This is a genomic window from Myxococcus sp. CA051A (assembly GCF_013336705.1).
Classification (GTDB): domain Bacteria; phylum Myxococcota; class Myxococcia; order Myxococcales; family Myxococcaceae; genus Myxococcus; species Myxococcus llanfairpwllgwyngyllgogerychwyrndrobwllllantysiliogogogochensis.
In genome coordinates this window covers 69874-183785 of sequence record NZ_JABUMS010000008.1, presented here as the reverse complement: position 1 = coordinate 183785, position 113912 = coordinate 69874, and the positions used below count along the sequence as shown (strand labels likewise).

Here is a 113912-nt window from a genome sequence, read left to right as displayed (position 1 = left end):
ACCCCGACGCCGAGGACCGTGTGCCAGATGCGTTCCAGAACCTGGCCCGTGGCGTGGTCGAGTGGCTGGTGGATGGCCGCCGACCCGAGGTGGAGGATGTGGATGGCGACTGGCTCGTTCGGGAGTTCGAGGCGCTGAAGCGCTCGAAGGCCCTGCCGAAGGTCATCCTCCAGCGCGCGGAGGAGGCTCGGCGCCTGCCCGCGCCCTTCGGGCTCACGGGCGCGCGGTGCTGGGACGTTCAGCCGGCGCGACTCTCCGACGAGGACCTCAAGGCCCGGGCGGCCTGTCCCGAGTGCAATCGGCGCGTGAAGCCGACGCGGGTGTTCCACATCCCCTCGCTCGACACCGACACGGAGGCGCGCACCCTCCGGCTCTATGAATGCGAGCCGTGTGACAGGGCCACGCTGTTCGCCCGCGCCGTGAAGCCGGCCCGTTCGACGAGGGCCCGTGCGCGTGTCTTCCTCGAGTTCAAGAACGCGCATGAGGTCAAGCGGCCGCTGCCGGAGGGCTTCGTCAAATGGCGCCACGAGCGCTTCGTGTCCCGTCAGGTGGGGGGCAAGCCGCTCGCGCTCCAGCTTCGAGGGCTGCCGCTGGTGCTGGAGTCGCATGACGCCGACCTGGACCAGGACCTTGGCTGTGGCCATCCCTTCGTCCGGATTCGCATCCATGCGAGCCAACTGGACCTCCAGCCCGGCTTCGGTGGCGGCACCGTCATCGGCGGGCTGTGCATGACGCCGGGCTGCAAGAAGCCGGACGTCCGGAATGTCCGCGACGACTGACGCCTGACGCGCGCGGCCGTCAGGTCTCGCGGGGCCATGTGAGTCGCACCTGCGTCCCGTGCGGCTCCAGGGGACTGATGGCCATGTCCCAGGTGAACCGGCGCGCCAGCCGCTCCACGAGCGACAGTCCGATGCCGAAGCCCGTGTGTTGGGGTTCGACCCGGCCGAAGCCCACACCCGTGTCGCGGATGCTCCAGCTGTCGGGGGAGATGTGGATGACGATGCGTCCCTGACTCGTGTAGGCGAGCGCGTTCTTGATGAGGTTGCCCAGCATCACCCGCGCCACGGACCCTGGCAGCGACACGAAGACCTCGCCCTCCGCCTCGATGACGAGCTCCACGTCGCCGCGCTGGCGGGGGCCGCCGTACAGTGCGGCCATCTCGCGGGAGATGCGCACCAGCTCGCAGTCCTCGTCGGTGCGGCCCGCGCGGGCCAGCCAGAGGATGCCCTCGGTCAGCAGGCCCATGTGGTGGACCGCCTGACGCAGCCGCTCGAAGGTCTCCACGTCCGACGGTGGGTCCTGCTCCAGAATCTCCACCGCGCCCTGGGCCACGGCCAGCGGCGTGCGCAGCTCGTGGCTCGCATCGCGGTTGAAGGCCCGCTCGCGCTCCAGCAACTCCTGGATGCGGGTGTCTCGGGCGCGCAGGGCCGCCGCGAGCGCGCGCACCTCGGCGATGCCGCCGTCTTCTTCCGGGCGCGGGGTCGCATCCGCTTGCACCCGCGACACGAGCTGCTCCAGGGGACGACTGAGTCGTCTCGCGACGATGCGGGAGAGCAGCGCGGCGCCCAGCAGGGCCAGCAGGGCGCTGGTCACCAGCAGGTTGGCTGTCCGTTGGAGATGGCGCGTGGTGCTCGTCAGCTGCGTCGTGTTGAAGACCACGTAGCGCGTGGGTCCCTGGGCCTCGTCCGGGCGCACCGCGACATGGAAGTGGCCATGGTCCCGGGTGAACACCTCGCGCTCGCTGAGTGGAGCGTCCTTGGGCACCGACTCCTGGATCCACGGTGGAAGGCTGGCGTGGCCGACATAGGTCGTCATGCCGGACGGGACGACGCTGGCTTCACCCGGGCGCCGGTCTGCCTCGGTGGCCACCAGCCGGCCGAAGATGGCGTCCTCCAGGTCGTAGCTGAAGACGGTGAAGAACGCTCCCATCAGCACGAGTGCGAGCACCGCGGACAGCGTCATGGCGCCCAGCAGGAGGCCTCGGACCGACCTAGTCTTGGGGCGCATCCAGGCTGTAGCCCTCATTGCGTCGGGTGGTGATGGAGGGGCTCATCCCCAGCTCCGCGAGCGCGCCTCGCAGGGCATAGACATGGGTGCGCAGGGCACTGGATTCCGGGGCCTCGTCGCCCCAGAGCTGGTGGGCCAGCTTCTCCGTGGAGACAGGCTTGGGCGCGGCCTCCATGAGCAGCTTCAGGATGAGTGCCTCCGTCCTGTTGAGGCGCACGGTGCGCTCGCCCAGCCGCGTGTAGCCGGTGTCCGGCTCCAGGGTGAGCTGTCCCACCGTCAGCCGTCGTCCACTCGGAGGCACGGGGCGCCGCGCCAGGGCCTCCAGGCGCAGGCGCAGCTCGCGCAGGGAGAACGGCTTCACGAGGTAGTCATCCGCGCCCGCGCGAAAGCCCTCCTCCTTGTCTTCGAGCGTGTCCCGCGCGGTCAGCATCAGGATGGGGACCAGCCGGGGCGCGAGCTCCCGGTAGCGCTGACACAGCTCGATGCCGTTCAAACCCGGCAACATCAGGTCCAGGACGATGACGTCGTATTCATGGCCCAGCGCGAGCGTGAGTCCCTGAGGCCCCGTGGTGGCGAAGTCCAACTGGAAGTCCGCTCCCAGGAACCGGGCGATGTTCGCCTGGAGGTCGCGGTTGTCTTCGACGATGAGCACTCGCATGGGGATGCCCGGGAGGGCAGGGGACCTTGGAAGGAGAGGGCCCCAGGTTATCAGTCGCCGCGTCAACCGGAGGTCAACCCGGCGTTGACGCGTGGCTGACGTGGGCGTTGGCAAGGTGGCGGGGCCTCTCACTTCGAGGAATCCCGACATGACTCGCCTGCTCTCGCTGTGCCTGCTGCTGCTGTCCGCCTCCCTGGCCCACGCCGCCGAACCGGGGGCCCCGCTGGACGTGCGGGGCGCGGACGGAGAACGCATCCCCACCCAGGTGCTGGAGCCCGAGGGCGGCGCGGCGAACCCCCCGGTGGCCATCCTCCTGCACGGCCTCACCCGGAAGAAGGAGGACTGGCTGTCGGACGCGGCCCCCACGCATGGCGGTGTGTTGAAGGACGCGCTGCTGCGGGCCGGCTACCGCGTCTATCTCCTGGATGCGCGACGACACGGGGAGCGGGCCACCCCCGAGGCGAAGCCTGGGGCGCTCGCCAAGCAGGCTCACCGTGGCGAGCCCGGCCCGTATATCGCGATGATTGCCGACACCATCAAGGACGCCCACGCGCTGCTCACCGCCGTGCTGGCGAAGGGCAAGCCGCCCAGGGTGCTCGTCGCCGGGTACAGCATGGGCGCCCAGGTGGGGCTCGTGCTCGCGGCGCGTGAGCCTCGTGTCACCCACCTCGTCACGATGGTGCCGCCCCACATCGAGCCGACGATGGAGGAGATTGCTCCCTCGCGACACATGTCACGGATTCACCAGGACTGGCTGCTGCTGACGGCGAACCAGGATGACTTCGCCCCTGTCGCGGAAAGCCGTGCGCTGTTCGACGCGGCCCCGTCTCGTCGCAAGGTGCACAAGACCTTCGACAGTGGTCATGCGCTCCCGCGTGAGTACCTGGACGAAGTGAGCCGCTGGTTGCAAGCGGACCGCCGAGCGCCCGCTGGTGGCAAGCGCCCCTGAGCTCGGTTGTCGTCCGTGTGGCGAGTCATCGGCCGTTGAAGAACGCGGCCTGCTGGAATCGCAGGCCCGCGAGCACCTGCTCCACCCGCTGCGCGGAGAGCGTGCCGATGTACTCGCCCAGTCGCGTCTTCTCCACGGAGGAGACTTGCGACACGACCAGCACACTGTGCTTCGGCAGGTTGCCTTCACCCACGTCGAGCAGCACGTTGCCCGGTTCGTTCGCGCGCTTCAGGTTCGACGTCACCGCGCAGACGACCACGGTGTGGATGCGCGAGTGGTTGAAGACGTCCTCCTGAATCACCAGGTGGGGATGCAGGATGGGGGGAATCGACCCTCGCGCTTCATCGGACTCCATCCAGTAGAGGTCGCCTCGGTGGAGGGTCCGTGGGGGCCGGGGCTCTTGCATGGCGGTCCTTGTAGCGCTCCGGGTAGGCCCTGTCCTCGCTTCAGTTCAGGCGCGCGAGCAGGGCCGCCAGTTCGCCCGTGAGCTTCGGGGACTTGAGAGCGCTCTTGAGGAGGCGGGTGAGGGGTTCGCGGTCGGCGGGTGTCGCCGCGCTCAGCCGGGGTGCCCAGTCCGTGCCCAGCTCCTCCGCGAGCTTGCGCTGGGGCCCGGGGTGCGCGAGCAACCAGGCGCGCAGCTCGGTGACGAGCGCTGAATCAGGGACTGCTGGCGTGAGCCGTGCCTCGACGCCCGGCAGGGTCCGTCCGTTCAGCACCGCGTCGAGGTGGTCCCATGCATCGAGCAGGTTCCACGCCCCATGCGTCCCCACACCAACGCAGGCGCACAAGGTCAGTACGCGCTCCACGTTGCTCTCGGTCGGGTCCGACATCGCGAGCGCCGCGGCACGCGCGAGGAGCCGACCGCGTCCCTCGGCGGTCGTGAGGTCGATGGCGCGCTCCGTCCACCCTTCGAGCGAGAGTTGTCGCAGCAGGTCTCTGGAGCCAAGGCTTCCCGAGTGCAACGCGTCGAGCGCGGAGCGGAGCCCCTCGCCGCCGAGCGAGCGAGCACCGGCGCGTTCGAGGGCCCAGCCCATGAAATTTCTTCGCTCCGGTTCATCGAGTCGTGCCGCGAGCTGCCCCGGACCTGGGTAGTCCCAGGGCCAGGCCACGCCTCGCGCCATCAGGTCGAAGGGAATGCCAGGGCGTCCTTGACGGCGGTCCTGCCGCACGCCTTCGAGGACCCGCTGGAGCAGCGCGGTGTCGCGCGTGCCGCTCGCGACGCGGCGCCAGTCAACGTCGAGTTTCTCCCAGCGGAGCCCGCCTCTGGCGACGCGCGCCTCGGCCGCCGTGAGGGCCGCTGCCTGCTGTGCCTCGAAGGACTCCGCGCCTGAGGGAGGGGGCATGCGTTGTTCGAGCCCCTCGCGCGGCAGACTCCGCCACCGGGCCTCGATGTCCTGGAGCCTCGCTGCGAGCCAGGAGTGAACGTCGGGAGATGCGAGCGGCAGCGGTTCGGTGGGGCCCACGGGCTGGGTGCAGACGAGGTCTTGATGGTACTGGCCGACGCTCGGGCCACTCATCCCTCCGAAGCGGGCATCGAGCGCCCAGGCGGGCTCGAGGTCTCGCTCCGTCGTGAACAACATCCACTGCTCGGCACCGGGCACGCCGTTGAGCTCGGCCAGCTCCAGGTGGCGGTCGTGTTCGTCGAGCAGCCTCGGCTCGCTGAGCAGGCGCAGTCCTGGAGCTTCGCCACCGTCGTCGAGTTCGATGGGAGAGACCCACACAAGGCCCCGTGCTTCGAGCAGCTCGCGCAGGTCGCCCCGCAGCTCGAACCCGCGCCGCCAGAACGCGGCCTCGTAGCGCTCCAGTTGCTCTCGCGAGAGTGACTCCCCGCCGAAGAGCGCGCCAAGGCCCGCGTGTGTCTGGCGCGCGCTCCACGCATCCCACAGCTCGACGATACGCGACATGGTGCGCTCTCCAGATTCACCGTGGAGCGAAGTCCCGCTCGCCCCATCCCTGGACCATCGCCGACGATGACCCGTGAGGCCATGGGGGAGTGGGCGTGGAGAAGCAGATGTGGTCAACCCAGGGGCTGTCGAGACGGCCCACCGCGCTGACACGTCAACGGACACGTCAAGAAGCGCGAGGAGCGACTTTTGACACACCCGACCCCGTGCATCGGGTGGGCCTCGCCCCTCTGGAATGGATGGAGCCTGACTGGCCTGCTTGTTGCTCTCGGGCTGTTCGCAGTCACTTCGACCCCCCGAAAGCGACACGCCCCCATGAACCCCTCATTGAAGTTCGCGAACCTCGCGGCCCTGTGTCTGGGCTTGATGTCTGTCACGGCCAGCTCCCAGGCGGTCGCGCAGCCGCTCCCCGCCATCGCCCAGGTCCCGCCGAGCCCCCCTCCCGCGCTTCCCGCCGGCACCAAGGTGACCTGTACGCAGGGACCCGGCACGGGGGCCGCGGCCGCCACGTGTCCCGTCCTCAAGTACGACGGCTACACGTACTGGGCACTCAGCTACGGCGACAACCGCATCGGGATGACCATCGCGGCGTACGACGCCACGGGCGCGCTCGCGGCGAAGTGGGAGAAGCCGGGCGCGCGTTATGTGTATGGCATCACGGTGAACCCCACGAACAAGACGGTGACGTTCGCCGGGCAGACGGACGCGAAGATCACCATGACCTGGGACGAGCTGGTTCCGCCTCCCGTGGTCGTCCTGGTTCCTCCCGCGCCGACGCCCGCGATTCCCTCCGGGATGAAGGTCACGTGTACGCAGGGGCCAGGCACCGGAGCGGCCGCCGCCACCTGTCCGGTCATCAAGTGGAAGGGCTACACCATCTGGGCCTTCAGCTACACGGACAACCGCGTCGGCATGGGCATCGTCGCGTACGACGCCGCGGGCAAGGTCGTCGCGCAGTGGGAGAAGCCGGGTGCGCGTTACGTGTACGGCATCACCGTGAGCACCACGGACAAGACGGTGACGTTCGCGGGTCAGTCGGATGCGAAAATCACCATGAAGTGGAGTGATTTGCTGGCGTCTCCGACGCCGCAGTGGGTGCTGCAGCCGGGTCCCCAGGGCGCGACGCTCAAGCAGATCTCCGTGGGGAGCGCGAACGCCGTCTGGGGCCTTGATACCGCGGGCTTCAACTGGAAGTGGACGGGCGCGACCTGGCAGAAGATGGGCGGCACGGTGACGAACATCTCCACGGCCTCGGATGGGACGCTGTGGGCCACCAATCCCCCGGACTCGCTGCGCGTGTTGAAGTGGGATGCGACGGGCAACAAGTGGACCTGGAACATGCCCACGGGCATGAAGCAGGTCACCGCCATCAACGCGACCACGGCCTGGGGGCTGGACAACGGGGGCTCGTTGTTCCGGTGGACCGGCTCCGCGTGGGAGAAGAAGGGCTGCTGCGTCAGCCAGCTTTCCGTGGGCGCGGATGGCGAGCTGTGGGCGACGAATCCCGCGGACTCCAACCGCGTGCTCCGCTGGGACGGCACGAAGTGGACCTGGAACATCCCCGCCGGAATGACGTTCGTGTCCGTGGGCAACGTGAAGAACATCTGGGCGCTGGACGGCTCGGACCAGGTCTACCAGTGGAGTGGGACGGCCTGGCAGAAGGTGCCCGGCGCGCTGCGCAACATCTCCGCCGCGGGCGATGGCTCCGTGTGGGGCCTCAACGCGCAGGGCCTCGTCTACAAGTGGCAGTAACGGACGGGTAGGCGCGGGGGCGAACTTCACGCTCGATGGAACGGCTGGATGGGCCGGGGGTGTCTCTTCGAGTCACCCCTGGAGGTCCTTCTTGCTGACCCTCGTGTTGTTGAGCCTGCTCGCCGTGCCTCCCGTGGCGGCGGTGGAGGTCGAGGTCTTCGTCCCGCTGTGTGACAACGCCTTGATTCAGTGTGGCCGTGCACCGGCGGGTGCGCCTCGTGCCCTGGAGACGAACCTCTACTGGGGCGCGATGTATGGCGCGGAGCGGTTCCTCTCACGGGCCCCGGGATTCAAGGTGGTGAGCCGCGAGGCGGGGCCGGCGGAGTCCGCGGTGTTGCGCGTGCTCGTCCTGGAGCGGACCGCTGGCAAGGGAGAGCGGCCCGTGCGGCTGAGGCTCCAGGCCTATGCGGGCGACCGGATTGACACCGCGCTGGAGGACTTCCTTCGTGCGGCGGCGGGCGCGAGCCGGGCCGACCTGCTGGTGTGGGCCGGACATGACCGGCTGATGGACCGCGCGCCGCCTCAGGTGGAGACGCCGCCAGGTGCCACGCCAAGGCCCGTCGTCGTCCTGGCCTGCATGAGTGAGCAGTTCTTTGGCCCGGTGCTGAAGACGCTGGGCGCGAAGCCTGTCGCGCTCACGCGAACGCTGATGGCACCGGAGGCCTATCTCCTGGAGGCGCTGGCCACCACCGTGGCGCGGCATGGGTCCACGGAGCCCACGGCCATGCGCACCGCGCTCGTGGAGGCCTATGCCCGCTATCAACGCATCTCCCACCGCTCCGCCAGCTCGGTCTTCTCCAAGGTGGGTGAGGCTCACGAACGCCAGGCGGGCCGAACGCCCATGGCCCCGAGGAGCAACGCCGTCAGTGCCGAGGGAACCCCGACGAACAGCGGCGCGGTGAGGGCATTGGGACCTCCGTTGAGGAAGTAGGGGAGGTTCAGCAGGAAGAGGACGACGCTCGCCGCCGCGAGCAGCATCAATGCGCGGAGGTCCTCGGGTTGGCTCTCCGCGTTGATGACCAGCTTGACGGCACGCCAGAAGGTCACGCCTCCGAGCAGCCCCTCCATCAGATTGGAGACGGGCGGGAACTCGTAGCGATTGGCGAGGAAATCCACCACGACGGGAAGGATGAGCCCCAGCAGCAGGGCGGCGGTACCGCCGAGCGCGGTGAGCGTGGCCGCGATGGGGACCAGCCAGCGGGGGAGACGTGGAGGCCGGGCGTTCGCGAAGGCCAGGTCCTCTTCGGGTACCTCGCGTGCCTCTGGGACATCGAGTGAGCGCAGCGCCTCCACCGCGAGCTTCCGACACGACTGTCCACGGCGGTCGCGCACATGCGTCAGCGCCCTGGATTGAAGCAGGCCCAACAGGACCTCGCCCAGGGCGGGAGGCCCGCCCCGCTCAACGACTTCTCGCAGCCTCGCGCTCAGCGCCTCGACGTCGAGCGTGGCCTCACCTTGCTGAGCGAGCAACGCCTGCTCGGCGAGTCCGCGCAGGGTCGCCACCTGCATCGTCGCGAGGTCAGACGGTTCTGGCTCGTTCACAGCGCCATCCTACGCGAAGCCGTCAGTCCCCTGTCTTGCCCGGCCGTGCTCTCGTCCCGAGGTGCCTCTCTAGCGCCAATGCCGGTCAGTGAGGGCGGGGCGTTCCACCCACTTCTTGCGAGGGAACGACGTGGGGGACGATACGGTTCGCGGTGACTTCCGAAGGCACGGGGGCTTCCTGGCTCGGCTCCACCGCCCCATCCTTTACCCGGATGTCATTTACAACACAGAAACGAATCGGCGGTGGACCCGGTGCGCCGCCGCGCTCAGGGGCGCGCCTCGATTGGAGGGAGCGGGACGGCGCGCAGGTTCTTCTCCCCTCCACCAAGGGCCAGGGAGGCCCCATCGCGGGAGAACGCGAGGGCGCGGAACGCGCGGCTTCCGGCCTTGTACGCGCTCCAGCGCCCCTCCTTGCCGAGTTCGATGACGAGGCCGTTGTTGGTGACGATGACTCCCAGTCCATCCGCGCGGAAGCCGAGGGCGGCCCCTCGCGTGGACGGGCCCGTCGTCAGGCCGCGCGCGAGCATCGACAAGGAGTGGCGCGCGAGTTCCTCGCCGCTCGTTGCGTCGAGCACGAGCATGTCATGGCTCATCCCGCCACCAACGGTCACCAGGCGGTGCAACGCGGGGTCGAGCGCCAGGTCCGTGACGGTGCCGTCGATGACATTCCGAGACGGCGGGCGCTGCCACAGCAGCCGGGCGTCGGTGAGTCGGATCGCGCTGATGCGGGAGTAATGGGTGGTGGAGTAGAGGATGTCTCGGTCCGGGGACAGGACCGCCTTCACCTCCTCGTCGAACAACAAGGCGGGCAGCAGGGGTTCGCAGGTGAGCGTGGCCAGGGAGATCCTCACCAGGGACGGCTCCGGCGTCACGAGCGCGGGATGCGCGGCGGCGAGGGCCGGGTCCACCCTGCGCGTCTCGGACCTCACCGGGTTCCCGTCCGGGAACGCGAGCTTCCAGTTCGGGGACTGGGCGATGAAGTGCGCGTCGTCGACCCATACGAAGGGCCGCATGACGGGCAGCGTGTGGACGACCTGGAAGGAGTGCAGGTCGATCAACTGGCAGCAGGCATGCTGCCCGCCGATGCGCGCGCCTCCCGCGAGGAGCCAGCGTCCGTCCGGCGAGAGCGCCCCCGGGCCGATGAGGCCTGGGAGCTCGGCCTCGAGGTCGAAGCGGGGTCCGCTCCGTCGCCGCAGCCGCCCAAGCTCACGGGCGAGGTCGGGGGACTCGACGACCAGGAGCGAGCCTCGCGGCTCGAAGGCGAGGAACTCGACGAAGGGGAGCGTGTCCTTCGCGACGATGGTGGGCGCCGCGCGCGGTGACGCGGGCGCGGACCGGGGGAACACCTCCGTGCACTCAACCCTTTTCATGCGGGGACGCTATCACGAGCGCACCAGGCGCCCACCCCTGAGCGCCATGCCAGGAGGGCACGCTACGCCGCGAAGCGCGGCTCGCGAGGGTGAACGGGCAAGCTCTCGGCCACATCGCGCAGCGCGGCTCGCGAGGATGAACCGGTGCGCATCTCCGCCACATCGCGAAGCGCGGCTCGTGGAGACGTACCGGCAAGCCGCTCCGCCACGCCCGACACCGATGCGGCCTCCGCGCCAGGCGCAATGCCGATCAGTTAGGTGGCCCTTGCATGGGCCTACCAAGCTGGTGCGTGTTGAGATGGAGTGAGCCGCGGATGAGGCCGGCGTGGAGCCGACGCGCATCAGCTTCGTCAATGCGCTGTCGCTCATCCGCAACGCATGGCTGGTCTGGTCGACTCCGCCGCTGGCTCCCGGACGGATTCCGGAGCACCTGCTCGACCTGCGCAGGCACTGGGACTGCTGCTACTCCCGGAACGAAGAAGCGAGAGGCGCTACCCACGAGTCGTAAAGATGAGCAACTACGACAAGAAGTGGGTGAAACGCCCCCGCCCTCACTGACCGGCATTGGCGCTAGCGTCCGGACTGGGCGAGGAACTCGGCCGTCGGTACGAGCTTGCCGTAGCCCATGCCGAGCGCCGCGAGGAACGCGGCGTGGACCTGCGGCGCGGAGACGTGCTGGCCGTTGAACTCCAGGCTCCGGGCCGCGCAGGCATCGTGGAGGATGGTGACCGCGTAGCCCTGGTCCGCCGCCGCGCGCGACGTGGCGTCCACGCACATGAGCGTCATCATCCCGGTGACGACCAGGTGCTTCACGCCCAGGGCCCGGAGGCGCTCCTGGAGGTCCGTCTCCCGGAAGCTGTTGGGGAAGTGCTTGAGCACCACCGCTTCGCCGGGCCGGGGCTCGACGCGGGAATGGATCTCCGCCCCCGGAGTCCCCGGCAGGAAGAACGTGGCCCCGGGCTGCGGCGACTCGTGACGGATGTGGATGACCGGCAGGCCCCGCTCACGGAAGAAGTCGAGCGCCGCCCGTGCCTTGCCGGCCGCCACGTCGGCGCCGTCCAGCTCGAACCGACCTCCGGGGAAGTAGTCATTCTGGATGTCGATGAGCAGCAGGGCAGTGTTTTCCAGGGGCGTGTCCATGGGTGTTCTCCTCCAGCGGGTTCTCGTCTGTTGTCCGGCTGAATATCCAGGCGCCGCCCCCGGCAGGAGTGCTCGGATTGACAAAGTCCGGGCGGAAACCGACAAGCGCTCATGGCCGCCAGGTCCTCGTCACTCCACATCGCGGTGTTGGCCCTGGAGGGCTGCGTGGCCTCCAGCGTGACAGGACCGCTGGATGTGTTCGCCATGGCCAACCTCCTGAGCCGCGAGCAGGGCCGGAGCGAGCCCTTCACTGCCGAGCTGGTGTCCGCTCGCGCTGGCCCCGTTCGGAGCTTCCACGGCCTGGAGCTGGCCGCCGCGCGGGTGCCGGCCCCCACCGACTGCTTCGACGTCGTCTTCGTCCCCGCCGTCATCGGCAACCTGGAGGGCAGCGTGGCCGAGCGGTCCACGGCGGACTGGCTTCTGGGGCAGCACGCGAAGGGCGCGCAGCTGGCGGCGGTATGCGCCGGTGCCTTCCTGCTCGCGAAGACGGGCCTCCTGGATGGGCGGGAGGCCACCACCCACTGGGGCCTCGCCCAGGACTTCGAGGCGCGCTATCCGCGCGTGGCGCTCAAGCCGGAGCTGCTCCTGGTGGACCACGGCGACGTGCTCACCGCGGGCGGCGTGACGGCGTATCTGGACCTCTGCCTGCATCTGGTGGCGAAGCACGCCTCACCGGAGCTGGCGGCGCTGTGCGCGAAGATGCTCCTGGTGGAGCCCGGCCGTCGGTTCCAGGCGCCCTATGCGGTGCATGCCGCGCCTCGGGGCCACGGGGACGATGCCGTGCTGCGCGCCCAGGAGTGGCTGGAGGCCCACCTCTCCGGCCCGGTGAGCCTGTCGGGCGCCGCCGTGGCCGCGAGCCTGGGAGAGCGCACGCTGCTGCGCCGCTTCCGCAAGGCCACGGGTGACACGCCGCTGGATTACGTCCAGCGCCTGCGCGTCGAGGCCGCCCGGCGCCTCCTGGAGACGACCCCTCGCACCGTGGAGGACATCTCCCAGGCCGTGGGCTACGCGGACACCACGTCGTTCCGCCGCCGCTTCAAGGCTCGCACGGGGCTGACGCCCGACGCCTACAGGCGGCGCTTCGCCTTGCGTTGACCGGAAAGCAGTTCGCTCAATCCTGACACACCGGTGTCAGCGCCCTGGGAGAGGGTGGAGGCTCTTTCGGAGGTCGACATGGGAAGTCCAGCGGAAGTGGTGAAGGCGTACTTCGACGCGTGGAGCGAGAAGGACGAGGCGAAGTTGCGCGGCACGCTCGCGCCCGACGTGAGCTTCGTCGGTGCGCTGGGGACGGCGGACGGGGCCGACGCGTGCGTGAAGGGGTTGGTCAACGGCATGTGGAAGGTGTCGCCCCAGGTGACGGTGCTGCACCGCTTCGTGGACGGTGCCGAGGTGATGACCTGGTTCGAGATTCATCCCTCCGACGGAGCTCCGATTCCGGTCGCGAACTGGAGCCACGTCGAGAACGGGCGCATCACCCGCATTCGCGTCACCTTCGACCCGCGTTCGCTCCTGGCGAAGCGCTGACCGACGGCGACCTTCGGCTGTCCTGGAGCTGAGGCGGCCCCAGGACAGCCGCTGATGAGGCGCGCCGCTATTCGATGGAGGCGACCTTGTCGTCCTTGTCGAACGTGACCTTCACCTTGGAGATCTTGCTCTTCCAGTAGGTCCAGACGGTGGAGTCGAACGAGGGCGTCTCGTGCGGCGGAGGAGGGCCCCACGCCATGCGCACGGCGGTGCGGGACATTCCGGTCACCACCTCCGACGCGGAGACCTTCTTGCGGTCCTCCGCCGACAGCGTCGCGAGCTTGGGGGCCTGGTCCTCGGGGGCGAACGCGGCCTGGAACAGCGCCCAGGTGTCCGCGCCAGAGCGCGAGTCATTCTCGAACACGAACTCCTTGCCCGTCTCCACGACCTTGAAGCTCACCTTCGAGTCGCTCTTGTCCAGCACCTCCACCCGGGTGTTGAACGGGAGGATGGGGCCCTTGAGGTAGTTCACCCAGGACAGGGTGTCGCCCTCGAAGTGGAAGTTCGCCGTCGCGTGGTGGAAGACCTTCTCCGTGGGGACGGGGGCGGGGGCGGGCGCCGGCTCATCGCCGAACGAAACCACCTTGCCCGCGCTGTCGAAGACCACGTCGAACGTGGAGAACTTCGAGCTCCAGTAGGTCCACTTGGTGCTCTCGAGCGACAGCGTCCGGTGCGGCGGCGGCGGGCCCACGGTCAGCAGCACCGCGTCCCGGGACATGCCCTTGGCCAGCTCACCCGCCTTGACCTGCTTCTGCTCTTCCGGCGTGAGCGCGGCGATTCGCGCCGCGGGGTCCGTCGCCGCGAAGAAGCCGGGGAACAGCGCGACGGCGCTCTTGCCCAGGCTCTTGTGGGAGACGAACTTGAACTCGGCCCCCGAGTCGAGCACCTTGCAGCGCACCTCGTCGTCGCTCCGCTTGAGGACTTCGACCTTGGTCCCGACGGGAATCGACAGCCCCTTGCCGCGATAGTTCACCGCGGAGAGCTGGTTCTTGTTGAGCAGGAGGTTGGCCTGGGAGAACAACACCTCGGCCTGGGCACTCACGGTCGTCAGCAGTCCCAGTGCGAGCAGGGTGCTGAGCACGTTCTTTCGATTCATACGATGGATGAGCCTTGGGTGGATGAAGGGCGTGCTTCTAGGCGCCCACCCCGGGGTTTGCCAGTCTGGAGGGCGCCGCGCCTGATGACGGCGGTCATCAGCCCCTTGTTCACGGTCATCAGCCAAGGCGCTCCGAAGAGCCCCACGCCTGGTGGAACCTCTTGAAATCAGGGCGCTCCACGGCCGCTGTTCGCCACGGGGAGGCTGGCACACCGGATGCTCTAGGGAGCCTCGTCACCGACTCCCTCCAGAGGCGATCCCCCATGAAGCTCCGCTCCAAGCCGTCTTCCCTTCGGTCCCCGTCCTCCTCCCCCAGCTCGCGTTCCCGGAGCACCAGCGCTCCCCCGAAGCTGGAGACGAGCTCGCCGAAGTCGCCGGAGAAGAGCCCGCCGAAGAAGACCGAGTCGGCCCCGAAGCCCGACGCTCCCCGCCCGACCCCCGCCGAGCTCCAGAACGGCAAGAACAACCTCAAGCCGACGGACTACGGCGTGGCGCACCCGGACCTCCAGGGCATCCGGACCCGCCGCGACAGCGGCCAGTCGGGCGCGGACTTCGCCGACTTCACCTCGGATGTCCGCGACTCCACGCACCGGCTGACGAGCAAGCCCGAGGGCGGCCGGTTGATGACGGAGCTCAATGACCGGACCTCCCACGTGAATCCGGGGGCCATCGGCACGCAGCGCAACCCGCTGACGGTGGCGGACATCTACTCGGGCCGCGACGCCGCGATGCCCATGTCGCACGCGCCCCGGCACAACGGCGGCCTCGACTCGCTCCGCCCCGCGTACCGCTACGAGGGCCAGCCCGGAGCGGGCACCGCCAGCCGCATCAACTACAACGAGAACGCCCCGGGGCAGCGCTTCAACAGCCTGGGCCACGAGTCGGTCCACGCTTGGCGCGCGGCCAATGGCGTGCAGGTGAGCCCGCTGGCGGCCAGCAAGCACCACGACGCGGACGTCTTCAAGCGCTTCCCCGAACACTCCGCCAACATGAAGGACACCGTCGAGACGCGCCTGCGTCTGCGCGAGGAGTTCGAGACGGTGGGCCTGCGTCCCACGCCGCACACGCCCGCGGGCTGGGCCCCCACCGAGAACAAGATTCGCCAGGAGCACGGGCTGCCGTCCCGCCAGGACTACTCGGGCATGCTGCCGGACCGGAACCAGAACGACGTCAACCTCGGCAACTATGACGCGGGCTCGGACACCCGGAACCCGTTCCAGAAGATGCTGGGCACGCCGTCGCCCATCGGGAAGATTCTCGGCGACCTCGAGAAGTGAGCTCCCGGGCGCGGCCCTTCATTCAGAGGGGCCGCGGCTCGCCGTCGAGAGAGGACTTCAGCGAGGCGCCGAGCTGCGCGCGTGGCGGGGCAGGGTCACGATGAACGTGGTGCCTTTGTCTGTCGAGGACCGCACGTCGATGCGGCCCCCGTGCGCGTCGACAATCGACTTCACGATGAACAGGCCGAGTCCCACGCTGCGGCCCGCCTTGTCCACGCCGTCGGTGCCCCGCTGGAAGGGCTGGAAGAGGGCGGGGAGCTGGTCCTCCGGAATGGGCGCCCCCATGTTGTGCACGCTGAACGTCACCTGCTCGCCGTCGCCCTGACAGGCGACGTGGATGGGCGTCTCCGGCTCGCCGTACTTCAGGGCATTCGTCACCAGGTTCTGGAGCACCTGGGAGAGCCGGTCCCCATCCCACGAGCCCTGCCCGTTTCCGCGCAGCTCCACGCGGACCCGGGCGGAGGGGTTGGCCGCTTCCACCTCCTCCACCATGGCGCGTATCAAGGCGTGGAGGTCCGTGGGGCCACACTCAATCCGGATGCCGCCGCCCATCCGGGCCTGGGTGAAGTCCAGCAGCTCGTTCACCATCCGCACCGCGCGCGCGGCGGAGGACTGGATGCGGGCCGCCAGCTTGCGGACACCCGGGTCCAGCCCGTCCTGCTGGTTCAGCCGGGCGGCCCCCATCAGGATGGCGCCCAGGGGATTGCGCAGGTCATGGCTCACGATGCCGATGAGCTGCTGTTCGAACTCCGCTTGCCGCCGCTGCTGCTCGACCGAGTGCTCTCGCTCCTTCGCCAGCCTCCGCTCGGCGGTGATGTCCTGGAGCAGCGCCACATAACCGCCCGGGTCCTGCCCCGGCTCCCGGTGCGCGATGAAGGTCACCTTCACGTCGCGCGTGCCGCCCAGGCGATAGGGGACGTCGTGCTGCTCGAACGAGAAGCTCTCGCCCGCGAGGCCTCGCTTCACGTACGGGCCGAGCACGGCGTACGCCGCCTCCCCGATGACCTCCCGGATGGACCTTCCCCGGAGGCTGTCCTGCTCAATCCCGAACCACTCCTCATAGGCCTTGTTGACCCGGCCGTAGGTCTCGTCCGGTGCGACATACGAGACGAGGACGGGGATGGCGTCGAGCAGCACGCGCAGCTCGGCCTCGCTGGCGCGAATCTTCGCGTCCAGGGCTTCACTGTGTCGCCTCACGCGCGTCTGCTCGGTGACGTCGCGGAAGACGAGCACGGCGCCGGTCAGGTCGCTCGCGCCCACGCGGATGGGGGCGGCGCTGTCCTCGATGGGGACTTCGGAGCCGTCCTTGCGCGACAGCAGCGTGGCCCCGATGAGTCCCTGGGGCGTGCCGAGCGTGAGCACGCGGCCCACGGGGTCCTCCACCGGGGCCCGCGTGCCCGCGTCGATGAGGCGGAAGACCTCCGACACGGGACGCTGGCGCGCGTCCGAGTCATGCCAGCCGGTGACCCGCTCGGCCACGGGGTTGAGGAAGGTGATGCGCCCGGCCCGGTCCGTGGTGATGACGGCGTCGCCGATGCTGGAGAGCGTCGTCGCCAGGTACGCCTCGCGCTCGCGCAGCTGCTGCCCCTGGGCCCGGATGCGCAGGAGGCTGCCCACGCGCGCGAGCAGCTCCGCGTCGTCATAGGGCTTGGCGACGTAGTCGCTGGCCCCGGCCCGCAGGCCCTCCGTGAAGTCCGCGTGGGCTCCGCGCGCGGAGAGAATCAGGATGGGCAGCGAGACGTCATCGTAGTGCTCGCGCACGTAGCGGCATGCATCCAGGCCCGAGACGCCCGGCAACTGCCAGTCCAGCAGGAGCACGTCGGGAGGCGGACCCTGGGTGAGCCGCTCGAGCATCGTCTCCGCGTCGCGGAAGGTCTCGACCGCGTGGTGCTTCGACAGGAGCGCGCGAGCCCGCTCCATCTGCATGGCGCTGTCATCGACCATCCACACGCGGGCCGGGTCCACCGCGCGGGGAGGTGCAGGGTCGATTCCAGGGCCAGGGATGCGCGAGTTCACGAGTGGGGCGGGGGAGGGATTGGAGCGGCGAACGGTGAGGCGAGGATTGCGTTGCGTAGCACGGAAGCGAAGGTGCCGTGCGAACACGACGTTCCGCGTTGAACTCATTCGCGGCCCGTGTGAGGTCCCGCTCGGCTGGCGCTGCGATGTTCATGAATCTGGACATACGCTGGCGTCGCCCTGGAAGCCGACCCGAGCTGGAGCGCCACGTGACAGGACCTGCGAGACGGATGGAACCCCTGGCCTCGGTGGCCTGGGAGGGCGTGGGCGTGGCCCTCTACCAGCATCAACAAGTGTGCACGGCGGAGCACCATCATCCGGAGTCGCAGCTGCTCATGCCGCTGGTCCGCCAGTCCCTCCAGGGACGGTGGCGGCCCGCCGGGCGTCCGGTGGACCTTCGCGTGACCTGCGAGGAGGTGGGCGTCGTCAGCCCCGAGCAGCCCCATGCCTTCGCGTGGGCGGAAGGCGCCCAGGTGGTGTCCTTCTTCCTGCACCCGGAGCGGCTCGCCGTGCTCAGCGGGGAGTCCGGCGCGGGGCGCGGACTGCGGTCCATTCCGTCCGCGTGTCAGAGAGACCCGGTGCTGCGGGAGCTGCTGCGCGCCAGCGGCGAGGCGCTGCGTGACGGCCTGCCACCCGCGCGGTTGGAGATGGAGGCGCTGGCCACGGTGGTGGGGCTGCGGCTGTTGCGGCTGGATGGGCAGCGGCGGCGCGCGAGCCTCCAGGCGGTGGGCCTCGCGACCTGGCAGCTTCGTCGCGTCACCGACTTCGTGGAGGCGAACCTGGACGGCCCGCTGGGACTGGAGGCGCTTGCGGGAGTGGTGGGGCTGAGCCCGTCGCACTTCGCTCGGAGCTTCAAGCGGGCGACGGGGAGCACGCCGCACCGCTTCGTCCTGACGCGGAGACTGGAGCGGGCCCGGGAGCTGCTCGTCACCAGCGCGCTGCCACTGGGGGACGTGGCGCAGGCGACCGGCTTCTGCAGCCAGAGTCACTTCACGGCGCTGTTCCGTGCCCGTCATGGCGCCACGCCCGCGCGCTTCCGCCGTGCGCGGCGGGCGTGAAGCAGCGCACGATTGTGACAAGCGGCGCCGGAAGCCGGTAGACGCCGCCGTCCGTCGTGGATGAGGGTGCGCGCCATGCAGCCCTCTTCTTCGCCGTCACGTCTGGTCGTGGACCCCTTGCTCGCCCGACGCCTGGAGCTGGCCCAGGCCGCGCAGAATCGCGGGGCCACGCCGCCCTCCGGTGTCCTTCAAGTCGCGGGGGGCCTGGCCCTCTTCAACGGCCCCGACTCGCCCCTCACGCAGGCGCTCGCGCTGGGCTTGGAAGAGCCCGTCAGCGCCGAGGACCTGGACCGGGTGGAGTCCCATCTGGGCCAGGGCGGCGGCGTGCTCCAGATAGACCTGCTGCCCTTCGCCCATCACACGCTGGCCCAGGGGCTGGCACAGCGGGGCTACCAGGTGGGCGAGTTCCAGCAGGTGCTCGTGCGCGAGTTGCCGGGAAGTCCCACTCCGCCGACAGTCGCGGAGGTTCGTCCCCTTCGCCCTGGCGAGGCGGAGGTCTTCTCGCGCACGGTGGCCCAGGGCTTTCTCGGACGCGAGGAGGTGTCGGACGCGGAGGCCTCGCTCATGTTGGGCACGGCGTCGATGTCGGGCACCACCTGCTTCCTCGCGCTGGTGGACGGAGAGCCCGCGGGCGGCGGCACCGTGGCCCTGCATGACGGCGTGGCGACGCTGTCCGGGACGGGGGTGCGGGAGCGCTTCCGGGGCAGGGGGCTGCAGCAGGAGTTGATTGCCGCGCGACTGGCGTGGGCCCTTCGCCAGGGGTGTACGTTGGCGGCGAGCAGCACCCTGCCGGCCAGTGCGTCTCAGCGGAACATGGAGCGCATGGGGTTCTTCATCGCGTACCCCAAGGTGGTGATGATGCGGCAGCGCTCGTAGCGCCGTGCGCGGCTGTGTCGGGCATCAGTGTTCGGTCCTGGCATGGCGGGAGTTCCAGACTCTTGGGAACGGAGACGTGCGCCAGGGGGCTGGTGAGGGGACACCCGCCCATGCGTAAGATTCCCGGCACCGAAATCATGCGCCCTACGACAACCGCTCCCGGCTTCCTGCGCGGCTATGTGCTGCCCGCCCTCTGGCTCTTCGCCCTCCCTCTCTTTGGTCTGTGGTTCACCGGCCACGCCACCTCCAGCGTGGACGGGGACGTGCTCTCGTCCATCGAGCGGCAGGTGGCCCAGGACACCCAGCTCGACGAGCAGCAGCGGCAGGAGACCCTGGCCTTCTTCCGCGCCGTGCCTGCCTCCGCGGCCTGCCTCAGCACGGATGCGGAGCTGGCGAACTTCCGGAGCAACCTCGGTGGGGTGTGCAAGGACGTGCAGCAGTTCGACTGGATGCACAGCCTGGCGCTGGGCTTGCTAGCGCTGGGGCTCGCCACCACGGTGATTGCCCTGTTGTGTGGCCTGGCCGCGTTCGTCTCTCGCCCCTTCCAGTACGGCAGCTTCGTCATCGGCTGGAACGTGCTGCGCGTCACCGGGGCGCTCCAGGCGATAGGCCAGGGCGGCCTCGCCGTGTGGCTGTCCTATTGGGTGACGGCGCTCTGGTTCAACCGCTACTCCCCCAAGCTCATCCTGGTGGTGGGCGCGCTGGCCGCCATGGCCATCTTCCTGGTGGTGGTCGGAATCTTCCGTCGTCCGCCCATGGACTTCGAGGTGGAGGCGGAGGTGCTCGAGGAGTCGAAGGCGCCGGAACTCTGGGCGCACGTGCGCAAGCTGTGCGCGCGGCTCCAGACGCCTCCTCCCAACAACATCCTCGCGGGCATCGACGCCAACTTCTTCGTCACCGAGGGCGACGTGCGCGTCGGGGACCGGACGCTCTCGGGCAGGACGCTCTACGTGAGCCTGTCCCTGCTGCGCCTCCTGGAGCAGTCGGAGGCCGACGCGGTGCTCGCGCACGAGATGGGGCACCTGCTGGGCGGAGACACGGGGCACGGCAAGCGGCTCGCGCCGATGCTCGCGCACTTCGGCCAGTACCTCCAGACGCTGCACGAGGGCGGACTGACGCGGCCCATCTACCACTTCATGGTGGCCTATCGCGGGCTCTTCGAGCTGTCGCTGGGACGCAGCCGGCGTGCGAGCGAACTCGCCGCGGATCGCCTCGCCGCGGGCCTCACCTCGGGTCGGGACATCGCCCGCTCGCTCGTGAAGGTGGGCGCGTACGCGGGCTTTCGTGAGCGCGTGGAGTCGGACCTCTTCTCCCGCGACGAGCGGCAGCAGTCCGTGGCCATCGCCCGGCGGGTCGCCCTCGGCTTCGCGGAGTACGCGCAGTCCGACGCCGTGCATGGCGACCTGCACGGGACGGTGACGCCACATCCGTTCGACTCCCACCCGCCGCTCTCCGCGCGGCTGGAGAACGTGAACGCGCGGCTGGCGCCGGCGGACATGGCGCAGGTGCTGCTCGAGCCGGTGACGTTCTCCTGGGTGACCACCATCGAGGACGTGGACGCCATCGAGGCGCGGCTGTGGGGCGCGTACGAGGCGCGCTTCTCCCAGGCACACGACCTGGTGCTCGCCTACCGCTACGTGCCGTCCAACGCGGCGGAGCGCGAGCACGTGGAGCGGCACTTCCCGCCGCTGACCTTCGAGGGCAAGGACGTCGGACTGGACGCCCAACTGGACTTCGCACAGGTGAGCTACACGGAGTGGGAGGAACCCGTGTTGCTCGAGCACGTGACGAACGCGAGCACCGAGGACCGCATGTTCAAGAAGTACCTGGATCTGCAGCTCGCGGGCGAGGGCCGCTCCAAGGAGAAGCGCTCCATCTGCTTGAGCAAGCTGAAGGACCCGGACGCCCTGCTGCGCGCCTTCGAGCACTACCTGGGGCGCAGCAGGGCCATGAAGGAATACCAGGCGCGCTCACAGCAGGCAGCCTGAGGCGCGGGCCGCGGTGAGCCGCAATCAGTGGCGCCCTCCCGAGCCGCGAGCGGGAGGCTGAAGCAGACACCATGGACATGCTAGAAATCTGTCCATGAACCTCTCGCTCGGGCTGATGACTGGATTGGGTGTGGCGCTCCGATGGGGCCGTCCATCAACTCCAAGCGTTATGCGAATCTGGAGAAGATCGCCGCCGAGGACCTCAAGTGCTCCGAGGAGCTGACGCCCACCTATCTCGGCGAGAATCAGTACCAGCTGAGCGGCTGCGGTACCTCCGGCACCTATGAGCTGCGCTGTGTGATGGGGCAGTGCTCCTGGGTTCCCGACGTGAAGGCTCGCGCGGAGTTCGACCTGGGCTGTGCACGCGCGCAGCTCGAGTCGACGCGGCTCGACAAGCACACTGCGGGTGTCACGGGTTGCGGCAAACGCGCCACCTACCGGCTGCTCGGCTCGCGCTACTCGTTGAGCTGGGTGCTCAACTCCCAGGTGAGCCAGGACGAGGTGGCGCCCGCACCCGCGCCAGCGCCCGCATCCGCAAGCGACGTCTCGCCGCTCTGAGTGCACCGGGGGACGCGTCCCAACCTGGGGCCGCGCCACCCCGCCTGCCGACGCGGTCAGCCCTTCTTCTGCGCCTCGAAGAACGCCTTCGCCGCGTCGTCCGCGGCCTTGCGGTACTCGGGGATGCGGCTCCGGTCCGCCGACGCGAGCGCTTCCTTCAGGCTCCGCGCGTCGAGGTCCCGGGTGTAGCAGGGCGTCCCCGGCTGCTGGCGCCACGACTCCTCGAGGCCGCCCACATCGACCGCGTCGAACCCGAGTTCGTCGACGAGCCGGAGGACCTTCGCTCGCGCGTCGGGCGGGTCGCCCGCGACGGGGAGCGCGATACGCCCGGGAGTCCCCTTCGGCGTGCCCTTCTCCGCCAGGGATTGGGAGTAGATGTTGTTGAACACCTTGACGACCGGCCGCCCGAGCAGGCCGCTGACCCAGGAACTCTCAATCTGTCCTCCCGTCAGCGCGGAGATGCCGCCGTCGCGGCTCGGGTAGTAGTTGCCGGTGTCGATGACGACCACGTCCGAGGGGACGCCCGCGAAGAGATTCTTCGGCAGGTCCTCCACCGCGCGCTGGGGGATGGTGACGACCACGACCTCGCCCCCGCGAGCGGCCTGTTCGACGGTGACGGGGGTGGCTCCAATCTCGGCCGCGAGCGAGCGGAGCGAGTCCGGTCCGCGCGAGTTCGCGATGACGACCTCGTGACCCAGCTTCACCCACTTCCTCGCCAGTGCCGCGCCGATATGGCCCGCGCCGATGATTCCAATCTTCATCTGTCACTCCGGTTGGTAGGGGGACGGCAAGGCGTGCGCCTCGCCACCTGACCCCGGTGATAACCCCTTCGCCGCGCGGGCGCTCGTGAGAGAGGGGGCGCCGAGCGAGGAGGGCATCCTCCGACAGGAGGTCCAGGGCCCGCGGGAGTGTCCTGGCCTGCGAGCGGTGCCTCCGTGAGCACGCGATGTCGAGGATGCGGCTGTAAAAAGGACCGGCCGGCCGCATGGGCGTGCCCGGCGTCGCGGAGTTGTTTCATGCAAGGGAGCGATGCTCTAGAACTCCGCTCCCGCGGCACGACCCGGGAGCGCGACCACGTGAATGCGGAGGAGCTGTTCAGCGGGACCGGGGAGATGGCGGCCCGGATGCGCGCGATGGACTGGGCCTCGACTCCCGTGGGCCCCGTGGAGCGCTGGCCCGGCTCACTGCGGACCACCGTCCAGACCCTCCTCCACTCGCGCCACCCCATGTTCCTCTGGTGGGGCCCCCAGCTCATCCAGTTCTACAACGACGCCTATGTGCCCAGCTTCGGCAAGGGCAAGCACCCCGCGGCCCTCGGGCGGCCGGGCCGGGAGACGTGGCCTGAAATCTGGCCCATCATCGGACCGCAAATCGAAGACGTGATGCGCGAGGGGAAGGCCAGCTGGAACGAGGACCAGCTCGTCCCCATCTTCCGCAACGGCCGCATCGAGGACGTCTACTGGACCTATGGCTACTCCCCGGTCTTCGACGAGTCCGGGAAGATTCAAGGCACGCTGGTGGTCTGCACGGAGACCACCGGGCGCATCCTCAGCGAGCAGGCCCTGCGGCGCAGCCAGGACCGCCTGCGCCGGGTCGTGGAGGCCTCCGGGGCAGGCACCTGGGAGCTGGAGGTCGCCACCAGGGTGCTGACGGCGGATGCGCGGATGACCGAACTCTTCGGGCTGCCGGAGCAGGCGGAGTACGGCATCCCCCAGTTCCTCGAGCGCATCCATCCCGATGACGTGGATGCCGTGCGCGTGAGCATCGCCGCCGCGCTCGCGGGGGAGACGAAGGGTCATTACCTGCGGGAGTACCGGGTGAGAGGGGGCTCGGGTGAGCGGCCTCGCTGGGTCGAAGCGCGAGGTCAGGTCTCCTTCGACGCGGAGGGAAGGGCCACCCGGTTCATCGGGACGGCGCTCGACATCAGCGAGCGCAAGTGGGCGGAGGAGGAGGGCCAGCTCGCGCGTCAGGAACTCCAGAGCTTCCTGCTGCAAGCGCCGCTGGGCATCGCCATCCTCAGCGGGCCGCGCCACGTCTACACCTTCGTGAACGCCCCTTACATGTCCATGCTGTTCGGAGGGCGCCCGGCCACGGACCTCTTGCACCTGCCCGTCCGGGAGGCGCTGCCGGAGCTGGAGGGGCAGGGGTTCCACGAGATTCTCGACGGCGTCTATCAGACGGGCAAGAGCTTCCATGGCACGAAGCTGCGCGCGTCCATGGTCCAGTCCGACGGGGCCGAGCGGGAGCTGTTCATCAACTTCACCTACCAGGCGAAGCGCGACCCGGCCGGGCGCATCGACGGCATCCTGGTGGTCATCTACGAGGTGACCGACCAGGTCAACGAGCAGAAAGAGATTGAGCAGCTCGCGGAGAACCTCCGCGCGGCCATCGTCTCGCGGGACACGTTCCTCGGGGTCGCCTCGCATGAACTCAATACGCCGCTGACCACGCTCAAGCTGCAGGCACAGATGAGCAAGCGGCTCTTCGCGAACCAGGGCCTCGCGGCGTTTCCGCCCGCGCGCTTCGAGAAGCTGCTCGACACCACGCTCATCCAGGTGGACCGGCTGGGGCGCCTGGTCAATGACATGCTCGACGTGTCGCGCATCAGCACGGGCAAGCTGACGGTGATACCCGAGGAGACGAACCTCTCCGACCTGGTGCGGGAAGTGCTGGGTCGTTTCACGCCCCAGTTCGAGGCCGCTGGAATCCAGCTCGAGCAGCAGGTGGCGGACGGCCTCGTCGTCCGTCTGGATGCCGCGCGAATCGAACAGGTGCTGACGAACTTCATCACCAACGCCATCAAGTACGCGCCCGGCAAGCCGGTGCACGCGAAGCTCGAGTCGCGGGAGGGCTGGGTGAAGTTCAGCCTCCGGGATGAAGGCCGTGGCATCCCTCCCGAGCATCACGAGCGAATCTTCGTCCGCTTCGAGCGCGCGACTTCCGCGAGCGAGTCCAGCGGTCTGGGGCTGGGCCTCTACATCTCCAAGCAGCTCATCCTGGAGCATGGCGGGAGGATTTCGGTCGAGAGCGAGCCGGGCCAGGGCGCCACGTTCAGCTTCGAGCTGCGCCAGGGCGCGAAGGACTCACCCGGGCCGTCGGGTCGGGGCGGGCCCACCCCCCGCTCTTGAAAATGAGACACGCGCGCCGCAAGGTGGAGGACCCCCTGACAGGGCGAGGTCCGAGCATGGCCGCAGTGATTCTCGATGCCCGCTGTGTCGCTCCCTTCGTCGTCCGCGTGCGCTTCAGCGACGGGCACGAGGGCGAGGCGAGCCTCAAGCCGTGCCTCTTCGACTGGGAGCCCGCGCGCGTCCCCGACCTCACCGAGGAGACGCGCGACTGGCTGCGCTCGCCGGAGAACTTTCAGACCGTCCGCGTGGACCCCGAGACGGGCACGCTGGCCTGGGGGGACGTGAAGCCGTTCAGCACGTCCCTGGTGTACTGGCGCGTGGAGCAATACCGGATGAAGGTGACCGTTCGCTCGAAGCAGGGCGAGGTCCTCTCCAAGCTGCTGCTCGGTGGACGGCACGAGGTCTGGTCCAGTCCGCTCACCGTCGGACGGGCGGCGACCAACGTCATCGTCGTGGACCAGGAGGGGGTGGCCGAGCACCAGGTCAAGGTGACGGTCGGCGGGGGGCACCACCCCTGCTTCTACATCGAGGCGGTGGAGGGCGTGACGACGGTCGGCGCCAAGCAGCTGTCGACGCCCGGTGAGCGCTGTCGGGTCTCCGCGCGGGAGCCGCTCCTGCTGGAGGTGGGTGCGTGCGTCGTGGATATCGAGTGAAGTCGAGCCTCCCCTCCTGATGGCAGGCCCGGACGTCACGTGAGCGCGCCCCCGAGAGAAGCCACGCAGTTGTTGGCGACGCTGCTCGTCGCCGCTCCCTTGTTCCATGACGAGCAGGTGGGTCCGCCCGGGGCGCGAGCATATGGCTCCAAGGGCCGCGTCGCGGTGCCGGAAGGGCTCCTCGCCGTGCCCAACCGGGCGAGCGCGTTCGGCGAGGATGCGAGCGAGTCGTTCGTGATGGAGGGCGCCTCGCTCCTCGGGAAGGAGCGCGAGCTGGTGCAGCTCTGCCTCGACATGCCGAACTTCAATTGCTGTCGTCTGCGGTTCGGTTTGGAGGTCCGCATCGGAGGCCGGTCCTGGACGGAGGGGACCTTCGACCATTTCTGGCAGGTCGCGAGCTGGTTCACCGCGGTGGAGACCCTGCTCGTCGATGGCGAGCGCTCCTCCGCGGGCGCCATCGTCTGGGACCAGTCCGCCCTGGGCCTGGAGCGCGATGGCTCACGCGTCACGATGTCCGACGCGAACGTGGCGCAAGGTCTCTACGGTGCGAGGGCTCCCGACGAGGCGTGGATGCCTGTCAGCGTGAGCCTGGAGGAGCTGGTGTTCGAACTGGCGAACGAGGGGAGGGTCTTGGAGACGCTCCGCCAGGGCATGCTCGCGGACATCCAGCGCCGGGGCTTCTCGCTGGAGCAGCTCCAGGCTCGACTCCAGGGGCTTGGCGACAGGCCCGACGCCTCCCTGGGAGACGCCGAGCTCTGTCTGGCGATTCTCGCGCGTGAGCTGGACCAGCCTCGGCTCACGTCGGCGGTGCTGACGTTGGAGCGCGCGGACCCGGGGCGGAGCGCCTCGTAGTCAGGCGCCACCGCTCCCCCGCTGGATTACGGCGCCACCGCCGTGAGGCAGTAGAGCGTGGTCGTCTCGCGTGAGCGCGCCATGTGCAGCGGGTCCGAGGTGTCCTGGGCCTTGGAGTGCCGTGCCACCGTCGAGCGGCTCGACTTCACCGTCAGGCCGCACCGGGTGAACTGCTCCTGGAGCCATCCGGACGGACGCAGGCCGAGCAGCACCGCCAGGTCCGACAGAATCAGCAGCCCCTCGCCTCCCGGCGTGAGCGCGGCGGGGAGTCCTTCGAGGAAGCGCCGCAGGAACTGGCTGTCCTCGTCGAACACCGCGCGGTCCACCCGGTTCTTCGGCGGCTCGGGAATCCACGGCGGGTTGCAGACCACGAGGTCCGCCTTCCCCTCGGGGAAGAGGTCGGCCTCGGCCACCTGGAAGGACTTGCTCAGTCCCAACTGCTCCGCGTTCTCCCGGGCGCAGGCCACCGCGCGCGAGTCGCAGTCCGTCGCCTGCACGGACGCGGCGCCCCGCTGGAGGAGCAGGAACGAGAGCACGCCCGTCCCCGTGCCCACGTCGAATACGCGCTGGCCCTTCAGGAGGGGCAGCCAGAGCAGCAGCTCCACGTAGTCGGTGCGCGTGGGCAGGTACACGCCGTAGTGCGGATGGATGAGGCCCGTGAGGCCGGGCACCGCCAGGCCCTTTCGCCGCCACTCCGCCGCTCCGAGCATGCCGAGCAACTGCTTGAGGGGGACGACGGTGAACTCCGTCTCCGGCTCACCCCAGACCTGTCGGCACGCCTGGGCCACGTCGGGGGCCCGCGCGAGCGCGAGCCGGTAGTCGCGGTCGAGCGACACGACGATGCGCGACAGCGTCTCGTGCTCCAGCTGCCGTGCGCGACGCTCGGCCCGGAAGGCTTCCAGGGGTGAGCGCGCGTTCGACGCCCGTTCGAGCCTCCGACCCAGCGCGCCCAGGAGCTGCTTCGCGTTGTGGAAGTCGCCCGAGTACAGCAGGAACTCGCCATTCCGGACCCGCTTGAGCGCGGTGTCCGCGCTGAGTCGGTCATTCACCGCATGCAGCCGGGTGGGCGAGGGCTCGTTGCTCTCCGAGCGCCAGGTGAACGGGGCGCCAGGCGGGAGCGGGGTCGCCGGGGCGACGGGAGCCGGCCCCTTGGATGGGGACGCGGTGGCGCGGGGCGCCGACCCTTTGGACGGGGACGCAGTGGCGCGGGGAGCCGCCCTCTTGGACGGGGACGTGGTGGCGCGTGGCGCCGACCCCTTGGACGGGGACGCGGCTGCGCGGGGAGCCGCCCTCTTGGACGGGGGGGCGGTGCGAGGGGAGCGGGGGGGCATGGACCCGAGGGGGTAACACGTCCGCGAGCCACCGTCGCGCCTGGGGTGACGGTCCTACCGGGCGCTGGCGTCCTGCTCGGAGGCCTTACCCCTCACGTCCCCGTGGCGGGCCCGGCGGCCCACCGTCACTTCTTCCGACGTCTGGGAGCCGCGGGCTGAGCCAGCGCGGGCTGCCCCCGGCGGATGAACGCCGCGAGCTTCTCCGCGTCGATGGCGTCGATCCACGGTGCCTCGGGGTCGGCCTCCTCGCCTTCTTCGTCCTCGAACACCTCGTCGGCGAAGACCTTCAGCAGCTTCGGTGAGAGGACTTCGCGGACGCGCGGGTCGGTCTCCTCGATGAACGCGTGCTTCTGTGCGCTGCGGATGTGCTTCGCGTCCCCGGTGACGAGCCGGGCCTTCACGCCGCCGTGCACCTTCACCGCGTGGTAGCTCGTGTAGACGAAGGGCGCGCTGACGTCGCCGAACACCTCGCAGCAGGCGTCATTGTCGAGGAACAGGATGGACTGGCTGGCGACGAGGTCCCCGTGTACCTCCAGGAACCCCGTGGTGATGACGTCCCGGGCCCGCAGCGAGCCGGTGACGATGACGACCGACTCAGGGTCGAGCGAGTCCTCGTAACGCCCCTTCACGGTGAGGTCGCCTTCGACGATGAGGAGGCCGATTCGCGGCCGGCGCCCGGTGACGAGCTCCTCCAGGGTGAGGTTCCCCACGTGGTGGAGGATGTCGCTGTCGGCGCGGTCGCCCCCGGCGCGCTGCTCGATGAAGCGCTTGGCGGAGCGGAGGGTGCTCGACTTCGCGAACTTCCCACGGGCGTGCTTCTTCAGCAGCGCCAGCGCCGACTCCTCCGTGAGGGTCCCCGCGCTGAAGCGCTGTGCCTTCGGGAGCAGATGTTTCTTCGTGCCCATCATGTTCGCCACGATACCGCACGGGGGCCACATCCCGATGTGTTCCCTGTCACGGCGGCTTTGCTTCGACCGCGTGGGGGCTATGCGCCCGCGGCGCGCACGAGCCGCAGCACCACCACGAAGTGGAACAGCGCGCCGACGATGGTCAACGCGTGAAACAGCTCGTGATATCCGAAGACGCCGGGACGGAAGTCAGGGCGTTTCAAGGCGTAGGCGATGGCGCCCGAGGTATAGGCGACGCCCCCCAGGAGGATGAGCGTCAGCTCGACGCCGCCGAGCGCGGCGCGCACCTCGTCGAGGTAGGGCACCAGCGTCCAGCCGACCGCGAGGGCGAGGGCGGCGGTGAGCACCTTGGGAGCATGGGCCCAGAACAGTGACTTCACCACGCCAACGAGGGCGCCGCACCAGATGGCGAGCAGCAGGCTGTCACCCGCGGCTCCGGAGAGTCCAATCAATGCGATGGGCGTGTACGTGCCGGCGATGAGGATGAAGATGGAGGCGTGGTCCATCTTCCGCATCCAGGCCCGGGCGCGCACGGACCAGTCCACCCGGTGGTAGGTGGCGCTGACCGAGAACAGCACGACGAGGCTGATGGCATACAGCGCGGCGGCGGTGGCGGTCCGGAGCGTGGGCGCCATGGAGACCAGCACGCTGCCGGCGCCGAACGCGCCCACGGCGGCGAACTGGTGCAGCACTCCGCGCAGCTTCGGCTTCTCGACGGCCTGGGCGGTCAGGACAGGCCCCCGGCACCCACCAGGATGCGGGTGCCGGAACCGGGTGCGCGCAGGCCTGGCTTCTCTCGCAGCGCGAGGGCACCGCTTCCGTGGCGGGAGGAAGACGCTGCGAAGCCCTTGGCGCGGTGCGTGACGAACATGGGTACATCAGAAGCACAGGTGCCGTGTCAGAAGCGAGTGGCGCACCTCCCCGCACACATCCGCGAGTCGAATCCGCGTGGGGGAAGGTGAGCCTTCGGGCCTGGCCTGGCCGAGCAGCCCCGTTCATCGAACTCCGTTCTCCGGCAGCACGGCTTGCGACGGGTGACGGGGACGCAGCAGCGCGGTGGCCAGGACGACACCGTAGACCGCGGCGCTTCCATGAACCATGAGTGCGTAGGCGAGTGAGGCCCCGTTCTGCATCACGGTCAGCGCATCCACCGTGGGCATCACGATGGTGGCGAGGACGAAGACGCCCGCGGCCTGCCGTTGCCGGGTCGCCACCAGGGCGAAGATCGCGAGCCCCAGGCCGAGGTCTCGTCCCGCCTTGATGTGCATCCAGGGAATGGCTTCGGACCCCGTGAGCGGGAGGCCGAAGCCCGTCGCCGCCCCGACGGGGTCCAACACTCCCCCGACGCTGAGGTACAGCATGAAGGCCCCCAGCAGCAGCGTGAACAGCGCTGTGGGAGAGGTGAGCTTCCAGGACAAGTTCGAGGGGTTCGGATTCATGGGGCCTCCAGGGGGAGTTCGGTGTCGCTTGTGAAGGGGAATGTGCCGTTCAGGCCCCGGAAGCGCCATTCGCCGATGACTCAGTCTTTTGTCTGAAACGCTCAGCGCGCGAGCGCCATGGACAGTCCGCTGTTAGCCTGGAGGCATGGACCTGACGCATCCTTCCGACCTGCTCGGGCAGATTCTCGAGCGCACCCATCTTCGTGGGCGGATCTACTGCCGCACCGTGGCGCGGGCCCCGTGGGGGCTGCGTTTCGCACCGACGGCCACGGCGGCCCTGCACCTGGTCATCGCGGGCACCTGTCAGTTGACGCAGGGCGGAGAGGTCATCGCGCTCGGGCCCGGTGACGTCGTGCTGCTGCCTCGTGGGGATGGACATGCCGTGGCGGATTCGCCGCGCAGCCCCAAGCTGCGGCTGGAGGACTGGCTGGCGACGCGAGGGGAAGGGGAGTCGTCCTACGTGCTGGGCGGGTCTGGCGTGGAGTCGCGCCTGCTCTGTGGCTGCTTCGCGTTCGACGAGCCCGGAGCCCATCCCGTGCTTCGACTGCTTCCCGAGCGGGTCCATCTGCGTGGGGCGTCCGAGGAAGCACGTGCCTTGTTGCCCACGGTGGCATTGCTCGAACGGGAATATGAACGGGGGGAGCGAGGCGCCTCGGTGATTGTCTCGCGACTGCTCGACATCCTCCTGGTGCAGGTGCTTCGGGCCTGGGCCGATGCGCAGACCTCGGGAGGAGCCGGCTGGTTGGGCGCGCTCGGAGACCGGACGCTCGCGAGTGTCCTGGGTTGGATGCACGCCGAGCCGGGGAGGAACTGGACGGTGAGCGAGCTCGCACGGCGTTCGGGCACCTCGAGAGCGACACTCGCGCGGCGCTTCGCGAGCGAGGTGGGCGTGGCGCCTCACGAGTACCTCACCCGGCTGCGGATGCAGGAGGCCGCGCAAGCCCTGCGCGAGGGCCAGGACGGGCTCGCGGCTATCGCGGGACGTGTGGGCTATGAGTCCGAGTTCGCCTTCAATCGGGCCTTTCGCCGGGTCATGGGCCTGCCTCCCGGCGAGTACCGACGCAGGGCGCGTGGGGAGCTCTCACCGTCGCAAGGGCACCCGCAGTGAGAATGAGGTGGACACTCCGGGCGCGTCGACGCGGGTGAGCGCGACTTCGTCACGCTTCGTCGAGGCATTTCCTGCAGACTCGGAGGATGGCAAGTCAGCAAGAAATCGCGGCCTTCATCGCCGCGGAGTTCCCGCAGACGCGGGTGCGGATTCTGGAGGTCGGGGACAAGTCCGCCACCGTGGCGCATGAAATCGGGCGCGCGGAGCTGCGGCCCGGAGGCACGGTGTCCGGCCCGGTGCTGATGGCCACCGCGGACGTGGCGCTCTATGTCGCGATTCTGGGCGAGCTTGGCATCGTCCCGCTCACCGTGACGACGAGCCTGAGCTTCAATTTCATGCGAAAGCCGTCGGCGGACCGCCGCATCCTTGGGGTGTGCAAGCTGCTGAAGCTGGGCCGGACGCTGGCGGTGGGAGAGGTGTCCCTCTACTCGGAAGGCCTGCCGGAGCCCGTGGCCCATGCGGTGGGGACCTATGCGATTCCGCCCGTGGACCGGAGCGGCACGGGTTCCTGAGCCCGAAGGTCGAGGAGGCCTCCCGCGTGGCTGAGCCCTCGATGGCGTCGAAGCGTTTCGCGGCCCGTGCGCGCGTTGATGGGCTCCTGCTCTACCGCGCCGGGCGAAGCGCACGCGGTGACCCGCCTCCGAGCTTCTTCATCAACCGGCGAAGCGTGCTCGCGTCCTGGTAGCCGACCTCGGCGGCGACGTCGTCGATGCTCAGGTGCGTCGATTGAAGCAGTGCCTGGGCGCGCCGCACCTTGACGCTGTGGACGAGCGCGAGAGGGCTTCGGCCTGTCGCACGCTGGACGTGGCGCGACAGGGTCCGCTCCGTCATGCCGAGGCGCGTGGCGAGCTCGGCGACTCCCGGGGGATTCGGGAAGCCCGCCTCGAGCGCCGCGGTGATGCGCGCAATCAACGCATCTCCGTTCGCGAGCAGCTCCGGTGCGATGAACTTCGCCTGCGCCTGCCTGCCGTCGAGCAGCATGGTTCGCGCGAGGAGGTCGACCAGTCGCGCGCCGCAGCGCTCTCGAAGCAGGTGCAACATGAGGTCTGTCTGCGCGAAGGCGGCGCCGGCGGTGATGATGGGGCCATCCGCGCAGACCATCGCGTTCGAATCAACCCGGCACTGCCGCTCCAGCTCCGAGAGCAGTCCCGCGAGCCACCAGGTGGTGGTGACTCTGCGGCCGGTCAGGACTCCCGCTTGTCGCAGCAGGAAGACGGCGGTGCATGAGGCGGCGACGCGCCCTCCGCGCGAGACATGACGGGCGATGGCCTTCGAGAGCTTCGTGGCGTCCGGCCTCGCGAGCCGTGCGTGCACGGCGGCGGCGTGGGTCATGCCGAGTCCCGGGATGACCCAGGTCGACGTGTCACCGCGGGCCATCGCACGCAGGCGCGACGTGTCGATGCTCACGCGCTCCGTGAGTGGGACCTGTCCGCCGTCGACCGAGCACACCTCGAAGCGCAGCGACTCCGCCCCCAGGGCGCGCGCGGCCCGGAGCATGTCGAGTGTCGCAGCGACGCTCGTCGCGAAGGCGCCCTCCATGACGATGATGGTGAAGGACATGGTGTCTGAATCTGCCCGAAAATCGTCTTTTCGGACACTGGCGATGTCGAGCGGGCCGGTGGTCTTCTGCGGGCGAAAGGAGTTGAACGCACATGACGACCCAGGCCGCGCCTGCCGTGCGAAATCTCGAAGAGGACGATTCCCTGGAGGACTTTCAGCGCCGCGACGTCACGCTGTTGGGAGAGACGCGGAAGGTCTACACGGCGGGAGAGGGGCCCGCGGTCATCGTGATGGCGGAGATGCCGGGCATCAGTCCCCGCGTCGCGCGCTTCGCTCGCTGGGTGCGGGACGCCGGCTTCACCGTGTGGATGCCGAGCCTCTTCGGTCGTGATGGCGCGGTGCCGACCGCGAAGGAGGGGAAGGCCATCTTCGAGCGCGCGTGCATCAGCAAGGAGTTCCGGGCGCTCGGTGCGAATGCCTCCAGCCCCATCGCGGCGTGGCTGAGGGCGCTTGCCGCGCAGGCGCACGAGGAATGTGGCGGCCCGGGAGTGGGCGCGGTGGGCATGTGCTTCACGGGCAACTTCGCGCTGTCGATGATGCTGGAGAAGGCGGTGCTGGCGCCGGTGCTGTCCCAGCCGTCGCTGCCGCTCGACGAACCTGGGGGCGTCAACATCGCTCCCGAGGAACTGGAGCGTGTGAGGCAGCGACTGGTGGATGAAGACCTGACCGTCCTCGCCTATCGGTTCCAGGGCGATTCCTTCTGTCGTGCGGAGCGCTTCGCCGCCTACCAGCAGGCACTTGGGGAGCGCTTCCTCGGGCGCGTGTTGCCCGACAGCGCGGCGGGCCCGAAGTCCGAGCGCTCCGACGACTTCTTCAAGTTCATCCCCACGCCCCACAGCGTCCTGACCGTCCACTTCGTCGATGAGGAGCACGCACCCACCACCGCCGCGCGAGACGAAATCCTGGCGTTCCTCCGCCGGAGACTCCTGGCGTAGTGGGAGTGCAGCGGGCCCATGCCGCCGGGGCGGGGCGTGCTGACCCAACGGGAGCTGCCACGACGAACTGGAACGGCGCCGCCTGCCCACGAACTGGCGGGTCGTTCGGATCCAACGGGGCAGCCACAACGGACTGGAGCCGAGCCGCCTGCCCACGAACTGGCGGGAGGCGGTCTCCGCTGGCGCTACTCATTGCCTCCGCCCGGAAGCCTTCGGGCGGCTCGCGCTCACTTCATTTCGCCGCGGCGGGCGGCGGTGGTTTCGCGGAGACGACCGAGACCTCGCCCTTCTCCTGCTGGACGGTGTGCGTGCTGCCGATGGCGAAGCGCTGGAACTCTTCCAGGGTCTCCGGCGAGTACGTGACGGGAGGGTGTCCTTCACCCTGGAAGACGACGGTGTAACTCGCGCTGCGCGAGTTTCGCTCCTGCGTGCCCTTGGGCAGTGCCTTGGGCGGGCGCAACTCTGCGTCGGAGGGCCAGCGGGTCTCCAGTGTCTTCCCGCTCGCCTTCACGTCCCGCTCATGGCTCCAGGTCCACTCCTTCCAGGAGAACCACGGCGCGTCGCGGGGCACGCTCCGATAGCGCGGCTCCTTGCGCGAGCGCCGCTCGTCGACATAGCGCGGCTCCTTCCGCGTCTTGGTCACCGAGCAATAGCGGGTGGTGCAGCGCTTCTCCCCACCGGTGCACGTGGTCTTGCACGTGGCGAAGCCGTTCTTGTTGCTCGTGCAGTCTTCTTTGCACTTCTTCGGCGTGGTGGAGCAGTCCTCGCCGCAGGCCTCTTTGTCGCGGTAGGTCTCGGTGGTGTAACCGGACTGCTTCCGCTCCGTGAAGTAGACGGTCTCGTAGCCATTGAGGACCTGGTCGTCATGGTGGTGACGCTGTCCCTGGGCCTTCACCTGGAGGGCGTCCGATGGCTTGTCTTCGGCGAAGCCCTCGCGCTCGACCTGATGGCGACGCTCGACAGACACCGTGTGCTCCCAGGCGAGCTCCTTGACCTGGAGGCTCCTCGTCCACTCGGGGCCTGTCTGGACCTGCTCGGGTGGTGGCTGCACAGTCGCCGACCCCGACGTCCCTGCGTTCATCCACATGGGGCAGCAGCAGCCGAAGAACGCCACGATGAGGACGATGGAGATGCACCCGCGCCGGGACTTCTTCTTCTCGGGAGGAGCCGGGGCCTTGTCGGGCGTGCCAGGGCTCACCGGTGGCGAGGCGCCGCAGTTCTTGCAGCCGCCGTCCAGGGCTCGCTGGTCGCTGTCGCAGTAGGCGCAACGCCAGTGGGGGCCGGCGGTGGCCATTCGCAGGAGCGCCGCGTCGGTCACCGTCACCGCGGAGGCCGTGTCCTCTGGCATCTCGTACTGCTCACTGCCGTCCTTGGCGTTCTTGCAGCCCTGACACACCATGTGACGACCGAGGTTGCGGTGCTGACAGCTGGAGCACCGCCAGAACATCTCAATATGCCGCTCCGACATCCGTGATTTCACCTCTGGGGCTCATCCTGCGGGGCGGCCCCTATACCATGAGGGCTCGTGGGTCGCGGGGCGCGCCGGCTTGACTTCGCGGAGGTGCTGCGTTCGGTTCCCCGCCATGGACTCCACACCCCCAACGTCTGACTGGCCCACGTGGGCGAAGGCCTTCCCACCTCAGGAAGGTGAGCACGTGCTGGCGACCGGGGGCCCGTGGTTCATGGCGTATTTCCTCGCGTTCATGGTGTCCCTGACGCTGCTGCCGACCGTGGTGTTTCCCCTGCTGGGCATCTGGTTCTTCTGGGGTCGGTCGGGGAAGTTCCTGCTCACCAGCCACCGCCTCATCTGGAAGCCGAACCTGGGCAAGGCGGTCATCGTTCCCCGCGACGCGCTTCGGAGTCTGGACGTCGACGTCGGGCCTCGCTTGAGGAGCGTGCAACTGCGTGGCGAGCGGAAGGTCTCGATGCCGCTGCTGTGGAAGTACAAGCAGCTGTGGGGTGGACTGGCGCTGCTCCAGCAGTGGAAGCCGCCTGCGCCGACGTCCTCGACCCCGGCCCTGAAGGTAGCCTCCGCGTGGCTCGTGTCTGGAATGGAGCTGCAGCCCGGCGCGGTGGTGATTGAGTCGAACGGCGTGCGGTTCTTCCCGGCGGAGCCTCGCGCGAACGTCGCGTCGGAGGCGGGCGCCGCGCTGGTGGGACTGGCCCTGGGCGTCACTCGCCGGACCCACCGGGCCCAGGTTCCCGTGGAGGCCGCGCTGTCACTCGTCGCCAGGGCGGAAGCCGTCGAGCCCGAACTCGACGCGTTGGGCCGCATCTTGCGGAGCGAGCTCTGGCAGGGGCCTCCCGTCGCACAGGGGAACGCTGGCGCGGGACGCACGCGGATGACCTATCAGCAGGGAAAGCGGAAGCTGACGTTCGTGGTGCCGACGGCGCTGCTGCCCGGCTGAGCGACAGTGTGGCTACCGTTCGCCGCGCGCGAGGGCCTTGGGCGTCACTCCCAGGACGCGTCGCATGCAGCGCGCCAGGTGGCTCTGATGGGAGAAGCCCGCTTCGAGCGCCACCTGACTGATGGGCAGCGTGCCCTCCTGGAGGAGCACCCTGGCCCGCTCCACCCGGCGCAGGATGACGTACTGGTGCACGGGCATTCCGAGTGAGCGCTTGAACAGCGTCCTGAAGTGGGACGTGCTCACCTCGACCAGACGGGCGAGCCGCGCCAGGGAGAGGTTCTTGTCCAGGTGGCTCTCGATGTAGTCCGTCACCTGTCGTGACTGCCGGGCGGACAGCTGGCCGCGGGCCTCCCGGGGCGCGGGGTAGTGGTTCAGGAGATGGACCGCGAGGGCCAGTCCCAGGCCCTCCGTGTAGAGTCTGCCGTTGGGGCGTGCGGCGGTGCGGTCCGCTTCGAGCGCGTGGACGATGTGCTCGATGCGGGCGTCGCGGAATCGGTGCTGGGGCGTCAGGCCCGCGCGCTCGGGAGGCAGTCCCAGGTCCTCCGCCGCGAGTCGCAACAGCGCCGGTGCCAGCCGCACGGTGAGGGAGCGCCTGGGCTCCTCCTCGACCCAGCTTCCAGAGAAGCCCGCGGGCAGGAGCGTGGCATCTCCCGAGGAGTAGCGCTGCCGGACATGGCAGGTCATCCGGGCGGAAGGTCCCACGTGGATGGACAGCAGGTGCTCGGTCAGAGGCGCCAGCTCCACCCGGCCTCGCGGCTCCGTGCGCGGCTCGACGCGCAGTCCCACCCGGCCTGGGGCGCCCGAGTGTCGCGCCATGCCCAGGTCTCCGACTTCACTTGCTGCTCGTGGGGCGCTCGCCCCGTCCCGCAGGTCCATCTCGCGCTCCGGTCCGGAAGCGACAGATGTAGTGGGGTGTCCGCGCCCACGCCCGGCTTTCCGTGGGGGCTCGCGAGCAGCCGATTGTGCTCCGCGCGAAGCGGAGTGTGCGCGATGCGAGCACCGTGTCGGAGAGAGGGTGCGCCCACTCGGCAAGTCCGCCGAGCTGGAGGTGCGAATGAAAGCGATTGTGTTCGACCAGATGGGCCCGCCGCTGGAGGTGCTTCAGCTTCGAGAGGTCCCCGTGCCGGAGCCCCGCGAGGGCGAGGTGCAACTCAGGCTGCTCTCGGCGTCCATCAACCCGGGAGACTTCCTCTTCGTCCAGGGCCTGTATCCGGAGCCGAAGAAGCCCGCGTTGCCGGGGCAGGTCGCGGGCAACCACGGCGCTGGCATCATCACCCGCGTGGGAAAGGGCGTCGTCTCGTGGGAGCCGGGGACCCTCGTCGCATTCAGCCACTTCGACTCCTGGGCCGAGCACGTGGCCCTCCCCGCCGAGCGGCTCATCCGGCTGCCACCGGACTACCCGCTGGAGAAGGCCTCCCAGTTCTTCAACATCATCACCGCTTGGGACCTGCTCGAGCGGGCGAACGTGCGGTCGGGGCAGTGGCTCGCGCTCACCGCGGGCAACTCCACGGTGGCGACGCTGGTGGCGCAGTTCGCCCGGCTTCGCGGTGTGAAGGTCCTCTCCATCGTGCGACAGCGACAGGCGACGCTGGACCTGGAGTCGCTGGGCGTCTCCGCTGTCCTGGCGCTCTCGGACGGAAGGTCGGACCTCGGCGCGCGTGTACGAGCGCTCACGGACGGGCTGGGGGTCCACGGCGTCATCGACTGCGTGGGTGGGGCGCTGTTGGAGGCCCTCATCCAGGAGAGCGCCCCGGGCGGACAGGTGATTGTTTATGGAGGCTTCAGCCCGGAGCGCTTCAGCCTCCACAACTTCGACCTCCTGATGAAGGACCTGCACCTGGGGGCCTACGTGTATCGCTACTTCTTCGATGCGCCGAGGCAGGAGGACGAAGCGTTGCTCCAGCACCTCGTGAAGCTCTCCGCGCCCGCCAGCTTCCAGGTCCCCCTGGGCGCGTCCCATGCGCTGGAGGACTTCAAGCTCGCGGTGGAGGAGAGCCTCGGGCGCCCCGAGGCCGGCAAGCGCTTCTTCCGGATGCCGAAGGAGTCCACGGTGTCCGGACGCTGACGGAGCCATGCCCTGGCGGAGGAGCTCGAAACACCTCTCTGAGGACTGACGCCGCGCGCCGCCCCTGGAATGGCGGCGGGCGAAGTCGGCCCCATCGAGGAGCACGTCATGGGTGGGAAATCCAAGCCGCTGCTCAATCCGCATGCGTCCGAATCACGCCCCCGTGGAATGTCGATGCGGGGGAAGGCGGCTGCGCACAGAGGCCCACTGTTGGCGCGGTGTTGGATGCAAGGGTTCGACATGGACGCCAGGGGGGCGTTCTGTTTGGCGACGGCCCGGGGAGCTACGGGGCCCAAGAGGCCGGAACAGTTCGTGGGGTCGATGTGTTACATGGACCTTCGGCACCAGGCAGGCGATGGCCGCGGCGGGGTCCTCCCAGCGCGACTCCAGACTCCACCGATGGTGTCCCTGGGGCGTGAAGGTGGTGGACGTTGTCGCACGCGACGAAGGCGAAGTTTCTCGAGTCAGGGGCCTTTCTCCAGGACCTCCAGGCGAGAGTGGAGCTCTACCTGGGAGCAAGCGGGCGCTCACCCCGCGACCTCCCCTGGATGTACGCGAAGACGGTCATCATCCTGGGCTGGTTCACGGCGTCGTACGCCTGGCTCGTCTTCGGCGCCACGGGCCCCTGGGGCGCGGTCGCCGGGTGCCTGTCGCTGGGGCTGGCCATCGCGGGCGTGGGGTTCAGCGTCCAGCATGACGCCAACCACGGAAGCTACTCCGCGCATCGTGGCATCAACGAGCTGCTGGGCGGCACGCTCGACGCCATCGGCGGCTCGTCCTACGTGTGGAGCTGGAAACACAACATCTTCCATCACAGCCACACGAACGTGGTGGGGCTCGATGAGGACATCGACATCCAGCCGCTGTGTCGGCTCGCACCAGGCCAGCGACTGCTGAAGGCGCATCGCTTCCAGTACGCCTATATCTGGTTGCTCTACGGGCTGTTGACCGTGAAGTGGCACTTCGTGGATGACCTCAAGGATTTGGTCAACGGGCGCGTGGGGCGACAGAAGATGCCGCGCCCGAACAAGCGGAAGCTGGCCGGGGCCGTGGGCGGCAAGCTCCTGTTCTATGGCTGGTCGCTGCTGTTGCCGTGGTATTTCCACCCGCTCTGGCAGGTCCTGCTGTGCCACGCGCTCACCTCATTTGTGCTCGGGTTGATCCTGGCCACGGTGTTCCAGATGGCGCACTGTGTGGAGGAAGCGGACTTCTCCCTGCCACCCGAAGGGGGCGCCACCTTTCCTCGCGACTGGGCCTCACATCAGGTCGCCTCGACGGTGGACTTCGCGCGGGGCAACCCGTTGGTGAGCTGGTACCTGGGGGGGCTGAACTTCCAGGTGGAACACCACCTCTTCCCCAGGGTGTGTCACCTGCACTACCCGGCGCTGTCTCGTATCGTCGAGGACACCTGTCGGGAGCACGGCATCCGCTATCGGGCGAACGAGAGCGTGGGTGCGGCATTGAAGAGCCACGTGCGGTGGCTCAAGCGGATGGGGCAGCCTGCCATCGAGGTCGCGGTATGAGTGACGAGACAGAGAAGGTGCGGTACGGGCGGGCGCAGAAGTTCCGGCTTTCGCCCAAGGGCACGGAAGCCGTGGCGGCGTATTCCGTGATGATTGAAGCGGCCAAGTCCGGCACGGGTCGTGCCCAGTTCGACGCGGCTCGCGCCACCTGGGGTGCGTCGCTCGGGCTCGCCGCGGAGGATGGGCTCTACCTGGTGGAGTTCGAGGCAGGAGGGCGGACCGTCTCGGAGGCGACGCAGAGCCTCGAGGGCTGCGACATCTCCGCGAAGTCGGTCAAGGAAGCCGTCGACCGGCTGTTGAAGTGCGGCATGCTGGAGCCGCTGCCGGCGCCTCCGCCGCGCGTGGCGCCTCCCCGTCGCTACTGGTAGGCGGGGCGGTGGAGTGGCTCGCCGCTCCACCCCGCGCCCTGACGGGACGCGACTCCGTGGACGCGGTGGGTGACACCGCCGTCCGGCGCGGCTGACGGAGTCGGGGGTTTTGCTGCGAGGTGAAACGCCCCACGCTAGGCTCGGCGGCCATGAGCCCCACCCGAATCATCGTGCTCGCAATTGGCGTCCTCGTCCTCGTGGGGGTCGTGCTGTTCTTCTCCGGCGGCTTTCTCTTTTTCGCCTTCCGGAACAGCTACGAAATCAAGGGCGGGAAGGTCTTCTATCACGCGGCCGGAATCGGCTTGTCCGAGGTGCTGGGCGCCGACGCCGAAACCTTCCGGGAGCTGAGGAGGGGCGCTCGCGGGTACGCTGAAGACAAGCACAGCATCTACTTCCATGAGCAGCGGCTCCCGGGCGCTGACCGGGACAGCTTCGAGGTGCTGCGCGAGACTTCGTACTGGTCGAAAGACCAGGACACGGTGTTCTACGGCGCCAGCGCCCTGCCGGGCGTCGACGCCGAGCGCTTCCGGCTGCTGAGCGCCTACTACGGGACGGATGGTGTCGCCGTGTATGGCGTGGGGCGGCGCATGGAAGGTGTCGATGTCGCGACCTTCGAGCTGGTCGGCCAGGACGGGGCGATGGCGAAGGACAAGAACGCCTCCTACCGGCTGGAGGAGCGCGGCCGGATGGTGAATGGCGAATTCATCAGCGACGCGGAAGCGGCAGAGGACTCCCAGTAGACGACGAAGAGAGGAGCACGCCATGCACAGAGGATCCTGCCTTTGCGGGGCCATCACGTTCGAAGTCACGGGCCCCCTTCCTCCACCCAATGCCTGTCATTGCTCACAGTGTCGCAAGCAATCGGGACACTTCTGGGCCTCCACGGACGTCCCCCGCGCCGCGGTGACCATTCATGGCGCCGACAAGGTCACCTGGTTTCGCTCCTCCGAAAAGGTGCGGCGAGGGTTCTGCTCCACCTGCGGCTCGGTGCTCTTCTGGGAGCCGCTCAACAAGGGCGTGGTGGCCATCGCCATGGGCGCCTTCGATTCGCCCACGGACACCCGGCTCGCGATGCACATCTTCGTGGCCGACAAGGGCGACTACTACGAGTTGGGCGACGGCCTGCCCCAGCACGCACAATAGGACAGCGCATGCACACCCTCCCACGCCCCTTCGCCGCCCTCGTCGTCCTCGCCGCGCTCAGCGCCGCCGCCCAGGTGCCTTCGTCTCCACTGGGGCCCGTGTCGCCCACCACCGGCCTGGTGCTGCGGGATGACGTGGTGCGCGCGCTCATCCAGGAGAGCTCCGGCGACCGCATCCACGATGGGGTGCAGCGGCTGGCGCTGCTCGCCCGGGACAATCAGGGGGGCTACACCGAAGCGGCCGAGTGGACGAAGGCCGCCGCCGAGGCCGCCGGCTTGAAGGACGTGCGCCTGGAGCCGATGAAGGATGCGCCCCAGTGGCGCGCCGCGCGGGGCGAGCTGTGGGTGACGGGCCCCCACCGGTACAGAGTCACTTCCCACGCGGACCTGCCCATGTCGCTGGCGCTGAAGAGCGGCAGCTTCGAGGGCACGGGCCTGGAGCTGGTCGATGTGGGCACCGGCGCTCGGGATGAGGAGTACGCGGGCAAGGACCTGAAGGGCAAGGTGGCGCTCACGCGCGGCCATCCCAGTGCCACCCTGCGCACGGCCGTGACGAAGCTCGGAGCGGTGGGTGTCGTCTCCTCCTACTCGACGCCGCCCTGGAACACGCCCCACCGCATGGACGGCGACTTCCCGGACCAGGTGGGCTGGGCCATCGTCCCGCCGGGCCTGGTGCCCCAGGGCGCGCGGAACCCCTTTCTGTTCATGGTCTCCGACCGCCAGGGGCGCGAGCTGCGAGCCCAGATGCGCACGGGCCCGGTGAAGGTGGACGTGAGCGTCGCCACGGAGGATTACCCGGGGCACTACAGCATCGTCAGTGGCGTCATCCCCGGCACGCGCGCCGGTGAAGAGGTCGTCCTCACCGCGCACCTGGACCACTACAAGCCGGGGGCGGATGACAACGCCTCGGGCTCGGCCACCTTGCTGGAGCTGGTGCGCACGTACACCACGCTCATCCGCCGGGGCGTGCTGCCGACTCCCGTGCGCACCGTGCGCGTGCTGTGGCTGCCGGAGTTCGAGGGCACCCGCGAGTGGTTCTCCCACCACGGCGCGGACCCTGTGCGGAGGGTGGCCCACTTCAACTTCGACATGCTCGGCGCGAGCCTGTCCCGCGTCCACTCCCGCTTCCTGGTGTCCTACACGCCGGATTGGAATGGCAGCTTCGTGAACGCGGTGTCCGAGTCCACCGTGGCCTTCATGAACCGCTTCAACGGGGTGACGTATCCGCCTCGGAAGGACTTCCGCATCGGCTCGGTCACCGGCTCCCAGGACCCGCTGGATGCCCATATGGACCGCTACAGTCGCGGCTCGGACCACCAGCTCTTCAACGACCACGGCATCCCGGGCGTGGCCTTCTCCACCTGGCCCGACGACGGCTACCACACCAGCGGCGACCGGCCGGAGAACGTGGACCCCACGCAGCTTCACCGCGCCGCCTTCGCGGGCCTGGCCTCCATCACCGTCGCCGCCTGGGCGGAGGGCTCGGGCGCGCTGGACCTGGCGCGACTGGTGGCGGTGCACGGTGTGCGGCGCGTGGCGGAGGACGAGTTCCGGGCCCGCCGCGACCTGGCCTCGGCCCCCGTCGCTCAAGTCGCGGGCACCTCCCGGCTGGCTCGCGCCGTGGTGCGCGCCGGCTACCAGCGCGAGCGCGAGGCCCTGCGCTCCTGCCAGCTCCTGGGCGCGCCAGCGCCCGCCGTGCGCGCGCTGACCAGGACGCTGGAGACCTCCGAGGCCCAGGCGTTGGAGCGCGTGGAGGCGGACGTCAAGGCGCGCGGAGGGGCCTCGCGAGAACCCGCGCCCACCGAGGCCGAGCGCCGGGCCCGGGCCTTCGTCCCCCGCCGCGTGAAGGGGCAGGAGCTGGCGGCGTTCGACGAGTTGGTGACCAAGGCCAGCCCCGAGACGAAGCCCCGCGTGGCGGCCGTGCAGGCCGCGCTGAACGACGCGACCACCACCCTGCGAGAGCGCGGAGAAGGCGAGCTGCGCTTCTACCAACTGCCCGACGCCATCGCGAGCTACGCCGACGGCAGGCGCTCCGTGGCGGACATCCGCGACGCGGCCTATGCCGAGTACGGCTACGTCTTCCCCGTGGAGGCGCTGCTGGACCTCTTCGGGCTGCTGGAGCAGGGCGGCATCATGACGAGCGCCCGCTGAGGGCGGGACTCGCGAGGAGCGGCACTTCCTGGTGAAGGACAGCCCGGGTGTGCCCGGCTCTTCATTCGTGGGGACGCCACGGCCTGTCGCCGTGGCGGCGCACCCGGAGCTTCCTCGGGGGGGACGCGAGAGGTTCACGGGTGGGCATCGCGGGGGCTCGAGGGTGGGGCGCGTCAGAGGGGAGCGTTAGGGTCCCCTCGCGCTGGGCGGTTCGTCCCGGCATCACTCCTCGTCGAGGTCTTCTGATGCGTTTCCCTGTCCTGATGCGCGAGCTGCGCACCGCCTCCGTTTGCCTCGTGGGGGCCGGCTCGCTGCTGACAGCCTGTGAATCCACCGACGTGCCGCCCCGGCCCATTCCTCGGGACACCTCGCCGCGCACGCTGACGCTGCTGCAGACGAGCGACCTGCACACGAACATCTTCCCGTGGGACTACTTCACCGGGAAGCCCGACGCGAAGCGCGGTGTCGCCAAGGTGGCCACGCTCATCAAGCAGGAGCGCGAGAAGAACCCGGACTGCACGCTGCTCGTCGACACCGGTGACACCATCCAGGGCACGCCACTCGGCACCTACTATGCCCTGGTGGACAACGCGCCCCGGCACCCCATGGCCGCCGCGATGAGCGAGCTGGGGTACGTGGCCATGGCCGTGGGCAACCACGAGTTCAACTACGGCCTCGACGTGCTCAACAAGTTCAAGAGCGAGGTCAACTTCCCCCTGCTCGGCGCCAACGTGCGCAACAGCGCGGACGGCTCCGAGGTCTTCACGCCCTACGTGCTCACCAAGGTCTGCGACGTGACGGTCGGCATCCTCGGCCTCGTGACGCCCGGCGTGGCGACGTGGGAGCGCGCGGAGAACATCCCCGGCCTGCGCTTCGATGACCCGCTGGAGACGGCGAAGACCTACGTGCCGAGGATGAAGCAGGCCGGCGCGGACGTGGTGGTGGTGGCCATCCACAGCGGCCCGGACAGGCAGCCCGTTGGCAGCGCGAGCAACCCCGACTCGTGGCTGGCCGACTACGCGGATGACTCGAAGTGGGCGGACCGGGGCAACCTCCCCGGTGAGAACGAGGCCGTGCAGATTGCCCAGGGCGTACCCGACGTGGACGTGCTCCTCACCGGCCACACCCACCAGCCCATCCCGAAGATGCTGCTGAAGAACCCGCAAGGCCGCGAGGTCCTCCTCACCCAGCCCAACCGCTGGGGCAGCCACCTGGCGGACGTTCAGCTTCAGGTCACCTGGAACGGGGAGCGGTGGGGCGTGGACGCTCATGACGCCCGGCTTCACGTCGTGGACGACAAGGTCGCCGCGGATGCCGCCGTCACGCAGCTCACCCAGAACTACCACGACACTACCGTTGCTTACGTGAACCAGAAGATTGGCACCACCACCGCCCCGTTCCCCGGAGGCTTCGCGGGACGCTACGTCGACAGCCCCCTGGGGGACCTCATCAACATCGTCCAGGAGGAGGCCGCTCACGAGGCCGGCTTCGACGTGGACCTGTCCCTGGCCGCCCTCTTCACCAACGATGGGGCGCTGCCGGCCGGCGACGTCACCCTGCGCGACGCCTACAGCATCTACATCTACGACAACACGCTGTACGTGATGGAGATCAACGGCTCCATCCTCCGGCGCGCGCTGGAGATGAACACCCTCTATTTCGGCACGCTCGACGCGAGCAACCTGCCCGCGAGGCCCGAGGGCGCCAAGGCCACCTCGCCCGTGGTCGCCGACTACAACTGGGACCTCTACTCGCGCATCGACTACGGCTACGACCTGACGAAGCCCGCCGGCTCCCGGCTCACGCACCTTCGCTTCCAGGGCGCGGACGTCACCGACGACCAGGTCTTCATCGTCGCCATCAACAACTACCGCGCGGGCGGAGGAGGCGGGTACGCCATGTTCAAGGAGGGCCGCGTGCTCTGGACCTCCGCTGACGGCGTTCGCGACTACGTCGCCCGCTACATGCAGTCGCACCAGGGCCTGTCCCCGGAGGCGGTGAACACCTGCAACTTCTCCCTCGTGCCCGACCTCTACACCCCGTACTTCGCCTCCACGCTCGGCCCCGCGAAGTGCGGTCCCTCCGTTGGCCGCCAAGGGGGCGACCTCCGAGGCCCCGGACGGCTCCCCGGGCACCAGTAATCCCGGGCTGGCGGAGCTGGCAGACCGTCAGCAGGGGAAAACTTGGAACACAGCGGACGTTGGCTCGCTGCGTTGCCCCGTCCAGAAGTGAAAGAAGGGGCAGAAGCGTCATGGGTGACGTGCGTGGGGGTGGACATCTTCCAAGGCAGATGCTTAGGCTGCACCGTCTTGTAGGGTTGATACTCTGTGGGGCCGGACGGCGACTCTCCCTGTCCGCGATGAAAGAAGAACAAGGCAATGGCAACCGGTACCGTGAAGTGGTTCAACGATGCGAAGGGCTTCGGCTTCATCACCCAGGACGGCGGGGGCGAGGACCTGTTCTGCCACCACACGTCGATCCAGGCGGACGGCTTCCGCTCGCTGGCCGAAGGCCAGAAGGTGGAGTTCGATGTCGCCCGGGGCCCCAAGGGCCTGCAGGCTCAGAACGTTCGCCCGATCTAAGCCCATCGTCATCCTGACGACTTCGTGATTCACCCAGAGGGTCCGATCCATTCGTGGGTCGGGCCTTCTGTATTTTCCGGGCCCCGCGGTGTCCGCCCCGCGTGAGGGCCGCCGGCTTCGGCAAGATTCCAATCCATTGGCAGCGAGAGCGCGTGCGCGGACCCGCCGGTTTATGTCCCCGCTCCGGCCCAGGTGCCGCGCTCCTCGAAGGGACTGCCATGAAGCTCGCCTCGCTGTTTCCTCCACCCCCATCGACGCTGGCCAGCACGGGGCTCCTGCTGCTCCGGGTCGTCGCCGGGGCCGCGTTCATGTTCCACGGCTGGTCGAAGATTCAGGACCCGTTCCACTGGATGGGGGCCGAGGCCTCCACGCCGGGCGTGCTCCAGGCGCTGGCGGCGCTCTCCGAGTTCGGCGGCGGGCTCGCGTGGATTCTGGGCGCGCTGGTGCCCCTGGCCTCCTTGGGAATCTTCTTCACGATGGCGGTCGCGGTGCACTTCCACGCGGTGATTCGGGGAGACCCCTTCGTCGGCCACACGGGCAGCTACGAGATAGCGCTCCTGTACCTCGTCATCGCGGTGGTGCTGCTGACCGTGGGGCCCGGACGATTCTCGGTGGACGCCTGGCTGCGGAAGAGACTCGCCAGCGCTTGAGCCGTGGCCGCTCAGGTCGGTGAGCGCGAAGGTGGGGGACTCATCGGTGTTCCAGGTCCACGTCACGGAGACGTGCGACAGGGGCACACGACTGTCTCGATGAACTGGCTCAGCGCCGCCGCCATCTTCCGGTGCGTGGCGGCGGACGGGTGCCAATCCTCGCCGACACCGTCGAGCTCGGGGACCTGCTCGGCCATCTCGTGGCGGTAGACCCGGGCATCCCCCTGTTGGTGACGTTCCGCCACGAGGTCGGAAATCCATTGGCCGACATGCACCGACGGCGGCCCGCCAGCCCCTTCGGCGTCCTTGTGGCCGTCCGTCATGCTGCCCAGCGTGCAGACGATGTGCGCCCGTGGGTGCAGCGTCCGCAGTCGCTCGAGGAAGGCCCGGTAGGCGGACTTGAAGGTCGCTTCATCTGGAAGGTACGCGTCGGTGCCACTGCCGGCGAAGGTGTCGTTGGTGCCGGCGTTGACGACAATCACGTCGGGCGACTCGCGCGAGAAGTCCCACGGGACGGCCTGGTCCGGGACGGCGAACTCGTAGATGGCGGGCAGCAGTCCCAACGTCGACGCGTCCAGGTTGCGATACACCCCCCGGCCGGAATAGCAGAGGAGGACGGGCTCCGCGCCCAGCGCCAGCGCCGTGAGCCAGGCGTAGCTCCGCTGGGGATTCTGGTGCTTCGAGGTGAAGGTCGGCGCGCTCCAGGGCGGTGGCTGGGGGATGACGGTGACGTCGTTGCCGTAGCCACAGGTGATGGAGTCTCCGATGAACTCCATCCGGAGCCCCTTGTGGGCGGGAGGCTCCTGAAGCTCGCCATGGACCTCCAGTGCCACCAGCTCGCTTGCGCCCACCGAGGACTCGGTGCGCTTGACGAGCTCCACCGTGTGCCGTCCCTCGTCCAGGCCGGTGGCGAGCACATAGGTGAGCTGGCCGCGATGAACCGCGAGCTGCTGGGGCGGTGCTCCGTCAATCACGACATCGAAGAAGTTGGTCCCCGCATCGCCGCCCAGCCCCATGTCGTTGAGCTGCATCCGCACGGCGTCTCCCCAGAAGCTCGCGCGAATCGTGACTCCGGGGTGGGAGAAGACGACGCCGGTGGGTGCGCGGTACGACCGCCCGGTGTAGCGCAGCCGAGGGTCCGTGGCGGGAATGGTCACCCACGTCAGGGATTTGGAGGGAGGCGCTGGTGGTCTGCACGCGGCCATCGTCAAGCCGAGGCCGAGGATGACTGCGATACCGCGCGGCGCATGCAGGCTCATCCTCATGCCCTCGATGCGTACCACGGCGCGGGGGCCGGTGCCCTGCGGCCGCGCCGCGAGGCTCGACCCGCGCGACACGCGGGCCGAGGTTTCCTTGGGGCGACGCTGCTCAACAGTTCTCGGGGAGATACACGGCGAAGTCCGTCTTCTGGCCGACGACGCGCAGCGTGTGGCCACAGCTGCAGTCCCCATGACCGACCTGCACGCTGTAGGTCGCGTCGCTGTAGTACGTGACGAAGGAGAACCCTTCACAGAAGGGGAGCTCGTCCGCGCGCGTGCCCAACTGGGAGTCCTCACCCACGTTGTCGACACCGCCGCAGCCCGCCAGCATTCCGACCGCCAACAGCCCACCCATGATGCTCTTGCGCATGATGAGACCCTCGGAGAGAAATTCGGGGATGTGAAGCCTTCCTAGGATAGCGAGCTTCCGCCCGGAGGGCACGCGTGAGGAGCATTGGCTGCTGTGTCTTCCGCTCGCGGCATGCGGGGAGTGGTCATTGCCTGCGCACCCTCCGCTCCCCAGTCTCTTTTCTCCATGAAGAGGGGGGCCTCGCATGACTTCCAGGAAACACAATCACTCCACGCCGGAACGCACCGTCCTGCCGCCCGAGCCGTCTGCCTTTGGTGGGACGATTGGCGAGACCTACCAGGACTCCGTGCCCGACTGGACACCCGCGCTCCCCCTGGTCGCGCCGGAGGGTGCGCCGAACGTGCTCATCATCCTCCTGGACGATGTCGGCTTCGGGCAGTTGGGGTGTTACGGCGGCCCCATCGAGACGCCGAACCTCGACACGCTCGCGAGCACGGGGCTGCGGTACAACAACTTCCATACGACGGCGCTCTGCTCACCCTCGCGCGCGGCGTTGCTCACCGGTCGCAATCATCACTCCGTGGGGCTCGCCGCCATCACCGAGGCGGCCACGGGTTTTCCTGGCAGCTACGGGTCGATTCCGAAGAGCGCCGCCACGGTGGCTGAAGTACTGAAGCAGAATGGTTACAACACCATGGCCCTCGGGAAGTGGCATCTCACCCCGTATACCGCCTACACCGCAGCGGGGCCGTTCGACCGCTGGCCGGTCGCGATGGGCTTCGAGAAGTTCTACGGGTTCCTCGGCGGAGAGACCGACCAGTGGGCGCCGTTGCTGGTCCAGGACAATCAGTTCATCGAGACGCCCACGCGTCCGGGATATCACCTGACCGAAGACCTGGTGGACCGGACCATCACCTACATCCGGGACCAGCAACAGGCGAACACCGGGCGACCCTTCTTCACGTATCTCGCGCTCGGGGCCTGCCACTCACCGCTCCATGCGCCCCGGGAGTTCGTCGACAAGTACCGGGGTCGGTTCGCGCAGGGCTGGGACAAGGTCCGCGAGGAGGTGCTCGCGCGGCAGAAGGCGCTGGGCATCCTTCCCGAAAGCGCGCGACTGACTCCGCGAGACCTCGCGGTCTCCGCCTGGAGCGACTTGAACGAGGCGCAGAAGGCGGTGTACTGCCGGCTCCAGGAGGCCTTCGCCGGGATGCTCGACCATGCCGACCACCACATCGGTCGCCTGCTCGCCGCGCTCGACGAACTGGGGCTCCGTGACAACACGCTCATCCTGGTCGCCTCCGACAACGGGGCGTCTCAAGAAGGGTTGGAGCACGGCGTCACGAATACGGACCGGTATCGGAATTTCAACCCGGAGACCGTGGAGGAGATGACCCTGCTCCTGGACCAGGTGGGCGGTCCCGAGACGGACCCGCTGTATCCGATGGGCTGGTCCCTCGCGGGGAACGCGCCCTTCAAGAAGTGGAAGCAGGACACGCATATGGGGGGCAACACCGACGCGCTCATCATCTCCTGGCCCGCGAGGATTCGAGCGCGGGGAGCGATTCGCAATCAGTACCACCACATCATCGATATCGTTCCGACCCTGCTCGAAGTGGGTGGGCTTCCCGAGCCCATGTCAGTCAACGGCGTCAAGCAGATGCCCGTTCAGGGGGTGAGCCTCGCCTATACGTTCGACGATGCGACGGCGAAGACTCGCAAGAAGGTGCAGTACTACGAGATGCTCGGCAGCCGGGCCCTGTGGTCGGATGGCTGGACGGCCGTGGCGTGGCACAAGAAGGGCACGTCCTGGGACGAGGACCGCTGGGAGCTCTACAACACCGACGTCGACACGACGGAGTTCGACGATGTCGCCGCGAAGCACCCCGAGAAGCTCCAGCAACTGATTGCGCTGTGGGAGGTCGAGGCCAGGAAGTACCAGGTCCGGCCGCTCGACGACCGGCGCTATGAGCGTGCCGCGGACCCAGGGCGCCCCGTCGCCGCACTGCCCAAGGAGCGCTATACGTTCTACACGGGCACGTCGAACCTGCACCCGCTGGCGGGGCCCTCGCTGCTGGGCAAGCCGCACACCGTCACCGCGTTTGTCTCCCTCCCCGACGCTGGCGCGGAGGGGGTGCTGGCTTGTTTTGGCGGGGCGTTCGGTGGATGGACCCTGTTCGTCCAGGAGGGCCGGCTGCACTACGTCCACAACTACCTCAAGATCGAGGAGTACGCCGTGTCCTCGACCCGGGTGGTCCCAGCCGGGCAGCACAGGTTGGGGGTGCGCTTCACGCCGACGGGAAAGCACCTCAAGCCGGACTTCTCCACGGGCGACGTGGTCCTGTTGATGGACGACGAGCAGGTCGGGGCGCTGAAGGGCATCAAGATGGGGGCGATGTACAGCGCCATGACCGGGTATGGCCTACTCGTGGGGCGGAACACGGGCACGGCCGTCAGCTCCCGCTACGAGGTGCCGTTCGCCTTCACGGGGACGCTGGAGAAGCTCGTGGTGGACGTGAAGGGCGAGCGTGACGCGGAAGGGGAGCTGCGGCTCGCCTTCTCCCAGGAGTGAGGAGGAAGGCCCTCCCCACGGTGAAGTCAGTTCAGCGCCTGGGCTTGTAGCGCAGCCAGAGCAGGTCGCCGGTGCGCTTCTCGAAGGAGACCCGCTTGAGATGGCGAGTGGGTCCCTTCCCCTCGCGTGCATCGAAGAGCGAGGGGGGCCGATGGAACCATCGGCGATGGGCGCCACCAGCACGCTCAGTTCGTCGATTGAAATCAGGCCAATCATCCACGCATGGACGCTTCACGTCACGCATCTGCGGTGTCCTCGCGAAAAGGCCGGGGCGCTGCTCCCCGGAGGATTGCTGAGCGCCTGTGCTGGTGTGTGGGGCTCGGTGATTCAGCGGCCTGTCGTCTTCTCCAACGCCTCCGGGTAGCGCGCGCCCTGCACGGTGATTTTCGAGGCCGCGTCCCTGAGTTCGTGAAGGTCCTGCGCCGTCAGCTCGATGCGGGCCGCGCCGAGGTTCTCCTCGAGGCGGTGCAACTTCGTGGTGCCTGGGATGGGGACGATCCACGGCTTCTGGGCGAGCAGCCACGCGAGAGCAATCTGCGCGGGCGTTGCCTGCTTCCTGGCGGCGACCTGGGTCAGCAGGTCGACCAGGGCCTGGTTCGCCTTTCGGGCCTCTGCGGTGAATCGCGGGACGATGTTGCGGAAGTCGTCCTTGGCGAAGGAGGTCGTCTCGTCGATCTTCCCCGTCAGGAAGCCCTTGCCGAGCGGACTGAAGGCGACGAGGCCGATGTCCAGCTCCTCGAGGGTCGGCAGCAGGTCCTCCTCCGGCCGTCTCCACCAGAGCGAGTACTCGTTCTGCAGCGCCGTGACGGGCTGGACCGCGTGCGCCCGACGGACAGTCTGCGCACCAGCTTCGGAGAGCCCGAAGTGCCGCACCTTGCCTTCGCGGATCAGGTCCTTCACCGCGCCCGCGACGTCCTCGATGGGCACGTTCGGGTCCACACGGTGTTGGTAGAAGAGGTCGATGGTCTCGACCTTGAGCCGCTTGAGCGAGGCTTCGGCGACCTGCTTGATGTGCTCGGGCCGGCTGTCCATGCCGGCCTGCTTCCCGTTCTCATCGAGCTTGAACCCGAACTTGGTGGCGATGGCCACCTGCTTGCGGAAGGGCGCGAGCGCCTCGCCCACGAGCTCCTCGTTCGTGTAGGGACCATAGACTTCGGCGGTGTCGAAGAACGTGACGCCCTTCTCGACGGCCGCCCGGATGAGCGCAATCGCTTGCTGCCGGTCCATCGCAGGGCCGAAGCCGAAGCTCATGCCCATGCAGCCAAGTCCAATGGCCGAGACTTCCAGGTCGCTCTTCCCAAGTCCGCGCTTCTTCATGGCGCTACCTCCCGTGGGTCTTTCGGAGCCCCTGCCTGGCCGCCCGCTCGCGCGGTGCCCGCGACGACGGCCTCGAGCCGGTCTGTCCGACGCGCGCCGGGGGTCAGTTCGGGTCTGCCGCACCCTGTTCACGAAGAAAGGTAGGCCCCGGGTCCTGAGTGGACCAGGCGCGCCGAAGCCCATGGGCTTGTAAGGCCTGATTGATAATGCGGCGGGGCTGCCTCGCGGGCACCGGGCGTCCGATGACGGCAGCATAGGGGGCTCGCCGTCTCCTCGTCAGCATGGGGGCGCGCCTCCCGGGGTGACAACTCCACCATGCAGGGGAGGCACCACGGGCCGTGCATGCCGCGAAGCGGCACGTTTGAGCGCTGCACAGAACGCGAGGAAGGGCTGCCGGTCCGCACAGCGGTGGAGTACAAACGACGTGATGGGACGCTTGAGCGCAAGCCCCCTCCGTTGTGAGCCCCCCGCGCAGAAGGACCTCAAGACATGAATGCAACCCGGTGGTTCGGACTCGCTTCCCTGACCCTGATGCTTGCCTCGAGTGCCCTGGCCGAGGACAAGGCCCCCGCTCCCGCCGCGACGAATGGCGCCGTCGGCAAGTGGACGACCATCGATGACGAGACCAAGAAGCCCAAGTCGGTCATCGTCATCTCCGAGGAGGACGGCAAGCTCGTCGGCAAGATTGAAAAGCTCTTCCGCGACCCCAAGGAAGAGCAGAACCCGGTCTGTGACAAGTGCCAGGGCTCGCTCAAGGACCAGCCCATCATCGGGATGACCATCCTGCGCGACCTGAAGAAGGACGACGACGAGTGGACCGGTGGCACCATCCTCGACCCGGCGAACGGCAAGACCTACAAGTGCAAGATCGCCCTTGAGGACGGCGGCAAGAAGCTGAAGGTCCGTGGCTACATCGGCATGTCGCTGCTGGGCCGCACCCAGCACTGGGTCCGCGCCGAGGAGTAGCGCGTCGCCGCGTGAGCCCGGGTGGACTCCCTGTTCGAAGGGAGTCCACGCCAGCACGGGATGCAGCGGCTCACGGCATCACCCGCCGTTGACGCCCGCTCCACTTCGCAGCAACAACGCCGCGCGTTTGATGGCGGCCCGGATGCGGACATAGGTGCCGCATCGACAGACGTTCTCGCTCATGGCGGCGTCGATGTCCGCGTCGGATGGGTGGGAGTTCTTCCTCAGCAGCGCGACGGCGGCCATGATCTGCCCCGGCTGACAGAAGCCACACTGGGCCACGTCCTCGGTCACCCACGCCTGCTGCACGGGATGCAGCCCCTGGGCGCCCAGTCCCTCGATGGTCATCACCTCGCGGCCCGCCGTGCTTCCCACGGGGTGGATGCAGGGACGGAAGGCTTCTCCATCCAGGTGGCTGGTGCAGGCGCCGCACACGCCTACCCCGCAGCCATACTTGGGGCCGGTGACACCCAGCACATCGCGGAGCACCCACAGCAGGGGCAGGTCCGCGGGCGTCTCCACCGTCACCGACTGACCATTGAGGATGAATTGATGGGCCACCATGGTCAGACTCCCTCGTCGAGGATGGGGAAGCGGGTGGGCATCGTCCCGGTCGCCCGGGCAATCGCGTTGGCCAGGGCCGCCGCGGCGCTGGGATAACCCAGCTCTCCCACGCCGCCCACGCGGTCATCCGACCGGACCAGGTGCACCTGGATGTCGGACGGGACGTGCTTCATCCGCAGCCACCGGTAGTCCGCGAAGCTGCCCTCGCGCACCGCTCCCGCGTCGATGTGGAGGCCCGCGCTCAGGGTGGTGGACATCGCGTCCACCGCCGCGCCCTGGAGCTGCGCCTCGATGCCCTTCGGGTTGATGGGCAGGCCGACATCCGCGGCGATGACCACGCGCAGCACCCGAGGCGTGCCTCCCGTGACGTCCACTTCGATGAGGTGCGCGATGGCGCTCTCCCACTCCTCGAGGACGGCGACGCCCTGGGCCACTCCGGGCGGCAGCGCTCGGCCCCACTGGCCCTCGGACACGACCTTCTCCAGGACCGCCTTGAGCCGGCTGGACGTGAGCCGCGAGCGCCTCAGGGCCACGGGGTCGACCTGGAGCTCGCGAGCCAACTGGTCGACGAAGACCTCGTTGGCGACGCCCACCTGACTGGTGAACACCGAGCGGAAGGAGGCGGTGGGAATCGGAATCGCGACCTCGCGCAGCTCGTGGCCCACCAGGCCGAACCGGTAGTGGAGGCGCTGGGAGAGGGCGAAGAACACCGCGCTCGTCACGTTGGGGAGGACTTCGCCCGCGAGCGCCGTGAGCACATCTCCAAAGCCGTGAGGGAGCTCCACGGTGGGAATGGCGGCGCGGTGGTTCCAGCCGAGGAGGCTTCCTCCCAGTCCCAGGTGGGCGAGGATGCGGTGGTGGCTGGCGGGCCGGAAGTGTCCGTGGCGCATGTCGTCGTTGCGGCTCCACATCAACTTCACCGGCCGGCCAATGGCGCGCGAGACGAGCGCGGCTTCCACCGCGACCTGATTGAAGAACCTGCGACCGAAGCCGCCACCGGCCCGGACGACGTGCACGGTGACTCGCTGCGGGGCGAGGTCCCAGCCGAGCGCCCTGGCGACCTCGCGCTGCGCGTACTTGGGGTCCTGCGCTCCGAGCCAGATCTCCGCTTGATTCCCCTGCACCCGGGCCACGCAGCTCTGGGTCTCCATCGTCGCATGCGCGAGGTAGGGGAAGTCGAAGCGTCCTTCCACGGTCCGGGTCGTCAGCAGCGGGGGCAGGGGCCTGGGACCTATCGCGTCGCGCAGCCGGGCCCGGATGTCGACGTCGGACAGCGTGCTGGCCGGGCCCGCTGCCCAGGAGACCTGCAGGGCGTCGCGCGCCGCGAACGCCTGCGCGAAGGTCTGGGCCACCACCGCCACACCCGAGGCCAGGGGCACCACGCCGACCACGCCTGGCATCGCTCGGGCCACGGCATCGTTGAAGGATTGGACGGTGCCTCGCAGCGTCGGAGGCCGAGCCACCACCGCGGGCAGTGCCCCGGGGACGTCGAGGTCCAGCGCATAGCGCGCCGCACCGGTGACGATGTCCAGCGCGTCGATGCGTCCCGTGGGTCGACCGACCACGGTGTACTCGCTCGGAGGCTTGGGCTGGGAGGAGACCGCGGGCAGCAGCACGTGCGCGGCGTCCTCCGCCAGTTCGCCATAGCCGACACGGCGGCCGTCGGGTGCGTGCACCTCACCGTTGGCGGTGGTGAGGGTGAAGGCGAGGGCCCGAAGGCGGAGCGCGGCGGCGGTGACGATCCGTGCCCGGGCCTCCGCCGCGGCGGAGCGAAGCGGCCCCGCCAGGTAGCGCATCGTCGAGGACAGCCCGGTGAGCTGGATGAGCCAGCGAGGGTCCGCGTCGGCGCTGCGCACGTCGACCGAGTCGAGCGCCACGTCGAGCTCTTCGGCGACCAGCATGGCCACGGCCGTGGTGATGCCCTGGCCCATCTCGGTACGCGGCAGCGTGGTGACGACACGCCCGTCCAACTGGATGGCGATGTAGAGGCTGAGCGGCGTCTGCGCCTCCGTCACGGGCGCTTCGGCTGCCGCCGCCTCGGGCACGTCCAGCCCCAGCCGGGCTGCAATCATCAACGTGGGAGAAGCCACCACCCACGTCAGGAACCGGCGGCGGTCCATCCCTCCTGGAGCCGCCGCGTCTGATTCGAGCGCATCCGCCATGGGCAAAGCATCGCACACGGCCACGGTGTGCCCAAGACGACGTGGCCGCCTGGTTCATCGGGCTGACAGGCCCTCCGTCCAGGCGAGGACATCCGTCCCGGTTTGTGTCGAAGGAGCCGCACGCCTGGGCGAACATTCGAGTCGCGCGGTACGTTCGCTCCGAAGTTGAGCGCCACATGTGAGGGATTGTGGAGTGTCAGTCTCGCGCTCGGATATCAGGCGCACGACGTTCTTGTTCCCCGTCGACAGCAGGACCTCTTCGCGGCTGGCCACGAGTCACCCTCCGCGGCGCGAGGCTGGCGCTGGATGGACGCCCGATGATGGACCTTGCTAGGGTTACAATTGAAACATCGATACTTGTCACAAGGAGTTCATGATGACGCTGTCCCGTTGGGTCGTTGGGATGTCCGCGCTGCTGGCCAGCGCTTGCGGTGGGCCGCCCCCGGAGCAGTCCGAGGAGGCAACTCCCGCGGCCGAGGTGAGCACGGTGGAGCAGCACTCAGAGCCGCCGGGCGGAGAAGTGCGGTACGGCGAGCACCGGACCTATTACACCAGCGCGACCAAGACGACCTGGGCCGGGGCCTGGCACTACGACTGTGAGGGGTACATCACGGTGTCGGGCCAGGTGACGCCCTACTATACGGACATCCGTTTCATCTGCCCGTAGCCGTCCTGTTGAAGCTCGGAGTCGGCGGATGCGCGGTCGCCTCCGAGCAGGCACGAGGCGTTCCAGGGAGAGGCGCGAAGCTGGACACGCCCCTCCCCGGGCGCTGCTCACTCCTCTGGTTCGGGAGTGGTTCGCGGGCAGCTCGGTGACCCGGGGAACGGCGACCAGCCCCGTCCACAGGCCGTGGCGCTGAGCCTGGCGAGCCGAGACAGCACTTCAGGCGTTTGCATGGCGGGCAGGAGCTGCCCGTTGATCAACGCCGCCTTGAAGGCGGGCTCCGTCGCGGCGGGGATGAGCACCCCCCTCAGTCGAGCGAAGACCACCAGTTCGTCATAGACAGCGGAGAGCGTGGCGGCCGTGGTGCGGTCCTGCGGGCTGAGCTTGGAGAAGTCGACGCCAATCTCATACAGGTGCCGGAGGGAATGGAGCCCCTGGCCACATTCATGGCCCGTGAAGTCCTGGCGGAAGCCACCGTCGACGCCAAGGGGGCCGACGAACTCCGCGCGGTCCGTGCAGACGTGGTGGGAGATGCGGTCCGCCAGCGCGTGCAGGTGGATGCCGAGCCGCGCATCCGCCACATGGGACGCGCCGCCACCGACCCAGGTGTCGAACTGATTGGAGAGCACGGGAGGCGTGCCGCTGTCGGAAGACACGGAGATCACCTGCTCCCCCGTGGAGAGGGTGAAGGGAATCGCCAGGTCGTCGTACAGGCCGATGAGCCCCTTCACCTCCACCGACTCGCCGCCCTTGTCGGTGTAGCAGGCCGAGCCGGTCGCGAGGTCTCCCCTGGGGCTCGCCACCGTCAGGCCCGCGGTGCACAACGGCGCGGCGGCGCCCGCGCCCTCCATCGCCCATGCACGCGTGTGGGCGAGCATCACCTCGATGTCCGCGTCATCGACCTCGGGCGCGAGCCCATTCACCCCCGTGGGCGGCACCGCCAGCACGCCGTTGTAGGGCGCCAGGTAGTGGTAGAGCACGCCTCCCGTGCTGAGGTTGGTGCGCACCAGTCCACTGACGTCGACCGTGGTCAGGTCCGCCGCACCCGGCACGGGCTGCCCGTAAATGTCTCGCGGGATGAATTGACCGAGGTCGGTCGCCTCGTCGTAGGCCGCAATCCAATAGGCATCGGAGAAGGAGAAGCCCACAGCCCGCGCCATGAGGTAGGTGGCGTCGGAATGGACGACGCTCCGCCCTCCGTCGAACTTGTTCGGGGCCGAGAGGAGCACCTCCAGCGCCTCGGCGCGGCACCGGGGGCTCGTCGGCTCCTTGAGTGAACAGCTCTTGGGCAACGTCGTGCAGTTCGCCACCGTCCCCGAGCCCTTCGGGTAGCACACGTCCTCGGCGAAGGCCCGCGCCGCTGCCGGCACCAGGACCGTCATCATCACCGCGGCCCCACACCACCATGATTGTCGATTCCGCATTCGCTGACCCCCCACGAAAGGTGAACTGAGACACCGAGGCTCGGCGGGACGGGTCGCTCAACGTCCTCGTGGCGCGTCGGCGTCGGGATGTCGAACTGCTGGAAGTGTGTCAGGCCGCGCTGGTGAGGAGCCTGCCGTGCGAGGACTCGATGAGGTGCTTCTGTCCGCGGTCCTCGTCGAAGGGCTGCCTGCCATCCTTCGTGGAAATCGCGCCCATGCGAAGAGTCCTTGAAAGAGGTGAAGGGGACACCGGAATTGAAGCTCCGGCTCGCGAAGTCCTGAGGCAATCCTCCTGAAAGGCTTGCGGATAGCCGAGAGCCAACACTGGGTCCTGAAGCCCACTCCCCGCGAACCACTCCTTCCAGAGCGGGTGGGCCAGGAGGCTCTCCTCCTCGAGCCCCACCGCGTTCAACGGCTGCTCACACGCTGCTGGGAGCTCCTTCTCGGACGGTGCCGATGGAGGGACCTCGAACTGACGTCTGAGCGGGGGAGGAAGGTCCACTGGCCTGGCGGGCCGTGGTCAGACGAGGGGATGTCCACCATCCACGTGCAGCACCTCGCCCGTGGTGAACCCGTTGTTCATCAGGAACACCGCGGCATGGCCCGTGTCGGTGGTGGTGCCGATGCGTCCCACAGGGAGCCGGCGCGCGTGTTGTTCGAGGAGCGGGCCCTTGGCGTCCCCCGCGACCGCGTCCCAGACGGGGGTGTCAATCCAGCCGGGCGACAGGACGTTCACACGCACCGGCGCGAGCTCCAGGGCCCAGGCACGCACGGCGGACTCGATGGCGCCGTTCACCGCCGCGATGACAGAGCCGTTCTTCATGGGGCGCACCGAGGCGATTCCCGTGGTGAAGACGAGCGAGCCGCCGGGCTGGAGCCGCGCATGCTTTGCGACATGGAACGCGGCCATGAGCTTGGAGTCGATGATGCGGCGCGCGGCGGCGAAATCCATCTCCTTGATGGGAAGGTAGCGAGCCTCCACCGCCGTGACGACCACGTGGTTCACCGGGGGGAGCACTTCGAAGAGCCGGCGCACCGCGTCCTCCTCGGTTGCATCGGCTGAGACGGTTCGCACACGGTCCGGGCTCCCGAGCTGCTCGGCGGCTTGGGCCAGCTTTTCAGGGGAACGGCTCACGAGCGTCACACGAGCGCCTTGCTCCAGCGCCGCCTGGGCCACTCCGAGCCCGATGCCCGAGGAGCCTCCCACCACCACGACATGTTGTTGTTCGAGGGTCATGACGTATGACTAGCGCTCGAAGACGATTGCAACCACGGGATGAAATGAAAGACTCCATCCCATGGATGGGATGATGATGAGCGAGAACCTGCGGCTCTTCGTGGCCGTGGCACGGCAGCTGAGCTTCGTGGAGGCCGCGAGGCGCCTGGGCATTCCCACCAGCACGGTGAGCCGTCGGGTGGCGCTCCTGGAGGAATCGCTGGGGACTCGGCTCCTTCAGCGCACCTCGCGGAGGGTCGGGTTGACGCTGGAGGGGGCTCGACTGCTGGAGCGCGCGGGGCCGCTCCTGGACCAGTTGGGCGAAGTGCTCGACCAGACCATGGACCGGGAGGAGGAGCCCGCGGGCAGGTTGCGGATGACAGCGCCCGTGACGTCCGGAGCCCAGCGGATCGCCCCCTTGTTGTTCTCCTTCATGGCCCGGCATCCCCGCGTGGACGTGGAGCTGTTGCTCACCAATTCGAAGGTGGACTTGGTGGAAGAGGGTTTCGACATCGCCTTCCGGGTCGGCCCCATCCTCGACGCCGAGCTGGTGGCCCGACGGTTGTGGAGCATCGAGTCGGTGTTCGTGGCCTCCCCACGCTTCGTGCAAGACGTCTTGAAGGGGCGAACCCTGCTGACCCGGGAGGAACTCCAGGACGTGCCAGCGGTGCTCTCGCAGCCTCAAGGTGTGTGGCGTCTGCGCCGCCGCGACGGCCGAGTCGAAGAAGTCCGACCCAGGGATGTTCGCGTCACGGTGAATGACCCCCGGGTGGCCCTGGCCGCTGCCCAGGAGGGGCTGGGCGTGGTCAGCGGAATCAAGGAGATGGTCGAGCAGCAAGGCTCCGCGCTCGTGCCGCTCACCGTGAAGGGGCATACCCTGGAGCCGCGAGACGTCTTCGCGGTGTATCCCTCACGCCGGCAGCTCTCCACGCGGGCGCGCCGGGTGCTCGACTGGGTGATGAAGCACGGCTCGACGGCCCCATCGGCGAAGCAGCGGGCAACCCGCGCTCACGAGTAGCTGATGACACGGGACATCAGGGGGATGAATGCCGTCATCGGGCTCCTCGGTGTCGAGCGGGCTGAGCTGTCGCGTGCGTCCGTCCCAAGTGCTTGATCTCCTACGAGAAGGAGCGCCACGGCCCTGGTGGGTGATGAGACCGGAGGGGTGGCATGCGTCCTGCTCTATGCCCCCGCGTGCCTCGCCATGGCGGCCTGGGTGTCCTCCCTGGGCTTGCCCTCACTCTTCGACTTCCCCGGGTCTGAAATGTCCATCTCGGTCCTCAATCGCTCCTGCTTCTCCCTTCCCCACGCGAGCACTTCCACCAGCCAGCCCGTCTCGGCTCCGGTCCAGGGAGTGGAGAGCACGGCCGCGCGCCAGCCGCGCAACGACGTGTGGCAGAAGCTCATGACGGACTCCTTCGAGCCGGCCCCGACCCGGCCAGGAAGCTCTCGCGCGGCGGGCGTGCCCTCGGGGGCTTCATCATCCAGTGACGCGGGGCCCGGGTTCGGCGCGCCCTCCGCTGGGTCCACGCAGCAGGCGAACCCGAGTGAGCCGTGGTTGAGCCGCAACAACGTCGGCTCACCCTACAACAGCAACATGCTGCTCATCGACCCGGGCCAGAAGAGCCAGTACAAGTACACGAACACGTTCACCAACAACACGGGCCAGCCGCAGACCGTCACCCTCTGGAACAAGACGGGCGAGAACGGTGGCCCGAATGATGGGCAGAACTTCGACAAGAGCACGCCGAAGACCTTCACGCTGCAGCCCGGCCAGTCGCAGGTCGTGGCGTTCGACACCAACAGCAGCGTGGCGTGGTGCGTGTCCAAGGATGGTACGGCGAATCCCGGCGCGAACTCAGGTCAGACCTGGGGAGAGGCGACGTTCGCGAACGCGGGCACGGGCTGGAGCGGCTACGACACCAGTCAAATCAGCCCCGCGGGCCACAATGGAAACATGTCCATCAAGAACGACGCCGGGGGCGCCACCGTGACGCAGGCCAACGCCTGGCAGACGCCCTCGGATGACCCCGCGGGCCGCGATGTGGGCGTCCCCGCGGGTCCGTTGAACCTGACCACGACCTTCAGCTGACCTGGACGTCGTCGCTCGCTCCGGGCGAGTGCTCAGCGCGTTCCCGTCGCGCGCGGGCTCCCCTCGACTGGCAGTTGCTCCGGCTCGCCCGGTTTGACCAGGTGGATGCTGGTGCCGGAGGCCGCGTGCCCGAGGCCGGGCTTGAGCACCTGCTGGGTGTCGTAGTGGCCACCGTTCTGCCTCCGGAACGGGATGACGTCATCGGTGAACAAGCCGTCCAGCCGCGCCTTGAACGCCGCCGCGATGGACGGCCACTGCTCTTCTGTCAGCCGGTCCACGTGATACGCCGTGAATGGCGGCAGGACCTCCATGCCGGGATAGAAGAGGACCCCGTGCTGGATGGGGAAGAGGAGGTCATCCAGGGCGCCGTTGACGCCTCGCTCGGTGTAGTGCGGCGCGCGCCCGCCAATCGTGACGGACAGCATGGCGCGGCGGCCCACCAGCGTGCCCTCGCCATAGCGGTCGCCCCAGCGCTCGCCTCCATGTTCGCCCACGCCGTAGGCGAAACCGTAGGCGAAGACCCGGTCAATCCAACCCTTCAGGATGGCCGGCATCGAGAACCACCACATCGGGAACTGGAAGAGCACGGCATCGGCCCAGAGCAGCTTCTCCTGCTCGGCCTCGATGTCCGGGCTCTGAGAGCCGTTGGCGAAGGCGTGCTTCGACGCCCCCACATAGGACAGTCGCTCCCTGGCATCATGGTTCAGGAAATCAGCGCCATCGGCGACCGCCTTCCACCCCATGGCGTAGAGGTCGGAGACGCGGACCTCGTGACCCAGCGCGGTCAGGTGGTTCACGGCGAGGTCCTTCAGCGCCCCGTTGAGTGAACGCGGTTCGGGGTGGGCGTAGACCAGCAGGACGTTCATGACGTCCTCCCGGCGCGGCTCACGACGACCTTGCCCAGGTGCTGGCCGCTCGCGAGGTGCTCCCAGGCGGCGCGCGCATCGTCGAAGCCGAACACGCGGTCGATGACGGGCCTGATGCGGGTGTGCTCGAGCGCCGCGACGAAGCGTTCGAACATCGAGACCGAGCCGACGTAGACGCCGTGCACGGTCTGCCGCCGGTAGAAGACCGAGTGCAGGTTCACCTCGCCCCGTCCGCCGGTGAGTACGCCGAGCATGCTCATCGTGCCGCCGTAGCGCAGCGCCGCGGAGGACTGGTCGAAGGTGGCCTGGCCACCGACGTCGACCACGAGGTCCACGCCGCGCCCGCCGGTGAGCGCCTTCGCCCGCTCGCCCCACTTCGCCTCGGCCCGGTAGTCGATGACCTCCTCGGCGCCGAGCTCGCGCAGCCTCGCCGCCTTGTCCGCGCTGCTCGACGTCATCAGCACGCGCGCGCCAGCGGCCTTCGCGAGCTGCAGCGCGAACACCGAGACGCCACCGGAGCCCTGGAGCAGCACCGTCTCACCCGGCCGGAGCGACGTGACTTCGAACAGAGCCTGCCACGCGGTGAGCCCGGCGCAGGGGAGCGTCGAGGCCTCCTCGAACGAGTACCCCGCTGGGATGCGCACCCAGCTGTGCTCTGGCAGCACCACCTCTTCGCGAAGCATGCCGTCCACCCCGCTGCCGCCGAGCGCGCTGGCGTGGTGCGCGTCGCTCAGCTCGCCGTCGACCCAGTGAGGGAAGAAGTTGGCCATCACCCGGTCGCCTGCCTTCCAGCGCGTGACACCAGGACCCACCTCGATGACCTCGCCGGCGCCATCGGAGGTGGGCACGCGCGGTGACTTGAGGTTCTTCTCGGCGCCCTTCGCGATGAGCACGTCGCGGTAGTTGAGCGACACCGCCTCCACGCGCACCTTCACCTCACCCGCGCCCACGCTGGGCGAGGGACGCTCGGCCCGCGTGAGTGCATCAAACCCCGGCTTCGGCTGCAGCTCCCATGTCTTCATGGTGAAGACGTACGATTCAGGTTATTTCTTCGCAAGTACGCACAAGTTTGGTGAGTACGCACAAAAAGGGAACCATGGCCCGGAAACGCGACGACGATTCGAAGACCAACTGCGCGGTGGAGGCGTCCCTGGGCGTCATCGGCGGGCGCTGGAAGGGCGTGGTGCTGTACTGGTTGTTGAAGGGCACGCACCGCTTCGGCGAGCTGCGCAAGCGGTTGCCGAACTGCAGCCAGCGGATGCTCACCTTGCAGTTGCGCGAGCTCGAGGAAGACGGACTGGTGAAGCGCACCGTCTACGCGGAGGTGCCGCCGCGCGTGGAGTACGAACTCACCGCCTTCGGTCGCTCCCTGGAGCCGGTGCTGATGGGGCTGCGGGAGTGGGGTGAGAAGTACAAGCGCCGGTTGCAGCGCGCGGCCTGAGCGCACCGGGCCTGCCCACCCGACCGCATCATTGGGTCCAGCCCGACGCTACAGTGCCACCCGGTGCTCGGCGTCCGGCCTCCGGATGATGAGCTCCGAGAGCTCCACCAGCCGAGGCTCCGGCCCCGCGAGGAACCGGCCGCGCACGACGGCGGGGTCGTTGTAGTACCAGGGGCCCCCCACGTAGGCGGACACCACCTGGAAGCAGCGGTCCTCGATGTTCGGGTACTCCAGCTGGATTCGGGGCCGCTCGGGTGTCAGCTCCAGCGACTCTCGCGGCGCGCTGATGAACGCCTTGGAGAACATCGCGATGAACTGTCCCTCCACGGCGACGGGCTGGCCGTCGTACCGCTGGGCTTGTGCGAGGAGCGCCTCGACCGAGATGGGAGTTTCCATGGGGTTCGTCAGTACCAGTGGAGCACCTTGACGGCCTGACCGGTGAAGATTTGCGAGAACTCCGCTTCCGACTGGAAGTACTGGATGCCCCAGGGGTTTCGCACCGCCACCACCTTGACCCCGCTTCTGACGGTGACGCCGTCGATGACCACCGCATGCAGCGGATGGGTGGGATTGTTGGTCTTGATGACGGCGATGGCTGGGTTGCCGCCCTGTGTCGCCGACGCGAGGTCCGCCACCTTCCAGCCTGTCTTGGCTTCAGCGGCGACCCTGTTCCACTTCAGCATCTCCACCATCTTCTCGATGGTGGTGCCCGAGGGGCCCGCCCCCTTGAGCATGTCCTTGAGGAGGGTCGGACTGACGGGCCCGCCCATGCTGGCAATCATCTCGCAGGAGACCGGGCCGCAGGTCGGCGCCGGCCCCTGGAAGGAGAGGGGCCTGCCGGGCGAAGCGGCCCTCGGCGTGACGCCCTGGATGCCCTGGTCGGGGAGCTGGGCCAGCTTCGTGGGCTTGGAGCCCAAGAGCGCGGCGTCCGTGAGGACTCCCTCCGCGAGCAGCTCGCCATCCTTCCCGAGCACGACGACCCGGGGGCTGCCTCCCACGAGCTCGGAGATCTTGACCGTGCCGCCGTTCTGCAGCTGAGCCTCGATGGCCACCGCCGCGCCCACGGTCTTCTCGCCGGTGCGCGCGCCACGGATGATGGTGACCGCCCGGATGCCCGTCGTCCCCAGTGACAGGGCCGACAAGCCCACCGACACCAGGCCCATGGCCATCATCGTGTCGGCCGCCTTCTGCTGCGCCGGGTCGACGACGTTGTTCGCGCCCTGGGTCAGCGAGAGCATCGAGCCCTCCTGATACATCTTGAGGCCGCTGACGGCGCCATACGTCGCGAGCGACGTCTCCAGCGCGATGACTCCGGCGACACCCACCGCCGAGGTGGGCGGGAAGATGGTGAGCACCAGCAGGCCAATCGTCGCCGCGCCCATGACGATGGCCTGGGCGATTTCCCACCGCTGCGCGGAGGCAATCTCGTCGAGGACCTGCTGCTGGACCTCCGGCGTCGCCAGCACCATCAGGTCCTGGACGATGGGACGCAGGAGCAGGTAGTCGAAGTCCGCCGAGTCGATCTTCGTCTTGAAGAGGTCGTAGTCGGCCTGACGCTTGTCGATGCTGGAGATGATTCTCGCCAGCAGCGCGGCGGGCGACCGGTTCGTCGAGAAGATGTCGAGCGGCAGGATGTCGTACCGGGCCGGGCCCAGCTCATCCAGATAGGGCCTGAGAGTCTTGACGGCCTGCATCGCCTGCTGGGCGGATTCGTAGCCCGTGAACTTGTTCGGGTCGGCGACCGTGCTCTCCGCGTCGGGCCCCTCGTGGAGCCGGGGGGCGGGGTTCGCGGACTCCGCCTGGGCGTGTTCCTGGAGCGATGAGACAGGGCTGCGCGCCGGCGCGACGAACGCGGGACGGTTGCGCCACCGGTCCTCTGCCTGCACCAGGGCGTGGCACCCGGTGCAGGCGCGGTACCGGCCTTCAATCTGCTGCTCGTAGACCCAGCCGAGCAGCGGGTTGTCCGTCCTGGCCCACTTGTCGAAGGTGAGCATGGTCATGCCCCCCTCGCTGGCCGCCAGCATCCCCAGCTCGTTGGCCCGGCTGGCCATCACCTGGCCCTGGACCTGATTGGCGCTGAGCTTCTCGGTGAAGAACTTCTTCCACTCCTCCAGGCGGGCCTTGTTGCTGTCCATCCGCAGCTTGCCCGCATCCTTCACGCGCTGCTTGAACTCCGCCAGCGACGTCGCCGCCGTCAGCGTCGTCATGCCGCTCTTCGCGGAGAGCTTGACCGTCTTCTGGCCGCGAAAGAGGGTGACGGGGTTCAGCTGGCCGGGGGCGATGGAGAAGCCGAACTGGAAGGCCTCGGCGGCGACCTCGTTCGACTGGATGTCGAAGCGGACGCTGTTGCTCGCCGCGTCGATGACGACGTTGGCATCGAACTCGCCGTCGACGATGTCGCACTGGGTGAGCTGGTAGGAGACGGGCCCCGTGCTGGCGTGGAACGTAATCGTGTTGTCCGCGCAGGCGATCTCCACGAGCGACACGCCGGACGCGGGCGCGCCCCCCTTCCTCCGCAGCGTGTGCCCCGCACCGCCCTGTTGCGCGACATGCGCCAATTCGTGCGCGAGCAGATGCCGGCCCGCGCGCGTGCCCGGGTTGTACTCGCCTTGATTGAAGTAGATGTGGGTTCCGTGGGTGAAGGCGCGCGCTCCCAGGGAGCTGTTCATCCGGGCCGCGTGGTCATCCGTGTGGATGCGGACCCGGTCGAACGGGGTGCCCATCGCCGCGCCCAGCTGTCCTCCGAGGGCCGTCGGGAGCTGCTGCCCTCCCGACGACCCGCTCAGCTGGCTCTGCAAGTCGGGGGCGGACGCGGTGGCTCCGGAGTCCGCCTTGCGCTGAAGGGTTCCTTCCGTCTCCTCTTCCGCGCACTTGCCGCACTTGCGCTGGATGAGAGGCGAGGGTCCTTCCTCGTCCTCGCACGTCGAGCACTTGCGCTGGATGCGGTCTCGCATCGTGGGCTGGGAGGCTTGTGCGTCGCCTCCCCCCACCACGCGGTCCGCCACGGCGTCGGCCTCGCGCTCCAGGGCATCATCGGGGGCGCCGATGCGAAGCTTGGGCTGGATTCGCGGCGTCGGGGGCATGACGCTGATGCGGGCGAAGTCGAACCGGGGCCCCGGGTCTGTCGGCTCCGCCTGGCGTGCCTGGGAGGAGCGCCGCGGCTCGGTCTTCGCGGCGGGAGCCCGAGCCGCGGACGGCTGGGGCTTACGGTCGAACGCGAACATGAGGCCCTCCAGGAAGGCTCATGCCAATTCTACTCACTCTCCGAGTGAATTCATACGGAGCCTGTCTGGGACCTCACCCTGGAGGTGAGATGGGGAGGGCGCGCTCATTCCCATCCAGGTGAAGAGGCGCTCCAGCGCGAGCGTCCGCTCCGGCTCGGCGAGGCGGCTGATGCTGGAGCCGTGGTTGCCTTGCGGGGCGAAGTAGCGGAATGAGTCGTTCCTCGCGCGCACGGAGAAAGCCGCGGCGGAGTAGGGGTCATTCTCCCCGTAGATGAAGAGCATCCGCTCGCCGTGATTGCGGACCCAGTGCTCCACGCGGAGCATGGCGCCCCAATCGAACGGCTCCGTCACGGGGAAGCTCAAGTACAGGTCCGGCGTGTTCTCCCCGGGATAGCGCAACAGCCCGCGCAGGTGTCGGGTGGGGAAGCGTGACCAGCCAATCTGCGTCGCGGCCTGGTAGTAGGCGTACTCGAGTGGCGCGATGAAGCGGTCCGAGTAGGTGTAGGCCACGCCGACGACGGCGTTCAGGAAGGCGAAGGTCTGCGCCGCCGGCGCGCCGGGCGCGGGGATGCGCGGGCACGCGGTGGACGCCGTGCCGTATTGCCAGAAGTAGAAGGACGTCTCGACGGCGGAGAACTCCAGCGCGCGGTCCGCGCCGCCGACCACCGTGAAGGTGGTGTTGAACTGCGTGGCCAGCGCCTCCACGAAGGGGAGCAGCTCCTCGCGGCGTCGCAGCACATCCACCTGGAAGGCCTCCAACTTCGCGCGGCAGTCTTCATCCCCCACCTGTGCGAGGAAGTGGACATAGCGACCGTCGCGCAGCCCGTGGCTGCTGGGCGCGACGTACGGCACGGTGGCGTCCACGTCATCCGGGTAGAGGTAGCGGTGATACACGGCCGCGACGCCGCCCTTGCTTCCACCCGTGGAGAGCCAGCGCGCGGGGTACAGGGGCTTGAAGGCCTGGACGGCGCGGTGACTGTCGCTCGCGGCCTGGGAGAGGGTGAGCATCCGCAAGTCCCGGGACTCGGGTAGCGAGACACCCATGAAGCGGTGCTCCACGGAGAGCTGGTTGGCGCCGAGCAGCGCGGTGGGCTCCGCCTGCGAGGGTGTGCTTGCGACGATGTAGCCCTCGGTGGAGAGCACCATGGGCGCGTCCACCGAGCGGTGCAGGAGCGTCATCCGGAGCTGGAAGCGCTCCCCGAGCGGGCGCTCGTGGTCCAGGGGCTGCTCGAAGCTCAGCACGAAGAAACGTGTGCCCGGGAAGGGAGAGGGCTGCTCGAGGACGACGGTGAGCCCGGGGATGGACTGGAGCTGGGTGAGGATGTCCTCGGGCTGTGCCGTGGTCTCCTGAGTGGCCGACGCCTGCTCCGCTGGCTCCGGGGCGTCAGGCTCCGCGAGAGATGAATCACCACACGCGTGCAGCAACACGCTCATGGCCAGCAGCCATGGCGTCCTATGAATCTTCATCATGCGATGCACCTGGGGGGTCGAGGTGCCGTTCAAATGCCTCGCGGATGTCCCCATATCGGACCCGCTGGATATCGCGTCCGGCGAAGGCGGTGCTGGCTCAGGAGAGGGAGCAGCGTCGTGCCGCTTTCCGAGGGCGCCAGCTTGCACACCGCGTCACTCATCGCGCGGCGGGGTGCTCAGGCTCATGGGCTCCGGAGGTGGCGGTCGTGTCTCGGTATTCGCCAGTCGCTGGAGCGGCACGACGAGTGACCGGGCCCCATGGGTCAGCACGGGCAGGGCCACGAAGGGGTGGAGGACCGCTCCCAATCCGGTCTGGAGATGGAGCACCCGGTTGAACCGGCGATGGACGCCCGCGTCGGTCGATGAGCGCTCCATCAACTGACGGATGTACCAATGCAGCGCGCCCAGGCCTGGGGCCCGTTCGCCCGTGGCCTGTGGATACTGGAGGTCCATGCTCGTGCTCATGAACCAGGGCAGCCGGATGACTTCGGGAAGTCGCCGCCGGAAGTGCTGGGCGAGGCCGGTGAGGTCACCGCGGCGGGCCTGCTCGCGCAGGCAGGTGTCCAGCAACTCCGCGCCCAGTCCCGCCACGGACATGCCCTGGCCGAAGAGCGGATTGAAGGCACAGGCGGCGTCTCCCAGGACCACCAGTCCCTCGGGAAACCGGGCCAGCCGCTCGTAGTGCCGCCAGCGGGTGTCCTTCACCTTGTGCGTGGAGAGGGGCCCCAGGGGCCTGGCGTCGCGCAGGTAGTCGTACAGGTCCGGACGGCTCAACGAGCGGGCGAACTCGAGGAAGCCCTCGGGCTCGGTGGGCGCGTGGTCTCCGAAGTAGCCATTGAGGGTGACCAACCACCTGCCACCCTCCACGCTGGAGATGAAGCCCGCGCGCCAGGTCGAGGGAGGGCGGGGGTACTGCATGAGCGCCTTCCATTCGCGGTGGAAGCGGGGCGGGGGCGCGTAGAGCCCCGAGGTATAGGCGAGGTCCACGTGGACCTGCTCCTCCTCCGGACGCGCATGGCCGAGTGCCTCCAGCCATTGAGGCATGCGCGAGCCCCGACCGCTCGCATCCACGACGAGGTCCGCCTCCCAGGACTCATCGCCCTGGGCTGTCTTCACGCGGAGGCCCGTGACGCGACCGCCGCGCTCGTCGGCGAGCAGGCCCTCGACGGAGCACCCCTCGCGGAACTCCACGTTGGGCCGCTCCTTCACCCGGCGCAGCACGTTCCACTCGAGGAGGGTTCGCGTGCAGAGCAACAGGGGGATGCCGCTGGTGTAGCGCTTCTTCCAGACGCCGAAGTGGTGCCAGGCGACGTCGCGGCTCGAATCGATGAGCTCGGCTCCCTGTTCCTGGAGCTGCTCGAAGAGGCCTGGAAAGGACTGGTCGAGGATGCGACGGCCGGTATCCAGCAGTACGTGGAGGTGCACCCCCTGCGGGAGGCCCTTCCGGGGGACAGGCCCCTCCGCTCGGAGGTCCCGCTCCACGAGGATGACCTTCTCGAAGTGGTCCGCGAGCACCCGTGCGGCGAGCAGTCCCGCCATGCTGCCGCCGATGACCACGGCACTGCCCAATCCGCGCCCCGCCATGTTCATGCTCCTGTTGTGAGAGGATATCTCTCCGGTCCAAGTCCTGGCCCGAGGCATTCCACGTCGGTGGTCTGACATCCGGGCAGTGGGTGGAGGTGCTACCGGAGGATGTCTGCTTCGAGGAGCCGCGTGCGCGGTTTCGCCGCGATGCGTGTCATGTCCAGCAGGGTGTTGGGGAGCTGACGGAGGGCGCTCTCCGTCTCCAGGGAGTTCACATCATGAAGCGTGTCATTCCGAGTACAGCCATCCTCCTGCTGCTCATGGGTGGCATGGGCGCGTGCAAGTGCGGGGAGCCTTCGGACCTGTCCAGGGCCGGGCTCTGGGAAGCCCAGGTCTGTTCCACGCCAGGGGAGGGCGGGGCCCTCTCCGCGTGCCCCCAGCTCTGTGACGCCGTGGGACAGTTGCCCGCGCCGCCACCTCGGGAGGGGCTGACGCGCGACCTCATCGCGACGGCGCTGGACGTGAAGCTGGGCGCGATGCGCGGCACGGCCACGCTCCAGGTGGGTGAGTCGAAGGAGCCGGGGCTGTCGTTGATGGTGGGCACGCTGAACATCACCGGTGTGCGGGGGCGCTGCGGCGACCTGAAGTACACCGTGAAGGACGGGCGGCTCGACATCGGTGTGCAGGAGTGGGCGACCACCGTGGTCGTCGACTACACGTTCTCCTCGACGGAGAAGACCGACGGGTACCGGCGCACGGGGACCACGTACACGTGGCCGGCCTTCTGCGGGAACCTGTTTCCCTGCCATCCCTCACCCGACGACGGCGTGAAGTTCTCGCTGCGGCTCGGAGACCTGCCGGAGGGGCAGGTGGCGGTGTATCCGAAGCAGGTCGCGGGCGATGTCCCGGCGTACATGCTGGGATGGGCCGTGGGGGCCTATACGGAGCGACCGCTGGGCGCCACGAGCGCGGGGACGCAGGTGTCCGTCTGGTATCTGCCGGGCGAGGAAGAGGCCGCGCTGGCGGGCACGCGCCACCTGCGGGACGCGATGGACTTCTTCGAGACGCGGTATGGGCCGTATACCTTTGGCGACAAGGTCGGCTCGGTGTCGGCGAACTGGGGGCCCAAGGCCAAGGGGGGCATGGAGCACCATCCGTTCTGGCATCTGGCTTCGGAGTCGATGGGGGACAGTCTGGTGCATCACCATGAGGCGGCGCATGGCTGGTATGGGAATGGCGTGCGCATCCAGTGCTGGGAGGACTTCGTGCTCTCGGAGGGGACGACGGACTACCTCACGGCCCGCGCGGTGCGCGCCACCGAGGGCGAGGAAGCGGAGGCGAAGCTGTGGGAGTCGAGGCGCAAGACGCTCGAGGCGCTGGTGGTCCGGCGCGACACGGTGGTCCTGCCTGACGCCACGTGCAATGCGATTGACATGAGCACGCACCCGCTCGCCTCTGGGCTGCCCTATCTGAAAGGAAGCCTCTTCTTCCATGAGCTGGAGAAGCAGGTGGGCACCGCCGCGCTGGACAGCGTCCTGGCGCGCTTCTACCAGCTCCACGTGGGCAAGGCCGCGCGCATGCAGCAACTGCTCGACTTCGTGAAATCAGAGACGGGCCATGACCCCGGGCCGCTCGCGCAGGGCTGGCTGCGAGGGCTGGGCGTCCCCGCCACGTCGCCCATCACGTCGGGGCCCAAGCCGTGACGCGAGCCTCGCTACAGCTCCGGGAACCTCTCCTGGCACAGGGCCTTTGTCTCCGCGACCAGTTTCTCCAGGGCGTGAAGGCGAGGCCGCAAATGACTGGCGTCCGCCCCAAGGGATGCGAGGACTTCGGTGACGATGGCTGAGAAGCGAGCGGGAGCGACGGGGAAGTCAGCGACGAGGGGGACCGAGCGCTTCTCGTTGATGCAGTAGCGGGCGTTGAGGGCAAACAACGCCTGGACCATCATGGCGACGGAGCGAAAGAAGCATCCAGAGACGTAGAACACGTCTCCGCGCCCGATGGCCTTGTGGCTCGTCTCCAGCGCGAAGCCGGCTTCCCAGACAGCGCGCTGGAGGATGGATTTCATCAGCGCCTCGGGATACGGCGTCGTCAGCGCTTGGAGTCTGGCGAAGGTTCCGTGAGGGTCGAAAAGGGGCCGCGCGAGGTGCGCCTCTCCCATGTAGATGTGGCTGTGGAAGGCATGGGGATGGCCCGGCTGATAGTGCGAGGTCCAGATGCCTTGCCGGCAGTCCGCGATGACCTGTTCCACCTTCGACACATCCCGGTAGAGCCAGTCCACGCGAACGCCTCGGATGTCGAGCCAGGCGCCCCCATTGATCCACGGGCCCCAGCTCCCCAGGTCGGTGACGGCATCAGCACGGTGGTGGTCGTCCACTTCCAGGGCGAGCGCGCGCAGCTCGAGCAGGGAGGGAGGACGCTCCGGGTGGTAGTAGATGCCCAGGTCGATGTCGGACGTCGCGTCCGCGTCTCCCCGTGCCTGGGAGCCTCCGAGCACAACGGCGAGGACGCCGTTGATTCGCCCAAGACGCTCCGCGACTTCACGTGCGAGTTCTTGCGGGTCCTGCATGAGGCCTACTCTCCTTCCGTGCATGCGGAGGATGTCTTGGCGAGCTAGGGACGAGGCGGCGCCCAGATGGCGCTGTGGGCCTCTGGTGCGTCGGGGGATTCCTGCGCGGTGTAGAAGTAGGCGGCGACCGCGGCGCGCCCCCGGCCCTCGGGACACTCCAGTGGGGCGGGGTGGCCATGCCAGTGCGTGTCGCCATGGGCCATCACGACCAGGCGGTCCAGGAGCGGCGCGATGCGCGTCTCGCATCGGGAGAGGTCGGCACTCCACAACTCGAGGTCGCCGCCCCACGCGGACTCCCAGCCGGGGTTCAAGTAGTAGAGGACGGTGAGTCGCCGTGAGAGCGCGCGGAAGCGGTCGCGGTTGAAGTCGGCATGCAGCGCGAGGTGGCCCCCGCGCAACGTCAGGTGCAGCCCGGCGCCCCGGAAGTGTGGGTCCGCGATGAGCCCCTGCACGCCGGTGAGGGTCTCCAGGAAGTCGATGAACGACATGCTGGAGAACTCCGAGAGCAGGTGCCGGAGCGCTCCGGGCACGTCCTCGAACGCCTTGCGCTGAAGCTGTCCCAGGCGAGCCGCCTGTTCCGGGTGGTCCCGACGCTTCCATGTGGCCTCGGTCGCTCCCGGGAAGACGTCGGCCAGTCCGGTCGCCAGCGGCTCTCCGAGGAAGCCATCGATGACGACGTGGGGATGGGGCCGAGCACCGCCGTAGCGGTCACGATGGGCCAGCGCGAGCGCTCGGAGGGCTGTCCGGCTGAGAAAGAAGCTGGGCCCCCGCAGGGGGCCTTCATCGAGGGTCGCGACGCTCACGGATGCTCCTCCACTACCACAGGCCTCGAGCGCCGACGCGCCACCTGCCAGCCGACCAGGATTCCCGCTCTCCAGGCAAGGATGCGAGCGCGCCCGTTCGCTGCACGCCGGAGCCCGTTGGCTGCTCCCGCTCGGACGTGGTCCCGGTTCGAGCGTAGAATCCACTGGCCGTGGAATCCACCTCTCCCGTCGCGAGTCCCGTCCTGTTGTCCTCCGCCGCGACACGCCGGCCGGCACCCTCCGCGTCCGCGCTGCCCGCGCTGCGCGAGTTGGTTCGCAGCCTGCCGTGGTTGATGCTCATCTTCGCCGTGCCGGGCATCATCACCGCCAGCCACACGTGGTTCTACGCTCAGGCCAAGGACCCCACGTACCCCTTTACCCGGGCGCTGGTGATGCAGGTGCCGCCCTGGCAGTACTGGGCGTTCGTCACTCCGCTCATCCTCGCGCTCGGACGACGGTTTCGCCTGGAGCGCGGCGTCTGGCACCGGAGTCTCGCGGTCCATCTGACTTCCCTCGCCGCGGTCATGGTTCCCTACGCGACGCTCATCTACTTCCTCTCCCGGGCCGTGGGAGAGAGGTTGAACAGCGACGGCACACTGGGCCAGCTGCTGCCACTGCTGATGGCCAAGTACGTCGTCACGAGCCTGCTCATTTATGGAGGCATCGTCGCCATCGGCTCCGCCGTCGAGTACCACCGCCGCTACCGCGAGGGCGAACTGGCCCAGTCCCAGCTCGAGACGCGACTGGTCCATGCGCAGCTCGACGCGCTGCGCGCCCAGCTCCATCCGCACTTTCTCTTCAACACGCTCAACGCCATCTCCGTCCTCGTTCGCAAGCAGGACACCACGGGCTCCATCCGCATGCTCACCGGTGTCAGCGAGCTGCTGCGCATGGCGCTCAACAGCACGGGCCGCCAGCTCGTTCCCTTCCACGAGGACGTCGACTTCCTGGAGCGTTATCTCGACATCGAGCAGACGCGCTTCCAGGACCGGCTCCAGGTGGTGCGCGCCATCGACCCCGCCACGCTCAGTGCGCTCGTGCCCAGCCTCATCCTCCAACCACTGGTGGAGAACGCCATCAAGCATGGACTCGCCACCCGCTCCGGCGCGGGACGCGTGGAGCTGCGTGCCTCGCGCGAGGGCGCGCGGCTGGTGCTGGAGGTGCTTGATGACGGCCCCGGGCTGGCTCCTGGCTGGGACCAGCATGACGGATGCATCGGGGTCGCCAATGTGCGCGCTCGCCTGCACCAGCTCTACGGCGAAGGACATGTCTTCACGCTGGAGAACCGCTCCGGGGGCGGCGTGCGCGCCCGTCTGGAGCTGCCCTTCCAGGCCGCTTCGTCAGAGGCGCTCGCGTCATGAACGCGGCCGCCGCCATCCGCACGCTCGTCGTGGATGACGAGCCCCTGGCTCGCGAGGGCCTGCGCCTGTTGCTGGCAACGGACCCCGAAGTCAGCGTGGTGGGCGAGGCCGGTAACGGCCCGGAGGCCGTGCGTCTCATCCGCGAGCAGCGGCCAGACCTGGTCTTGCTCGATGTGCAGATGCCCGAGCTCAACGGCTTCGAGGTGCTCTCCCATCTGGGGCCTGGCGAGGTGCCCGCGGTCATCTTCGTCACCGCGTATGACCGTTATGCCCTGCGCGCGTTCGACATCCACGCGCTCGACTACCTCCTCAAGCCCTTCCGAGACGACCGCTTCCACGACGCCATTGGCCGCGCCAAGGCCCAGATTCGCCTGACGCGGATGTCCGACCTCAGTCAGCGGCTGATTTCCGTGCTCTCCACCTACGGCGAGCGTGAGGGCACTCCCGTCCCGGCGCCCACGCCCGCACCCCCCGAGCGGTGGGTGCGCCGACTCGCCATCCGCGACTCGGGACGCGTGGTGTTCCTCGACGTGGACGAAATCGAATACATCGAGGCCGCCGACTACTACGTGCAGATTCACGCGGGCGGGAAGGCCTACCTCCATCGCGAGACGATGCAGGGCCTGGAGGCTCGCCTGGACCCGGAGCGCTTCATGCGCATCCACCGCTCGGCCATCGTCAACTCGAGTCGCATCCGTGAGCTGCGCAGCGAGGGCCGCAGGGACTTGGTCGTCGTGCTCACCGGCGGCACGGAGTTGCGCGTCGCTCGCAGTCACCGCGAGAAGTTCCAACACCTGCGCTGAGCCGCGCTGCTCGCGGTATGGCCCCCCTCGCCCTGCTTGCGAGCCGCGTTGCTCGTTCGCCGCCCGCCGTCATGTGCCGCGACTCGTCGATGCGTCGTCGCCCTGCGCGAGAGCCGCGTTGCCCGTTCGCCGCCTGCCCTCATGTGCCGCGACTCGTCGGTGCGTCGTCGCCCTGCGCATGAGCCGCGTTGATCGTTCGCCCCGCCGTCATGTGCCGCGACTCGTCGATGCGTCGTCGCTCCGCGCGCGAGCCGCATGGCTTTTTCGCCGCAGCTGTCATGTGCCGCGACTCGTCGGTGCGTAGTCGCCCGACACGTGGCCCGTTCACCGCAGCTCCATCAAGTGTCGTGACTCGCCGGTGCGTCGTCGCGCCCCGCACGTGGCCCGTTCGCCGCACGGCGGTGCCGGTTCGCCGCATGTCCGTCCCCACCGGCTGAACACTCCGGCCGCGCGGCGCTCGCGCGGGCACTCTGCCTTCCGTCACCCAGTCACCCACGGAGGCACCCCATGCCGCGCAGGTCCTTTGTTTCCTCGTTGCTCGCCCTTGGTCTGACGTTCGCTCCTGCCCTCGCAAGCGCTGGCGAAGGTGCCGAATGCGCCCAGGGCAAGCTGTCGCTCCAGTCCGTCGTCGACAAGCACCTCCAGGCCATGGGCGGCAAGGCGCGCCTCAAGGCCGCGAAGACCTATCAGTTCACCGTCGTTGCCACGGAGGGCAGCACCGTCACGACCACGAACGTGCGGCGTGCCCGCCCCAACCTCATGCGCCACGACACGGACAAGAACGGCACATCCTTCACCAAGATGTTCGACGGCAATCAGGGCTGGACGGTGGAGGGCTCTGCCGCGCCACAGCGGCTGGACAAGGAGAAGAACACGGCGCTGGCCGAGGGCGCGCACTTCGATGACGCGCTGCTGGACCCGAAGGCCCAGGGCGTCTCGCTGGCGATGGACGGCGCGGACGACGTGAACGGCACTCCCACGTTCAAGCTGGTCCTCACCCGTGGCACCACCACCCAGGTTCGCTTCATCGACCAGAAGTCCTTCCTGGAAGTGCGCCGCACCTACGCCGGAATCCATGAGGGCAAGGCGTACAACAAGGCCATCACCTTCTCCGACTTCCGCAGCGTGGACGGCATCATGGTGAGCCACCGCGTGAAGTGGGAGGGCGACGGCCAGCAGGGCGAGAAGGTCATCCAGGGCGCTCGCTATGACGCGCCCATCGAAGCCTCCGTCTTCAAGCTGTCGCCCCCGCGCAGCTAGCTGTTCCCCATGCCCGTGCTCCCGAGGGTGCTCAGCGCGCCCTCGGGAGCGCCCGGTCTGGGCACTCCACCTCCCTCATCCATGTCTGGCGTATGGCCACTTCTTCCGTCCTCCTTCTCGCGCTCATCGCCACGTCCGTTCAGTCCGAACTCCCTCCTGTCGCCGTCCCACCCAGGGTGGAGGACGCGATGCTCGCCCCTGTCCCACCCGCCGCGCAGCAGGTGAAGACCTGGGACGAAGCGCTGGCCCTGGTGCGTGAGCGGTCCACGGACCTGCGCGGCGTGGAGGCAGGGGTGCGGCGTGCGAGTGGCCGGTGGCGCCAGGCGCTGTCGGTGCTGCTGCCCAATGCACGCGTCCAGGCCAGCGTGGCCCTGGACGTGCTCAACCCCGACACTCCCGCGGTGAACCCGGGACAGGGGACGGGGGCTGGCGTGAGCGGGCGCACGCCCACGGTGCCGCTGGGGACCGTCTCCGCGACGCTGACGCAGTCACTGGTGGACCTGAGCGCGTGGCGAGGGCTGTCGTCGGCCCGGGCTTCGGAGGCGGGCGCGGTGGCGAGCCTCCAGGACGTACGGCGTCGCCTCACGCTGGGCCTGGCCCAGGCGCTGGTGGCCACCGTCGCCGCCGAGCGCGCCGCCGAAATCAACCGAGTGGGCCTGCGGCGGGCCCTGGAGAGCGAGGCCCTCACCCAGCGCATCTTCGAACTGGGCGCGGGCACTCCCTTGGACGTGGTGCGCGTGAGTCAGGACGTGGCGGTGGCGAGGAGCGTGCTCATCGCCGGTGACGAGCAGCTGCGACAGGCTCGCGAGTCGCTGGGGCTCTCACTGGGCTTCGGCCACGCGGTGGGGGTCGACCCGACCTTCAACCTCCAGGGGTTGGTGGAGCAGACACGCCAGGACTGCGCGCCGCTGGAGCGCCTGGACGCGCGCGCGGATTTGTTGGCGGCGCGGGCACAGGTGGAGTCCGCGCGCGACAGCCGGCGTCAGGCCTCCGCGGGCTACCTGCCCACGCTGGGCGTCTCCAGCACCCTCTTCGGTCTCACCACGGACCCGGGCTTCGGTCGGTTCGCTACCTGGAATGTCGCCGCCGTGCTGTCGGTGCCCCTCTGGGAGGGAGGCGGACGCGAGGGCCTGGTGCGTGAGCGCACGGGCATAGAGGAGCAGTCCGCCGCGGCGCTGGAGGGCGCGCACCGCGACGTGGCCCTGGAAGTGGCCCAGGCACGGCGCGGTGTGGAGGTCACCGAGGCGCTGGTGAAGACGGCTGTCGAGTCGAGAGCGCTCGCGGGGCGGACCGACACGCTCACCCGCCGTTCTTTTGAAGTGGGCCGTGGCAGCAGCCTCGAGCTGGTGCAGAGCGGAGCGGCCCTCCGCCAGGCGGAGCTGAACCTGGTGCTGCGTGAATTCGAGCGAGTCCAGGCACGCCTGGCCGCATTCCTGACGGAGGCCCGGTGCGACTGGTGAAGTGGGTGCGACCCCTCGGGGCGCTGAAGAAGTCGATGTGGCGTGTGGTGGTGCTGTCGGCGGTGGCGGGCTGCTCGGGTCAGAAGGTGGCTCCGGCGGCGCCTCCGCCTCGCGAGGTGGCGGTGGTGGTGGTGGCGCCCCAGGAGGTGCGGGACACCAGCGAGTACCTGGGCTCACTGCTGTCGCGGCGAAGCGTGACGGTGCTGCCGCAGGTGGCGGGCTCCGTGCGCCGCATCCCCGTGCGCCCTGGACAGCAGGTCGCGGAAGGCGCGCCACTGGTGGAGGTGGACGCGAGAGAGGAGTCGGCGGCGCTCGACAGCGCCCAGGCCCAGCTCAGCGCGTCACAGGTGAACCTGGAGCTGTCGCGCCGCACGCTGGCCCGTACGGAGGCGCTCCATGGGGAGGGCCTCGCGAGTGTGCAGGAGTTGGAGGGCGCCCGGGCCGAGGTGCAGGCCGCCGAGGCCGCCGCGCGCTCCTCCGTCGCGCAGGTGACGCAGCGTCAGGTGCAGCTCCAGCTCAACGTGGTGCGGGCCCCCTTCGCCGGCACCGTGGGTGACGTGCTGGTGCGCGTGGGAGACTTCGTCAGCGCCTCCACGGAGTTGACCAGCGTGGCGCAGGCGGACGTCCTCGAGGTGAGCGTCTCCGTGCCGTCATCCCGCGCGCGCTCGATGAAGCCGGACACGGTGCTGGAGGTCCTCGACGCCCAGGGCAGGGTGGTGCTCACCAGCTCCGTCTTCTTCATCGCGCCCCAGGCCGACCCGCGCACCCAACTGGTGGAGGTGAAGGCCGCCTTCCGCAACACCGTCGGCCTGCGCCCCAGCGAGTTGGTGCGCACGCGCATCGTCTACTCCCACCGTGACGCCCTGCAGATTCCGGCGCTCGCGGTGGTGCGCCAGAGCGGCCAGCCCTTCGCGCTGGTGGTTCAGGAGCAGGAGGGCCGGACGGTGGTGGCGCGCCGGCCCATCACCCTCGGTGCGCTGGGGGACAGGACCTACGTCGTGGAAGGAGGCCTCAAGGCGGGAGACCTCGTGGCCGTCTCGGCCATCCAGGCCCTGCGCGACGGCATGCCCGTGACGGTGAAGGCCACCGCATCCGCACCGCGCGCGGAGGCCGTGAAGAACGACCTTCGCGAGAGCCGTCGCTGAACCCAGGGGACCCAGCGCACCATGTTCATCGACTTCTTCATCCGCAGGCCCGTCTTCGCCATCGTCTGCTCCATCCTGCTGACGCTGGTGGGGGCCATCGCCATCCCGACGCTGCCCATCGCTCAATACCCGGACCTGGCACCCCCGCAGGTGACGGTGACGGCCAACTATGTCGGCGCCAGCGCCGAGGTCGTGGAGAGCGCCGTCACCATCCCGCTGGAGCAGGAGCTCAACGGCGTGGAGGGCATGCGCTACATCACCTCCACCAGCAGCAACGACGGCTCCAGCCAGATAGTCATCACCTTCGAGTCCACGCGCGACATCGAGGTGGCCGCCGTCGACGTGCAGAACCGGGTCAGCCGCGCGGCCTCGCGCCTGCCCTCGCAGGTGAACCAGACGGGCATCGTCGTCAACAAGGCCTCCAGCCAGATTCTGCTGTCCGTGGCGCTCTTCAGCCCGGACGACCGCTACGACGTGAAGTTCCTCAGCAACTACGCCGACGTGAATCTCAAGGACGCCATCAAGCGCGTGCGAGGCGTCGGTGAAGTCCGCATCTTCGGCGAGCGCAAGTTCTCCATGCGCCTGTGGCTGGACCCCACGGAGCTGGCGCGGCGCAAGCTCACCCCGCAGGACGTGACGCGTGCGTTGCAGGAGCAGAACCTCCAGGTGGCCGCGGGCCAGGTGGGCCAGCCACCGTCCGCGGCGGACCAGCCCTACCAGCTCTCTGTGCGGGCCCGAGGTCGACTGGTGGAGCCGGAGGAGTTCGGTGACATCGTCCTGCTGCGCCAGCATGACGGCAAGAGCGTCCGGGTGAAGGACGTGGGCCGCGTGGAGATGGGCGCGGAGAACTACAGCACGCTCTTACGCTTCGACGGGAAGCAGGCGGTGGGAATCGTCACCTTCCAGTTGCCCACCGCCAATGCCCTGGACGTGCGTGACGCCGTCTTCAAGGAACTGGAGCGGTTGTCCACGCAGTTCCCTCCGGGCATGACGTACCGGACGGGCACGGACACCACGCTCGCGGTGCGCGCCACCGTCCATGAGGTGCTCCGAACCTTGGTGGAGGCGATTGTCCTCGTCATCCTCGTCATCTTCCTGTTCCTGCATGGCTGGCGCAGCGTGCTCATCACCGCCCTCACGCTCCCCGTCTCGCTGGTGGGCACCTTCGCCTTCGTGCGGTTGATGGACTTCTCCATCAACACCCTCACCTTGTTCGGCCTCACCCTGGCCACGGGCCTCGTCGTCGATGACGCCATCGTGGTCATCGAGAACATCGAGCGGCTCATGGTGGAGCGGAAGCTGTCGGCCGCGGAGGCCGCTCGCGAGGGTATGAAGGAGGTGGCGGGCGCGGTCATCGCCATCTCCATCGTGCTGGTGGCGGTGTTCGTCCCGGTGGCGCTCTTTCCCGGCACCACGGGCGCCATCTACCGCCAGTTCGCGCTGACCATCGCCGCCTCGGTGGCGCTCTCCACCTTCTGCGCCTGCACGCTCACTCCCGCCTTGAGCGCGCGGATGCTCGTGCACCACACAGGGGAGAAGTGGTGGCTCTTCCGGCAGGTGGACACGGTGCTCGACGGGATTCGAGTCGCCTATGGCCGGAACCTGCGAAGGCTGCTGAAGCGCCCGGTCATCATCCTGGTGGCGTTCTTCCTGTGCCTCGGCGCCACGTTGGCGCTCGTGCGAGCCACGCCCAAGGGCTTCATTCCCGACGAGGACCAGGGCTACCTCCTGGTCTCCGTGCAGGGGCCGGAGGGGACGTCGCTGGCCGAGACGGAGAAGGTGATGGAGCAGGTGGAGGCGGTGCTGAAGGCGCAGCCCGAGGTGCGCGCCATCTTCGCCAACGGTGGTTTCTCCTCTCAGGGCACAGGCCCCAACATGGCCAGCATCTTCGTCCCGCTGAAGCCGTGGGACGAGCGGCCGGGGAAGGACCAGTCCGTGGCCGCGCTGGTGGAGCGGCTGCGCGGGCCGTTCGGGCGCATCGACGGCGCGCGGGTGATGCCCTTCCAGCCTCCGGCCATCCGGGGCGTGGGCAGCGTCGGCGGCTTCCAGTTCATGGTCGAGGACGTCGCCGGCACCTCCTCGCTGGACCAGCTCGCCGCCACGGTCCAGGAGTTGATGGCGAAGGGCAACGAGGAGGGCCGGTTGCGCGGCGTCTTCACGGGCTTCAACGCGGACACGCCGCTGCTGGACGTGGAGGTGGACCGGCAGATGGCCAAGGCGCTGGGAGTCCCCATCGAGCAGATCTTCAGCACGATGCAGGTCTACATGGGCAGCCAGTACGTCAACGACTTCAACTACGCGAACCGCTCGTACCGCGTCTATGTCCAGGCCGAGCAACAGTTCCGCGACAGCCCGAATGACATTGGCGCCTTCTACGTGCGCAGCGACAGCGGAGAGATGATTCCGCTGGAGTCACTGGTGAAGGTGGCGCCCACGGTCTCCGCGCAGGGCATCCGCCACTACAACCTCTTCCGCGCGGTGGAGCTGAGCGGTCAGGCCGCGCCGGGGGTGTCCTCCGGTCAGGCCATGGATGCGATGGAGTCACTGGCCGCGCAGGTCCTTCCGCAGGGGATGAGCGCGGAGTGGACGGGCATCAGCCTGGAGCAGCGGCAGAGCGGTGGGGAGACGCTGGTCATGTTCGGACTGGGGCTGCTGTTCGTGTTCCTGGTGCTCGCGGCGCAGTACGAGAGTTTCACCCTTCCGCTGGTCATCATCCTCTCCGTGCCATTGGCCATCCTGGGGGCGCTGGGGTTGCAGTGGATGCGAGGGTTCGCCAACGACGTGTTCTGTCAGTTGGGGCTCGTCATGCTGGTGGGCCTGGCAAGCAAGAACGCCATCCTCATCGTGGAGTTCGCGGAGCAACTGCGCGAGAGCGGCAAGAGCGCCGTCGACGCGGTGGTGGAGGCCGCGGAGGTCCGCCTGCGCCCCATCCTGATGACGTCGTTGGCCTTCCTGCTGGGCGTGGTGCCGCTGATGACCGCGGAGGGCGCGGGCGCCGCCTCGCGCAACTCGCTGGGGACGGCCGTGTTCGGCGGCATGCTCGTGTCCACGGTGGTGAACTTCGCCTTCATCCCCGGCCTCTATGTGCTGATGCAGAAGCTGCGCGGCGAGGCGAGGCGTCCCGTCGGGGCTCCCGATGACGGGGCTCGGCGGGAGACGAGGTTGGCCGAAGGCCAGGGCTGACCGTTCACGCATCGCCCGCGCCTTCTTCAAATCAGCGTCGCGCTGCACTAGAACGTCACGACTCCCAGGAGTCCCCACGCGTGCAGCCCACTGCCCCCCGACGTCGAGAGCCGCTGGAGCCGCACCGCTCATGGTGGTCGCGGTTCCTGGACTTCATGGAGCTGGACTCGCCCGAGGGACGGTGGGGACTGGGGCTCGTGGTCGGCCTGCTCATCATCGGATTCTGGCCGCTGCTGCTGCTGGCGGTCCTCGACGTGAGCGGCACACCCCGCAAGGTGCTGGTAGCCCTGGGGCCCGCATCCATCTGCCTGGGCCTGGCCCTCCTCATCCTGGTGTGCGGCCACCGGTATGGCGAGTCGCTCCGGTGGTCGCGCGGCCAGGCGTGGGGGCTCGCGGCGCTGTTCCTGGGCCTGGGCCTGCTCGGCGGCGTGGGCCTCTGGTTCAGCGAGAGCTGAGGGCGCGCGAGGCGCCTCAGCCCTGCTCCGCGCCCTCGAAGGTGAGCTTCGCTTTGTTCATCACGTGCTCCACGGCGAGCAGATACCAGGCCAGCTCGGTCAGTCGCTTCGTCGTCTCCGGCGACTCGCGCAGGGCGGCGTGGGTGTCCTCCGCGGTGAGCCCGAAGGGCGCCGTGTGGTCGCGGATCAACTGCTCCAGCTTCTCTGGCGTGAGCTGAAGCTTCTCCGCCTCGGTGACGGCCTTCAGCACGATGCCGATGTGCAGCCGGCGCTCGGCGTCCGCGCGCGTGGTGGGGTCCGTCAGCCAGCCCTGGAGCGCCTCCCGCTGCTCGTCGACGTCGAACTGGTGCTCGACCAGGGACTGTCCCTCGGCCTGGACCCAGCGGCGGCGCAGCTCCTCGTCCACCAGCGCGCGGGGCAGCTCCACCGGCGCACGCCGGGCCACCTCGTCCAGCACCATGTCCCGGGCTCGCACCCAGAGTTCCGCCGCGCCCTCGTCCTCCAGCTTGTCACGGAGGTGGAGCAGCACCTCTTCCAGGGTGCCGCCCATCCCGAGCTGCTCGAGGAACTCCGGGCTGCTCTCCGGCGGCATCGTCACCTGATGCGCGCCGACGACGTCCACGAGGAAGCGCGCGGGCTTGCCGCGCAGGGCCTCCACTGGATAGGTGTCCGACAGCTCCAGGGCGATCTGCATGGACTCGCCCACCTTCCCACCCTCCTCCACGGCCTCGCAGAACCCGGGCAGCGCCTCGATGGGCGCCAGCTCCGTCTTCATGCCGAAGCGCGCGGAGAAGGGGATGAGGTGCCCATCGCAGTACCCCACGATGTTGAGCTGCACCTCGTCGCCCATCTCCAGCGACTCGCCCGGTTGACGCTCGCGCGTGGTGGCCAGGGCGCGGCGCTTCTCGTGGAAGGCGCGCAGGAGGTCTTCTTGCGTCAGGTCGTCCGGGGTGGGGACGAGCACCGAGATTCCCTCCAGGGAGGGGGCCGCCACGCTGGGAAGGGTGAGGGCCTCCTCGGAGACGGTGCTCACCACCGGGCTCATCTTGAGGAGGCGCTCGACTCCCCGACCAGGTCCTTGAGTCCGTTGCTTGCTGCTCACGAATGCTCCCGGGAGATAGGCGTGCCAGCGTCCGCGCCAATGGGGGGAAAAGCGACGGCTCGGCATGGACCAGGGCATAGTCCAGCCGAGCCGCTCTGACAAACCCCGAAGGGAGGGGCGCTGATTAGAAGAAGGCGCCCACGATGCTGGACACCGTGGAGACCGCGGCGCCGACCTGGCTGACAATCGGGATGTTGGTGGCCGCGGCGATGGAGCCCACGGCGGTGATGACAGACGTCACCTTCTTGCCCGTGCTCGCGTTCTTGTCCATCAGCGTCGCGCCCGCGTTGGCCACGTCGACCGCCGCGATGGCCACGTTGACGCCCGGAGCGAACCGGCCCAGCGCCTTGGCGGCGGTGGTGCCAGCGGCCTTCGCGCCCTGCTTGAGGGCGGCCTCACCGACCTCCGTGCCAACCTCCTTCAGCGCGGCCTTGGCGGCCTGGCGCGTGCCGCTGCCCAGGATGCCCTCGGCCAGCGTGCCGCCCGTCTTCGCCACGTCCGCGGCGACGTTCTTGGCGGCCTTGGTGATGCCGCTCGCCGTGGCGCCCTCGAAGACGCCCTTGGTGGCGACGTTCTTGACGGCCTTGAGCACGTCGTCGCTGGCGTTGGGGAGCTTGCTCTTGAAGGCGTCGACGGCCTTCTTGCCGGCCTCCAGCTTGTCCTTGAAGACGGTGCCGCCGAGCACGCCGCCCATCACCTTGCCGCCGACGATGCCGCCCGTCGCGGCGGTGAGGCCGGCCTTGGTCGCGTCCAGCGTCGAGCGCGTGGCGCTGATGATGTCGTCCTTGCTACCGGTGCGGATGGCCTGGCGGATGTCCTTGACGGCCGTGGCGCCCGACAAGAGCGCGCCGGGGATGCCCGCGTGGCGCGCGAAGGCCTTCATGTTCGCGCCCAGCTTGGTCAGGCCCTTGAACTCGCCCTTGGCGTAGGTGGGGTTGCTGACGAAGTCGAGGTTCTTGCCCGTCAGCAGGCCCTCGGCGCCCTTCTTGATGTTCTTGATCTGCTGGAAGGCGTCCTTGCCGAAGCCGAAGGCCTTCGCGCTCTGGGTCGCGACCGCGGTCCCGCCCTTGATGAGCTCCTTGTTCTCCTGGACGGTCTTCTGCACGTCCTGGACGGTCTTCTGGACGTTGGTGCGGACGGTGTTGAGCGTCTTGCGGATGTCGAAACCCATGGGGGGCCTCACGATAAATTGGATGGAACCTGCAGGGATTATCGGGATCACCGGGCAAGAGTTGCGTCGGTCGGGCCTTCATCGCGAACCCCGCGAACACGGCAGGCCCGAGTCCGCAGGCCCTTGGAATCATTGGGCTCTTGAGCAAGCTGCGGGGGGTGGACATCACCCCATTGACGAGAAAAGACCCGGCGAATATTGAACGCGTTCAAATTTGAACGGGTTCAATATGTCCCTGCGTGAGCGAGCCAAGAGCGACAAGTGGGAGCGGATCCGCGCCGCTGCGAAGCGGCTGTTCGTGGAACGCGGGTACGCGGGCACGACGGTGCGAGCCATCGCCGAGGAGGCGGGCGTCGCGACGGGCACGGTGCTGGTGTACGGCGAGACGAAGGACGCGCTCCTGCACGAGCTGTGGCGCGCGGAGGCGATGCCGCTGGTCGAGCAGGCCGTGTCGTCCCTGCCGGACGGCGCCTTCGTGGACCGGTGCATGCACCTGTTCACACCGCTCCTGGCGCACTACGCCTCGCAGCCCGAGCTGGCCCGCGCCGTGGTGAAGGAGCTGCCGTGGCTCACGGGCGCCGCCGAGTCGCTGCACCGGCCCGCGCTGGCGAGGTTGGTCGGCGCGCTGGCGCGAATCGTGGACGAAGCGAAGGCGAGCGGAGAGCTGCGCGCGGACGTGGAGCTCCAACTGGCGGCGGAGCTTGTCTTCTCCGTGTACCACGCGGCGGTGCTGCGCATGCTCTCGCCGCTGACGCACTCGACGGGGGCCGAAGCGAGGGACGTCCTGCGCCGCACCCTGGCCACGCTGCTCGTCGGACTGGGTTCCAGGAGGTCGTCGTGAAGGTGCTGATTGTCGGCGGTGGAATCGGTGGGCTCGCGCTGGGCGCGGCCCTGGCGCGTCGTGACGTGGAGGCCGACCTCGTCGAGCGGCGGCCCTCCTACGAGGACGAGGGCGCGGGCATCGTGCTCGGCCCCAATGTGATGTCGGTGATGAAGGGGCTTGCGTTGCACGAGGCCGTCGTCGCCGCCGGGCATCCGGTGGGCCTGGCCCGAATCACGGACGCCTCTGGCCGCGTGCTCCAGCAGACGGCCTACGCGATGCCGGACATGCCGCCCCCGGCCACGGCCATCCACCGCAACGAGCTGCTTCGGGTCCTGCGTGCCGCGTCCCCCGCGCCGCGACACGGCGTGACGGTCGCGAGCCTGGAGCGCGGCGCGGACGGCGTGGACGTGGTGTTCTCCGACGGCACGGCGGGTCGCTATGACGTCGTGGTCGGCGCGGACGGCATCCGCTCCACCGTGCGGGCCCATGTCCCCGGCGCCGACGTGCCCTCGCGCTACTCCGGCTACACGTGCTGGCGCCTCGTGGTCGACGGGCACTTCGGGGACGGCGTGGTCGAGATGTGGGGCCGGGGAAAGCGCGCGGGCGTGGTGCCGCTGGGAGCAGGGAAGTCGTACGTGTTCCTCACGCTCAATGCTCCGCGTCGCGCGCCTCCGCCGTGGAAGGACCTCGCTGGCTTCCGGGCCCTGTACGCCGAGTTCGCGGACCCGGCCCGCTCCGCGCTGGCGGCGTTCGAGCGGCTGGAGGGGCTGCGGCACAACGACATCGAGGATTGCTCCGCGCCGCGCTGGTGGAGTCCCGGCGTCGTGCTGCTCGGCGATGCCGCCCACGCCGTGACGCCCAACCTGGGGCAGGGTGCGGGGCTCGCCATCGAGGACGCCGCCGCGCTCGCGCACCTCCTCGTGACGCAGGGCCCCACGGACGCGGCGCTGGCCCGCTACGAGAGCTTCCGTCGCCCGCGCGCGGAGCGGATCCGCGACCGCTCGTGGATGCTCGGGAAGGTCGCCCAGTGGGAGAGCGGCCTCGCGCGAAGCCTGCGCGACGTGGCGATGGCGTGGACGCCGGAGTCGGTGGCCCGCGCGGAGCTCGAGAAGGTCGTCCGCGACATGCCTGGCGTGCCCGTCGGCTGAGTCGTGGCGTGGCGTGGGCCCTTCCGCGGCCGTGGTGTTTCACGCCCACCCTTGCAGGACCGCAGTTCAATGCCTAACTCCCTCCGGCGATCCAGGAACCTGGATCTTCGTACCGTGAGCGGGAGGCATTTTTGTCGAATCGCGACCCCGAAGAGCTTCTGACGCCGAGCGAAGCCGGGCATGTCCTGGGCCTTTCGCCCGACACGGTGCGTGTGCTCTGCGACAAGGGCCGCCTGCCGGCGCTGCGCACCATGAGCGGGCGACGGCTCGTGCGCCGAGGCGACGTCGAGCGTCTGGCGGAAGAGCGTCAGCGCAATGCGCGGCCCAAGGCTCGGGGCCGCGAAGTGTGACGCCCTGCTTCTCGTCACCTCATGGGATGGCGGGACGAGGACGCCGAAGCGAGTGACAGCGGATTGGCTTGGGGCTGCTCGCATGCGCCCGGACTGGATGGCCCGTGACCGAGAAGCGTGAGCAGCCTCAGAGAACCGAGACCGTCCATCCGCCCGACTGTGAGGCGGCGGTGCTCTTCGAGGTCCTCTGGTCGGCGTTGGCCGACCTGCTGGGAACGCCGGCCACGGCGACCCTCATCCGTCGCAGCTTGAAGCACGCCGCGAGAACCGTGCCCGAACTCCAAGGCATCTCCGTCAGCCGGGAGCGCTTCGAGTACCACCTGTTCCTTCCCCCCGAATGGAAGGCCGGCACCGCCGGAACGCTGGACGGCCTGCGCGAAGTCGCACGCGAGCTGCAGCCGCTCCTGCGGGAGCTCACGGGCCCCGTGGTCCTTCGCAGGCTCCGCGGGATTCCCGAAATCGAGCGCTGTCGTCTGTTTCCTCCAGAGGATGAGTCATGATCGCCAAGAAGACCTCTCTCGAGTCCGAGACCACGGGTGACGTGGCGCTGGACCGGATTCTCGGAGGCGGGATTCCCGCCCGCTCCATGGTGGTCATCGCCGGCGAGCCGGGGTCCGGAAAGACGGTCCTGACGCTCCAGATGCTCTTCCATGCGGCGCGTCAGGGAAAGAAGTGCCTCTACTTCACCACGCTCTCCGAGCCGGCCCTCAAGGTCATCCGCTACATGCAGTTGTTCGACTTCTTCGATGTCGAGCTGCTCGACAAGCAGGTCATCTTCGTCGACCTCGGTGCGTGCGTGCGCCAGGGCGCGGAGCGGACGCTCGCGGAGATAGAGGCGCGCGTCGAGAAGCATGAGCCGGACTTCGTGGCCATCGACAGCTTTCGCGCCATCGGCGAGCTCCTCCAGAACCAGGGTGGGGGGGCGCGTCCGTTCATCTATGACCTCGCGGTCCAGACGGCGAGCTGGGGCGCGACGACGCTGCTCGTCGGCGAATACACGCGGGAGGAGTTCCCCGTCTTCGCCGAGTTCGCGGTGGCCGATGGCATCATCCGTCTGGGCAGCGAGCGGCAGGAACTCACCTCGGTGCGCGAGCTGGAGGTGCTCAAGCTGCGGGGCGCGGGCTACACGTCGGGCCGGCACTTCTTCGACATCAGCAAGGCGGGCGTCTCGTTCTACCCTCGCGTGAGCACTCCTTCGGACACCCAGGACCAGCCCAGCGCGGACCCGGGGGCGCGCGCCACCATTGGCGTCGAGGGCCTGGATGACCTGCTGGGTGGCGGCCTCCCAAGCGGGAGCGCGACGGTGATTCAGGGCGGAACGGGCAGCGGAAAGACGCTGCTCAGTCTCCAGTTCCTCATCGAGGGGGCTCAGCGGGGTGAGAAGGGCGTCCTCTTCACGCTCGAGGAGACTCCCGACCAGCTCCGCTCGATTGCGCGCAGCGTGGGTTGGGACCTGGCCGCGCTCGAGGAGCAGGGCAAGTTGGTCATCAAGTACACGTCACCCGTGGAGCTGTCGACGGACCGCTTCCTCTATGAGGCTCGCAAGGAGGTGAGCGCGCTGGGGGCCACCCGAGCGGTGTTCGACAGCCTGACCACCATGTCCCTGGGGGTGCCCTCGGACCGTCGCTACAAGGAGATGGTCTACGCCATCGCGAAGCACATGCGCGGCGCCGGCGTCACGCTCCTGATGACGGTCGAATCCGAGCAGCTGCTGGGCACCGCGGTCATCTCGGGGCACGGGGTCTCCTTCATCGCCGACAACCTCATCCAGCTGCGCTACGTGGAGATAGGCAACAAGCTGGAGCGGGCCATCTCGGTGCTCAAGGCGCGCGGCATCAAGCACAACTCCGAGCTTCGGTCGATGACCGTGGGCTCGGACGGCTTGAAGGTGACCTCGGGGCGCTTCAAGGACCTGCGCGGTGTTCTCACCGGCCTTCCCACCCGGGAGCCGAGGGAGAGCCCATGAGCGCGGAGTACGACGCCGAGCTTGGTCGCATCGCGCGGACCCTCTCCGAGATTGCGCGCACGCTCGAATCGGCCGACAGGGCGGATGAGCGGGTCCAGCGCACGCTGGAGCTGACGCGGGTGCTCATTCCCTACCGGCGATGTGCGCTCTTGAAGGCGTTCTCAGGCACTTCGTACACGCTGGTCGTGGTGCCGGAGCCGCCCGCCTCGGAGCGGGGGGCGCTGCTGTCGACCCTCACCCGGCTCTTCCGCCTCATCGCGCACGCCGACGAGATTGGCCGCTCGTCCGATGCGCATCCGCATCTGACTTTGCCCTTGATGGGATTGGACGAGGTCATCGGCCTGGTTCGCATGGAGCCCTCCGAGGACATCTCCTACGACGTGCAGCATCTCCGGTTGCTCTCGGTCATCACGGCGCAGCTCGGCGCCTACCTGACCATGATCAAGCTTCGCGACGAGGACGCGCAGCGGACACGGGAGCTCGCCGCGGCCCATGACTTCCAGCAGATCCTCGTGGGGGTCGTCAGCCACGACCTGCGCAATCCGCTCTCGGTCATCACCACCGTTGCCTCCCACCTCCTGCGCAAGACGGAAGACCCCCAGCGGGCGAAGGCCATCGAGCGAGCCCTGCGGAGCGCGGAGAGAGCCAACCTCATCATCAATGACCTCCTGGATGTCACCCATGCTCGAGTGACCAGTCACCTGCCCGTGTCCCGGCAGCGCATCGACCTCCTGGCGCTCCTCAAGGAGGCCCTGGATGACCTGGGCCTGTCCCATCCCGGGCGGGAGATTCAGTTGGTGGCGACGGAGGTGGTCGTCCTCGGCGACTGGGACCCTGGCCGCCTCACGCAGGTGGCCACCAACCTCATCACCAACGCCCTGCAGTACGGAGCGGAGCGAGCGCCCGTCCGCGTCACACTCCGGGCGGAGGCTGACGAGGTCGTCTTCGCGGTGCACAACCGGGGACCCGTGATTCCGGATGACCTGGTGCCGGTGCTGTTCAATCCCTTTCGACAGGGCCAGCACGCGCAGCGGCGCGTGGCGGGCGGAGGGTTGGGCCTCGGGCTCTACATCGTCGAGCAGATCGTTCGAAGCCACGGAGGAACGGTCTCCGTGCGTTCTTCTGAAGCAGAGGGGACGACCTTCACGGTGGTGCTCCCCCGGTCGATGACGGGTCAGCGTGCGAGTGACGACGCTCCCGCACGGAGCGCGAGTCATGGGCCGGAGCTTGCGTCCATGGAGCGTGGGAACGCCGGTTCAACCACGGTGATGGTTGTCGAGGACGAGGACGAGGTCCGGCTCGGTATCTCGGAGATTCTGGAGGGCAGGGACTACAAGGTGGTTCCCGCGTCGAATGGCCAGGTGGCGCTCGAGCTGCTCCGACAGGGACTGCGTCCTGGTCTCATCCTCCTGGACATCCGGATGCCCGTCATGGATGGCGAGACGTTCTACAACGCCTGTCGTGCAGACCCCGCGCTCTCCTCGATTCCGCTGCTGATTCTCTCCGCGGATGCCGCCACCGCCGTGAAGCTGACTCGAGGTGGGGCCTCGGGCTTTCTGGCCAAGCCCGTCCAGCCGGAGACGCTGCTCCGCGCCATCGAGACCTTCTCGCAATAGCTGTCGCGAGGGGTGGCGTGCGCCCTTCGAGCCTCTCTCGAAGGGCGGCACTGCCCTCCAAGGTGCCTACTGCTGCGGCTGGACGGCGGCGGGGTCCATCCAGAAGCTCTCCCACTGGTGCCCGTCCAGGTCCTCGAAGCTGCGCTGGTACATGAATCCCTGGTCCATCTTCTCCTTGGACTCCTTGGCGCCCGCCGCGAGCGCCTTCTCCAGCAGCGAGTCGACGGCGGCCCGGCTGTCCACGGTCAGCGCGATGATGACCTGGGTCGTCTTCGTGGCGTCCGCGACCTCCTTCTTGATGAAGCCCTTGAAGTAGGGCTTCACCAGCAGCATCGCGTAGATGTCCTCGCTGATGACCATGCACGTCGCGTTGGCGTCGGTGAACTGGGGGTTGAACGTGTAGCCCAGCTTCGTGAAGAAACCGACGGCGCGGTCCAGCGACTCGACGGGGAGGTTGACGAAGATCTTGGTGCCCATGGTGCGTCTCCTTCAGAGGGTTGGATGAGGTGAGCGTCGCCTTCATCCTCACGACGAACGTATTTTGGGGAGATCGACACGGGATTTATTTTTGCCCGAGGGCGGCGGCGAGGAGGCGCCAGGTCGGACCGTCCGTCCGCGCGCGCCCTCCCCGCGAGTGCAGGCAAGAAAACTAGCAAATATTGATAATCAGATAATCCGGGGATAGGTTCGCTTGGGTACCCCTCGACTCGGAGTCTCTGGATGAAGAAGTCATTTTTGACAGGGTGGATGACCCTGGCCGTGCTCGCGCCCCTGCATGCCAGCGCGCAGAGTGCCATCGTCGCGTTCGGCGACAGCCTGAGCGACAACGGAAACAACGGGGTCTCCACCAGCGGTCCGAACACTCAACCGGCCAGTCAGATTTACGGGGTGTGGGTCAAACAGCTCGCCACCGCGCTCGGGTTGCCGCTCACGGCCTCCGACGACGGAGGGACGAACTACGCACGAGGCGGGGCGCTTACGAGCGGAATGACGACCCAGGTGAACTCCTACCTGAACAAGGCTCCGCTCATCACCCCCACGACGCTGTTTACGTTGTGGGGCGGCGCCAACGACATCAGCCGGAAGGTGGAAGACAACCCGCTGAACTCGACGGCCATCAAGGCCGCGGCGGCCCAGGCGGCTTCGAACGTCGAGGCGCAGATTCGTAAGTTGGTGGCCGCGGGCGCCAAGAAGATTGTCTGGGTGAACCTTCCCCCCTTGGAGAAGACGCCGAAGGCGCGAATCATTCCGGGCGGCTTGGGGACGTACGTGTTCGCGCCTCCCGTGACACATTTCAACAGCCTGTGGGTTCAGGCGCTGAAGCGGCTGCGCACCGACTACCCGACCGTGACCTTCTATGGCGTGGATGCTCACAAGCACCTCAATCTCATCATCGCGTCTCCGTCCACGTATGGGCTGACGAACGTGAAGGACTCGTGCGAAGGCAAGTCAGTCAACCCGGACAAGTACCTGTTCTGGGACCTCGCGCACCCGACCAGCTACGGGCACAGCATCTTCGCGGACCTCGTCTATGACCTGGTCTCCGACATCCCCGGCTTCGGTGCGCCATTCCCGATGGACCCGTCCGTGATGGCACCCGAGAGCACCTTGTAGACCTCGTGTTCGCTGCTCGTGCCATTCCGCGGAGCCGCGCGGCGGAATGGCACGGGCTGTCGTGACCCGTAGGCTCGAAGACACCTCGAATCGGAGGCTACGGCGGCTCCGGGTAGTGGAGCACGCGCCCGTCTCCGACAAGCCAGAAGTTCGCCGCCGTCTCCATCGCGAGGTCGTGCAAGGGTTTGTCCGTCAGGTGCGTGGGAAGGCTTGGCCCCTTGGCCCAGCCAAGGCTCGTCAGCCGATGCAGCCTGCCATTGTTGCTCTTGTCCACGATGTAGCAGTCGCCGTTCGACAACATCACCACACTGCTGAAGTCGACCGCCTCCCTAGGGGGAACGGATTGCTGCGTCCATTCGGCCACTCCACTCTTCCGCCAGACGCCTCCCCGGTCACCGACCGCGCATGCCGTGGTGGAGGACCTTGCCCACACCGCATTCATGGCTCCGCTGATGTCGCCAGGATTGTCCAGAGACTGCACATGCAGGCTGTCGTTCCTCGTGAAATAGCTCAAGACCGCTTGCTTGCCTCCCGTGACCGCCGACACACACAGTTCTTCATTATCGTCTTGAGTGAGGTCCGCGGAGAAGCCGTGCAGCCCCGTGTAGCGGTGACCCTCCCGAGAGCTGTTGGCGGTTGATTGGGGAGGCCTCCCGAGGTTCCATTCAAAGGTCCTCCAGTAGAAGAGCTGGCCCGCGTCGGTGGCCATGTACACGATGGTGTCGGAGCCATTCTCGAAGCCCACCATTCCCACCACCTTGTCATTGACGGGAAGTTGCGACGCGAAGGCGCACGTCTCCCCGTCATGGATCGCCACCCGGCCGGACGCTCCGCCCAGGTAGACAGCCCCCTCGGAATCAACCCACGAGGCATACCAACCGTAGTTGCCGCAATGGTTCGGACTGGCCGGCGGACTCCCATCTGGAGGCGGCGTCGTCGTCGAGGCTCCAAAGCTGAAGCTCTCGAACCGCTCGTTCGCCGCCTTGCGCACGACCAGTTGTCCCCCGAGGCCGGCGATCCACACGGGATACCCGCCATTCGCTGGGGACATCGCCACCGTCCTCCAGGGGGCGTCGCCACCCGGACCTTGGAGATGAAAGTCGGCGACCTCTCGCAGCGTGCCCCCGCAGTCCCCCACCTCGTCCACCCCTCCCTTGCAGTTGTTGTCGATGGCGTCGCACACCTCCGCCGCCGTCGTCTTCACTCCAGGGTCCGAGTCATCGCAGTCCCGGCCGTTCGCCACGAACTCCGGGGGCGGTAAGGCGCCTTCGCAGGACGGCTTGGACGAATCACCCTCTCCATCACCATCTCCGTCGGGATAGAGGACGGTGAATCCCTCGTTGAGTACCTGGTCGCAGTCATTGTCCACGGCGTCACACACTTCGGTGTGGCCAGGAAAGGCACTCGCGCCCGTTTCGATGCTGTCGTCGCAGTCCGTGCCGCCGTTCGCGAGGGGGACGTAGCCATCCGCGTCCATGTCCGGCGTCTCCAGCATCACTGACTGCTCATCCTCGACTCCCGCCGCGAAGACGACCACCTGACGGTCCACCTCCGGCCCATTACAAGTCTGCTCGTGCGCGGTGACGGTAAGACTTACGTCCCCGCCCCAATGGGGCTTGCGCAGAAGCACCCACTTCAATGGGGGGGAAATGGAGGCCAGGTTCGAGGCTGTCTCCTCCATCCTTGTCGTGGCGTCCTGTTCCCCCTGCGCCACCACACGGATACAGCCCGTCCTGAAGCTCGCCGTGTAATGGATGGAAACAGGGAGGGCGCGCCCTCGTTTGAGTTCCTCCAGTCCTGGCACGCTGCAGCCCGCGAGGACAGACAGCCACACTCCGAGCCACGGGGCCAGATACCTCATCGTCCCTCCCTCGACCCGTCCTGCTCCCAGTTGGAAATTGGCATGGGCTTGGGCAGGCCACGAGCTTATCGATTTCCCTCCACCCACCAAGTCCGGCCGCCCATCTGGCAAGGAGTTTGGGAGCCGGGTTGTCTCACTCGAAGAGGGACAGCTCCGCGACGGAGGTCACCTCTATCTCCTGGGCCTCGTACCACAGCGACAGCAGGCGGACGTACCGGACCCGGGGTCCTCCAGGCAGGGCAATGTCGAGGAAGGCGTAGTCATGGCCCGGGAACGGTGGGTCCCATGGACTGTCCGCATCGCTCACGTCGCGAAAGAGCCGGCTGTTCCCTGTCGTGGGTGATTCGGCGAGCGGTCGCCTGGCGAGCTCGGACCACTGCACTCCGTCCTCGCTGCCTTCGATGACCACCTCCTGTCCATACGTCCTCAGGCCGCGGATGACCACGCGCGAGAGCTGGGCTGGCGTCTCCAGTTGCACGCCCACGCGCCGTGGGCTGGAAGAGGGCTCCCCCCTCGGCCACAGCTCGGAGATGCGCTGTTCGGCGAGCAGCCCATCCGTGAACGGGCAGGGCACGTCAGTCACCGGATGGCACCGGGCCCCCCGGCTGAGTGGGCGCAACGCACCCGCCGGCAATGGCAGTCGCTCGCTGCGCCATTCGAGTCGGAAGTGGAGCCAGGCCTCGTCGCTGGTGAGGGCATCGCGGCGCCAGGCGCCCGCGCTCACCACTCGCACCTGGGCCTCCAGTGTGGCGAAGTCCTCGAGCAGCCAGGGTGACAAGGGCCTCGGCGAGGTGACGGCTTCTTCGTTCCAGACGAGGCCCTCCTTCGTGTGGAGCTGAAACACGGGCCGCGGAATCGAGGGGTCCTCCAGGTCACCGCTCGGGCTTCCGGGTTGCGGTGTGGTGTCGTCGAGATCGACCACCACGCCTCGGGGCGCCTCGGGCGCGGACGGTGGCGGTGCGAAGGTCAGCCACCTTCCGGTGGGGGCATCGCTCCAGGCGAGGTCCGCATCCCAGACACGCAGCACCGGCAGCTCGGAGTCTCCTCCTCCGTTGACCTGGGTGAACGAGACGAACGCCGCCGGGCCGTCCTCCAGGGGCGTCGCCACCCGGAAACGGGCGCGGGCGTTCGGTCTTGGCGCGGAGCCTCTGACCGTCGCGATGGACCCGATGTCTCCCGAGAGGATTTCCAGCAGGAAGGCGCCATTGTCGCGCGTGGTCGTCATGCCATACGGCGAGAAGTCGAGCGGGTCGCCGTAGAGCTTGCCGTGTCGTCCCCCGTCCAGTGGCAACGCTGTCGCGTGGAAAGGGGAGCCGTCAGCCCTCAGGGCCATGCCGTAGAAGAAGATGGGGGAGTCGGGAAAGGGCTCGCAGCCCGCGCTACCCAGGCTCACCAAGAGGAGGCCCGCGAGAAGGGTGAGGCGCATGTCAGTACGTTCCTTTCAGCCCCAGCATGGGGAGGACGATGGGGAAGCCCCGTGCCTTGCGCACGAGGGAGGTCCCATCCGTGCCCGCTGGCTCCGAGGTGTATTCGTAGAAGAGGACCTCCTTCTGGAATGAGGCGTTCAGCAGGTCGAGGGAGGCCTCGAGCACGAGGTCATCCAGGGCCCACGCCTTGGCGGCGCGCAGGTCCACGCGCCAGAAGGAGGGCAGGCGCCCCGCCTGGCTCCGCTCCTGCCGCACCCACCGGGGATTGCCCTCGCTGTCCTCGGAGGCGCGCATGGGCTGCGGCGTGAACTCCCCTGTTTCGGGGCGGCCCGTGTTGAAGTGGACGACGGCCCCCACGGTGTAGCCATTGCCGAACTTGCGGCTGAGGGCCGCGTTGAAGACGTGCTCCTGCTCGAAGGCGAAGGGCACGGTGGCGTGGTCGGTGCCCAGCAACTGGTTCTGGTCATCGTAGCGCTCGATGCGCACCCGGCGCCGGCTCTGGAGGAAGCTGTAGGACGCCCATCCGAACCAGTCTCCGCCGAGCGCGTGGCGGGCCATCAGCTCGAGGCCATACGCGTGGCCGCTGCCGGCCGGGTCCGCCGCCGCGACGCCGCCTCGCCGCCGCAGGTCGAGGAGCTGCTGGAGGCTGAACTCCACCGTGCGACGCAAGGGATTGTAGAAGGCGTCGGCGCTCAGCTCCCACGCGGGATGGGGCCTCCACTCTGCGCCCAGGTCGAACTGCAGGCCTTCCTGCAGCCCGTAGCGAAGGCCGGACGCCTCCATCACCGGGAGCTGGAGCAGCACGGTGGGGGGCTGATGGAACAGGCCCGCGCCCCCCTTGAGGACGAGGGCCTCCGTGAGGGCGTGGCGCACCGTCAGCCGGGGTTCGAGCGCCGTGCGAGTGACTTCCCCGAGCAGTTGATAGACGTCCGCGCGCACGCCAGGGACGACCTTCCAGCGCGGTGACGGGCTCCACTGCAGCTCGACGTAGGCGCCGCTGGTGCGGGCGTCCGACGTGGGGCGGGTGAGCGGGTCGTCCTCGGAGAAGTACTGGGAGCCGGCGGGGGCCTCGCTCCCGGTGGCGACCACCGTTCCCTGGCGCTGCTCCACGTCCGCGCCCACGGTGAGCTGCATCGTCGACCCCAGCTCCCGCTTCCAGCGCAGGCGCCCCGCGAGGCTCTTCTGCCGCAGGGTGAACTCACCGATTCGGACGCGGGGAGGGCCTCGCTCGGAGAAGATGCCCACCGTGTCGATGCCCGCCGTGAGGCCCGCCTCCAGCTCCCCGCCGGCGAGCGGGTGGAGGCCGCGGAGGTCCATCCGGTGAAAGCGCGTGATTCCGCCGCCGCCATTCGTGGGGTCCTTGGGCATGCCAGGCATGCCCGGTATCTCCCCCTCCTCCTCGGGAGCGTAGGATGCCAGGACATCGGAGCTCCCGAGGGCCAGGAGGCGCAGCCGCCCTTGCCCCACCTTCTGGTCGACGCGGGCCTGGTAGTCCCAGAACTCGGCGCCGACGGCGTTCGAGCCTGGCTTGGAGAGACTGTTGACCAGGAGCGAGCTCAGCAGGCCCGTGTAGCTCATCCGGCCGCCCACGCTGATGCTGGTGCCGGTGGACGCGAACGGCACCTCCAGGAAGGCGGCGCTGTTGATGAGGTCCAGGGTGGCCGAGGCGTGGACCCGGTCCTCGCGCGGGCGGGAGACGCGGCCCTCGACGATGCCGCCGAGCAGTCGCCCGTATTGGACGGGCGGTGTCCCGGGGAAGAAGTCGATGGCATCGATGAACTCGGGCTGCACCACGGCCGGCCCGAGCATCAGGTGGTAGAGCATGGGGAGGCGGACCCCATCGACGAAGAAGCCCGTGGAGGACGGCTGACTGCCTCGCACCACGGGATAGCCGAGGCCGGAGGCGAGGCTCGCCACGCCCGGCATCACCATGATGACGCGGAAGGGGTCTCCCTGCGTCCCGGGCACCTCGCGAACCTCCTGCGCGTGCAGTCGGATGCGAGTCACCTCGGTGCGCGGCCGGTCCTCCCTCACCACCGTCTCGTAGGGGCTCACCTTCAAGGGGTCGAGCCGGTAGATGACCTCGACCTGCTGGCCCTGGCTGACAGTCTCCAGGAAGGTGGTGGGCTTGTGGCCGGGGGCACGCACCTCGATGGAGTGGGTGCCCGCGGGGAGCTGGAGCACGAAGCGGCCTTCCGCGTCGGGCCGCACCACCTCCGACACGCCGGACACCTGGAGGGCGGCGTCGGCCAGGGGGCGGCGCGTGCCCCGGGCGCGCACCGTGCCTCGCACCTGTCCCTCTCGTGGTGCCTCGGGCGGCTCCTGCGCGAGCGGGGCGTGGGGCGCGAGCAGGAGTCCCAGGGTGAAGGCCCACCTGGCCAGGTGCAACGGCAGTCGAGACATGAATCCCTCCGGTCCGCCAGAACAACGGGGCGGGGGCTCGGAACCGGCCAGACCTTCGTTCGGAGATTCGCCGCGAGATTTCCTGTCCGCTTTTCTGGCCCCTGTTCGTTTCCCTCGGAGAATCCCTCCGGAGCCTCCCAGAGCCTTGGACACCGACATCCAGAGCGCCTACCTGCGCTACTTCCCGCTCATCCGGGAGAAGTGCCGCCGGATGCTGGGGGACTCCGACGAGGCGCAGGACGTCGCGCAGGAGACCTTCATCCGGCTGTGGCGGACGGGGCTCCCCAAGGACGCCCGCCATGCGACCGCGTGGATCTACCGGACCAGCACGAACCTGGCCGTGGACCGGCTCCGCCAACGCCCGAGCAGCGCATCCGCCCACCGTTCGGAGGAGCTGTCGGATGAGCGCTCCGCCGAGGCGACTTTGTGGCGGCGTCAGGAGTTGGAAGCCTATGCGCGCCACCTGCCCGCGGATGCGCTGGAGGCCGCCTTGCTGAGCCGGTTGGATGGATTGACGCAGCAGGAGATATCCGAGGTGCTCCAGGTGTCGGAGCGCACCGTGCGGCGACTCCTCCAGCGGCTCGATGAGCAGGTGGAGCACCTGAGGAGGACGCTCGGACCATGACGACGACCCCACGGCATCCTTCCTTCCTCGAACTGGACCGCGCGGCGCTCGGCCCGCCAGCACCGTCGCTCGCGCGGCACCTGGAGACCTGCGCCGAATGTGGTGCCTACCTCCAGCGCGTGAAGCAGCCCGAGTCCGTGCCCGCGTGGGCGCGGTCGCTTGGGACAGCTCCGCCCCGTGGGACGTGGCGTCTGGAGTGGAGGCGATGGGGTCTGCCCCTCGTCGCCACGGCCGCGCTGGCCTGTCTGGTGTTCGTGGTCGTCCCGGGGACGCCGTACGTGGCCCCCAAGGGCGCGCCCGCTGTCGCGGTCCATCTCAAGCGCGGCGAGCAGGTCTTCCTCTGGGATGGGCAGACGCCGCTCGTGCCCGAGGACCGCATCCGGTTGCAGGTGTCATCGGAGTCGTACCGGTACGTCGCCGTGGCCGCGCGCGCGCCGTCGGGGTGGGCGGTGCTCTTCGCGGGGCCGCTCTCCGAGGGGCCAGACATGGCGCTGCCCGCGAGCTGGCGGGTGGACGAGGCGGGGGGCGAAGAGGTCCTGCGCGTCCTCTTCAGCAGCGAGCCGCTGCCCACGTCCCAGACCGAGGCGCTCTTCTCCGACGCGCCCAGGACTGAGAAGCTGTGGACCACCGAGCTGCGTCTGCCCAAGGGTCCTCCGCCATGAATGGATTCACCCGCGCGTGCCTCGTCGTCCTGCTCTCGTGGTTGATGACCGCCACGGCCCGGGCCGAGGAGGCGCGTGCCACGCCCCCCGCGTCGAGGCGGATGGCCGTCATCGTGGGCTCCAACGCGGCGGTGCCCGGCCGGGCCGCCCTGCGCTATGCGCACGATGATGCGAGGCGGGTGGCGGACGTCCTCGTTCAGGTGGGAGAGGTCCGCGCGGAGGATGTCGCGCTGCTCCTGGACCCCACCCCCGCGGCGGTGCTCGCGGCGCTCGACGGGCAGCTTGCGCGCCTGCGCTCGACGCCCGGGGACACGATGTTGCTTTTCTACTACTCCGGGCACGCGGACCAGCAGGCCCTGTATCCCCAGGGTGCACCGCTCCTGCTCGCCGCGTTGAAGCAGCGGATCGAAAGCCCGGATGCCACGGTGCGGGTGGGCATCATCGACGCGTGCCGTGGCGGAGGGTGGACGCAGGCCAAGGGGCTTCACGCGGAGGCGCCGTTCGCGCTGGAGGTGCCCCTCCATGTGCAGAGCACGGGCTCGGTGCTCATCGCCTCCAGCTCCGGCCTGGAGAACGCGCACGAGACGCAGGCCCTGGAGGGCTCGTTCTTCACCCATCATCTGGTGGCGGGGCTGCGCGGCGCCGCCGACATCGCCGGAGATGGCGAGGTGTCGCTCGTCGAGGCCTTCACCTATGCGAAGCAGCTCACCATCCGCGACACGTCGGTGTTCGTGGAGCGCCTGCAGCACCCCAGCTTCGACATGAACCTCCGGGGGCGCGATGACCTGGCCCTCACCCGTGTGGACTCGGGCGACAGTGTCGTCGTGCTCGTCCAGCGCCGGGGACCGCTGGAGGTGGTGCTCACGTCGACGGGGCAAAGCGTCATCGAGACCCCCGCTGGCGAGCGGCAGATGAAGGTGGCACTTCGCCCGGGGCGCTACCTGCTGGTGCGCAAGGGCCCGGACCGCCCGGCCGTGCGCGAGTTCAGCATCCAGGCGGCGCAGTCGCTCCAGCTCGACGAGGAGGACATGGTGCCGGCGAGCTTCGCCCCCATCGTGACCAAGGGGGCCGAGGACCCCGCCACGACCTGGGCCCAGGTCACGCCGCACCGGATGGTGTTGCTCCACCCTTTGTCACTCGCGTTCGCGGTGACGTTCCGGATGGAGTACGCCCACGCCCTCACCCCGTACTGGGCGTTCACGCTCGAGCCCTCGTACTGGCAGGAGACCAGCGTCACGAGCTACACGATGGGCGGGTTCGACGCGGGCGCCCGCTACCATCTCTTCGGCAATGCCCCGGAGGGGCTCTTCGTCGGAGGGAAGCTGGGCATCAGCATCCTGGGGGTCAAGGATGATGGGGCCAACAGGACCATCTTCACGCTGCACCAGGCGCTCGAGGTGGGCTACTCGCTCTTCCTCTGGAATCGGCTCGTGCTGTCCCTGGGCGTGGGCGTGGGCAACGCCTTCTCGACGGCACGGGACGTCAATGAGGATGGCATGTGGCACCCCATCGTCATCGACATGGGCCCGCGCAGGCCTCAGCTGGGGCTCTCCGCGGACTACCGCATCGCGGTCGGCGTCGCGTTTTGACGCCGCTGCTCCCCGAGCCTGGGACACGCCTCACTGGAAGGAGAACTTCGAGCGCAGTTCCGGAGGCGTGAGCAGGTTGCTGCGGCCCGTCAGTGCGATTCCCGCAATGGTCTGCAACATCCGATGAATCACCCCGCATAGGGCGTCGCAATTCATGAGGAAGGTCTGCTTGTTTGTCTTCTTGACCTTCTTCTTGCCGTCCAGCTTGTCCAGCTTCCCCTTGTAGGGCTTGAAGTAGCTCTGCACGTCGAGCAATGAGACGTTCCCGCCTCGCGCCGCCTTCTCGCAAAGGTCCTTCAACAGGTGGAACTTTGGCTGGACCTGCTTCGCGAAGTCGAAGCCCGCTTCCTCGAGGTTGATCTGTGAGATTCGCAGGATGCAGAAGGTGAGGCGTTCGACCGACATCACGGGGCCATAATCCACGAACGGGAGCGCCCTGGCTTCCGCCCAGGTGCTTTGCGCGCTTCGCTGTTGGGAGTTCGTATCGACCGTCTGGTCGAAGATCGTCACGACCGTCGGCTCTTCGAGGCTCAGGATGCACGGCACCCGAATTTCGGTGCGGAAGAACGTCTTGAGGGTCTTGTGGAGGAGGGTGAGCACGGAGGCATCCTCCGGACTCTCGAGCGTGGCGGAAGCGACTGACAGGTCGCTGATGAGCTTCCCGAGCAGGTCGACCTTGCCTTGATAGCGGCGCAGTTCGCGAATGAGGGAGAGCGCGAGCGCCGCCCGGCAGCCCCAGTTCCCGTAGAACACCTCGAAGAGGAAGCAGTTGTAGTGTTTTGTCTTGCCGTAGACCTGGGTCCACTCGCTGCAGTGTTTTTCCCTGAATTCGATCACCCTGACCTGCTCACCGTACAAGATGCTCTTGTGGGTGTTCTCGTTGTCGAAGGGGATGCCCTGGTCATGAAGCGAGATGCACAGCTCCGGCCCGATCTCATCGAAGTTCATGCACAGGACGATGTCGCCGTAGCGAGAGCCGCCCGTCATGGCGTTGTACGTGAACTCCAGTCGGCCGAACACGTAGTCGATGTGGCCGAACTTGGCGTCCATCGTCTTGCTGGTGTACTTCGCGCTCTGGTTGCCGACCGTCGGTGACATCAGCGAGTGACTGCTCTTGATGGCCTCGGTCTCGGTGCCGTGCTTGAAGTACATCGGCAGCTTGATGAAGTGCTCGTAGAGCATCCACTCCGCGCACGTCAGGACGATTTCCCGTGTGTCCTCCTCCTCGGACAGGCGGGTATAGGTCTTCTTGACCTCGATGGGGTCGATCTTCCAGGCCGAGTACCCTGACTCCGCGTAGATCTCCCCGCTGTACAGCAATTGATAGAACTTCTCCTTGGTGACGCAGGCCCCCTCCTTGGGCGGGAGCTTCGTATTCAACTCTTGAATGACGAAGAAGAGGTTGCACTCGCTCAGCTCGATGAGGGTCGCCGGCAGCGAACCGCACGACACCGCCAGCACGCGCTGCTGCTTCAGTTTCTCCATGGCGAGCGTGTAGGCTTTCCCGTGCATGAAGATGTAGTCCTGGTAGATCTTCTCCTGGATTGTTTTCGTCCACACCTTGCGCTGCTCGACGCGCCATTTGTCCAACAGGCTGATGGACTGCGTCGTCGAGGACGACGGGGGAGAGGCCCCGTTCTCGTGGAGCTTGAGCAGGTACGTCAGCGTGTGCAGGCGGTCCAGGAAGATTCGCCGGAACAGCAGGTCGAAGTCATTCGGGCTGACGCTCAGGAGCCCCTGCGTCTGCGCGAGGAGGGTGACCTTGCGCAGCGCCAGATGGAATATCTCCAGCTCGCCCTGCTTGTTGCTGAAGGGGATGGGACGCGCGAGCGTTTTCAGCAGACAGTCGACCACGACGGCGAGGTCGCAGGAGTGCGACTCAAGGTATTTCCTCGTCAATTCGAACGACTGGAGTTCGTAACCCTTCCAGAAGTCATAGGTGTTGATCCATCGATCAATCAGCGAGAGGACGAGCTCCAGCGAGAGGGTGCGGGGCCCTTGCACGGTGTCATTGGGCGTGGGCTGATCGACCTTGAAGCCGCAATCAGAACACCAGCCATCATCGAACGAAATGGGCCCCTTGCAGTTGGAGCAGAGCGACGGCGCCTGACCGAAGATCAGCAGGTTCGATTGCGGGCTCGGCCCGCCACGAGAGCTGTTCGACTTCTTCCCACAACCCATGCAGAGCCCGTCCTCGGATTCTCGACGGAACAAGTGGCACGAGATGCAGAGGTTTCGCTTGCAGGGCTCGCATGGGTCGCCCCGGAAGTCGACGACGTTGCGCTTGCAGAGCACGCAGTAATGCGTCAGGTCCATGGGCTCCTCCTGAAGGAGAGTGGGTGGGGAGACGGCCTGTGCTTCTTCATCAGGAGGGCGGGAACCCGGACCTCGTCGAACTCGAATTCCCAGGGACCCTGTTCGACATATCCCGCGGCTCGGTAGAAGGGGACGGCGCACAGAGACGCGGTGACGTCCAGGGCCTCCATGCCCAAATCCCAGGCGGTGCGTTCCAGGCTTCGCAAGAGGCTTTGCCCCAGGCCTCGCCGCATGTGGCCGGGCGCGGCATACAGCGCCTCGATACGGGCCCTGCGGGGATGGAGCTGGCCAAAGGCAACCACCCGGCCCTCCTGCTCCGCGACGAGCAACTCGCGGACGGACTGCGCGTCGCGGCGGTACGTCGGATGGAGCGCCTGGCACCAGGCTCGTATCTGGGTGCCGTCGTAGTACTCACGCCAGGCGGAGTGGATGGAGGCCAGCTCCAACCGGTACATCGCGTCTCCATCCCTGGGTTCAGCCCGGCGGATGTGCGGTTTGCTGGCCCGGGGTAGGGAAGGAGCACCAGGGAGCAATGCGGGGCGCGGCATCATGCCGTATGTCTATTGCAAGGCAGGCGCCGGGCCGGCGGGCGTCTCGCTTGGGTTGTGTGGGGATGCCAGTGCGCGGCAGCTCCGGCGTGCCAGCGGAACGCGGCTGCGTCCTGGAGGAACGAGTCCCCCATGGGTTCGTTGCCCGCACGTTGATGGCTGTCACCTCCCTCCTTGCAGCCTGAGCCATGACAGGGTCTGGAGCGAGGCGAACCAGGCGCCCGCGACCAGGAGGTGGCGAAGGTGGTTCAGCCGGGCCCAGAGCACAGCGCTCTCCACGGACGCCGACGTGTCTGACGCCTGCATCAGCCGCATCATCGTGGGGATGAAGTAAGAGAAGGTGAGGAGCCTGTCCACGAGCGCCACCACGGCGGCCGCGAGCCACCAGGTGCGCAGCGGCCCCGTGGCGCGCGTGGCGAAGAAGAGGCTCGCCAGGGTGAGCAGCGTCAGTGGTCCCGTGCTGACGAAGGCCCAGAAGCGCAGCCCCACGTTGTCCTGGCGCGCCGCCTCCGCGAACCAGTGCGCGCCCGTGGCGTCGAGCCATCGGGGAAGCACGATGCGGTGCTCATAGAGCCCCGCGCCGAGGGAGACGCCCAGGTTGAGCACGAAGAGCCACAGGAAGATTTCCGCCGCCGAAGGCTTCAGGTTCATCATGCGGGCAGGATGCGTCCGGGGCCCGCGAGCGTCTTTCGTGCCCTTGTGCTGTTTTTCTGATTCCTGCGGTGTTCCTCATGGGTCCCCGACACTCCCTCCTCGAGCAGATTGGCGCCGACATCGTCCGCTTCCAGGAGGCCACCGCGGAGTTCGACGCGGCCGTCGGGGAAGTGCTCGCGCTTGGCCGCGCGGAGCTGGTGTGTCTGGCGCAATTGCACTTCGGCGGGCCCACGCCCTTGAGCGCCGTCGCTCGGGGAACAGACGTGGCGCGGCTGGAACTCGCGGGCTATGTGCGACGGGAGTCGGCGGGAAGTGGCACGCGGCTGGTGCTCACGGGACACGCGCGCGAATGGATTGAGACCCTCTGGGGACCCTTTCGCACGGAGGGGTTCCAGCTGATGTCGTCCCTTCCGGATGCGGACCTGAAGGTCATCGCGGGCTTCCTGACCTCGGCACGGGCGGTCCAGGACCGCCATGCGTCCCGTGTGGCGAAGCTGCTCCAGGCCCCCGGAGGCTCCAGGGCGGCGCGGCGGCGTGGAGGACTCTCCGCCGCCGCGCTCCATCGCGTGCAGTTGTTCATCGAGGCGCACCTCGCGCGGACGATTCGCGTGGAGGAGCTGGCCCAGCGCTCGGGGCTGAGCGTCTTCTACTTCACCCGTGCCTTCCGGCAGTCCACGGGGATGACGCCGCACGCCTTCGTGCAGCAGCGGCGGGTGGAGCGGGCCCGCGAGTTGTTGCTTCGCACCTCCCGCTCCCTCGGGGACATCGCGCTGGAGGTGGGCTTCAGCTCGCAGAGCCACTTCACCACCGTCTTTCGCCGACTCACTGGGCTGACTCCCGCTGTCCTCCGGCGCGGAGGCGGGTGAGACTCTCCGGCGTTGGAGTGCCTGCGTAGACGGAGCCCTGCCATGTCGCAATCGACCATCCTGTTCGGCGAAGCGTTCTCGCCCTGGACCCAGAAGGCACGCTGGGCCCTGGAGCATTGCGGCGTTGCGTTCGTGTATCGGGAGTACACGCCGACGCTGAGCGAGCCGGCGCTGCGTTGGCGCATGCGGCAATGGTCGGGCAAGGTGTCGGTGCCGGTGCTGCTGGCTGGTGCGCAGGTCGTGCGCGGTTCCTGGGACATCGCCCGTTATGCGGCGCAATGGGCCGGGGATGGGCGGCTGGGTGACTTCGAGGTGATTGCCCCCTGGAATGAATTGAGTGAAGCGGCGCTCGCGGAGGCGCGGACGCGCGTGGTGCGCTCCGTGTTGGCCGACCCGGAGGCGCTCGACGAAGCCGCCGCCTCGGTGCTGCCCCGGCCGCTGCGCCGCCCCCTGCGTTTTGTCGCACGCGATGCCGCGCGTCGACTCGACCGCAAGTATCGGCATCTGGTGGTCCCGGGCTCGCTGCGACAGGCGCTGGAGCGAACCCGCGCCGGGTTGCGCGCGTCGGGCGGTGAGTACCTGCTCGGGCGCTTCAGCTATGCGGATGTCACCATGGCCGTGGTGCTGGAGGGCATTGCCCCGGCCGCGCGGATAGAGCCGCCCTTGGGCCCCGCGACGCGTCGCTGCTGGAGTGACGAGGCCCTGGCGGGAGAGTTCGACGACTTGCTGAAGTGGCGCGCACGTCTGGTGGCGACACACTCGGCGCGGTAGGCGCAAGGTCGCTCGCTGCTGCCGCGGCGGCTCGGCGCTCAGTCTCCGCGCCGACTGACAGAACCACTCTGCCCATGGCCGCTCTCCGCGCGGCTTCCGTCCCGCGCGGGCACGACGGAAGCCGGCCGCGCCGGAAGGGGCGTGCCTTCGCGACGCGGCCAGCCTGGGTCAGAAGTTCATGAACGAATCAGGGACTCGCCTGACAGAGGTGGCCCCTGAATTTGTTGGGGAACCCTGGGCTCCCTGCTCAGGGCGTGTCGGGCCTCGTCGCTGACACCGGCTCCTCCTGGGTGTGCTGCCGCTGTCGGAGGTGCCGCAGGGCGGTCAACGTCGCCAGGGCCATGACCGAGGCGTACCCCACCAGCGGCCACGCGGTGTCGCCGTCGAGCAGGACAACCATCAGCGTACCGAGGACGCCGACGATGAGGCTCTGGATGCAGAAGTAGAGCGCGACCGCAGTTCCCGCCATGGCGCCAAAGGCCTGGAGTGCGCCATTGGCGGTGACGGACGCGGCGAACACGATACCGGCCGCGATGACCCACATCGGCACGACGAACGTCCAGAAGGACGGGGCCGCGAGGAGCTGCCCGGCTGTCAGCAACGCCGCGCCGAGCAACAACAGGAGCATGCCGCGGGTGAGGCTTCCTTCGAGCCCCCAGGTCGCCACGAAGCGCTTCGCGAAGCGTGTCGTGAGAATCATCGCGAGCGCAGCGGTGGCGAAGGCCAGGCTGAACCCGAGCTCCGAGAAGCCTGCCCGTCCGATGAGGACGCGAGGCGCCGTGGAGAAGAAGACGAAGAATGCGCCCATGGCCGCGCTGAAGCCCAGCGTGTACGTCCAGAACGCTGTGCTGCGCAGGATGGGCCGGAACGCCACGCGGTGGTGTGTCCCGCCGGAGGGGCGCGTCTCGTGCCATCTCGGAAAGGCGTTCAGCAGGGCCGCCGCCGCCAGGATGCCGAGCGTGATGAAGATGGCTCGCCATCCCAGCTGTTTGGCGAGCAAGGCCCCTGCGATGGGACCGAGCGCGGGCACGAAGGCCAGCATGGCGCTGAACAGGCTGTAGATGACCGCGCTCTCGGGTCGGTCCGCATAGACATCACGGACCGTCGCGAACGTGGCGACGAGGGCCGCCGCCGCCCCCACGGCTTGCAGGAGCCGCAGGCTGACGAACATCGCGGCATCGGACGTGCCCGCGAGCAGGAACGAGGCGGTCGCGAACAACAGCGCACCTCCCAGCAGGACTGGACGCCGGCCGATGCGGTCCGAGACCGGGCCGAACACCACCTGACCGAGCCCGAGCACAGCCATGTAGAGGCTCAGCGTGAGCTGGATGATGGCGGGGGAGGTGTTGAGGATTCCGGTCATCGCCGGAACCACGGGGAGGTAGATGTCCATGGCCAGTGAGGCCAGGAGGTCGAACGGGGCCATCAGCCACAGCGCTGCTGGCACCGAGTGCTTCCACGACAGGGTTTTAGGGTCAGGCACGATTGCATCCGCACAAATGAGGAACATCTGGCGGCGCTCTGCCTCTCCACGGGTACCGGGATGAGCTGGGACAGAGGGCCGCGGCAACGGTTGACGTGTCGCCGCGGCTCACTCATCTGCGGATTTGGTGGTGCTCATCCGGCTGGCTCCTACGGGCGTCGTGTCTGCGCACGAAGGCCACGGGCGGGTATAGCAACCGCGCCGGCGCTGCTCAATCACCCGAACATCATGAGCGGTCCCGGGCTCGTGAGCGCGGTGCTCCTGGAGCTCAGCCACACCACTGGGGAATGCAGTAAGTGTTCCGGCACGCTGCGGTAGGGCCACACTCCAAGCTCTTGCTCCCACACCTACCGTTCGTCGGGGCGATGGGTGCGCACTTGGGGGGGAGGCCGGCCGCGCAGCTGGATTGCAGACAGTCGGCGTAATCGTCCGTGCCGTTGATGGGACCACACTGCTCGCCCAGGACCGGCAATGAGCGACAGGTCCCGGAGACTGCGTCGCAAGTGGAGAGCGGCGCGCAGTCCCCAGCGCCCGGCTCACAGGTCTCACCCAGAGCCTTCGCGGCCCTGCACTCCTTGGGAGAGCGGTCGCGCAGGCTCGGTATGGTCCTCACGCATTGATATCGCAGTGCGCACTGCTCATCGTTCTCGCACGGGCCCTCCTTCCTCCGCTCGATGCACAGGCCATTCTCGCACTGTGTTTCCGAGTCCGGCGAACACTGGGTCCCCGCGCCGCAGCGCTCGCCCTGCTTTGCATCGCTGACACAGAACTGTCCCGAGCAGGATGAGCCCTTCTGACACCGGTCCTGGTTGGTACACGCCCCGCTGAGGGGGATGAACGCCTGGCACACGCCGGGACACGCCTCCGTAACTCTGCACCACCCGCCCTGGCAGTCGGCGGTGTTGGCACACGAGCCTCCCGCGGTCACTTGGGCCTCGAATGCGGGGCATCCCTCCAGCAGTGTTCCCTGAGCGAATGCCTCGAGGTTCCGCTCCCCCTTGTTGTTCCGCAGCCACTCAGGGTTCATCTGCCCACAGGGCCTCTCCCGGAGGGCGCGCACGCAGGCGCCAAACTTCTCGGGCCGGAACACCTGTCGCCCCTCCGCCACGCTCGCCTCGACCGACTTGCACACGTCTGTCGGGCCCAACATCCGCTCAAAATCCTCCACGGACCCGCCGAGGCACTCGTTCGCGTGGACGGCGACGCTCTGTATCGCCGCGAGGCAGGACTCTCTCAGCATCTGCGCTGTCCGCGCGCCCTCCACGCACACTGCCTCTGCCCCGCAGTGCTGCGATTCGAGGCAGTGGAGGTCGTCCTGACAGGGCACCGGCGTGAGCGTCACGGAGCAGCCCAGCCACAGCACACCCAGCAGCATCCAGGTCGCGCGCATGTCAGAAGCTCCCTTCGATGAAGAAGAGGGTGACGCTCGTGGCCGCGGCCACGCCCGCCACGCCATAGAGGATGTTCGCCGCGCGTGACTTGCCTTGCGCTGAGTCTCGCAGTCGCCGGACGTCGGCCCCGTCGTGCGGACGGGTGGTCAGCTCCCGGGCATCGGCGCGCGCGATGCTCCCGAGTATCACCGCCCCCACCGTCGCGGCCCCCGTGGCCCCAGCGGCCACCCAGGTCCAGGTCCGCCCTCGCGAAGGGGCTTCCTCCGTGACGACGGGCACGATGTCGGGCACGGGGGCGGCGGCCATCACCGGCGTCGGCGCGAGCACCAGTCGAAGCTGGATGGGCTCGCCCGCGCGCACTTCCAGCCCCCGCTTCAGGGACAGGTGGTCCGGCAGGGTCAGCTCCAGCTCATGCGCGCCCACCTCCACCGGCTCGCTCCAAGGGGTCTGCCCGCGGGCCTGACCATCCAGGAGCACCTGGGCTCCCGAGGGCTCGCTGTCCACCGTCACCCGAGGCCGACGCGCCGCCTCGAGCCGCGTCTCCAGGTTGGTGATGCGGTTCTGGACGCCCTCGCGGTCCTTTGCCTTGGGCACCAGCCGCAGGTACTCGCGATAGGAGGTCAGCGCCTTGTCCAGCTCACCGAGCTTCTCGTAGCACTGGCCCAGGTTGTAGAGGACCACGCCGTTGGGCACCCGGCGATACGCCTGCTCGAAGGCAGTGGCTGCCTCTGCGTAGCGGGCCTCGTCGTAGAGGCGGGTTCCTCGCTCGAAGGCGCGACGCGCCTCGGTCCGAGCGGCGGCATTGGCTGCGACCGCCGTCGTGCCCGTCAGGGTCAGCACCAGCGCGAGGAGGAGGGGAGACGTGGCTCGGGGGGGGCGGATCATCATCGTCTCAAAAGGGGTTGGGCTTGAGCTCCCGCACCTTCTTCAACTCGGAGGCGGGCGGTTTCGGGACACGCGGCGCGGGCAGCTTCGTCAACGTCACTTCCACCCGCCCGCTCGGCGGCAGGAATTCCACGGAGGCTGGAGCATGCCCCGCGAGCGAGAGAACCCACGGTCCTCCGTCATCCGAACGGTCCAGCTCCAGCGGCGTCGTCCCGAGGACCTGTCCCTTCGCGCTCACCGTGGCGCCCGGGGGCTCGGAGACGATGGACACGCGAAGCCGGGGCGCTGGAGTCGGAGTCCGCACGGGGGCAGGGGACGCGGCCACCTGGGCTGTCGCCGGAGGCTCGCGTTCAGAGAGCAGTCCGGCCAGGACGATGAGCAAGGTCAGCACGCCACCCGCCACCCCCCACCGTACGCCTCGCTTCGAGGGCGAGGCGCGAGGGGGCGTCACCGCCGGGCTCATGGAGACCGGTGCCGACCTGGCGATGGGAGTGGGGAAGGGTGTCGTGGCCCGTGCCGTCACCACCCCGCCCGGCAGGTGCCCCGAGGCGAGCGCCTCCAACGCCTCGCGGAATCGCGCCATGGAGGGACGCGCATGCGGCTCCTTGGCGAGCGCCCGCAGCACCAGCGCATCCACTTCGGCGGGCAGGCCCAGTTCCGGGCGCCGCTGGCCGGGGGGCTCCACCGTCGCTTCCAGGTGCTGAAGCATGGTGGCGAAGGAGTTCTCCCCATGGAAGGGCGGCGTGCCGGTGAGCAGCTTGTAGGTGAGCGCGCCCACCGCGTAGACGTCCGCGTGCGCGTCCACCGCGCCGCCCGACACCTGCTCGGGGGCCATGTAGTCCGCGGTGCCGAGGATGGCGCCCGTCTGCGTGAGCTTCTCGCCCTCCAGGTGGTTCATCTTGGAGATGCCGAAGTCCACCACCTTGACGAAGTCCGGCCTCCCTCCGCGCGACACCAGCATCACGTTCTGCGACTTCACATCGCGATGGATGATTCCGCGCGCATGCGCCGCCTCCAACGCCCGGCACACCTGCACGAGAATGGGAACCGCCCTCGCCAACGGCAGGACGCGCTCACGCCGCAGCAGCGTGCCCAGGCTCTGGCCGTCCAACAACTCCATCACGTAGAACAGCTCGCCCTGGGCGGTGCGCCCCAGGTCCGTCACGTCGACGATGTTCTCGTGACCAATCTGGCTGGCGGCAATGGCTTCCAGCTCGAAGCGACGACAGAAGGTCGCATCGCGCGACAGCTCACCCCGCAGCACCTTCACCGCCACGCGCTTTCCCAGCCCCATGTGCTCGGCCAGGTAGACCACTCCCATGGCCCCTTCACCCAGGAGAGACAGGAGCCGGTAGCGCCCCTCGAGCACCATGGGCAGCAATGCCTCGCCATCCTGGGCGCAGTAGACAACTCCCTCTGCATACTCGCTCTGGCACCTCGAGCACCGCGGCATCGTGGGGCGAGAGGTTAGCACGCGGACATTCCTGGCATGTGCCTCAGCGCACCGCGTGTTTGCGCAAGAGCTTGATGACGTGGGCCCGGTCCACTTCGGCTTCGCGCGCCATCTGACTCACATTGCCGCCCGCGGAGTTCAAACGCTGGCGCAGGTAGGTCTCCTCGAAGTGGTCCAGCCAGGCTTCCTTTGCATCCTTGTACGAAAGATCCACGCGCACCGAGGGAAGGCTCGGCACGGAGCCCGGCGTGGGAGTGCCCTGGACAAACGCCGCGTCCAGCGCTCCGGACATGGCCACGCTGCGCTCCACGAAGTTGCGCAGCTCGCGCACATTGCCTCGCCAGGGAAGGGACATGAGCTGGCGAAGCGTCTCCGCGCCCGGGGGCGTGTACGGTCGCGGCGGCAGCCCGAGCGAGCGGAAGGTCTCCTCCCACAGATGTCGGAGCAGCAGCGAGAGGTCCTCCAGGTGGGCCCGCAGCGGGGGCACGCTCACCATGCCCACCGCGAGGCGGAAGTAGAGGTCCTCCCGGAACTCCCCCCGGTTGACTCCCGCGCGCAGGTCCCGATGGGTGGCGGCCACGAAGCGCACGTCCACGGGCCGGAAGGCATCCGCGCCCACGCGCTTGACCTGTCGGCGCTCCAGGGCGCGCAGCAGCCGGGGCTGCACCGCCAGGGGGAGCTCGCCAATCTCGTCGAGGAAGAGCGTCCCTCCATGGGCGGCCTCGAAGGCCCCGCGCCGCTCGTGGGTGGCGCCAGTGAAGGAGCCCTTCTCATGGCCGAACAGCTCGCTCTCCACCAGCTCCGGGGGAATGGAGCCGCAGTCCACCACCACGAAGGGGCCGGAGGCGCGAGGGCTCCGTTGATGGAGCGCCTCCGCCACGAGCTCCTTTCCCGTGCCGCTCTCTCCTTCGATGAGCACGGTGGCATCCGTGACGGCCAGCCGCGCGAGCCGCGCGAACAAGGCCCGCATCACCGCGCCCTCGCCGACCAGCTTGCCAAAGTGTGGCTCGGAGTGGAGCGGCACCACGTCCTGCTCGGCCACCCACGTGAAGCGCACCGTGGTGTTGCCGAAGGCCAGCGTGGAGCCATCCACCACGAAGGCGTCCGTCACCCGGACGTGGTCCACCCGCGTGCCGTTGGTGCTCTCCAGGTCTCGCAACCGGTAGCCGCCAGGCTTCCGCTCGAGCTCGGCGTGGAAGCGGGACACGGTGGGGTCGCTCAGCACCAAATCGTTTCCGGGCGCGCTGCCGATGGTGAGCCTCTCCGAGGATGAGGACACCTCGATGTTCGTGTCCGGGCCCGTGGAGACCTGGAGTCGCACTCGGCGGACAGACAGCCCACCTGGCGTGTCCTGGGGGGAGATGACCTCGGTATGCTCTGACATGCTCGCGCTCATCCCCTCGTCATGGCGCGGAGCCTGTCCGACGCCCGATGGACCCGCCGCTTCATGAATCGTCCTCGCGCAGCTCGAGCAGGGCCGCCGAGAACGGACCGCGGTTTCCGGCCCCCCGAGAGGCGGCGGGCGCCGTGCCCTCCGAGGTGAGCGTCTCCGCCACCACCTCCGCCACGCGCCAGGGCTGCTCGCTCTCCCCCGTGCCGTCCACGGCCGCCAGCGCCCGCGCCATCTCTCCCGCGGTGGCATAGCGCTCCGAGGGGTGACGTCGCAGGGCTCGAAGCAGCACGTCCGCCAGGGCGGGGCCGGCCGTGCGCCGCAGGTCCTCGGTGGGCGCCAGGCGCGCGTCACGCACGGCGAGCAGCAGCTGCGCGTCATTGGTGGCGGAGAACGGACCCTGTCCCACCACCGCCTCGTAAAGGAGCACCGCGAGCGAGAAGAGGTCCGCGCGGCCATCCAGCGGACCTCCCTGGACCTGCTCGGGGGACATGTAGCGGAGCCTGCCTCGCGTGCTGCCCGGCGCGGTGTGCGAGGGCGTCCGCAGCCCCTTGGCGATACCGAAGTCCGTCAGCTTCACATCCCCGGTGCGGCCGAGCAGCACGTTGGCCGGGCTGATGTCCCGATGGACGATGCCGAGCAGCTCGCCCCGCGCGTCTCGCAAGCCATGCACGTGCTCCAACGCATGCAGCAGGCTCAGTCCCACATAGCGCACCAGCGGTGGCGGCAACGTGCGCCTCGCGCCCAGGACGCGCCCCAGGTCCACGCCATCCACGTACTCCAGCACCAGGTAGGGGCTGTCCTGCTCCACGCCGAAGTCCAGCGCGGAGACGACATGTGCGTGCCCGAAGGTGGCCATGAGCCGGGCCTCCTGAGCGAACATCTGCCGGTAGGTCTCCTGCGCGGCGAGCCTCGGCAACATGCGCTTGATGACCACGGGCTTCTCGAAGCCCTCGGCCCCGGGGAGCACCGCGAGGAACAGCTCCGCCATCCCTCCACTCGCCAGCCGCGAGCGCAGCCGGTACCGGCCGAGCATCCCCAACTCAGTCGCGAGCGTCATGGCACCGGACCTGCCTTTGAACGCGGGCGCCGGCGGTCCGGGAGGCTCGTCCCACACATGTCCCGTTGCTCTCCAGGCTTTGCCACGCCCGCAGCATACCCGGGGGATTC

General features: G+C 68.4%; 100 protein-coding genes (1 of these 100 running past the window's edge). 54 read left to right on the top strand and 46 right to left on the bottom strand.

Annotated features, from left to right (window positions below; genetic code table 11):
- Positions 1-779 carry the 3' portion of a hypothetical protein gene (locus tag HUA74_RS23690; protein ID WP_174456260.1) on the top strand. Its footprint begins 1240 nt before the window's first position, so only the last 779 of its 2019 coding nucleotides appear in the window; its start codon lies off the left edge, out of view; its stop codon occupies positions 777-779.
- A 19-nt stretch (positions 780-798) separates the two neighbouring features.
- On the opposite strand, the gene HUA74_RS23685 is transcribed toward HUA74_RS23690, so the two are convergent.
- Both HUA74_RS23685 and HUA74_RS23680 read right to left on the bottom strand, forming a co-directional pair.
- On the bottom strand, positions 799-2007 hold the full coding sequence (locus HUA74_RS23685) for a HAMP domain-containing sensor histidine kinase (RefSeq protein ID WP_254625210.1): 1209 nt from the start codon (positions 2005-2007) through the stop codon (positions 799-801).
- Positions 1991-2665, bottom strand: a complete 675-nt coding sequence (locus HUA74_RS23680) for a response regulator transcription factor (protein WP_141641457.1) — start codon at positions 2663-2665, stop codon at positions 1991-1993. The genes HUA74_RS23685 and HUA74_RS23680 overlap by 17 nt, the downstream gene beginning before the upstream one ends.
- Before the next feature lie 148 nt (positions 2666-2813).
- Here HUA74_RS23680 and HUA74_RS23675 point away from each other — a divergent pair, with 148 nt between their 5' ends.
- On the top strand, positions 2814-3614 hold the full coding sequence (locus HUA74_RS23675) for an alpha/beta hydrolase (RefSeq protein ID WP_174456359.1): 801 nt from the start codon (positions 2814-2816) through the stop codon (positions 3612-3614).
- Between the two features lie 25 nt (positions 3615-3639).
- On the opposite strand, the gene HUA74_RS23670 is transcribed toward HUA74_RS23675, so the two are convergent.
- Together HUA74_RS23670 and HUA74_RS23665 are read right to left on the bottom strand one after the other, a co-directional pair.
- Entirely contained in the window at positions 3640-4020 is a 381-nt protein-coding gene (locus tag HUA74_RS23670; RefSeq protein ID WP_174456358.1) for a type II toxin-antitoxin system PemK/MazF family toxin, read from the bottom strand.
- A 40-nt stretch (positions 4021-4060) separates the two neighbouring features.
- Positions 4061-5518: a hypothetical protein gene (locus HUA74_RS23665; RefSeq protein WP_174456357.1), complete on the bottom strand. Its 1458-nt coding sequence runs from the start codon at positions 5516-5518 to the stop codon at positions 4061-4063.
- A gap of 315 nt (positions 5519-5833) precedes the next feature.
- Here HUA74_RS23665 and HUA74_RS23660 point away from each other — a divergent pair, with 315 nt between their 5' ends.
- Entirely contained in the window at positions 5834-7270 is a 1437-nt protein-coding gene (locus HUA74_RS23660; RefSeq protein ID WP_174456356.1) for a tectonin domain-containing protein, read from the top strand.
- Between the two features lie 91 nt (positions 7271-7361).
- A complete protein-coding gene (locus HUA74_RS23655) occupies positions 7362-8201 on the top strand; it encodes a hypothetical protein (RefSeq protein ID WP_254625208.1) in 840 nt (279 codons plus the stop codon).
- On the opposite strand, the gene HUA74_RS23650 is transcribed toward HUA74_RS23655, so the two are convergent.
- Positions 8084-8812 (bottom strand): hypothetical protein, encoded by a 729-nt coding sequence (locus HUA74_RS23650; protein ID WP_174456355.1) that lies wholly within the window; start codon positions 8810-8812, stop codon positions 8084-8086. The two genes, HUA74_RS23655 and HUA74_RS23650, sit on opposite strands and share 118 nt — an antisense overlap.
- Before the next feature lie 266 nt (positions 8813-9078).
- The gene (locus HUA74_RS23645) at positions 9079-10182 is read right to left on the bottom strand and encodes a hypothetical protein (protein ID WP_174456354.1); all 1104 of its coding nucleotides are present in this window, start codon (positions 10180-10182) and stop codon (positions 9079-9081) included.
- Positions 10183-10507: 325 nt separating this feature from the next.
- Between HUA74_RS23645 and HUA74_RS23640 the strand changes: the two genes are divergently transcribed.
- Positions 10508-10690 (top strand): hypothetical protein, encoded by a 183-nt coding sequence (locus HUA74_RS23640; protein ID WP_174456353.1) that lies wholly within the window; start codon positions 10508-10510, stop codon positions 10688-10690.
- Between the two features lie 62 nt (positions 10691-10752).
- Here the strand turns inward: HUA74_RS23640 and HUA74_RS23635 are convergent, their stop codons facing one another.
- Positions 10753-11322: a cysteine hydrolase family protein gene (locus HUA74_RS23635; RefSeq protein WP_174456352.1), complete on the bottom strand. Its 570-nt coding sequence runs from the start codon at positions 11320-11322 to the stop codon at positions 10753-10755.
- Between the two features lie 111 nt (positions 11323-11433).
- Between HUA74_RS23635 and HUA74_RS23630 the strand changes: the two genes are divergently transcribed.
- Together HUA74_RS23630 and HUA74_RS23625 are read left to right on the top strand one after the other, a co-directional pair.
- Entirely contained in the window at positions 11434-12417 is a 984-nt protein-coding gene (locus HUA74_RS23630) for a GlxA family transcriptional regulator (protein WP_141641448.1), read from the top strand.
- Between the two features lie 78 nt (positions 12418-12495).
- The gene (locus HUA74_RS23625) at positions 12496-12846 is read left to right on the top strand and encodes a nuclear transport factor 2 family protein (RefSeq protein ID WP_174456351.1); all 351 of its coding nucleotides are present in this window, start codon (positions 12496-12498) and stop codon (positions 12844-12846) included.
- 67 nt (positions 12847-12913) lie between these two features.
- On the opposite strand, the gene HUA74_RS23620 is transcribed toward HUA74_RS23625, so the two are convergent.
- Positions 12914-13942 (bottom strand): hypothetical protein, encoded by a 1029-nt coding sequence (locus HUA74_RS23620; protein WP_174456350.1) that lies wholly within the window; start codon positions 13940-13942, stop codon positions 12914-12916.
- Between the two features lie 263 nt (positions 13943-14205).
- Here HUA74_RS23620 and HUA74_RS23615 point away from each other — a divergent pair, with 263 nt between their 5' ends.
- A complete protein-coding gene (locus HUA74_RS23615; RefSeq protein WP_174456349.1) occupies positions 14206-15219 on the top strand; it encodes a M91 family zinc metallopeptidase in 1014 nt (337 codons plus the stop codon).
- Positions 15220-15276: 57 nt separating this feature from the next.
- On the opposite strand, the gene HUA74_RS23610 is transcribed toward HUA74_RS23615, so the two are convergent.
- On the bottom strand, positions 15277-17163 hold the full coding sequence (locus HUA74_RS23610; protein WP_254625230.1) for a PAS domain S-box protein: 1887 nt from the start codon (positions 17161-17163) through the stop codon (positions 15277-15279).
- Positions 17164-17465: 302 nt separating this feature from the next.
- Here HUA74_RS23610 and HUA74_RS23605 point away from each other — a divergent pair, with 302 nt between their 5' ends.
- The 4 genes from HUA74_RS23605 (at position 17466) to HUA74_RS23590 (ending at position 21715) form a co-directional block, all read left to right on the top strand.
- Entirely contained in the window at positions 17466-18293 is an 828-nt protein-coding gene (locus HUA74_RS23605) for an AraC family transcriptional regulator (protein WP_174456347.1), read from the top strand.
- 75 nt (positions 18294-18368) lie between these two features.
- Complete coding sequence (locus tag HUA74_RS23600) at positions 18369-19169, top strand: GNAT family N-acetyltransferase (protein ID WP_174456346.1); 801 nt, start codon at positions 18369-18371, stop codon at positions 19167-19169.
- Between the two features lie 110 nt (positions 19170-19279).
- A complete protein-coding gene (locus HUA74_RS23595) occupies positions 19280-21157 on the top strand; it encodes a M48 family metallopeptidase (protein WP_254623737.1) in 1878 nt (625 codons plus the stop codon).
- Positions 21158-21298: 141 nt separating this feature from the next.
- Positions 21299-21715, top strand: a complete 417-nt coding sequence (locus tag HUA74_RS23590) for a hypothetical protein (RefSeq protein ID WP_174456345.1) — start codon at positions 21299-21301, stop codon at positions 21713-21715.
- A 56-nt stretch (positions 21716-21771) separates the two neighbouring features.
- Here HUA74_RS23590 and HUA74_RS23585 read toward each other — a convergent pair whose 3' ends face one another.
- Positions 21772-22476: an NADPH-dependent F420 reductase gene (locus HUA74_RS23585; RefSeq protein WP_174456344.1), complete on the bottom strand. Its 705-nt coding sequence runs from the start codon at positions 22474-22476 to the stop codon at positions 21772-21774.
- Positions 22477-22791: 315 nt separating this feature from the next.
- Between HUA74_RS23585 and HUA74_RS23580 the strand changes: the two genes are divergently transcribed.
- From HUA74_RS23580 to HUA74_RS23570, 3 genes are read left to right on the top strand one after another with little or no spacing between them, the layout of a single operon-like run.
- Positions 22792-24843 (top strand): PAS domain-containing sensor histidine kinase, encoded by a 2052-nt coding sequence (locus HUA74_RS23580; protein WP_174456343.1) that lies wholly within the window; start codon positions 22792-22794, stop codon positions 24841-24843.
- Positions 24844-24899: 56 nt separating this feature from the next.
- A complete protein-coding gene (locus HUA74_RS23575; RefSeq protein WP_174456342.1) occupies positions 24900-25496 on the top strand; it encodes a hypothetical protein in 597 nt (198 codons plus the stop codon).
- A 39-nt stretch (positions 25497-25535) separates the two neighbouring features.
- Positions 25536-26348 carry a hypothetical protein gene (locus HUA74_RS23570; protein ID WP_174456341.1) on the top strand — a complete coding sequence of 271 codons (813 nt, stop codon included), beginning with the start codon at positions 25536-25538 and terminating at the stop codon, positions 26346-26348.
- Between the two features lie 26 nt (positions 26349-26374).
- Here HUA74_RS23570 and HUA74_RS23565 read toward each other — a convergent pair whose 3' ends face one another.
- From HUA74_RS23565 to HUA74_RS23550, 4 genes are all read right to left on the bottom strand, one after another.
- Entirely contained in the window at positions 26375-27406 is a 1032-nt protein-coding gene (locus tag HUA74_RS23565) for a class I SAM-dependent methyltransferase (protein WP_174456565.1), read from the bottom strand.
- 398 nt (positions 27407-27804) lie between these two features.
- Positions 27805-28587, bottom strand: a complete 783-nt coding sequence (locus HUA74_RS23560; protein ID WP_174456340.1) for a polymer-forming cytoskeletal protein — start codon at positions 28585-28587, stop codon at positions 27805-27807.
- Positions 28588-28664: 77 nt separating this feature from the next.
- Positions 28665-29318: a hemolysin III family protein gene (locus HUA74_RS23555; RefSeq protein ID WP_141647829.1), complete on the bottom strand. Its 654-nt coding sequence runs from the start codon at positions 29316-29318 to the stop codon at positions 28665-28667.
- A gap of 264 nt (positions 29319-29582) precedes the next feature.
- Positions 29583-30026 (bottom strand): DUF4267 domain-containing protein, encoded by a 444-nt coding sequence (locus HUA74_RS23550; protein ID WP_174456339.1) that lies wholly within the window; start codon positions 30024-30026, stop codon positions 29583-29585.
- A 145-nt stretch (positions 30027-30171) separates the two neighbouring features.
- Between HUA74_RS23550 and HUA74_RS23545 the strand changes: the two genes are divergently transcribed.
- The gene (locus HUA74_RS23545) at positions 30172-31134 is read left to right on the top strand and encodes an AraC family transcriptional regulator (RefSeq protein WP_174456338.1); all 963 of its coding nucleotides are present in this window, start codon (positions 30172-30174) and stop codon (positions 31132-31134) included.
- Between the two features lie 86 nt (positions 31135-31220).
- Positions 31221-31646: a PaaI family thioesterase gene (locus tag HUA74_RS23540; RefSeq protein WP_174456337.1), complete on the top strand. Its 426-nt coding sequence runs from the start codon at positions 31221-31223 to the stop codon at positions 31644-31646.
- 91 nt (positions 31647-31737) lie between these two features.
- On the opposite strand, the gene HUA74_RS23535 is transcribed toward HUA74_RS23540, so the two are convergent.
- Positions 31738-32694, bottom strand: coding sequence for a GlxA family transcriptional regulator (locus tag HUA74_RS23535; protein ID WP_141647833.1), 957 nt, complete (start codon positions 32692-32694; stop codon positions 31738-31740).
- Between the two features lie 92 nt (positions 32695-32786).
- On the opposite strand from HUA74_RS23535, the gene HUA74_RS23530 reads away from it, so the two are divergent.
- Positions 32787-33629, top strand: a complete 843-nt coding sequence (locus HUA74_RS23530; RefSeq protein ID WP_174456336.1) for a dienelactone hydrolase family protein — start codon at positions 32787-32789, stop codon at positions 33627-33629.
- A gap of 232 nt (positions 33630-33861) precedes the next feature.
- Here HUA74_RS23530 and HUA74_RS23525 read toward each other — a convergent pair whose 3' ends face one another.
- Positions 33862-35097 carry a hypothetical protein gene (locus HUA74_RS23525; protein ID WP_174456335.1) on the bottom strand — a complete coding sequence of 412 codons (1236 nt, stop codon included), beginning with the start codon at positions 35095-35097 and terminating at the stop codon, positions 33862-33864.
- Positions 35098-35284: 187 nt separating this feature from the next.
- Between HUA74_RS23525 and HUA74_RS23520 the strand changes: the two genes are divergently transcribed.
- Positions 35285-36037 (top strand): hypothetical protein, encoded by a 753-nt coding sequence (locus tag HUA74_RS23520; protein ID WP_174456334.1) that lies wholly within the window; start codon positions 35285-35287, stop codon positions 36035-36037.
- 12 nt (positions 36038-36049) lie between these two features.
- Here the strand turns inward: HUA74_RS23520 and HUA74_RS23515 are convergent, their stop codons facing one another.
- Complete coding sequence (locus HUA74_RS23515; RefSeq protein WP_174456333.1) at positions 36050-36853, bottom strand: helix-turn-helix domain-containing protein; 804 nt, start codon at positions 36851-36853, stop codon at positions 36050-36052.
- Positions 36854-37091: 238 nt separating this feature from the next.
- On the opposite strand from HUA74_RS23515, the gene HUA74_RS23510 reads away from it, so the two are divergent.
- The 9 genes from HUA74_RS23510 to HUA74_RS23470 all read left to right on the top strand — a co-directional run bounded on the left by HUA74_RS23510 (position 37092) and on the right by HUA74_RS23470 (position 46518).
- Positions 37092-38102, top strand: coding sequence for a zinc-binding dehydrogenase (locus HUA74_RS23510; protein WP_174456332.1), 1011 nt, complete (start codon positions 37092-37094; stop codon positions 38100-38102).
- Positions 38103-38533: 431 nt separating this feature from the next.
- Positions 38534-39625 (top strand): acyl-CoA desaturase, encoded by a 1092-nt coding sequence (locus HUA74_RS23505; RefSeq protein ID WP_217440866.1) that lies wholly within the window; start codon positions 38534-38536, stop codon positions 39623-39625.
- Entirely contained in the window at positions 39622-39993 is a 372-nt protein-coding gene (locus tag HUA74_RS23500; protein WP_141647839.1) for a hypothetical protein, read from the top strand. Before HUA74_RS23505 ends, HUA74_RS23500 begins: the two co-directional genes overlap by 4 nt.
- A gap of 149 nt (positions 39994-40142) precedes the next feature.
- A complete protein-coding gene (locus HUA74_RS23495) occupies positions 40143-40733 on the top strand; it encodes a DKNYY domain-containing protein (protein ID WP_174456331.1) in 591 nt (196 codons plus the stop codon).
- A gap of 22 nt (positions 40734-40755) precedes the next feature.
- Positions 40756-41136 carry a GFA family protein gene (locus HUA74_RS23490; protein ID WP_174456330.1) on the top strand — a complete coding sequence of 127 codons (381 nt, stop codon included), beginning with the start codon at positions 40756-40758 and terminating at the stop codon, positions 41134-41136.
- An 8-nt stretch (positions 41137-41144) separates the two neighbouring features.
- The gene (locus tag HUA74_RS23485) at positions 41145-43286 is read left to right on the top strand and encodes a M28 family peptidase (protein ID WP_174456329.1); all 2142 of its coding nucleotides are present in this window, start codon (positions 41145-41147) and stop codon (positions 43284-43286) included.
- Positions 43287-43531: 245 nt separating this feature from the next.
- A complete protein-coding gene (locus HUA74_RS23480) occupies positions 43532-45427 on the top strand; it encodes a bifunctional UDP-sugar hydrolase/5'-nucleotidase (RefSeq protein ID WP_254625207.1) in 1896 nt (631 codons plus the stop codon).
- A gap of 237 nt (positions 45428-45664) precedes the next feature.
- Complete coding sequence (locus HUA74_RS23475; RefSeq protein ID WP_141640366.1) at positions 45665-45868, top strand: cold-shock protein; 204 nt, start codon at positions 45665-45667, stop codon at positions 45866-45868.
- A 218-nt stretch (positions 45869-46086) separates the two neighbouring features.
- Entirely contained in the window at positions 46087-46518 is a 432-nt protein-coding gene (locus tag HUA74_RS23470; RefSeq protein ID WP_174456328.1) for a DoxX family protein, read from the top strand.
- Between the two features lie 62 nt (positions 46519-46580).
- Here the strand turns inward: HUA74_RS23470 and HUA74_RS23465 are convergent, their stop codons facing one another.
- Complete coding sequence (locus tag HUA74_RS23465) at positions 46581-47777, bottom strand: SGNH/GDSL hydrolase family protein (protein ID WP_254625206.1); 1197 nt, start codon at positions 47775-47777, stop codon at positions 46581-46583.
- A gap of 109 nt (positions 47778-47886) precedes the next feature.
- The gene (locus HUA74_RS23460; RefSeq protein WP_174456327.1) at positions 47887-48147 is read right to left on the bottom strand and encodes a hypothetical protein; all 261 of its coding nucleotides are present in this window, start codon (positions 48145-48147) and stop codon (positions 47887-47889) included.
- 184 nt (positions 48148-48331) lie between these two features.
- Between HUA74_RS23460 and HUA74_RS23455 the strand changes: the two genes are divergently transcribed.
- Complete coding sequence (locus tag HUA74_RS23455) at positions 48332-50659, top strand: arylsulfatase (RefSeq protein WP_174456326.1); 2328 nt, start codon at positions 48332-48334, stop codon at positions 50657-50659.
- Between the two features lie 327 nt (positions 50660-50986).
- Here the strand turns inward: HUA74_RS23455 and HUA74_RS23450 are convergent, their stop codons facing one another.
- Positions 50987-51976, bottom strand: coding sequence for an aldo/keto reductase (locus HUA74_RS23450; RefSeq protein ID WP_174456325.1), 990 nt, complete (start codon positions 51974-51976; stop codon positions 50987-50989).
- Positions 51977-52465: 489 nt separating this feature from the next.
- Here HUA74_RS23450 and HUA74_RS23445 point away from each other — a divergent pair, with 489 nt between their 5' ends.
- Positions 52466-52942 carry a DUF2147 domain-containing protein gene (locus HUA74_RS23445; protein WP_141640361.1) on the top strand — a complete coding sequence of 159 codons (477 nt, stop codon included), beginning with the start codon at positions 52466-52468 and terminating at the stop codon, positions 52940-52942.
- A 78-nt stretch (positions 52943-53020) separates the two neighbouring features.
- Here the strand turns inward: HUA74_RS23445 and HUA74_RS23440 are convergent, their stop codons facing one another.
- Both HUA74_RS23440 and HUA74_RS23435 read right to left on the bottom strand, forming a co-directional pair.
- Positions 53021-53506, bottom strand: coding sequence for a (2Fe-2S)-binding protein (locus HUA74_RS23440; RefSeq protein ID WP_141640360.1), 486 nt, complete (start codon positions 53504-53506; stop codon positions 53021-53023).
- A 2-nt stretch (positions 53507-53508) separates the two neighbouring features.
- Entirely contained in the window at positions 53509-55668 is a 2160-nt protein-coding gene (locus HUA74_RS23435) for a molybdopterin cofactor-binding domain-containing protein (protein ID WP_174456324.1), read from the bottom strand.
- Positions 55669-56041: 373 nt separating this feature from the next.
- On the opposite strand from HUA74_RS23435, the gene HUA74_RS23430 reads away from it, so the two are divergent.
- Positions 56042-56335 carry a hypothetical protein gene (locus HUA74_RS23430; RefSeq protein WP_254614798.1) on the top strand — a complete coding sequence of 98 codons (294 nt, stop codon included), beginning with the start codon at positions 56042-56044 and terminating at the stop codon, positions 56333-56335.
- 107 nt (positions 56336-56442) lie between these two features.
- On the opposite strand, the gene HUA74_RS23425 is transcribed toward HUA74_RS23430, so the two are convergent.
- Together HUA74_RS23425 and HUA74_RS23420 are read right to left on the bottom strand one after the other, a co-directional pair.
- Positions 56443-57717, bottom strand: coding sequence for a hypothetical protein (locus tag HUA74_RS23425; protein ID WP_174456323.1), 1275 nt, complete (start codon positions 57715-57717; stop codon positions 56443-56445).
- Positions 57718-58276: 559 nt separating this feature from the next.
- The gene (locus tag HUA74_RS23420) at positions 58277-58993 is read right to left on the bottom strand and encodes an SDR family oxidoreductase (RefSeq protein WP_174456322.1); all 717 of its coding nucleotides are present in this window, start codon (positions 58991-58993) and stop codon (positions 58277-58279) included.
- 61 nt (positions 58994-59054) lie between these two features.
- On the opposite strand from HUA74_RS23420, the gene HUA74_RS23415 reads away from it, so the two are divergent.
- Complete coding sequence (locus tag HUA74_RS23415; RefSeq protein ID WP_174456321.1) at positions 59055-59990, top strand: LysR family transcriptional regulator; 936 nt, start codon at positions 59055-59057, stop codon at positions 59988-59990.
- Positions 59991-60137: 147 nt separating this feature from the next.
- Positions 60138-61064 (top strand): hypothetical protein, encoded by a 927-nt coding sequence (locus HUA74_RS23410; protein WP_371817298.1) that lies wholly within the window; start codon positions 60138-60140, stop codon positions 61062-61064.
- A 32-nt stretch (positions 61065-61096) separates the two neighbouring features.
- Here the strand turns inward: HUA74_RS23410 and HUA74_RS23405 are convergent, their stop codons facing one another.
- Complete coding sequence (locus HUA74_RS23405) at positions 61097-61930, bottom strand: NAD(P)H-dependent oxidoreductase (RefSeq protein WP_174456320.1); 834 nt, start codon at positions 61928-61930, stop codon at positions 61097-61099.
- A complete protein-coding gene (locus tag HUA74_RS23400; RefSeq protein WP_141640353.1) occupies positions 61927-62952 on the bottom strand; it encodes an NAD(P)-dependent alcohol dehydrogenase in 1026 nt (341 codons plus the stop codon). Before HUA74_RS23400 ends, HUA74_RS23405 begins: the two co-directional genes overlap by 4 nt.
- Positions 62953-63026: 74 nt before the next feature.
- Between HUA74_RS23400 and HUA74_RS23395 the strand changes: the two genes are divergently transcribed.
- On the top strand, positions 63027-63371 hold the full coding sequence (locus tag HUA74_RS23395) for a helix-turn-helix domain-containing protein (RefSeq protein ID WP_141640352.1): 345 nt from the start codon (positions 63027-63029) through the stop codon (positions 63369-63371).
- A 48-nt stretch (positions 63372-63419) separates the two neighbouring features.
- Here the strand turns inward: HUA74_RS23395 and HUA74_RS23390 are convergent, their stop codons facing one another.
- From HUA74_RS23390 to HUA74_RS23375, 4 genes are all read right to left on the bottom strand, one after another.
- Positions 63420-63767 (bottom strand): hypothetical protein, encoded by a 348-nt coding sequence (locus tag HUA74_RS23390; protein ID WP_174456319.1) that lies wholly within the window; start codon positions 63765-63767, stop codon positions 63420-63422.
- Positions 63768-63775: 8 nt separating this feature from the next.
- Entirely contained in the window at positions 63776-66595 is a 2820-nt protein-coding gene (locus tag HUA74_RS23385; protein ID WP_174456318.1) for a DUF4157 domain-containing protein, read from the bottom strand.
- A gap of 33 nt (positions 66596-66628) precedes the next feature.
- Entirely contained in the window at positions 66629-68065 is a 1437-nt protein-coding gene (locus tag HUA74_RS23380; protein ID WP_174456317.1) for a S28 family serine protease, read from the bottom strand.
- Between the two features lie 153 nt (positions 68066-68218).
- A complete protein-coding gene (locus HUA74_RS23375) occupies positions 68219-69649 on the bottom strand; it encodes an FAD-dependent oxidoreductase (RefSeq protein ID WP_371817297.1) in 1431 nt (476 codons plus the stop codon).
- Between the two features lie 218 nt (positions 69650-69867).
- Here HUA74_RS23375 and HUA74_RS23370 point away from each other — a divergent pair, with 218 nt between their 5' ends.
- Complete coding sequence (locus HUA74_RS23370) at positions 69868-71292, top strand: M1 family aminopeptidase (protein WP_174456315.1); 1425 nt, start codon at positions 69868-69870, stop codon at positions 71290-71292.
- 11 nt (positions 71293-71303) lie between these two features.
- Here HUA74_RS23370 and HUA74_RS23365 read toward each other — a convergent pair whose 3' ends face one another.
- Together HUA74_RS23365 and HUA74_RS23360 are read right to left on the bottom strand one after the other, a co-directional pair.
- A complete protein-coding gene (locus tag HUA74_RS23365) occupies positions 71304-72158 on the bottom strand; it encodes a nucleotidyltransferase domain-containing protein (RefSeq protein ID WP_174456314.1) in 855 nt (284 codons plus the stop codon).
- A gap of 44 nt (positions 72159-72202) precedes the next feature.
- Positions 72203-72961, bottom strand: a complete 759-nt coding sequence (locus HUA74_RS23360) for a 2OG-Fe(II) oxygenase (protein ID WP_141640345.1) — start codon at positions 72959-72961, stop codon at positions 72203-72205.
- 170 nt (positions 72962-73131) lie between these two features.
- Between HUA74_RS23360 and HUA74_RS46865 the strand changes: the two genes are divergently transcribed.
- From HUA74_RS46865 to HUA74_RS23325, 7 genes are all read left to right on the top strand, one after another.
- Positions 73132-74322 carry a histidine kinase gene (locus tag HUA74_RS46865; RefSeq protein ID WP_174456313.1) on the top strand — a complete coding sequence of 397 codons (1191 nt, stop codon included), beginning with the start codon at positions 73132-73134 and terminating at the stop codon, positions 74320-74322.
- A complete protein-coding gene (locus HUA74_RS23350) occupies positions 74319-75125 on the top strand; it encodes a LytTR family DNA-binding domain-containing protein (protein WP_174456312.1) in 807 nt (268 codons plus the stop codon). The genes HUA74_RS46865 and HUA74_RS23350 overlap by 4 nt, the downstream gene beginning before the upstream one ends.
- A gap of 507 nt (positions 75126-75632) precedes the next feature.
- Positions 75633-76385, top strand: coding sequence for an outer membrane lipoprotein-sorting protein (locus tag HUA74_RS23345; protein ID WP_141640342.1), 753 nt, complete (start codon positions 75633-75635; stop codon positions 76383-76385).
- Positions 76386-76477: 92 nt separating this feature from the next.
- Positions 76478-77845: a TolC family protein gene (locus tag HUA74_RS23340; protein ID WP_174456311.1), complete on the top strand. Its 1368-nt coding sequence runs from the start codon at positions 76478-76480 to the stop codon at positions 77843-77845.
- Positions 77842-78990, top strand: coding sequence for an efflux RND transporter periplasmic adaptor subunit (locus HUA74_RS23335; RefSeq protein WP_371817306.1), 1149 nt, complete (start codon positions 77842-77844; stop codon positions 78988-78990). Before HUA74_RS23340 ends, HUA74_RS23335 begins: the two co-directional genes overlap by 4 nt.
- A gap of 21 nt (positions 78991-79011) precedes the next feature.
- A complete protein-coding gene (locus HUA74_RS23330) occupies positions 79012-82173 on the top strand; it encodes an efflux RND transporter permease subunit (RefSeq protein ID WP_174456310.1) in 3162 nt (1053 codons plus the stop codon).
- Positions 82174-82253: 80 nt separating this feature from the next.
- The gene (locus tag HUA74_RS23325) at positions 82254-82628 is read left to right on the top strand and encodes a hypothetical protein (RefSeq protein WP_371817296.1); all 375 of its coding nucleotides are present in this window, start codon (positions 82254-82256) and stop codon (positions 82626-82628) included.
- 16 nt (positions 82629-82644) lie between these two features.
- Here HUA74_RS23325 and HUA74_RS23320 read toward each other — a convergent pair whose 3' ends face one another.
- Together HUA74_RS23320 and HUA74_RS23315 are read right to left on the bottom strand one after the other, a co-directional pair.
- Entirely contained in the window at positions 82645-83673 is a 1029-nt protein-coding gene (locus tag HUA74_RS23320; protein WP_141640372.1) for a peptidylprolyl isomerase, read from the bottom strand.
- Positions 83674-83854: 181 nt separating this feature from the next.
- Positions 83855-84901 (bottom strand): hypothetical protein, encoded by a 1047-nt coding sequence (locus HUA74_RS23315; protein WP_174456309.1) that lies wholly within the window; start codon positions 84899-84901, stop codon positions 83855-83857.
- Between the two features lie 229 nt (positions 84902-85130).
- Here HUA74_RS23315 and HUA74_RS23310 point away from each other — a divergent pair, with 229 nt between their 5' ends.
- The 6 genes from HUA74_RS23310 (at position 85131) to HUA74_RS23285 (ending at position 90804) form a co-directional block, all read left to right on the top strand.
- Complete coding sequence (locus HUA74_RS23310) at positions 85131-85742, top strand: TetR/AcrR family transcriptional regulator (RefSeq protein WP_174456308.1); 612 nt, start codon at positions 85131-85133, stop codon at positions 85740-85742.
- Positions 85739-86872: an FAD-dependent monooxygenase gene (locus HUA74_RS23305; RefSeq protein ID WP_174456307.1), complete on the top strand. Its 1134-nt coding sequence runs from the start codon at positions 85739-85741 to the stop codon at positions 86870-86872. The genes HUA74_RS23310 and HUA74_RS23305 overlap by 4 nt, the downstream gene beginning before the upstream one ends.
- A 131-nt stretch (positions 86873-87003) precedes the next feature.
- On the top strand, positions 87004-87222 hold the full coding sequence (locus HUA74_RS23300) for a helix-turn-helix domain-containing protein (protein ID WP_217440864.1): 219 nt from the start codon (positions 87004-87006) through the stop codon (positions 87220-87222).
- A 104-nt stretch (positions 87223-87326) separates the two neighbouring features.
- Positions 87327-87722: a hypothetical protein gene (locus HUA74_RS23295; protein WP_141640335.1), complete on the top strand. Its 396-nt coding sequence runs from the start codon at positions 87327-87329 to the stop codon at positions 87720-87722.
- Positions 87719-89188: an ATPase domain-containing protein gene (locus HUA74_RS23290; protein ID WP_174456306.1), complete on the top strand. Its 1470-nt coding sequence runs from the start codon at positions 87719-87721 to the stop codon at positions 89186-89188. The genes HUA74_RS23295 and HUA74_RS23290 overlap by 4 nt, the downstream gene beginning before the upstream one ends.
- A complete protein-coding gene (locus HUA74_RS23285; RefSeq protein ID WP_174456305.1) occupies positions 89185-90804 on the top strand; it encodes an ATP-binding protein in 1620 nt (539 codons plus the stop codon). Before HUA74_RS23290 ends, HUA74_RS23285 begins: the two co-directional genes overlap by 4 nt.
- Before the next feature lie 66 nt (positions 90805-90870).
- On the opposite strand, the gene HUA74_RS23280 is transcribed toward HUA74_RS23285, so the two are convergent.
- Positions 90871-91281, bottom strand: coding sequence for a VOC family protein (locus HUA74_RS23280; RefSeq protein ID WP_174456304.1), 411 nt, complete (start codon positions 91279-91281; stop codon positions 90871-90873).
- A 243-nt stretch (positions 91282-91524) separates the two neighbouring features.
- Between HUA74_RS23280 and HUA74_RS23275 the strand changes: the two genes are divergently transcribed.
- Positions 91525-92418, top strand: a complete 894-nt coding sequence (locus HUA74_RS23275; protein ID WP_174456303.1) for an SGNH/GDSL hydrolase family protein — start codon at positions 91525-91527, stop codon at positions 92416-92418.
- Positions 92419-92515: 97 nt separating this feature from the next.
- Here the strand turns inward: HUA74_RS23275 and HUA74_RS23270 are convergent, their stop codons facing one another.
- The 3 genes from HUA74_RS23270 to HUA74_RS23260 form a co-directional block, all read right to left on the bottom strand.
- A complete protein-coding gene (locus tag HUA74_RS23270; RefSeq protein WP_174456302.1) occupies positions 92516-94099 on the bottom strand; it encodes a putative metal-binding motif-containing protein in 1584 nt (527 codons plus the stop codon).
- Positions 94100-94412: 313 nt separating this feature from the next.
- Positions 94413-95705 (bottom strand): hypothetical protein, encoded by a 1293-nt coding sequence (locus HUA74_RS23265; RefSeq protein ID WP_174456301.1) that lies wholly within the window; start codon positions 95703-95705, stop codon positions 94413-94415.
- 1 nt (position 95706) lies between these two features.
- On the bottom strand, positions 95707-98109 hold the full coding sequence (locus HUA74_RS23260; protein ID WP_254625204.1) for a TonB-dependent receptor: 2403 nt from the start codon (positions 98107-98109) through the stop codon (positions 95707-95709).
- Between the two features lie 145 nt (positions 98110-98254).
- Between HUA74_RS23260 and HUA74_RS23255 the strand changes: the two genes are divergently transcribed.
- The 3 genes from HUA74_RS23255 to HUA74_RS23245 are packed head-to-tail and all read left to right on the top strand — an operon-like array spanning position 98255 to position 100985.
- A complete protein-coding gene (locus HUA74_RS23255; RefSeq protein WP_174456299.1) occupies positions 98255-98734 on the top strand; it encodes an RNA polymerase sigma factor in 480 nt (159 codons plus the stop codon).
- The gene (locus HUA74_RS23250; RefSeq protein WP_174456298.1) at positions 98731-99396 is read left to right on the top strand and encodes a hypothetical protein; all 666 of its coding nucleotides are present in this window, start codon (positions 98731-98733) and stop codon (positions 99394-99396) included. Before HUA74_RS23255 ends, HUA74_RS23250 begins: the two co-directional genes overlap by 4 nt.
- Entirely contained in the window at positions 99393-100985 is a 1593-nt protein-coding gene (locus HUA74_RS23245) for a caspase family protein (RefSeq protein WP_174456297.1), read from the top strand. Before HUA74_RS23250 ends, HUA74_RS23245 begins: the two co-directional genes overlap by 4 nt.
- A 30-nt stretch (positions 100986-101015) precedes the next feature.
- On the opposite strand, the gene HUA74_RS23240 is transcribed toward HUA74_RS23245, so the two are convergent.
- The 3 genes from HUA74_RS23240 to HUA74_RS23230 form a co-directional block, all read right to left on the bottom strand.
- Complete coding sequence (locus HUA74_RS23240) at positions 101016-103301, bottom strand: hypothetical protein (RefSeq protein ID WP_174456296.1); 2286 nt, start codon at positions 103299-103301, stop codon at positions 101016-101018.
- Complete coding sequence (locus HUA74_RS23235) at positions 103292-103756, bottom strand: GNAT family N-acetyltransferase (protein ID WP_174456295.1); 465 nt, start codon at positions 103754-103756, stop codon at positions 103292-103294. Before HUA74_RS23235 ends, HUA74_RS23240 begins: the two co-directional genes overlap by 10 nt.
- A gap of 255 nt (positions 103757-104011) precedes the next feature.
- A complete protein-coding gene (locus tag HUA74_RS23230; RefSeq protein ID WP_174456294.1) occupies positions 104012-104503 on the bottom strand; it encodes a DUF1772 domain-containing protein in 492 nt (163 codons plus the stop codon).
- Positions 104504-104580: 77 nt separating this feature from the next.
- Here HUA74_RS23230 and HUA74_RS23225 point away from each other — a divergent pair, with 77 nt between their 5' ends.
- Both HUA74_RS23225 and HUA74_RS23220 read left to right on the top strand, forming a co-directional pair.
- Positions 104581-105369, top strand: a complete 789-nt coding sequence (locus HUA74_RS23225; protein WP_174456293.1) for an AraC family transcriptional regulator — start codon at positions 104581-104583, stop codon at positions 105367-105369.
- A 42-nt stretch (positions 105370-105411) separates the two neighbouring features.
- Positions 105412-106140, top strand: a complete 729-nt coding sequence (locus HUA74_RS23220; RefSeq protein ID WP_174456292.1) for a glutathione S-transferase family protein — start codon at positions 105412-105414, stop codon at positions 106138-106140.
- A gap of 247 nt (positions 106141-106387) precedes the next feature.
- Here the strand turns inward: HUA74_RS23220 and cml are convergent, their stop codons facing one another.
- The 5 genes from cml to HUA74_RS23195 all read right to left on the bottom strand — a co-directional run bounded on the left by cml (position 106388) and on the right by HUA74_RS23195 (position 113802).
- On the bottom strand, positions 106388-107650 hold the full coding sequence (gene cml, locus HUA74_RS23215) for a CmlA/FloR family chloramphenicol efflux MFS transporter (protein WP_174456291.1): 1263 nt from the start codon (positions 107648-107650) through the stop codon (positions 106388-106390).
- A 1364-nt stretch (positions 107651-109014) separates the two neighbouring features.
- Entirely contained in the window at positions 109015-109902 is an 888-nt protein-coding gene (locus tag HUA74_RS23210; protein WP_174456290.1) for a tetratricopeptide repeat protein, read from the bottom strand.
- 4 nt (positions 109903-109906) lie between these two features.
- On the bottom strand, positions 109907-111271 hold the full coding sequence (locus HUA74_RS23205; RefSeq protein WP_254625223.1) for a serine/threonine-protein kinase: 1365 nt from the start codon (positions 111269-111271) through the stop codon (positions 109907-109909).
- Between the two features lie 124 nt (positions 111272-111395).
- Complete coding sequence (locus HUA74_RS23200) at positions 111396-112736, bottom strand: sigma 54-interacting transcriptional regulator (RefSeq protein ID WP_174456288.1); 1341 nt, start codon at positions 112734-112736, stop codon at positions 111396-111398.
- A gap of 61 nt (positions 112737-112797) precedes the next feature.
- A complete protein-coding gene (locus HUA74_RS23195) occupies positions 112798-113802 on the bottom strand; it encodes a serine/threonine-protein kinase (RefSeq protein ID WP_174456287.1) in 1005 nt (334 codons plus the stop codon).
- Positions 113803-113912 lie beyond the last annotated feature (110 nt).

Excerpts from the sequence above, each read along its gene's own strand:
- HUA74_RS23685 (WP_254625210.1), bottom strand. The coding sequence starts at position 2,007 with ATGCGCCCCAAGACTAGGTCGGTCCGAGGCCTCCTGCTGGGCGCCATG.
- HUA74_RS23680 (WP_141641457.1), bottom strand. The coding sequence starts at position 2,665 with ATGCGAGTGCTCATCGTCGAAGACAACCGCGACCTCCAGGCGAACATC.
- HUA74_RS23675 (WP_174456359.1), top strand. The coding sequence starts at position 2,814 with ATGACTCGCCTGCTCTCGCTGTGCCTGCTGCTGCTGTCCGCCTCCCTG.
- HUA74_RS23670 (WP_174456358.1), bottom strand. The coding sequence starts at position 4,020 with ATGCAAGAGCCCCGGCCCCCACGGACCCTCCACCGAGGCGACCTCTAC.
- HUA74_RS23665 (WP_174456357.1), bottom strand. The coding sequence starts at position 5,518 with ATGTCGCGTATCGTCGAGCTGTGGGATGCGTGGAGCGCGCGCCAGACA.
- HUA74_RS23660 (WP_174456356.1), top strand. The coding sequence starts at position 5,834 with ATGAACCCCTCATTGAAGTTCGCGAACCTCGCGGCCCTGTGTCTGGGC.
- HUA74_RS23645 (WP_174456354.1), bottom strand. The coding sequence starts at position 10,182 with ATGAAAAGGGTTGAGTGCACGGAGGTGTTCCCCCGGTCCGCGCCCGCG.
- HUA74_RS23635 (WP_174456352.1), bottom strand. The coding sequence starts at position 11,322 with ATGGACACGCCCCTGGAAAACACTGCCCTGCTGCTCATCGACATCCAG.
- HUA74_RS23630 (WP_141641448.1), top strand. The coding sequence starts at position 11,434 with ATGGCCGCCAGGTCCTCGTCACTCCACATCGCGGTGTTGGCCCTGGAG.
- HUA74_RS23625 (WP_174456351.1), top strand. The coding sequence starts at position 12,496 with ATGGGAAGTCCAGCGGAAGTGGTGAAGGCGTACTTCGACGCGTGGAGC.
- HUA74_RS23620 (WP_174456350.1), bottom strand. The coding sequence starts at position 13,942 with ATGAATCGAAAGAACGTGCTCAGCACCCTGCTCGCACTGGGACTGCTG.
- HUA74_RS23615 (WP_174456349.1), top strand. The coding sequence starts at position 14,206 with ATGAAGCTCCGCTCCAAGCCGTCTTCCCTTCGGTCCCCGTCCTCCTCC.
- HUA74_RS23610 (WP_254625230.1), bottom strand. The coding sequence starts at position 17,163 with ATGGTCGATGACAGCGCCATGCAGATGGAGCGGGCTCGCGCGCTCCTG.
- HUA74_RS23605 (WP_174456347.1), top strand. The coding sequence starts at position 17,466 with ATGGAACCCCTGGCCTCGGTGGCCTGGGAGGGCGTGGGCGTGGCCCTC.
- HUA74_RS23600 (WP_174456346.1), top strand. The coding sequence starts at position 18,369 with ATGCAGCCCTCTTCTTCGCCGTCACGTCTGGTCGTGGACCCCTTGCTC.
- HUA74_RS23595 (WP_254623737.1), top strand. The coding sequence starts at position 19,280 with ATGCGTAAGATTCCCGGCACCGAAATCATGCGCCCTACGACAACCGCT.
- HUA74_RS23590 (WP_174456345.1), top strand. The coding sequence starts at position 21,299 with ATGGGGCCGTCCATCAACTCCAAGCGTTATGCGAATCTGGAGAAGATC.
- HUA74_RS23585 (WP_174456344.1), bottom strand. The coding sequence starts at position 22,476 with ATGAAGATTGGAATCATCGGCGCGGGCCATATCGGCGCGGCACTGGCG.
- HUA74_RS23575 (WP_174456342.1), top strand. The coding sequence starts at position 24,900 with ATGGCCGCAGTGATTCTCGATGCCCGCTGTGTCGCTCCCTTCGTCGTC.
- HUA74_RS23560 (WP_174456340.1), bottom strand. The coding sequence starts at position 28,587 with ATGATGGGCACGAAGAAACATCTGCTCCCGAAGGCACAGCGCTTCAGC.
- HUA74_RS23550 (WP_174456339.1), bottom strand. The coding sequence starts at position 30,026 with ATGAATCCGAACCCCTCGAACTTGTCCTGGAAGCTCACCTCTCCCACA.
- HUA74_RS23545 (WP_174456338.1), top strand. The coding sequence starts at position 30,172 with ATGGACCTGACGCATCCTTCCGACCTGCTCGGGCAGATTCTCGAGCGC.
- HUA74_RS23540 (WP_174456337.1), top strand. The coding sequence starts at position 31,221 with ATGGCAAGTCAGCAAGAAATCGCGGCCTTCATCGCCGCGGAGTTCCCG.
- HUA74_RS23535 (WP_141647833.1), bottom strand. The coding sequence starts at position 32,694 with ATGTCCTTCACCATCATCGTCATGGAGGGCGCCTTCGCGACGAGCGTC.
- HUA74_RS23530 (WP_174456336.1), top strand. The coding sequence starts at position 32,787 with ATGACGACCCAGGCCGCGCCTGCCGTGCGAAATCTCGAAGAGGACGAT.
- HUA74_RS23525 (WP_174456335.1), bottom strand. The coding sequence starts at position 35,097 with ATGTCGGAGCGGCATATTGAGATGTTCTGGCGGTGCTCCAGCTGTCAG.
- HUA74_RS23515 (WP_174456333.1), bottom strand. The coding sequence starts at position 36,853 with ATGGCGCGACACTCGGGCGCCCCAGGCCGGGTGGGACTGCGCGTCGAG.
- HUA74_RS23510 (WP_174456332.1), top strand. The coding sequence starts at position 37,092 with ATGAAAGCGATTGTGTTCGACCAGATGGGCCCGCCGCTGGAGGTGCTT.
- HUA74_RS23500 (WP_141647839.1), top strand. The coding sequence starts at position 39,622 with ATGAGTGACGAGACAGAGAAGGTGCGGTACGGGCGGGCGCAGAAGTTC.
- HUA74_RS23495 (WP_174456331.1), top strand. The coding sequence starts at position 40,143 with ATGAGCCCCACCCGAATCATCGTGCTCGCAATTGGCGTCCTCGTCCTC.
- HUA74_RS23490 (WP_174456330.1), top strand. The coding sequence starts at position 40,756 with ATGCACAGAGGATCCTGCCTTTGCGGGGCCATCACGTTCGAAGTCACG.
- HUA74_RS23485 (WP_174456329.1), top strand. The coding sequence starts at position 41,145 with ATGCACACCCTCCCACGCCCCTTCGCCGCCCTCGTCGTCCTCGCCGCG.
- HUA74_RS23480 (WP_254625207.1), top strand. The coding sequence starts at position 43,532 with ATGCGTTTCCCTGTCCTGATGCGCGAGCTGCGCACCGCCTCCGTTTGC.
- HUA74_RS23475 (WP_141640366.1), top strand. The coding sequence starts at position 45,665 with ATGGCAACCGGTACCGTGAAGTGGTTCAACGATGCGAAGGGCTTCGGC.
- HUA74_RS23470 (WP_174456328.1), top strand. The coding sequence starts at position 46,087 with ATGAAGCTCGCCTCGCTGTTTCCTCCACCCCCATCGACGCTGGCCAGC.
- HUA74_RS23465 (WP_254625206.1), bottom strand. The coding sequence starts at position 47,777 with ATGAGCCTGCATGCGCCGCGCGGTATCGCAGTCATCCTCGGCCTCGGC.
- HUA74_RS23460 (WP_174456327.1), bottom strand. The coding sequence starts at position 48,147 with ATGCGCAAGAGCATCATGGGTGGGCTGTTGGCGGTCGGAATGCTGGCG.
- HUA74_RS23455 (WP_174456326.1), top strand. The coding sequence starts at position 48,332 with ATGACTTCCAGGAAACACAATCACTCCACGCCGGAACGCACCGTCCTG.
- HUA74_RS23450 (WP_174456325.1), bottom strand. The coding sequence starts at position 51,976 with ATGAAGAAGCGCGGACTTGGGAAGAGCGACCTGGAAGTCTCGGCCATT.
- HUA74_RS23445 (WP_141640361.1), top strand. The coding sequence starts at position 52,466 with ATGAATGCAACCCGGTGGTTCGGACTCGCTTCCCTGACCCTGATGCTT.
- HUA74_RS23440 (WP_141640360.1), bottom strand. The coding sequence starts at position 53,506 with ATGGTGGCCCATCAATTCATCCTCAATGGTCAGTCGGTGACGGTGGAG.
- HUA74_RS23435 (WP_174456324.1), bottom strand. The coding sequence starts at position 55,668 with ATGGCGGATGCGCTCGAATCAGACGCGGCGGCTCCAGGAGGGATGGAC.
- HUA74_RS23430 (WP_254614798.1), top strand. The coding sequence starts at position 56,042 with ATGATGACGCTGTCCCGTTGGGTCGTTGGGATGTCCGCGCTGCTGGCC.
- HUA74_RS23425 (WP_174456323.1), bottom strand. The coding sequence starts at position 57,717 with ATGATGACGGTCCTGGTGCCGGCAGCGGCGCGGGCCTTCGCCGAGGAC.
- HUA74_RS23420 (WP_174456322.1), bottom strand. The coding sequence starts at position 58,993 with ATGACCCTCGAACAACAACATGTCGTGGTGGTGGGAGGCTCCTCGGGC.
- HUA74_RS23415 (WP_174456321.1), top strand. The coding sequence starts at position 59,055 with ATGGATGGGATGATGATGAGCGAGAACCTGCGGCTCTTCGTGGCCGTG.
- HUA74_RS23405 (WP_174456320.1), bottom strand. The coding sequence starts at position 61,930 with ATGAACGTCCTGCTGGTCTACGCCCACCCCGAACCGCGTTCACTCAAC.
- HUA74_RS23400 (WP_141640353.1), bottom strand. The coding sequence starts at position 62,952 with ATGAAGACATGGGAGCTGCAGCCGAAGCCGGGGTTTGATGCACTCACG.
- HUA74_RS23395 (WP_141640352.1), top strand. The coding sequence starts at position 63,027 with ATGGCCCGGAAACGCGACGACGATTCGAAGACCAACTGCGCGGTGGAG.
- HUA74_RS23390 (WP_174456319.1), bottom strand. The coding sequence starts at position 63,767 with ATGGAAACTCCCATCTCGGTCGAGGCGCTCCTCGCACAAGCCCAGCGG.
- HUA74_RS23385 (WP_174456318.1), bottom strand. The coding sequence starts at position 66,595 with ATGTTCGCGTTCGACCGTAAGCCCCAGCCGTCCGCGGCTCGGGCTCCC.
- HUA74_RS23380 (WP_174456317.1), bottom strand. The coding sequence starts at position 68,065 with ATGATGAAGATTCATAGGACGCCATGGCTGCTGGCCATGAGCGTGTTG.
- HUA74_RS23375 (WP_371817297.1), bottom strand. The coding sequence starts at position 69,649 with ATGGCGGGGCGCGGATTGGGCAGTGCCGTGGTCATCGGCGGCAGCATG.
- HUA74_RS23370 (WP_174456315.1), top strand. The coding sequence starts at position 69,868 with ATGAAGCGTGTCATTCCGAGTACAGCCATCCTCCTGCTGCTCATGGGT.
- HUA74_RS23365 (WP_174456314.1), bottom strand. The coding sequence starts at position 72,158 with ATGCAGGACCCGCAAGAACTCGCACGTGAAGTCGCGGAGCGTCTTGGG.
- HUA74_RS23350 (WP_174456312.1), top strand. The coding sequence starts at position 74,319 with ATGAACGCGGCCGCCGCCATCCGCACGCTCGTCGTGGATGACGAGCCC.
- HUA74_RS23345 (WP_141640342.1), top strand. The coding sequence starts at position 75,633 with ATGCCGCGCAGGTCCTTTGTTTCCTCGTTGCTCGCCCTTGGTCTGACG.
- HUA74_RS23340 (WP_174456311.1), top strand. The coding sequence starts at position 76,478 with ATGGCCACTTCTTCCGTCCTCCTTCTCGCGCTCATCGCCACGTCCGTT.
- HUA74_RS23330 (WP_174456310.1), top strand. The coding sequence starts at position 79,012 with ATGTTCATCGACTTCTTCATCCGCAGGCCCGTCTTCGCCATCGTCTGC.
- HUA74_RS23320 (WP_141640372.1), bottom strand. The coding sequence starts at position 83,673 with ATGAGCCCGGTGGTGAGCACCGTCTCCGAGGAGGCCCTCACCCTTCCC.
- HUA74_RS23315 (WP_174456309.1), bottom strand. The coding sequence starts at position 84,901 with ATGGGTTTCGACATCCGCAAGACGCTCAACACCGTCCGCACCAACGTC.
- HUA74_RS23310 (WP_174456308.1), top strand. The coding sequence starts at position 85,131 with ATGTCCCTGCGTGAGCGAGCCAAGAGCGACAAGTGGGAGCGGATCCGC.
- HUA74_RS23290 (WP_174456306.1), top strand. The coding sequence starts at position 87,719 with ATGATCGCCAAGAAGACCTCTCTCGAGTCCGAGACCACGGGTGACGTG.
- HUA74_RS23285 (WP_174456305.1), top strand. The coding sequence starts at position 89,185 with ATGAGCGCGGAGTACGACGCCGAGCTTGGTCGCATCGCGCGGACCCTC.
- HUA74_RS23280 (WP_174456304.1), bottom strand. The coding sequence starts at position 91,281 with ATGGGCACCAAGATCTTCGTCAACCTCCCCGTCGAGTCGCTGGACCGC.
- HUA74_RS23275 (WP_174456303.1), top strand. The coding sequence starts at position 91,525 with ATGAAGAAGTCATTTTTGACAGGGTGGATGACCCTGGCCGTGCTCGCG.
- HUA74_RS23270 (WP_174456302.1), bottom strand. The coding sequence starts at position 94,099 with ATGGAGGAGACAGCCTCGAACCTGGCCTCCATTTCCCCCCCATTGAAG.
- HUA74_RS23265 (WP_174456301.1), bottom strand. The coding sequence starts at position 95,705 with ATGCGCCTCACCCTTCTCGCGGGCCTCCTCTTGGTGAGCCTGGGTAGC.
- HUA74_RS23260 (WP_254625204.1), bottom strand. The coding sequence starts at position 98,109 with ATGTCTCGACTGCCGTTGCACCTGGCCAGGTGGGCCTTCACCCTGGGA.
- HUA74_RS23250 (WP_174456298.1), top strand. The coding sequence starts at position 98,731 with ATGACGACGACCCCACGGCATCCTTCCTTCCTCGAACTGGACCGCGCG.
- HUA74_RS23245 (WP_174456297.1), top strand. The coding sequence starts at position 99,393 with ATGAATGGATTCACCCGCGCGTGCCTCGTCGTCCTGCTCTCGTGGTTG.
- HUA74_RS23240 (WP_174456296.1), bottom strand. The coding sequence starts at position 103,301 with ATGGACCTGACGCATTACTGCGTGCTCTGCAAGCGCAACGTCGTCGAC.
- HUA74_RS23235 (WP_174456295.1), bottom strand. The coding sequence starts at position 103,756 with ATGTACCGGTTGGAGCTGGCCTCCATCCACTCCGCCTGGCGTGAGTAC.
- HUA74_RS23230 (WP_174456294.1), bottom strand. The coding sequence starts at position 104,503 with ATGATGAACCTGAAGCCTTCGGCGGCGGAAATCTTCCTGTGGCTCTTC.
- HUA74_RS23225 (WP_174456293.1), top strand. The coding sequence starts at position 104,581 with ATGGGTCCCCGACACTCCCTCCTCGAGCAGATTGGCGCCGACATCGTC.
- HUA74_RS23220 (WP_174456292.1), top strand. The coding sequence starts at position 105,412 with ATGTCGCAATCGACCATCCTGTTCGGCGAAGCGTTCTCGCCCTGGACC.
- cml (WP_174456291.1), bottom strand. The coding sequence starts at position 107,650 with ATGTTCCTCATTTGTGCGGATGCAATCGTGCCTGACCCTAAAACCCTG.
- HUA74_RS23210 (WP_174456290.1), bottom strand. The coding sequence starts at position 109,902 with ATGATGATCCGCCCCCCCCGAGCCACGTCTCCCCTCCTCCTCGCGCTG.
- HUA74_RS23205 (WP_254625223.1), bottom strand. The coding sequence starts at position 111,271 with ATGGTGCTCGAGGGGCGCTACCGGCTCCTGTCTCTCCTGGGTGAAGGG.
- HUA74_RS23200 (WP_174456288.1), bottom strand. The coding sequence starts at position 112,736 with ATGTCAGAGCATACCGAGGTCATCTCCCCCCAGGACACGCCAGGTGGG.
- HUA74_RS23195 (WP_174456287.1), bottom strand. The coding sequence starts at position 113,802 with ATGACGCTCGCGACTGAGTTGGGGATGCTCGGCCGGTACCGGCTGCGC.